This is a genomic window from Acinetobacter junii (assembly GCF_018336855.1).
GTDB lineage: Bacteria > Pseudomonadota > Gammaproteobacteria > Pseudomonadales > Moraxellaceae > Acinetobacter > Acinetobacter junii.
In genome coordinates this window covers 634,387-749,729 of the sequence record NZ_CP059558.1, presented here as the reverse complement: position 1 = coordinate 749,729, position 115,343 = coordinate 634,387, and the positions used below count along the sequence as shown (strand labels likewise).

At 39.6% G+C, this 115,343-nt stretch carries 98 protein-coding genes, 6 tRNA genes, 3 rRNA genes and 2 pseudogenes (2 of these 109 only partly in view); 35 read left to right on the top strand and 74 right to left on the bottom strand.

The annotated features are described in order from the left end of the window. From H2677_RS03570 to H2677_RS03560, 3 genes are all read left to right on the top strand, one after another. Window positions 1–1,081: the 3' portion of an MFS transporter gene (locus tag H2677_RS03570; protein WP_212639154.1), read on the top strand. It extends 566 nt beyond the left edge of the window; the window shows 1,081 of its 1,647 coding nt (coding positions 567–1,647); its start codon lies beyond the left edge, outside the window; its stop codon occupies window positions 1,079–1,081. A 125-nt stretch (window positions 1,082–1,206) separates the two neighbouring features. Next, a complete protein-coding gene (locus tag H2677_RS03565; protein ID WP_228301678.1) occupies window positions 1,207–2,274 on the top strand; it encodes an HlyD family secretion protein in 1,068 nt (355 codons plus the stop codon). A 67-nt stretch (window positions 2,275–2,341) separates the two neighbouring features. Next, window positions 2,342–3,208 carry a 1-aminocyclopropane-1-carboxylate deaminase/D-cysteine desulfhydrase gene (locus H2677_RS03560; RefSeq protein WP_212639152.1) on the top strand — a complete coding sequence of 289 codons (867 nt, stop codon included), beginning with the start codon at window positions 2,342–2,344 and terminating at the stop codon, window positions 3,206–3,208. 43 nt (window positions 3,209–3,251) lie between these two features. On the opposite strand, the gene H2677_RS03555 is transcribed toward H2677_RS03560, so the two are convergent. Continuing rightward, window positions 3,252–3,617: a DUF4870 family protein gene (locus tag H2677_RS03555; RefSeq protein ID WP_099948165.1), complete on the bottom strand. Its 366-nt coding sequence runs from the start codon at window positions 3,615–3,617 to the stop codon at window positions 3,252–3,254. A gap of 142 nt (window positions 3,618–3,759) precedes the next feature. Here H2677_RS03555 and H2677_RS03550 point away from each other — a divergent pair, with 142 nt between their 5' ends. Continuing rightward, window positions 3,760–4,956 carry a BaiN/RdsA family NAD(P)/FAD-dependent oxidoreductase gene (locus tag H2677_RS03550; protein WP_168154775.1) on the top strand — a complete coding sequence of 399 codons (1,197 nt, stop codon included), beginning with the start codon at window positions 3,760–3,762 and terminating at the stop codon, window positions 4,954–4,956. Window positions 4,957–4,987: 31 nt separating this feature from the next. Here the strand turns inward: H2677_RS03550 and H2677_RS03545 are convergent, their stop codons facing one another. From H2677_RS03545 to H2677_RS03535, 3 genes are all read right to left on the bottom strand, one after another. Continuing rightward, a complete protein-coding gene (locus tag H2677_RS03545; RefSeq protein ID WP_004914255.1) occupies window positions 4,988–5,167 on the bottom strand; it encodes a hypothetical protein in 180 nt (59 codons plus the stop codon). A gap of 96 nt (window positions 5,168–5,263) precedes the next feature. Further along, complete coding sequence (locus H2677_RS03540; protein ID WP_004952477.1) at window positions 5,264–6,826, bottom strand: mechanosensitive ion channel; 1,563 nt, start codon at window positions 6,824–6,826, stop codon at window positions 5,264–5,266. 226 nt (window positions 6,827–7,052) lie between these two features. After that, a complete protein-coding gene (locus H2677_RS03535) occupies window positions 7,053–7,253 on the bottom strand; it encodes a hypothetical protein (RefSeq protein ID WP_026057418.1) in 201 nt (66 codons plus the stop codon). A gap of 212 nt (window positions 7,254–7,465) precedes the next feature. Between H2677_RS03535 and H2677_RS03530 the strand changes: the two genes are divergently transcribed. Then, window positions 7,466–7,888 (top strand): hypothetical protein, encoded by a 423-nt coding sequence (locus tag H2677_RS03530; protein WP_005403158.1) that lies wholly within the window; start codon window positions 7,466–7,468, stop codon window positions 7,886–7,888. A gap of 21 nt (window positions 7,889–7,909) precedes the next feature. Here the strand turns inward: H2677_RS03530 and H2677_RS03525 are convergent, their stop codons facing one another. Then, window positions 7,910–8,671 carry a ferredoxin--NADP reductase gene (locus H2677_RS03525; protein ID WP_212639151.1) on the bottom strand — a complete coding sequence of 254 codons (762 nt, stop codon included), beginning with the start codon at window positions 8,669–8,671 and terminating at the stop codon, window positions 7,910–7,912. Between the two features lie 84 nt (window positions 8,672–8,755). On the opposite strand from H2677_RS03525, the gene gigC reads away from it, so the two are divergent. Further along, window positions 8,756–9,640 carry a LysR family transcriptional regulator GigC gene (gene gigC, locus H2677_RS03520; RefSeq protein WP_004914268.1) on the top strand — a complete coding sequence of 295 codons (885 nt, stop codon included), beginning with the start codon at window positions 8,756–8,758 and terminating at the stop codon, window positions 9,638–9,640. 16 nt (window positions 9,641–9,656) lie between these two features. Here gigC and H2677_RS03515 read toward each other — a convergent pair whose 3' ends face one another. The 16 genes from H2677_RS03515 to ndhC all read right to left on the bottom strand — a co-directional run bounded on the left by H2677_RS03515 (window position 9,657) and on the right by ndhC (window position 26,670). After that, window positions 9,657–10,364: a cold shock domain-containing protein gene (locus H2677_RS03515; RefSeq protein WP_212639150.1), complete on the bottom strand. Its 708-nt coding sequence runs from the start codon at window positions 10,362–10,364 to the stop codon at window positions 9,657–9,659. Between the two features lie 96 nt (window positions 10,365–10,460). After that, the gene (locus tag H2677_RS03510; protein ID WP_212639149.1) at window positions 10,461–10,754 is read right to left on the bottom strand and encodes a cold shock domain-containing protein; all 294 of its coding nucleotides are present in this window, start codon (window positions 10,752–10,754) and stop codon (window positions 10,461–10,463) included. A gap of 115 nt (window positions 10,755–10,869) precedes the next feature. Then, window positions 10,870–11,505 (bottom strand): uracil phosphoribosyltransferase, encoded by a 636-nt coding sequence (upp, locus tag H2677_RS03505; RefSeq protein ID WP_004914278.1) that lies wholly within the window; start codon window positions 11,503–11,505, stop codon window positions 10,870–10,872. Window positions 11,506–11,619: 114 nt separating this feature from the next. Further along, window positions 11,620–13,116 carry an NADH-quinone oxidoreductase subunit NuoN gene (gene nuoN / locus H2677_RS03500; protein ID WP_004914279.1) on the bottom strand — a complete coding sequence of 499 codons (1,497 nt, stop codon included), beginning with the start codon at window positions 13,114–13,116 and terminating at the stop codon, window positions 11,620–11,622. Between the two features lie 3 nt (window positions 13,117–13,119). Beyond that, window positions 13,120–14,718: an NADH-quinone oxidoreductase subunit M gene (gene nuoM, locus H2677_RS03495; RefSeq protein ID WP_004952461.1), complete on the bottom strand. Its 1,599-nt coding sequence runs from the start codon at window positions 14,716–14,718 to the stop codon at window positions 13,120–13,122. Between the two features lies 1 nt (window position 14,719). Beyond that, window positions 14,720–16,615 carry an NADH-quinone oxidoreductase subunit L gene (gene nuoL, locus H2677_RS03490; RefSeq protein ID WP_004914283.1) on the bottom strand — a complete coding sequence of 632 codons (1,896 nt, stop codon included), beginning with the start codon at window positions 16,613–16,615 and terminating at the stop codon, window positions 14,720–14,722. Continuing rightward, window positions 16,612–16,920 (bottom strand): NADH-quinone oxidoreductase subunit NuoK, encoded by a 309-nt coding sequence (gene nuoK / locus H2677_RS03485; RefSeq protein WP_004914285.1) that lies wholly within the window; start codon window positions 16,918–16,920, stop codon window positions 16,612–16,614. Before nuoK ends, nuoL begins: the two co-directional genes overlap by 4 nt. Further along, entirely contained in the window at window positions 16,920–17,438 is a 519-nt protein-coding gene (gene nuoJ, locus H2677_RS03480; RefSeq protein ID WP_171053817.1) for an NADH-quinone oxidoreductase subunit J, read from the bottom strand. The genes nuoK and nuoJ overlap by 1 nt, the downstream gene beginning before the upstream one ends. Next, window positions 17,438–17,980 carry an NADH-quinone oxidoreductase subunit NuoI gene (nuoI, locus tag H2677_RS03475; RefSeq protein WP_004914290.1) on the bottom strand — a complete coding sequence of 181 codons (543 nt, stop codon included), beginning with the start codon at window positions 17,978–17,980 and terminating at the stop codon, window positions 17,438–17,440. The genes nuoJ and nuoI overlap by 1 nt, the downstream gene beginning before the upstream one ends. 18 nt (window positions 17,981–17,998) lie before the next feature. Next, complete coding sequence (gene nuoH, locus H2677_RS03470) at window positions 17,999–19,015, bottom strand: NADH-quinone oxidoreductase subunit NuoH (RefSeq protein ID WP_004952456.1); 1,017 nt, start codon at window positions 19,013–19,015, stop codon at window positions 17,999–18,001. Between the two features lie 3 nt (window positions 19,016–19,018). After that, window positions 19,019–21,703 (bottom strand): NADH-quinone oxidoreductase subunit NuoG, encoded by a 2,685-nt coding sequence (gene nuoG / locus H2677_RS03465; protein ID WP_004952451.1) that lies wholly within the window; start codon window positions 21,701–21,703, stop codon window positions 19,019–19,021. A gap of 11 nt (window positions 21,704–21,714) precedes the next feature. Continuing rightward, window positions 21,715–23,040: an NADH-quinone oxidoreductase subunit NuoF gene (gene nuoF, locus H2677_RS03460; protein ID WP_004952448.1), complete on the bottom strand. Its 1,326-nt coding sequence runs from the start codon at window positions 23,038–23,040 to the stop codon at window positions 21,715–21,717. Next, window positions 23,037–23,546, bottom strand: coding sequence for an NADH-quinone oxidoreductase subunit NuoE (nuoE, locus tag H2677_RS03455; protein WP_004638051.1), 510 nt, complete (start codon window positions 23,544–23,546; stop codon window positions 23,037–23,039). The genes nuoF and nuoE overlap by 4 nt, the downstream gene beginning before the upstream one ends. A gap of 12 nt (window positions 23,547–23,558) precedes the next feature. Further along, window positions 23,559–25,346 carry an NADH-quinone oxidoreductase subunit C/D gene (gene nuoC, locus H2677_RS03450; RefSeq protein ID WP_004952445.1) on the bottom strand — a complete coding sequence of 596 codons (1,788 nt, stop codon included), beginning with the start codon at window positions 25,344–25,346 and terminating at the stop codon, window positions 23,559–23,561. 88 nt (window positions 25,347–25,434) lie between these two features. Next, the gene (locus H2677_RS03445; RefSeq protein WP_004881335.1) at window positions 25,435–26,112 is read right to left on the bottom strand and encodes a NuoB/complex I 20 kDa subunit family protein; all 678 of its coding nucleotides are present in this window, start codon (window positions 26,110–26,112) and stop codon (window positions 25,435–25,437) included. Window positions 26,113–26,118: 6 nt separating this feature from the next. After that, a complete protein-coding gene (gene ndhC / locus H2677_RS03440; protein ID WP_004914305.1) occupies window positions 26,119–26,670 on the bottom strand; it encodes an NADH-quinone oxidoreductase subunit A in 552 nt (183 codons plus the stop codon). Window positions 26,671–27,067: 397 nt separating this feature from the next. On the opposite strand from ndhC, the gene H2677_RS03435 reads away from it, so the two are divergent. Together H2677_RS03435 and H2677_RS03430 are read left to right on the top strand one after the other, a co-directional pair. Beyond that, window positions 27,068–28,486 carry a GGDEF domain-containing protein gene (locus H2677_RS03435; protein WP_129261937.1) on the top strand — a complete coding sequence of 473 codons (1,419 nt, stop codon included), beginning with the start codon at window positions 27,068–27,070 and terminating at the stop codon, window positions 28,484–28,486. Between the two features lie 92 nt (window positions 28,487–28,578). Further along, entirely contained in the window at window positions 28,579–28,935 is a 357-nt protein-coding gene (locus tag H2677_RS03430) for a hypothetical protein (RefSeq protein WP_004914312.1), read from the top strand. Window positions 28,936–28,972: 37 nt separating this feature from the next. Here H2677_RS03430 and bfmS read toward each other — a convergent pair whose 3' ends face one another. Further along, entirely contained in the window at window positions 28,973–30,613 is a 1,641-nt protein-coding gene (gene bfmS, locus H2677_RS03425; RefSeq protein ID WP_004952440.1) for a sensor histidine kinase BfmS, read from the bottom strand. A gap of 110 nt (window positions 30,614–30,723) precedes the next feature. Next, window positions 30,724–31,440: a response regulator transcription factor BfmR gene (gene bfmR / locus H2677_RS03420; RefSeq protein WP_004914319.1), complete on the bottom strand. Its 717-nt coding sequence runs from the start codon at window positions 31,438–31,440 to the stop codon at window positions 30,724–30,726. Window positions 31,441–31,986: 546 nt separating this feature from the next. On the opposite strand from bfmR, the gene H2677_RS03415 reads away from it, so the two are divergent. From H2677_RS03415 to H2677_RS03390, 6 genes are all read left to right on the top strand, one after another. Then, a complete protein-coding gene (locus tag H2677_RS03415) occupies window positions 31,987–34,821 on the top strand; it encodes a ribonucleoside-diphosphate reductase subunit alpha (RefSeq protein WP_212639148.1) in 2,835 nt (944 codons plus the stop codon). A gap of 72 nt (window positions 34,822–34,893) precedes the next feature. Further along, a complete protein-coding gene (locus H2677_RS03410) occupies window positions 34,894–35,025 on the top strand; it encodes a hypothetical protein (RefSeq protein ID WP_004952435.1) in 132 nt (43 codons plus the stop codon). Window positions 35,026–35,163: 138 nt separating this feature from the next. Further along, the gene (locus H2677_RS03405; protein WP_125298913.1) at window positions 35,164–36,447 is read left to right on the top strand and encodes a ribonucleotide-diphosphate reductase subunit beta; all 1,284 of its coding nucleotides are present in this window, start codon (window positions 35,164–35,166) and stop codon (window positions 36,445–36,447) included. Window positions 36,448–36,790: 343 nt separating this feature from the next. Then, window positions 36,791–38,431 carry a malate dehydrogenase (quinone) gene (gene mqo, locus H2677_RS03400; protein WP_129261935.1) on the top strand — a complete coding sequence of 547 codons (1,641 nt, stop codon included), beginning with the start codon at window positions 36,791–36,793 and terminating at the stop codon, window positions 38,429–38,431. Between the two features lie 70 nt (window positions 38,432–38,501). Then, on the top strand, window positions 38,502–39,743 hold the full coding sequence (locus tag H2677_RS03395) for an MFS transporter (protein WP_204379191.1): 1,242 nt from the start codon (window positions 38,502–38,504) through the stop codon (window positions 39,741–39,743). A 36-nt stretch (window positions 39,744–39,779) separates the two neighbouring features. Continuing rightward, a complete protein-coding gene (locus H2677_RS03390; protein WP_004952409.1) occupies window positions 39,780–40,235 on the top strand; it encodes a hypothetical protein in 456 nt (151 codons plus the stop codon). A 36-nt stretch (window positions 40,236–40,271) separates the two neighbouring features. Here H2677_RS03390 and H2677_RS03385 read toward each other — a convergent pair whose 3' ends face one another. Together H2677_RS03385 and H2677_RS03380 are read right to left on the bottom strand one after the other, a co-directional pair. Further along, window positions 40,272–41,255, bottom strand: a complete 984-nt coding sequence (locus H2677_RS03385; RefSeq protein WP_212639147.1) for an alpha/beta hydrolase — start codon at window positions 41,253–41,255, stop codon at window positions 40,272–40,274. 206 nt (window positions 41,256–41,461) lie between these two features. After that, window positions 41,462–43,522, bottom strand: coding sequence for a choline transporter (locus H2677_RS03380; protein WP_212639146.1), 2,061 nt, complete (start codon window positions 43,520–43,522; stop codon window positions 41,462–41,464). Between the two features lie 419 nt (window positions 43,523–43,941). Here H2677_RS03380 and betI point away from each other — a divergent pair, with 419 nt between their 5' ends. The 4 genes from betI to H2677_RS03360 all read left to right on the top strand — a co-directional run bounded on the left by betI (window position 43,942) and on the right by H2677_RS03360 (window position 48,661). Further along, the gene (gene betI, locus H2677_RS03375) at window positions 43,942–44,568 is read left to right on the top strand and encodes a transcriptional regulator BetI (RefSeq protein WP_212639145.1); all 627 of its coding nucleotides are present in this window, start codon (window positions 43,942–43,944) and stop codon (window positions 44,566–44,568) included. Next, window positions 44,561–46,030 carry a betaine-aldehyde dehydrogenase gene (gene betB / locus H2677_RS03370; RefSeq protein ID WP_212639144.1) on the top strand — a complete coding sequence of 490 codons (1,470 nt, stop codon included), beginning with the start codon at window positions 44,561–44,563 and terminating at the stop codon, window positions 46,028–46,030. The genes betI and betB overlap by 8 nt, the downstream gene beginning before the upstream one ends. Before the next feature lie 77 nt (window positions 46,031–46,107). After that, complete coding sequence (gene betA / locus H2677_RS03365) at window positions 46,108–47,802, top strand: choline dehydrogenase (protein WP_212639143.1); 1,695 nt, start codon at window positions 46,108–46,110, stop codon at window positions 47,800–47,802. 67 nt (window positions 47,803–47,869) lie between these two features. Next, window positions 47,870–48,661, top strand: a complete 792-nt coding sequence (locus H2677_RS03360) for a TorF family putative porin (protein ID WP_212639142.1) — start codon at window positions 47,870–47,872, stop codon at window positions 48,659–48,661. Between the two features lie 50 nt (window positions 48,662–48,711). Here the strand turns inward: H2677_RS03360 and H2677_RS03355 are convergent, their stop codons facing one another. Continuing rightward, window positions 48,712–49,887 (bottom strand): zinc-binding dehydrogenase, encoded by a 1,176-nt coding sequence (locus H2677_RS03355; RefSeq protein ID WP_004952394.1) that lies wholly within the window; start codon window positions 49,885–49,887, stop codon window positions 48,712–48,714. 298 nt (window positions 49,888–50,185) lie between these two features. Here H2677_RS03355 and H2677_RS03350 point away from each other — a divergent pair, with 298 nt between their 5' ends. From H2677_RS03350 to ntrR, 5 genes are all read left to right on the top strand, one after another. Next, window positions 50,186–50,908 (top strand): hypothetical protein, encoded by a 723-nt coding sequence (locus tag H2677_RS03350; RefSeq protein WP_212639141.1) that lies wholly within the window; start codon window positions 50,186–50,188, stop codon window positions 50,906–50,908. Between the two features lie 3 nt (window positions 50,909–50,911). Continuing rightward, window positions 50,912–51,751, top strand: a complete 840-nt coding sequence (locus tag H2677_RS03345) for a hypothetical protein (protein WP_212639140.1) — start codon at window positions 50,912–50,914, stop codon at window positions 51,749–51,751. A 196-nt stretch (window positions 51,752–51,947) separates the two neighbouring features. Then, window positions 51,948–52,826 carry a phosphoribosyltransferase family protein gene (locus H2677_RS03340; protein WP_212639139.1) on the top strand — a complete coding sequence of 293 codons (879 nt, stop codon included), beginning with the start codon at window positions 51,948–51,950 and terminating at the stop codon, window positions 52,824–52,826. Window positions 52,827–52,850: 24 nt separating this feature from the next. Beyond that, window positions 52,851–54,338: a nicotinate phosphoribosyltransferase gene (locus H2677_RS03335; protein ID WP_212639138.1), complete on the top strand. Its 1,488-nt coding sequence runs from the start codon at window positions 52,851–52,853 to the stop codon at window positions 54,336–54,338. Window positions 54,339–54,707: 369 nt separating this feature from the next. Continuing rightward, window positions 54,708–55,475, top strand: a complete 768-nt coding sequence (gene ntrR, locus H2677_RS03330; protein ID WP_126132119.1) for an ADPR responsive transcriptional repressor NtrR — start codon at window positions 54,708–54,710, stop codon at window positions 55,473–55,475. Between the two features lie 22 nt (window positions 55,476–55,497). Here the strand turns inward: ntrR and H2677_RS03325 are convergent, their stop codons facing one another. The 17 genes from H2677_RS03325 to rpe form a co-directional block, all read right to left on the bottom strand. Then, the gene (locus tag H2677_RS03325) at window positions 55,498–57,102 is read right to left on the bottom strand and encodes a GMC family oxidoreductase (protein WP_125298885.1); all 1,605 of its coding nucleotides are present in this window, start codon (window positions 57,100–57,102) and stop codon (window positions 55,498–55,500) included. A 185-nt stretch (window positions 57,103–57,287) separates the two neighbouring features. Continuing rightward, the gene (locus H2677_RS03320) at window positions 57,288–57,923 is read right to left on the bottom strand and encodes a nuclease-related domain-containing protein (protein ID WP_212639137.1); all 636 of its coding nucleotides are present in this window, start codon (window positions 57,921–57,923) and stop codon (window positions 57,288–57,290) included. A 112-nt stretch (window positions 57,924–58,035) separates the two neighbouring features. Next, on the bottom strand, window positions 58,036–58,503 hold the full coding sequence (locus H2677_RS03315) for a DMT family transporter (RefSeq protein ID WP_212639136.1): 468 nt from the start codon (window positions 58,501–58,503) through the stop codon (window positions 58,036–58,038). A gap of 270 nt (window positions 58,504–58,773) precedes the next feature. After that, window positions 58,774–58,850: transfer RNA gene (locus H2677_RS03310), tRNA-Pro, on the bottom strand. A 17-nt stretch (window positions 58,851–58,867) separates the two neighbouring features. Next, window positions 58,868–58,943, bottom strand: a tRNA-His gene (locus tag H2677_RS03305). A gap of 38 nt (window positions 58,944–58,981) precedes the next feature. Continuing rightward, window positions 58,982–59,058, bottom strand: a tRNA-Arg gene (locus H2677_RS03300). 69 nt (window positions 59,059–59,127) lie between these two features. Next, window positions 59,128–59,204: transfer RNA gene (locus H2677_RS03295), tRNA-Pro, on the bottom strand. A 132-nt stretch (window positions 59,205–59,336) separates the two neighbouring features. Next, window positions 59,337–60,401 (bottom strand): quinolinate synthase NadA, encoded by a 1,065-nt coding sequence (nadA, locus tag H2677_RS03290; protein ID WP_212639135.1) that lies wholly within the window; start codon window positions 60,399–60,401, stop codon window positions 59,337–59,339. A gap of 145 nt (window positions 60,402–60,546) precedes the next feature. Continuing rightward, a complete protein-coding gene (gene argJ, locus H2677_RS03285; RefSeq protein WP_129261906.1) occupies window positions 60,547–61,767 on the bottom strand; it encodes a bifunctional glutamate N-acetyltransferase/amino-acid acetyltransferase ArgJ in 1,221 nt (406 codons plus the stop codon). Window positions 61,768–62,116: 349 nt separating this feature from the next. Further along, window positions 62,117–62,605, bottom strand: coding sequence for a methylated-DNA--[protein]-cysteine S-methyltransferase (locus tag H2677_RS03280; RefSeq protein WP_004914361.1), 489 nt, complete (start codon window positions 62,603–62,605; stop codon window positions 62,117–62,119). Between the two features lie 63 nt (window positions 62,606–62,668). Then, window positions 62,669–62,986, bottom strand: coding sequence for a DMT family transporter (locus tag H2677_RS03275; protein WP_004952367.1), 318 nt, complete (start codon window positions 62,984–62,986; stop codon window positions 62,669–62,671). A 167-nt stretch (window positions 62,987–63,153) separates the two neighbouring features. Next, a complete protein-coding gene (locus H2677_RS03270) occupies window positions 63,154–63,699 on the bottom strand; it encodes a hypothetical protein (protein WP_099948146.1) in 546 nt (181 codons plus the stop codon). 1 nt (window position 63,700) lies between these two features. Then, entirely contained in the window at window positions 63,701–64,195 is a 495-nt protein-coding gene (locus H2677_RS03265; protein ID WP_129261903.1) for a hypothetical protein, read from the bottom strand. Between the two features lie 82 nt (window positions 64,196–64,277). Continuing rightward, window positions 64,278–65,177 (bottom strand): copper resistance protein B, encoded by a 900-nt coding sequence (locus H2677_RS03260; RefSeq protein WP_212639134.1) that lies wholly within the window; start codon window positions 65,175–65,177, stop codon window positions 64,278–64,280. Then, a complete protein-coding gene (locus H2677_RS03255; RefSeq protein WP_212639133.1) occupies window positions 65,164–67,032 on the bottom strand; it encodes a copper resistance system multicopper oxidase in 1,869 nt (622 codons plus the stop codon). Before H2677_RS03255 ends, H2677_RS03260 begins: the two co-directional genes overlap by 14 nt. A gap of 76 nt (window positions 67,033–67,108) precedes the next feature. After that, window positions 67,109–67,489, bottom strand: coding sequence for a hypothetical protein (locus H2677_RS03250; RefSeq protein WP_407929291.1), 381 nt, complete (start codon window positions 67,487–67,489; stop codon window positions 67,109–67,111). Between the two features lie 410 nt (window positions 67,490–67,899). Further along, complete coding sequence (gene rpe / locus H2677_RS03245; RefSeq protein WP_212639131.1) at window positions 67,900–68,586, bottom strand: ribulose-phosphate 3-epimerase; 687 nt, start codon at window positions 68,584–68,586, stop codon at window positions 67,900–67,902. A gap of 181 nt (window positions 68,587–68,767) precedes the next feature. Here rpe and H2677_RS03240 point away from each other — a divergent pair, with 181 nt between their 5' ends. Then, window positions 68,768–69,046 (top strand): DUF2218 domain-containing protein, encoded by a 279-nt coding sequence (locus H2677_RS03240; RefSeq protein ID WP_212639570.1) that lies wholly within the window; start codon window positions 68,768–68,770, stop codon window positions 69,044–69,046. Between the two features lie 28 nt (window positions 69,047–69,074). Here the strand turns inward: H2677_RS03240 and fghA are convergent, their stop codons facing one another. The 7 genes from fghA to H2677_RS03205 form a co-directional block, all read right to left on the bottom strand. After that, window positions 69,075–69,917: an S-formylglutathione hydrolase gene (fghA, locus tag H2677_RS03235; protein WP_212639130.1), complete on the bottom strand. Its 843-nt coding sequence runs from the start codon at window positions 69,915–69,917 to the stop codon at window positions 69,075–69,077. Continuing rightward, window positions 69,886–71,331, bottom strand: a complete 1,446-nt coding sequence (locus tag H2677_RS03230) for a C13 family peptidase (RefSeq protein WP_004914392.1) — start codon at window positions 71,329–71,331, stop codon at window positions 69,886–69,888. The genes fghA and H2677_RS03230 overlap by 32 nt, the downstream gene beginning before the upstream one ends. A gap of 211 nt (window positions 71,332–71,542) precedes the next feature. After that, the gene (locus tag H2677_RS03225) at window positions 71,543–72,346 is read right to left on the bottom strand and encodes a class I SAM-dependent methyltransferase (RefSeq protein ID WP_212639129.1); all 804 of its coding nucleotides are present in this window, start codon (window positions 72,344–72,346) and stop codon (window positions 71,543–71,545) included. Continuing rightward, a complete protein-coding gene (locus H2677_RS03220; RefSeq protein WP_005403190.1) occupies window positions 72,346–73,167 on the bottom strand; it encodes an undecaprenyl-diphosphate phosphatase in 822 nt (273 codons plus the stop codon). Before H2677_RS03220 ends, H2677_RS03225 begins: the two co-directional genes overlap by 1 nt. Window positions 73,168–73,175: 8 nt before the next feature. Further along, entirely contained in the window at window positions 73,176–73,868 is a 693-nt protein-coding gene (gene tsaB / locus H2677_RS03215) for a tRNA (adenosine(37)-N6)-threonylcarbamoyltransferase complex dimerization subunit type 1 TsaB (protein ID WP_212639128.1), read from the bottom strand. A 143-nt stretch (window positions 73,869–74,011) separates the two neighbouring features. After that, entirely contained in the window at window positions 74,012–74,542 is a 531-nt protein-coding gene (locus H2677_RS03210) for a gamma carbonic anhydrase family protein (RefSeq protein WP_099948139.1), read from the bottom strand. Between the two features lie 29 nt (window positions 74,543–74,571). Next, window positions 74,572–75,186: a CoA pyrophosphatase gene (locus H2677_RS03205; RefSeq protein WP_005403193.1), complete on the bottom strand. Its 615-nt coding sequence runs from the start codon at window positions 75,184–75,186 to the stop codon at window positions 74,572–74,574. A 127-nt stretch (window positions 75,187–75,313) separates the two neighbouring features. Here H2677_RS03205 and H2677_RS03200 point away from each other — a divergent pair, with 127 nt between their 5' ends. After that, window positions 75,314–75,862 (top strand): NUDIX hydrolase, encoded by a 549-nt coding sequence (locus H2677_RS03200; RefSeq protein ID WP_004914410.1) that lies wholly within the window; start codon window positions 75,314–75,316, stop codon window positions 75,860–75,862. A 32-nt stretch (window positions 75,863–75,894) separates the two neighbouring features. On the opposite strand, the gene filF is transcribed toward H2677_RS03200, so the two are convergent. The 6 genes from filF to filA all read right to left on the bottom strand — a co-directional run bounded on the left by filF (window position 75,895) and on the right by filA (window position 83,974). Then, window positions 75,895–77,865: a putative pilus system protein FilF gene (gene filF, locus H2677_RS03195; protein ID WP_212639127.1), complete on the bottom strand. Its 1,971-nt coding sequence runs from the start codon at window positions 77,863–77,865 to the stop codon at window positions 75,895–75,897. Window positions 77,866–77,885: 20 nt separating this feature from the next. Beyond that, on the bottom strand, window positions 77,886–79,082 hold the full coding sequence (gene filE / locus H2677_RS03190; RefSeq protein WP_212639126.1) for a putative pilus assembly protein FilE: 1,197 nt from the start codon (window positions 79,080–79,082) through the stop codon (window positions 77,886–77,888). Further along, window positions 79,082–80,746: a putative pilus system OmpP1/FadL family transporter FilD gene (gene filD / locus H2677_RS03185; protein ID WP_212639569.1), complete on the bottom strand. Its 1,665-nt coding sequence runs from the start codon at window positions 80,744–80,746 to the stop codon at window positions 79,082–79,084. The genes filE and filD overlap by 1 nt, the downstream gene beginning before the upstream one ends. 12 nt (window positions 80,747–80,758) lie before the next feature. Continuing rightward, a complete protein-coding gene (gene filC / locus H2677_RS03180) occupies window positions 80,759–81,877 on the bottom strand; it encodes a putative pilus system protein FilC (protein WP_125298873.1) in 1,119 nt (372 codons plus the stop codon). A gap of 31 nt (window positions 81,878–81,908) precedes the next feature. Then, on the bottom strand, window positions 81,909–82,742 hold the full coding sequence (filB, locus tag H2677_RS03175; protein WP_099948134.1) for a putative pilus system C39 family peptidase FilB: 834 nt from the start codon (window positions 82,740–82,742) through the stop codon (window positions 81,909–81,911). Between the two features lie 287 nt (window positions 82,743–83,029). Further along, window positions 83,030–83,974 carry a putative pilus system protein FilA gene (gene filA / locus H2677_RS03170; RefSeq protein ID WP_212639125.1) on the bottom strand — a complete coding sequence of 315 codons (945 nt, stop codon included), beginning with the start codon at window positions 83,972–83,974 and terminating at the stop codon, window positions 83,030–83,032. Window positions 83,975–84,497: 523 nt separating this feature from the next. Here filA and pabB point away from each other — a divergent pair. After that, entirely contained in the window at window positions 84,498–85,841 is a 1,344-nt protein-coding gene (gene pabB, locus H2677_RS03165; RefSeq protein WP_212639124.1) for an aminodeoxychorismate synthase component I, read from the top strand. Between the two features lie 17 nt (window positions 85,842–85,858). On the opposite strand, the gene hisC is transcribed toward pabB, so the two are convergent. The 12 genes from hisC to H2677_RS03105 all read right to left on the bottom strand — a co-directional run bounded on the left by hisC (window position 85,859) and on the right by H2677_RS03105 (window position 98,305). Further along, entirely contained in the window at window positions 85,859–86,944 is a 1,086-nt protein-coding gene (hisC, locus tag H2677_RS03160) for a histidinol-phosphate transaminase (protein ID WP_199955851.1), read from the bottom strand. 62 nt (window positions 86,945–87,006) lie between these two features. Beyond that, window positions 87,007–88,296: a histidinol dehydrogenase gene (hisD, locus tag H2677_RS03155; RefSeq protein ID WP_112987399.1), complete on the bottom strand. Its 1,290-nt coding sequence runs from the start codon at window positions 88,294–88,296 to the stop codon at window positions 87,007–87,009. 106 nt (window positions 88,297–88,402) lie between these two features. Next, the gene (hisG, locus tag H2677_RS03150; protein WP_004952306.1) at window positions 88,403–89,086 is read right to left on the bottom strand and encodes an ATP phosphoribosyltransferase; all 684 of its coding nucleotides are present in this window, start codon (window positions 89,084–89,086) and stop codon (window positions 88,403–88,405) included. Continuing rightward, window positions 89,083–90,342, bottom strand: a complete 1,260-nt coding sequence (gene murA, locus H2677_RS03145) for a UDP-N-acetylglucosamine 1-carboxyvinyltransferase (protein WP_004952303.1) — start codon at window positions 90,340–90,342, stop codon at window positions 89,083–89,085. Before murA ends, hisG begins: the two co-directional genes overlap by 4 nt. Window positions 90,343–90,348: 6 nt before the next feature. Then, entirely contained in the window at window positions 90,349–90,600 is a 252-nt protein-coding gene (ibaG, locus tag H2677_RS03140) for a BolA family iron metabolism protein IbaG (RefSeq protein ID WP_004914432.1), read from the bottom strand. 136 nt (window positions 90,601–90,736) lie between these two features. Next, on the bottom strand, window positions 90,737–91,078 hold the full coding sequence (gene hpf, locus H2677_RS03135) for a ribosome hibernation-promoting factor, HPF/YfiA family (RefSeq protein WP_004914435.1): 342 nt from the start codon (window positions 91,076–91,078) through the stop codon (window positions 90,737–90,739). A gap of 166 nt (window positions 91,079–91,244) precedes the next feature. After that, entirely contained in the window at window positions 91,245–92,693 is a 1,449-nt protein-coding gene (locus H2677_RS03130; RefSeq protein WP_004952298.1) for an RNA polymerase factor sigma-54, read from the bottom strand. Between the two features lie 227 nt (window positions 92,694–92,920). Then, window positions 92,921–93,035, bottom strand: a 5S ribosomal RNA gene (rrf, locus tag H2677_RS03125). 175 nt (window positions 93,036–93,210) lie between these two features. After that, window positions 93,211–96,103, bottom strand: a 23S ribosomal RNA gene (locus H2677_RS03120). A gap of 381 nt (window positions 96,104–96,484) precedes the next feature. Next, a tRNA-Ala gene (locus H2677_RS03115) sits at window positions 96,485–96,560 on the bottom strand. Window positions 96,561–96,630: 70 nt separating this feature from the next. Further along, window positions 96,631–96,708 (bottom strand) — tRNA-Ile (locus H2677_RS03110). Window positions 96,709–96,767: 59 nt separating this feature from the next. Next, window positions 96,768–98,305: ribosomal RNA gene (locus H2677_RS03105) — 16S ribosomal RNA — on the bottom strand. The 16S, 23S and 5S rRNA genes sit together here with 2 tRNA genes alongside, the layout of an rRNA operon. Window positions 98,306–98,878: 573 nt before the next feature. Here H2677_RS03105 and H2677_RS03100 point away from each other — a divergent pair. The 6 genes from H2677_RS03100 to H2677_RS03075 all read left to right on the top strand — a co-directional run bounded on the left by H2677_RS03100 (window position 98,879) and on the right by H2677_RS03075 (window position 103,467). After that, window positions 98,879–99,763, top strand: a complete 885-nt coding sequence (locus H2677_RS03100) for an MlaA family lipoprotein (protein WP_212639123.1) — start codon at window positions 98,879–98,881, stop codon at window positions 99,761–99,763. A 129-nt stretch (window positions 99,764–99,892) separates the two neighbouring features. Then, entirely contained in the window at window positions 99,893–100,861 is a 969-nt protein-coding gene (gene gigA, locus H2677_RS03095; RefSeq protein WP_004955739.1) for an RsbU family protein phosphatase GigA, read from the top strand. Between the two features lie 102 nt (window positions 100,862–100,963). After that, window positions 100,964–101,485: an anti-anti-sigma factor GigB gene (gene gigB, locus H2677_RS03090; protein ID WP_004906790.1), complete on the top strand. Its 522-nt coding sequence runs from the start codon at window positions 100,964–100,966 to the stop codon at window positions 101,483–101,485. A 23-nt stretch (window positions 101,486–101,508) separates the two neighbouring features. Continuing rightward, a complete protein-coding gene (locus tag H2677_RS03085; RefSeq protein WP_004955736.1) occupies window positions 101,509–102,333 on the top strand; it encodes a carbon-nitrogen hydrolase family protein in 825 nt (274 codons plus the stop codon). A gap of 174 nt (window positions 102,334–102,507) precedes the next feature. Beyond that, entirely contained in the window at window positions 102,508–102,870 is a 363-nt protein-coding gene (locus H2677_RS03080; RefSeq protein ID WP_212639122.1) for a DUF4951 domain-containing protein, read from the top strand. Window positions 102,871–103,035: 165 nt separating this feature from the next. Beyond that, window positions 103,036–103,467: an organic hydroperoxide resistance protein gene (locus H2677_RS03075; RefSeq protein ID WP_004906781.1), complete on the top strand. Its 432-nt coding sequence runs from the start codon at window positions 103,036–103,038 to the stop codon at window positions 103,465–103,467. A 58-nt stretch (window positions 103,468–103,525) separates the two neighbouring features. Here H2677_RS03075 and gspE read toward each other — a convergent pair whose 3' ends face one another. Beyond that, window positions 103,526–105,016: a type II secretion system ATPase GspE gene (gene gspE, locus H2677_RS03070; RefSeq protein WP_004955732.1), complete on the bottom strand. Its 1,491-nt coding sequence runs from the start codon at window positions 105,014–105,016 to the stop codon at window positions 103,526–103,528. Window positions 105,017–105,110: 94 nt separating this feature from the next. Here gspE and H2677_RS03065 point away from each other — a divergent pair, with 94 nt between their 5' ends. Beyond that, a complete protein-coding gene (locus H2677_RS03065) occupies window positions 105,111–105,932 on the top strand; it encodes a hypothetical protein (RefSeq protein ID WP_004906776.1) in 822 nt (273 codons plus the stop codon). A gap of 9 nt (window positions 105,933–105,941) precedes the next feature. After that, a complete protein-coding gene (locus tag H2677_RS03060; protein WP_004906771.1) occupies window positions 105,942–106,859 on the top strand; it encodes a mechanosensitive ion channel family protein in 918 nt (305 codons plus the stop codon). Here H2677_RS03060 and H2677_RS03055 read toward each other — a convergent pair. After that, window positions 106,852–109,152: pseudogene (locus H2677_RS03055) on the bottom strand (DUF2339 domain-containing protein); the annotation flags it as partial. The gene H2677_RS03060 and the pseudogene H2677_RS03055 sit on opposite strands and share 8 nt — an antisense overlap. 195 nt (window positions 109,153–109,347) lie before the next feature. Further along, window positions 109,348–109,722 (bottom strand): annotated as a pseudogene (locus H2677_RS16190) (DUF2339 domain-containing protein); the annotation flags it as partial. Between the two features lie 187 nt (window positions 109,723–109,909). Here H2677_RS16190 and polA point away from each other — a divergent pair. Continuing rightward, window positions 109,910–112,675 carry a DNA polymerase I gene (polA, locus tag H2677_RS03050; protein WP_039047755.1) on the top strand — a complete coding sequence of 922 codons (2,766 nt, stop codon included), beginning with the start codon at window positions 109,910–109,912 and terminating at the stop codon, window positions 112,673–112,675. A 58-nt stretch (window positions 112,676–112,733) separates the two neighbouring features. Here the strand turns inward: polA and H2677_RS03045 are convergent, their stop codons facing one another. The 3 genes in view from H2677_RS03045 to tilS are tightly spaced (at most 16 nt apart) and all read right to left on the bottom strand, a layout consistent with a single transcriptional unit that may run on beyond the window. After that, complete coding sequence (locus tag H2677_RS03045) at window positions 112,734–113,303, bottom strand: YggT family protein (protein ID WP_212639120.1); 570 nt, start codon at window positions 113,301–113,303, stop codon at window positions 112,734–112,736. 16 nt (window positions 113,304–113,319) lie between these two features. After that, window positions 113,320–114,159: a pyrroline-5-carboxylate reductase gene (gene proC, locus H2677_RS03040; RefSeq protein WP_004955724.1), complete on the bottom strand. Its 840-nt coding sequence runs from the start codon at window positions 114,157–114,159 to the stop codon at window positions 113,320–113,322. A 3-nt stretch (window positions 114,160–114,162) separates the two neighbouring features. Continuing rightward, window positions 114,163–115,343: the 3' portion of a tRNA lysidine(34) synthetase TilS gene (gene tilS / locus H2677_RS03035; protein WP_212639119.1), read on the bottom strand. It continues 211 nt past the right edge of the window; 1,181 of the gene's 1,392 nt are visible here — the last part of the coding sequence; its start codon lies off the right edge, out of view; the stop codon is at window positions 114,163–114,165.

The following is a 115,343-nucleotide window of genomic DNA, read 5'->3' as shown; positions in this document are numbered from 1 at the left end:
TCAATGGGATGTGATTTATACCTTTGAACTGGGTTTGGCAATTTGTTGTTTTGCAATGGTGGTAGCTTTAAAACTGCCTCGAAGTATGCGTCTCGCGGTTTTTGAGAAACAAGACTTCTTTACCTTTGCACTGCTCGCTCCAGGTTTCGCCTGCCTGTGTATCGTGTTAACACAAGGGCCTATTCACTGGTGGTTTGATAGCCCTTGGTTAGCCTATACCTTGATCGTCGGTTTTTGTTTAATTGTGTTTGGTTTGACTTATGAACATTATCGTCGCAATCCACTGATCATGACACGTTGGTTGGCGACAGGCGATCTTTTGAGTTTCATCGTCAGTGCCTTTGCGCTCAGACTATTAATGTCTGAACAAAGCTACGCTGCGGTCAATTTTCTAAAAACTGTTGGTATGGGTCCTGATCAATTTGTTCCGCTTTATGTGGTTATTTTCTGTGGAACGATTGCAGGTTCAGTATTTAGTGCGCTGACATTTCATCGTGATCGCTTAATTTTAAATTTATTTCTGGCTGAAGTTTTAATTCTGATCGCCTGTGCTTTGGATTATCACCTGACCAGTGATGTACGACCTGCAAACTTTTATCGAAGCCAGTTCTTGGTGAGTTTTGCAGGGGGCGTATTTATTGGTCCACTGCTATTGATGGGTTTTATGCGTACCTTACAACGTGGTCCTCAATATGTCGTGACCTTTATTGTATTGTTCTCAGCCACACAAAACTTTGGTGGTTTAGTCGGTTCATCATTTTTCAATACCTATCAGCAACGCCACACTTATGATTATAAAGTTGAGATTAGTAGCAATCTCGATCCTACCGATCCCCTTGTCGCACAGCGTTTGCAAAGTTATCAACATAGTTCAATGCTCACAACGAATGACCCTGTTTTACAAAACAATCAAGCCCTACAGAATTTAAATAAGGTGGTGACTCGTGAAGCTCAGGTTCGTGCCTACAACGATGTGATTGCATTAAATGGCATCTTTGCCATTATTTTGCTGCTTTGGGGCTTATTTAAATATGCTCGGAATAAGTACAAAACCCGTAGAAGCTTGCAAACAGCAAATTAACTTTTATTGTATTTGATTGAGAAAAAATTATGTCTGAACAAGAGAAACCTGAAAGCTCCAAGATCGAAAACGCTGAGCAGAATAATCATGCTCAGTCTGACAAAGCAGTTGAGTCCGTGCCAAAAATGCCACCACCGCCTCCACCTACAACCAGTAAATTGATTAAAACCAAACGCTCTACCTTATGGTGGATGCTTTTAGTATTAATTGTGGGGATTACCATTATTTTATGGGCGTGGCGAATTGGTCCATTTCATACGGCGATTGAGCAAACTGACAACAGCTATGTGAAAGGCAAAACTACCATTCTTTCCTCACAGATTAATGGCTATATCAAGGATGTATTGGTCAAGGACTTTGATCAGGTCAAACAAGGTCAGGTGTTGATGCATATTGATGCAACCACCTATGATCAAAAAGTCACGCAGGCTGTCTCAGGTGTAGAACAAGCAGAAAATAGTCTAGCCAATCAAACTCAAGCCATCGCCCAACGCCAAGCTGATGTGGTTGCAGCGCAAGCCAAACTTGATCAAGTCAAAGCGCAATACGACTTATCCATCGCACAACTTAAACGCTATCAACAACTTGGAGATAGCGGTGCAGCATCAAAATCTGAACAAGATAAAGCGGCTGCGGATGTACAAAATAATCTAGCTTTGCTCAAACAAGCGCAGGCGAATATCCTCGTTGCACAAGAAGCATTAAAAACGGCACAAGTCGCTCAAGCTGGACTAAAAGCACAAGTGAATAGCGCACAAGCGCAATTAGATCAAGCCAATACCACAAAGGATTACAGCACGATTGTTGCGCCACTAGATGGTCAACTCGGTGAGGTCAATCCACGAGTAGGTCAATACGTGGCGGCAGGAACACAATTATTGTATTTAATCCCGAAACAAACATGGGTGATTGCGAACTTTAAAGAAACGCAAATTGCCAATATGAAAATTGGGCAAAAAGCGAATTTTACTGTGGATGCCATGAATCATCAGAAATTCACAGGACATGTAGAGCAAATTTCCCCTGCGGCTGGTTCCGAATTTAGCGTACTAAAACCTGATAATGCCACAGGTAACTTTACTAAAGTGGTGCAACGGATTGCAGTGCGTATTGCGATAGATCCAAACCAAAAAGGCATCGAAAATTTACGTCCTGGTATGTCCGTGATTAGCTCTGTAGATACCGACTCTTAAGGCAGCACTGACATTCTCAATCAAATACATTTACAATGTGATCAAATCCGATTTTTAGTTTATTCCAATGTTTGATCACATTGCTTTTCCAACTCCTTATCAAACATTAGACCTTCCCTTTCCTGTGCAATTGACAGTGAAACGTCTTGATCTCATTCACCCTCAGATTTCAGGGAATAAATTTTTTAAACTGAAATACAATCTACTCGAAGCTAAGCAACAAAATTTGAATCAAGTACTGACCTTTGGCGGGGCCTACTCCAACCACATCGCTGCAACAGCTTATGCAGCTCATTATTTTGGTTTCCAAAGTATTGGCGTCATCCGTGGTGAAGAATTAGCAAAGCAAGCATTCAATCCAACCCTGCAAACTGCACAAGATTTTGGTATGCAACTGCATTTTGTCAGTCGAGCTGAATACCGACTTCGCCATGAACTTGAGTATTTACAACAATTAAAACAGCGTTATCCAAATACCTTGATTATTCCAGAAGGCGGGACTAATCAACTTGCGATACAAGGTACGAAAGAAATTCTGTCTGCTGATGATCGAGAAAATTATGATTTGATTTGTTGTGCTGTTGGTACAGGTGGCACGATTGCAGGGATCATCAAAAGTAGTTCAGATCAGCAACATATTTTAGGCTTTTCGGCACTTAAAGGTGATTTTCTCAAGCACGATATTCAACAATGGACCAATAAAACCAACTGGTCTTTAACAGATGAATATTGTTGTGGTGGTTATGCCAAAACCAATTCTGAACTGCTGCAATTTATGCAGCAATTCGAACAACAATATGCTGTTCCACTAGAGCAGGTCTACACAGCTAAAATGATGATGGGATTATTTGATTTAATTCAACAAGGGCACTTCCCTGTGAATACGAGAATCTTAGCGATTCATACAGGTGGGCTACAAGGACGCATAAAATAAAAGTCACCCTGAAGTGACTTTTTGATCTACTGATTCTAACGGCTTAAAACCATCCATCACCGATTGGTTTATTATCCATAAACACCACAAGACCTTTTACGATGCGATAAATAAACCAAATCGACACCGCAAACAAGATTGGAATGCCGATGAGGACAAATGACAGTACGAAACCAATCACAGCACCAATTAACGTGAACCAAAAGGTTTTGATTTGCCATTCAAAATGGCTCGCCAACCACGTACCTTGTACTTCATTACGTTTCATATAGTTCATGATGACAGCTGCAATACTGGTCAAACCCACAAAAATACTGGCTGCATATAAACCATAGGCAATTAAAGTATATTGTCTTAGTTGATCTTGGTTGTTCGGCTGAATATCGTTTAAAAATGTTTTATCGTTCATTATTTTTTACCCCTCTATAGAATTCAACTTTATAGCATGCCTTGATTTTAAAGGCATATTTTTTAATCAAACAATCGACATACTCAAAAGGCTTTAAATCTTCTATAATTGCCCGCTTTTCGTATTCTATCGAGTAATGCTCATGGTTCATCAAGTTGATGTGGTTGTTTTAGGTGCAGGTGCATCGGGCTTGATGTTAGCTGCTGAAGCAGGCAAACGTGGACGTTCAGTCGTCGTACTTGAAAAAGCCAATAAAGTCGGTAAAAAAATTCTGATGTCAGGTGGTGGTAAATGCAACTTCACCAATTTAGAAGTGGAGCCTTCCAACTATCTTTCAGAAAATCCTCATTTTGTGATTTCAGCCTTAACCCGTTATACCAATTGGGATTTTATTGGTTTGGTCTGTGAATATGGCATTGAATACGAAGAACGTAAACATGGTCAGCTCTTCACGTTGAAAGGCTCTAAAGAAATTCTTGAATTGTTACTTTCAGAATGTAGCAAATCAAAGCACGTTGAAATTCAAACACACTGCGAAGTTGAACAGGTAAAAAATAAAGCAGATTCAGGTTTTATTATTGAAACCAATCAAGGCACTTATCACTGTGAGTCGTTAGTGGTTGCCACTGGTGGTTTATCGATTCCAACATTAGGCGGTTCAGGTTTTGGCTATGAACTGGCAAAGCAGTTCGGACATCATGTATTTCCAACCCGTGCTGGTCTTGTTCCCTTTACTTTTTCGGATCAGTTTAAAGAAGTAACCACTCGCTTAAGTGGTAATGCATTAGATGTAACCTTGATCAACGATCGTCATCAATTTACTGAAGCACTTTTATTTACCCATCGCGGTTTAAGTGGTCCAAGCTCCTTGCAACTATCCAATTACTGGCATGTTGGAGAAAGTTTTAAAATAGACTTTTTCCCAAGCCAAGATTTATTGGATTTTTTCAAAGCCAAGAAAAAATTACAACCTAAAGTTCTACTCAGAACTTTACTGAATGAGTTCACTGCAAAAAGTATCATTGTTGAGTTACAGCAACTCATTTGGGCGGATCACAGTGAAACTGCGATTGGCAATATCAGTGATGCTCAACTTGAGCACATTGCAACACAACTACATGCTTATGCTGTAAAACCTTCAGGAACTGAGGGATATCGAACTGCAGAAGTGACTCTCGGTGGTGTAGATACCAGTGAGGTATCCTCCAAAACCATGGAAAGTAAAAAACAAAAAGGCTTGTACTTTATTGGAGAGGTTCTCGATGTAACAGGTCATCTTGGGGGATATAACTTCCAATGGGCGTGGTCATCAGCACAAGCCGCTGCTCAATTCGTCTAGAAAATTCAAATTGAGCAGATCATTTGATGAACTAAGAGTGATGCTCAGGAGAATTCGCTGCTTCAACAGAAGAGGATTGCGAGCTATTTGATGTTGATTTTTCTTTGCTCGTGCCAGACTTTGCGATTACGAATTTATATGCACTTGCCAAAAATCCTACGGTGATTCCAGCAATAATAATCGGTGCAAATACGCGGTTAGGCTTCTTCATTTAATTCTCCTATAGACTTTTTATTTATTGAAAAAACAAAACGACCACCCTGTTAAGAGTGGTCGAATTGATCAAAAAAATCAAAGATTATTTTTTCTATTCATCTGAATATGGAGATGAAGGAGGAGTTGGATTGTTATTGGTACTGATTGTAGGTTGATTTTGATGAATTGGATTTGGTTGCTTAGCTTCGGTTTTTGCTTTATCCAATAAATCTGTCAATAAACGTTCAGCAGGTTGACGACCGCCTAAACCAAATGCCAATGCAAAAGCAACTGCAACAGAACCCAACGTCAAACCAAATGCCAAGTTAACGATCGAATCGGCAATACCCATTGCTTTTAGACCCATCGCAATAACTAAGCCCATGATCAAAATGCGAACTAGATTACCTAACCAACGTGAGCTGTTGTATTCACCACGTTGCACGACATTCGCAACCACATTTGCAAGCCAAAAACCGATTACCAAGATCACAGCACCGAGTAAAATGTCTGCACCGAATTGGATAAACATGGCAATCAAGCCACTCACCTGTTCTAAACCTAAGCGATTCGCTGCTTCAGAAACAGCAAATAACATAGTAAAGAACACGATCAAATAGCCAACAATATCAGAAACACGTGTTTGTCCAAGAAAACGTTGTACATCAAGTTTCATCGGAACTTCGTCAACACCAGCACCAGATATTAATTCAGCGACCAAACGTCCAACGAATCTCGATACCACATAAGCCACGATTAAAATCAATCCAGCCGCGATAATTTGTGGAATTGCATGCATGATTTCATTCAACATCGCTGTTGCTGGTTGTGAAATTGCTTCAACACCCAATGCTTCAAATGCCACAATTAATGCTGTGATGATAATAATTGCAAATACAAATGAACCTAAGAACTTAGAAACACTTGAATTTTTAAATAATCCGATCTTTTCTGCTTGAGCCTGTAAACCTAAGCTATTGGTTAAGCCCTCAACAATACCACGAACGATTTTCGCTAAAATATAACCAACAAAAATGATTACGCCTGTAATGAATAGATTCGGTAAGAATGCAATTGCTTCATTTACCATATTCTGCACAGGAACAAGTAGCCCAGTTAAACCGAGAATAGATAAAACAATCGGCAAGAATAATAATAAAACTAACCAATAAAAGATCTCAGCAATATTACTGCTCAGTGAACTAACACCAACTTCACTACTTAACTTATCGTCTAACTGAGTTTTGGATAATACATTGGTCAAGCCTACACGCACCAAACGTGCAACAATCCAACCAATAAATCCGACCGCAACAGCAGCCAACAGATTTGGAATATAAGCCAGTACACGACCAACCATATTGCTAAATGGATCGCTTACACCACTAATATTTAAGACATTTAATGCACCAACAACGGCCAAAATCATCACAAACCAAAATACAAGTTTGGAAATAAGACTCTCTATATTGGGCGCTCTACCAGTCGCCGATGACAATTTATGATTGGTATCAAATTTTTGTAATAACTTTTTCACGCCTGCTGCAATCACTAGGGCAATAATCCAACCCACCAGTAGAATAACAATTGCGGCTAATATTGGCTGAAATTGATCCCAATAATACATTGCATCAAATCCCCCTCTTTGGGATGGATCACTAAAAATTTCATTCATGTCTTGTTATCCTTTTATGTGTTTTTTAAGTCAAATACAGCTACCCATACTCATTCTGTTAAGAGAAAATCACGAATGGATAGCTAAACCATAATTTTTGTTTAATTCTCAATCAACGAACAGCATCACTAATACAACAAAAATTACGCATAATTTTGCAAAAAAGCCCATTAGTTCACACCAATGAGCTCGTTAAATCGATTAGGTTTGGTCTAAGATAGATTGCTTACGCATTTAAAAGGACCGAGTGCAACTGTGACATGATCACTTGTGCAGTAGGTTTATTCGAATGGTCTGCAACCATAAAAATTAACAATGCTAGCAAGAACAGCCCTACGATAATGAGCATATAGACTGGTAATTTCCTTTTCCTTGCTATTTCTTCTTTACTGGCCACATGAGGCTGTGGCTTACTAAAATCATGCATCATAGTTTGCCCTCATCCTTTTATTGCTTAGACCTTTATATTAGCAATGGACTGTGTTGCATTGTGTGACAAAGCTTCGCACTATCGTTGTTTTGTTTGCATAACTCTACTTTTTATTATTTGCATTCTTGTATAAAATATAGGCGGTTTAGAAAATGATAAAAATAAGCTATAATCCTCTGTCACATTTCTGTTCTGTTTTTAATTACTGTATGTCCTATAGCCAACAAAGTGTTTCTCTAGATTTAGACACTGATGTCACACATCAATGTTTTTTACATCACACACGCGATGAACATTTGATTGGTATTATCGAGTTCAATAAACCAAGCTATATTTTAAAATGGGGTGATCTAGAATATTTCCGTCGACGTACTGAAGAATTCTCGGTTATGCCCTTACCCGATTGCATTAATGCAATGATTATCGATATTCGGAATGTACAACCATTTCTCGATAATGAAGTTCCGATTTTACCTTGGCGCTTACTTGAAGAAGATTGCCCAGTTCGACTTGTTGTTCCCCATGATCGCTTAGAGCACTACACTGGACTTTTTGAGCCCACATGGCTGAATACAGATGTTGATACCGCAATTCAAGAAATCCGCGAATTTATGGATATGTTTGTTCACTAATAACATATCCATGCGTACATATTACCAATAGTTCTCTACAGCAATATTTCCCTCACCACGACGATTCATCGTCAGTCCACGTTGTTTTAATGCATCCTTAGTATCTTCTACCATTTGTGGATTACCACATAACATCACATGGCTAGTAGCAGGATTGAGTGATAGGCCAACCACTTTTTCTAGCTCACCATTTTCAATCAAAACAGGTAAACGGTCATGTAAGGTTGCATTTGGATCACGGGTAATTATAGGTACAAATTTGAACCCTGTATGCCCTTCACCAAAGCTCTCAGCAATCTCTTGTATACGATCTACATAAGCCAGTTCAGCTGTAGATCTCACACTATATATAAGATGAATATGCTGATATTTCGTCCACGTTTCAAAATCTTGGAGCATAGATAAAAAGGGAGCCAATCCAGTACCTGTGGCTAATAACCATAAATCATGAGCTAAAGGCAATTGATAGCGAGCTAAAGTTAGATACCCATACGCAGTTTTGTCTAGATATAACTCATCATCGACTTCAAGATGTTGAAGGTTTGAAGTAAACGCACCATCAGGTACAACGATAGAAAAGAATTCCAGATTTTCATCAAAAGGTGAAGAAACGACTGAATATGCACGAACCACCAATTCACCATTTACCATCAACCCAATACGAGCAAATTGACCTGCTGTAAATTTAAAATGGGCGGGTCTCGTCATCGTGAAACTAAAAAGATTGTGAGCCCAACGATGTACAGATAAAACCTTTTCTACGGTAAATTTTTCAATTGACATGATTTGAACGTGGCACGAAACAGTATGCTCATGTTAGCATGATCGAATATTTGATGGATACTCAAAACATTAAGGCTATATAACATGCGAATGACCTTACGCCAATTGGCTGTTTTTGTGGCGGTCGCTCAGGAAGGAACCGTAACCAAAGCCAGTGATGCTGTTAGACTTACTCAAAGTGCAGCAAGTATGGCTTTAGCTGATTTAGAAGATGGTCTTGGTGCGCCATTGTTCGATCGACTCGGCAAGCGTTTACAGCTTAATGATTTGGGACGCTTTTTATTGCCACAAGCATTAGAAATATTAGGTCGCTGTGAATCTTTTGAGCAAGCAGCCAAAGGTGAATTACAAAGTATTGACCTTAGATTGGGAGCAACGCTTACAATCAGCGACTACTTAATGCCTGATTTAATGGCTGATTTCTTACAAAAACACCCACAAGCACACTTACAATTACAAGTGGGTAATACTCGTCAAATGATTGAAGCAGTCAATCAATTCCAACTGGATTTAGCTTTAATTGAAGGTTCTTGTCATTTGCCACAATTACAGTGTATTCACTGGCGTGATGATGAATTAGCCGTTTGCTGTGCACCTTCACATCCTCTTGCTCAAATTCAACGTGCACTAAGCCCTGCTGACTTTCTAAATGTTGAATGGATTTTACGTGAAGAAGGCTCTGGTACACGTGAAGTTTTTGACAATGCAATTTTACAAGATGTTCCTGATGCGAATATTCGTTTGACCTTAGGTCATAACGAAGCAATTTTAAAAATTGTAGCGGGTGGGCTTGGGATGTCCTGTGTATCAAGATTGGCGATTGAGCCTTTAGCTGAAAAAGGTCAATTGGTCATCCTTGACACACCGTTCTGGCAACTGACAAGACCACTTTATATGCTGGTACACCGCCAAAAATATCAGGGGCCAGGATTAAAAGCCTTTCTACAATTTTGTGAAGATCAGATTTAAATCTGATCTTTTTAATTTACCATCTCGAATCATTCTCACACGGTTCACCATCATTATCACCATCCATTTTGGTATTAGGACAATTGCGCACAAAGAACTCTGCTTCTTCACGTGATCTCATTTGCGAACAATGTTGGCGTCCATCACATTTAAATTGAGTCTGATTCGCTGTCGATTGTTGTGATTGGTTATTCATGACAGGAACAGATGTCGAGGCTTGCAGAGCGTTTTCTGTCTTTTGAGATAATTTAATTTCTGGCAGCTCACCCAAAGCATCTCGTTGCTGTTGCACAATTTTCTTCTGCTCTGCAATCAGCTGTGCTGTTTTTAATTCTTTTGATTCTGCATACGACTGATATTTTTTAAAAACTAATGCTCCTAAAATTGCAATCACAATCAAGCCAATAATCATAAAAGTCATACCTTTATGATTTGCATGTTTTTGCTGTGAGACCGATTTATTTTGAGTAGATGAGTTGTTGGCATAGTTTGGATAATCAATATATGCTTGTTTTTGATCAAAGCGCACAATATTTGCAGCTTTAAACTTTCCATTATTATCTTCAACGATCAAAAATTTTAGTTTTTCACCAATTTTAGGTTCACCAGATGCTTTTGGAAAATCTTTGATATGGAAGAAAACATCAGTTTGATGACCATCTACCTTAATAAAGCCAAAACCTCTTTCTGTATCGTATTTTTTTATTTTTCCTTCAACAAACATTTTGCACTCAATTTTTCATGTTTTGGTTATTCTAATAAAAAAGAGACCCTAAAGCCTCTTTTCTCATGATATTTCAATAAAAGATTACTGTAATGATCAACGTCTTAAGTTTGATAACAATTCATTAGTAATCGACTTATTGTGATCCATGATTATGTTTTTCTTAGTTTTAGCGGGGTTAGGATCAACACGCTCAATTTTAATTGCTTTATATTTACCTTGATTTTCTACAACTGAAAATTTCACTTTTTCATTGCGCTTAGGTTCACCTTCAGCTGCAGGGTAATCTGAGATATGAAAAAAGATATCTTCACCATTCGATGCAATAAAACCAAATCCTTTCTCAGGATTATATTGCTTAATTTTCCCGTGGTAGAGCTCTTGCTTCATGACATTTATCCTACTTTACGATGATGCTCATCATACTATATAGAAAATAAAAAAGAGACTTTCTATTTCCCCTTTCAAATCACAGAAATAAAAAGCCTCTTTTTATATTTAAAAATTAATCTTTTTGCACACTTCCAAAGATTTTATCGCCTGCATCACCCAAACCAGGCACGATATAACCTTCTTCATTCAGGCCTTGATCAATTGAAGCCGTATAAATACGAACATCAGGATGTGCAGCTTCAACTTTTGCAATCCCTTCAGGAGCAGCAACCAAAATCATCACTCGAATATCTTTACAGCCACTTGCTTTCAATACATCAATTGCAGCAATCAATGAATTACCCGTTGCAAGCATAGGATCAATAATCATCGCCAAACGATTAGCGACATCTGGCACTAGCTTTTTATAGTAAGTGCGAACTTCTAAAGTTGCTTCGTCACGTTCTAAACCTAAAACACTCACCTTTGCACTTGGAATCAGGTTAAGTACACCTTCTAGCATTCCAATTCCTGCACGAAGAATCGGAACAATCGTGATTTTTTTCCCTGCAATACGTTGAGTTGTTACTTTCCCTGCCCACCCATCAATTTCGTGATCCACAACAGATAAGTCTTTCGTTGCTTCATACGTCAATAGCATCGTAACTTCTTGCGCTAATTCACGGAAGTTCTTAGTACTAATGTCAGAGCGACGAAGTAAACCAAGTTTATGGCGAATAAGCGGATGACGAATTTCTTGAATCGACACGAGTAAGTACCTAGCTAATATAAATATTCGCTTATTATAAAGTGTTTTTTTACTATTCAATAAAAAAGCCCCCAGTTTTGGAGGCTTTTTTGTACAAATCAGATTATCGGATGATTACTGTTGCTGAGATAACATGAAATGTAATGGAGAAAGAATCTCTGATTTCAATGCTAAATTGATCATTGGATCTGGATAGATACCTAAGAACAATACCAACAATGCAGCACCTAGTACCATGATCCCACCAACTTTAGTTCCCCAATGCGCATCAGCATCAATACGAGGAGTATCTGGTGAAGTCATGTACATCACAACCATGACACGCAAATAGTAGTACAAACCGATACCACTACCCACAACGATCATTGCAGCTAAGAACCAGTGTTGAGTTGTTACTGCAGCCATAACCACAAGGAACTTACCAATAAAGCCCGCTGTTAATGGGATACCAGCTAGCGATAACATCATCACGGTTAATGTTGCAGTCAAAATCGGACGACGCCAGAACAAACCACGGTAGTCAGCAAGACTTTGTGCTTCATCCACGTTGTTATAAGGGCTCGACATTAACGTAACTGCACCAAACGCACCGATTGTTGTAAGTACATAAGTAATCACATAAACCGTCACGCTACCAAGGCTCGCATAAGTCATGCTAATTAAAGCAATTAACAAATAACCAAAGTGAGCAATCGATGAATAACCAAGAATACGTTTCAAGTTTACTTGACGAACTGCAAGTAAGTTACCTACTAAAATTGACAATACAGCAATAATTGTAAGAACTGTTACCAGCGATTCAACTAGGATTGCACCTGACGCCAATAAGTAACGTACAAACAAACCGATCGTTGCTACTTTCGCAGCTGTCGCCAAGAATGTTGCCATCGGTGCTGGAGCACCTGCATACACATCAGGTGTCCATTTGTGGAATGGAGCAAGTGACAGTTTAAACGCAACAGCAAAGATGATTAAGCCTAAGCCCAATAACACCATTGGTTGTTTAATTGCAGTGAATAACGCTTGTACAGAATCATAGAATGATAATGAACCCGTATAAGCATAAATATACGCCATACCCATTAACAACATTGCAGATGCCGTCGCTGAAAGCACAAGATATTTAATCCCTGCTTCCAAAGATTGGCTGCGCTGATGGGTATATGCCAACATACCATATACTGGAATTGACATTAATTCTAAGCTGATAAAGAACGAAGCATAATGAGAGCTAGCAACCATCAACATCGCACCAGCTACTGAACACAGTAGCAAGATGTACAACTCTTCGCGATTGTCTTTATATGTCTCAATATAAGCATGTGACAAAGTACAACATGCCAAAGCTGCGATCAAAATCATGAATTGATAGAGCATGGTAAATGGATCAACCATAAACATGCCCATCACGTTTACAGGTGCATAGTGACCTGTATACGCAGTGTATGCGATAAAAATTGCAGCGAGGTTAAGCCCCACAACTGAAGTTGTTGCGATTAAATTATGATTACGTTTAATCGAAATCAATAACATCACAACAATTGCAGTCAACGCCACAATCATCACAGGGACGAGTGGCATAAGTTCAGAAAAAGAAAGTGTGAAGTTCATGGTTTATTGCATCTCCACATGCTCAAGTTGAGTTGCTGTCTGCTGAACAGTTTCAACAACTTCTTGTACTGGCATATAACTATTTACTAACCATTGCATGCTTGAATGCGATACATCCAAGAATGTTTGTGGGTAAATACCTAACCAAACCAAACCGATCACACAGATCATCAAGATAGTAACTTCACGTGCTGATAAATCTTTTAATGGGCTTGTATAGTGCTGCTGTTGCTCTGGATTTGGTGTACCAAACAATGCTTTATGAATCAAAATCAAACCATAAAGACCAGCAAACACCAAGCTTACTGCCGCAATAATCGTGAATACAGGATAAGCTTTGAATGAACCCATCAAGATCAGGAATTCACCAATAAAGTTACCTAAACCTGGTACACCCACAAGTGCAGCTACAAAGAACATTAAGAAAAATGGAAGGTACTGCAACTGACCGCGTAAACCACCCATTAAGCGTAAATCACGTGTATGTAAACGCTCATAAACCTGACCAGACATGATAAATAATGCAGCAGATGATAAGCCATGTGCCAACATCATGATCATAAGACCTTGGAATGTCAGGATATTACCTGCGTAAATAGCAAGTAAGATGAAACCCATGTGCGAAATAGACGTATACGCAAGCAAACGTTTCATATCTGTTTGCTGGTACGCTAAGAATGCACCGTAGAAAATACCAATCAAACCAAGAATGATCGCAATATCAGCAAATTGTGCTGATGCTGCTGGGAAGAATGGGATAACGAAACGAAGTAAACCATAGGCTGCTGTTTTAATCAAAATACCAGCTAAGTCCACAGAACCTGCAGTTGGTGCTTGTGCATGCGCATCGGGTAACCAACCATGTAATGGGAACACAGGTAATTTCACAGCAAAACCGATGAAGAAACATAGCATAAATGCATAAGCAACTTCAGGCGGTAAGTGGTTCGCCACAGCCAATAAATAGTTGTAATCGAAGCCAATCATACCTGTCATCATGTATCCATAAACCACAAGGCCTAAGATACCGATCAACATAATCAAACCAGCAATTTGCGTGTATAAGAAGAACTTGGTTGCAGCATAAACACGTGAACGACCATTCGAGCCTTTATGACCCCATAACGCAATCAAGAAGTAGATTGGTACGAGCATCATCTCCCAGAAGAAGAAGAACAAGAATAAGTCAATCGCCAAGAATACACCGATAACACCACCTAAACTCCACAGGAGGTTTAAGTGGAAGAAACCAACATTCTTTTGGATCTCACCCCATGAACAGCCAACCGCAAGTACACCAAGTAATGCAGTCAGTAATACCATGAGTAAAGATAAACCATCCACTGCCAAGTGAATGCTAATGCCTAGTGTCTGAATCCAAGGTAAATGGAACTCAGCCGCCCAAGTTGGAACTTTACCACCCAGCTCGTAACTAAATGTACCACTTTGCCAAAGTGCAATGCCTAAACCAAAGGTAATAAGCATACCAATTAAGGCAATCCAACGCGGTAATTGTTGGTCGAATTTATCAACCAACCAACAAATAAAACCAGCAATGAAAGGAACTAAAATCAGTGCGGGTAAAATTAAATTGTTTTCCATTTTATTTCCCCACAACCTGAATCACGATCAAGATCATCAATAGCACCACTACACCGAGTGACATGCTTGATGCGTATTCACGTAATGAACCAGTTTGACGCGAACTAGTAAAGGTATTACCACCTTTCACAATCGCAGGTAATACTAGCCATAAACCATCAACTGGATCACGACCTAAGATTTTCGCAATCAATAAATAAGGTTTGACGAATACGATGTCATACAAAGCATCAAAACCAAATGCTGTACGGCAAATATGTGCTAAACCAGCGCCCAATGATGTTTGAGCAAATGATTTAACAGCACCATATGCAAAGGCAAATAGGAAGATACCTACTGCTAAACCAGCAAGTGCAATACCACTCGCCAAATGTTCTGCATGCACAACAGCTTCATGTAAAGCTTCAGGGATAACAAAACTTGGAATACTTGCAGCAGTCAATAAATTTGCAACTGGTGCTTGCAAGAAGTAACCAATTCCTGTTGATAACACAGCAAGAATCGCAAGTGGTGCCCAATATGTCACACCATGAATTGCATGAGCGTGAGTTTTTTCTTCACCGAAGAATACGACCCAAATTAGACGGAACGTATAAATAGAAGTTAAGAACGCGCCCGCTACACCAACCCAATACAATGTGTTGTAAAGTGGAATGTTTGCAATTGTAGACTGTGCATATACTGCACCTAAGATGGCATCTTTAGAGAAGAAACCAACAGTTACGATTGGAAGTGCAGCCAATGCACCACCACCGATGACGAAACACCAAAATACGAATGGAATCTTTTTACGCAATCCACCCATTTTGAAAATGTTTTGTTCGTGATGACATGCAAGAATTACTGCACCCGAAGAAAGGAACAATAATGCTTTGAAGAATGCATGAGCCAACATGTGGAACAAACCAGCTTGGTAAGCTTCAGCACCTACAGCCATAAACATATACCCTAACTGACTCATAGTTGAGTAAGCCAAGATACGTTTGATGTCGGTTTGAACTAACGCTGCAAAACCAGCCACAAGCAATGTCACAGCACCTGTAATCGAGATGAACTGCATCACTTCTGGTGCCATTTCCATCACAGAGAACATACGGCAGCATAAATATACACCTGCTGTAACCATTGTCGCAGCATGGATCAATGCAGATACTGGTGTCGGACCTGCCATCGCATCAGCTAACCATGTTTGTAATGGAATTTGCGCTGATTTACCTGCTGCACCCAAGAACAACATTAATGCTGTCCAAATTGACAATGATGAGCTTTGCGTCATTACAGTCGCTGCATTTTCAACGATGTACTGAGTATTCAAAGTACCAAATTGTTGATAAAGCAAGAACAATGCGATGAGTAAGAATACGTCACCCACACGTGTTACTGTAAATGCTTTGATTGCCGCCCAACCATTTGCAGGATTAGAGTAATAGAAACCAATCAGTAAGTAAGAGCACAGCCCCACGCCTTCCCAACCTAAGAACAATAATGCTAAGTTATCACCAAGTACCAACAACAACATGCTGGCAACGAATAGGTTGAAATAAGAGAAGAAACGCGCGTAATCTTCTTCACCACGCATGTACCATGATGCAAAGATATGAATCAGAAAACCTACACCTGTGATCATGCCCGTCATTAATAATGACAAGCCATCAAGATGTAAGCTAATTCCTGGCTCAAAACCGCCAACACTGAACCAAGTCCATAAATGTTGAACAAAAACGGTTTGACCACTGCTCGTAAAAGCAAGACCAGCAATTAAAGCAAATAGAGCAGATAAACCAACTGAACCAACACCAATAATGGCAGCTACATTTTCAGAAAGTTTATTGCGCCCTGCCGCTAAAAGGATAAAACCAATGAGCGGGAATAAAACGGTTAAATATAATGTACTCATCCGCGCATCTCACTAGCAGCATCAACATCCAAGTGATGGAAGCGATGATAAAACTGAAGGACGATCGCAAGACCGATACACGCCTCGGCAGCAGCAAGTGTCAAAATTAAAATAAACATCACTTGACCATCTGGCTGAGACCAAACGCTACCTGCTAGGACAAATGCTAATGCAGCAGCATTCATCATGATTTCAAGGCTCATTAGCATAAATAATAGGTTGCGACGCACCATTACACCGTAAAAACCCAGTGCAAAAAGGATGGTTGCGACAATCAAACCATGTTCTAAAGGGATGTGTCCCATTATTCTTTATCCTCTTCTGCACTTGGTTCACGTTTGCCTAAGTGATATGCAGCAACTAGGGCTGCAAGCAACAACATCGCGGCAACTTCTACCAATAATAGATAGTGAGTAAATAACGCTTGACCTACGGCTTTAGGACCTACGATTTCTAAGCCCATTGGTGCAGAAATCGTGGTGTATTCACCGTTTAACATCCAAACAAGTGTCAAACCTAAGATAAAACTCAACATTGCAGGATATGCCCATGCATCTGAGGTTAACCATTTACTTTCTTGTTCAACTGTTTCTTGACCTAGGTTGAGCATCATCACAACGAAGACAAACAAAACCATGATCGCGCCTGCATAGACAATGATTTCAAGTGCAGCCGCAAACGGTGCACCCACAATCATGAAAATACCAGCAACAGCGAGCAATGAAACAATCAAGCTTAATAACGCATGTACAGGGTTCGTGTTAGTTACAACACGAACTGTCGAAACAATGGCCACAAGTGCCATCAAATAAAATGGCCACATCATGGTAATAAGCTCCGTACATCAACTGGTGCACTTTCTTTTTGTGCTTGGCCTTTGTCTTTACCTGTTACAGCCATACCTGTTACACGGTAGAAGTTATAATCAGGATATTTACCAGGACCTGAGATGAGTAAGTTTTCTTTCTCATAAACCAAATCTTGACGAACGTATTCAGCAAGTTCGAAATCAGGCGTCATTTGAATAGCAGTTGTAGGACATGCTTCTTCACACATACCGCAGAAAATGCAACGTGAGAAGTTAATACGGAAAAATTCTGGATACCAACGCCCATCTTCTTTTTCCGCTTTTTGCAATGAAATACAGCCTACTGGACAAGCAACCGCACAAAGGTTACATGCTACGCAACGCTCTTCACCATCAGGATCACGCGTCAAGATAATACGACCACGAAAGCGTGGAGGTACAATTTGTTCAGCTGGTACTTCTGGATATAAAATCGTGTCACGTTTACGCGTGGCATGGCTAAACACCATCCACAACGAACGTACAATCGATCCAAATCCAGCTAGAATTTTATACATTTTGTACTCCCTGCTGTCCTAGGCCTGATTCATCAGAATCACAGCACCAGTCACTAACAAGTTGACCAACGCCAATGGCAAACAAACTTTCCAACCAAAATTCATGACTTGGTCATAACGTGGACGCATTAAAGAACCACGCGCCAAGACAAACATCATTACAAAGAATGCTGTTTTAATTACGAACCAGAAAACTGGTGGAACAAATGGAATTTCTAAGTTAAATGGAGCTAACCATCCACCGAAGAATAAAGTGACGATCAAAGCTGAGATTAATACCACGTTGACATACTCTGCAACGAAGAACATCCCCCACTTCATACCACCATATTCAACATGGTAACCTTCAGCTAACTCTTGTTCAGCTTCTGGTTGGTCAAATGGATGACGGTGAGTCACTGCTACACCTGCAACCACGAAGATCAAGAAACCAATGAATTGTGGAATGATGAACCACATATCACGTTGTGCTTCAACAATCTCACGAAGGTTAAATGATCCCGCAATCGCAACCACACCCATTAATGAGATACCCAAGAACACTTCATAAGAAATGGTTTGAGCAGCAGAACGAAGACCACCAAGCAATGAGTATTTGTTGTTAGATGCCCAACCACCAAATAACACTGCATAGACTGCGATACCCGCCATTGCCATAAAGAACAACAGACCGATGCTCATATCAGCAACGCCCAAATATGGACTTACTGGGATAACCATAAATGAAAGTACCGCAGTTGCCATTGCAACTGCTGGTGCTAGACGGAAAGTCAATTTATCAGCAAACTTTGGTGTCCAGTCTTCCTTAAACATAATCTTGAGCATGTCAGCTACGATCTGGAACATACCTCCAGGACCGACACGGTTAGGACCATAACGATCTTGCCACAATGCCAAGAGACGACGTTCGATAAATGACATCAATGCAGCGATAAGAACCACAACCAACAAGATCACGATCGCTTGAATCACTGAATAAGCGATTGGCCAATTATCAGCCCAAAGTGGCGTTTGACGTATAATTTCTTGATTCATGAATTACACTCCTACCGCCACAGACACAGGCTCAGCCAATGAAACTGTTGGTGCTAAACCAATTGGATAACCAATATAGCCTGTTGGTAAATATTCAATCACTTGTACAGGTAAGCTAATGCTTGTTTCGCCTGCTTGTACTGTAATACGTTGACCGTCTTGAACATTTAAACGTGTTGCATCTTGTTCACCAACAGCAAACATCGCTTCAGGAATACGAGATTCCATTGCAGGTGTTTTTATCGTAAATTCACCAGAACCAAAGATATGGTGCATTGGTACAAGACGGAAACTTTCAGGGTTCACAACAACAGCAGTTGGTGCCACATAGCTACGTGCAGGACGTTTAGCTAAACGATCAAATAAACGCACACCTGAATCACCGCCTTTTAAGTGACCACCCACTTCATCTTGGTATTTATTCCAAGCTTGTGGTGAGTTCCAACCTGCAGACCATGCGAAAGGTACTAGCGAAGAAGCTGTCTGATTACCGACATAACCTTCCATAGAGAATGTTAATGCTGAATCTAGATCAGTTGGCTGTTTAGGTTCATGAACAGATAATGGCGCGCGCATTGCTGTACGACCAGAATAACGACGTGGTTCACGCGCAATCTTCAAGCCATGGATACGATATCCTGCATCAGGTGCAACATCTTGAATGGCTTCAAGCACAGGAACATTCTTCACGATGTCATCAATCACATCATCAAGCAGTGTCCAATCTACAGCTTTGCCTTTGAGACCAGTCTCAACGGCATGTAACCAACGCCAAGATTCTTTGATTGCATATTCAGGCTTGTAATAGCTTGGGTCATACACTTGATAGAAACGTTGCGCACGACCTTCTTGGCTCACAACAGTACCATCACCCTCTGCAAAACTTGCAGCAGAAAGAACGATATCTGCTAGTTTCAGAGTTTCTGTTTCACTATGATCCAATACAATTACAGCCTCAGCTTTCTCAAGTGCAGCTTTGACTTGTGCAACTGGTAAACGACGAGTTAAGTCATTTTCAACCACAACAACAGCATCATACTCTTGAGCAAATGCCTGCTCTAAGCTTAAACCACCGAATAATGCTAGACCCATTGAGTTCACTTCAGGAACCGTCAAAGATAAACCAGCATTTTCACCAAGATTCTGTGCAACTTGTGCAGCAGCTTCCATAATCGCTGAGTCCTGCAAGCTTGTACCAGAGATAATCAATGGTTTTTTCGCCGCTTTTAAAGTGTCAGCAATCGTTTGTGCAAATGCTTTTGCGTCATCGTCAAGACCAGATACTGTTTCACCTTTTACAGCAGCAGCGACAGCAAAACCTAAACGTGCAATATCGTTTGGAGAAGCAACAACTTCACCTGTTGCAACATCTGCTAAACGCGTTTGTGTTGCAGCAAGAATATAAATCGGTGATTTTGCTTCTTGGCCAATACGTTGCACAGGCTCTGCTAACCAGTCAGGAGTACGCGTTTTCGCAGCCATTTCTTTCGCTTTATTTTTCGCAGCTTGGCGAACTGATAAAGCCATACGTGGTGCTGTCTGCGTTAAGTCTTCACCCAAGATTAGAACTGCATCATAGCTCTCAATTTCACGCATGTTCGGGTTATAGATACCCTGTGTTTGCATGATTGAAGCAGCTAACTCAACCAAGTTCTGCTCTTTTTGAGACATACCTGTTGAATAGTTGGCTTGACCAACAAGTTGGCGAAGTGCGTAGTTTGATTCCAAGCTTGCACGAGGAGAACCGATACCTAGAACTTTTTTACCTTTAAGCTGTGCAATTACTTGATCAAGTGCCTGATCAACACTCACAGTTGCAACAGTTTCACCGTTACGAAATTGAGGTTGGCGTGGACGATCTTCACGATTGACATAACCCGTACCAAAACGACCTTTATCGCAAAGGAAGTATTGGTTTACTGAACCATTAAAACGGTTTTCTACACGACGGATTTCACCATAACGCTCACCTGGAGAGATGTTACAGCCCGAAGAACAGCCATGACATACGCTAGGAGCATATTGCATATCCCATTTACGGTTATAACGTGCAGAGTGTGTTTTATCGGTAAATACACCAGTTGGGCAGACTTCAGTCAAGTTACCAGAGAATTCAGATTCTAAAGTACCTGATTCTGGACGACCGAAATACACACGTGATGCATTCGCATAAACACCAAAGTCGGTACCACCCGCATAGTCTTTATAGTAACGAACACAACGGTAACAAGCGATACAACGGTTCATTTCATGTGCAATAAAAGAACCTAACTCTTGGTTATGATGTGTACGTTTCGTAAAGCGATAGCGACGACGATCGTGCTGAGTCATGACCGTCATATCTTGTAAATGACAGTGACCACCTTCTTCACAGACTGGACAGTCATGTGGGTGATTCGTCATCAAGAATTCAACAATCGATGCACGAAACTCTGTTGCTTCTTTGTCTTCAATCGAAATGTAAGTATTGTCAGCGGCTGGTGTCATACAAGACATTACCAAACGCCCACGTGTGTCCTCAGGATTCGCGTATTGAGTTACCGCACATTGACGACAAGAACCAACAGAACCTAAGGATGGGTGCCAACAAAAATACGGGATATCGATGCCAAGGCTTAAACATGCTTGTAGCAAGTTCTCTGAGCCATTGACTTCATACGATTTTCCATCGACATGAATTGTAGCCATAGTCGAATTCCTTAAACCTGTTCTACATCGCGAGTAGCTGCGTGGGTTTTAACCTTTGCCTCAAACTCATGACGGAAATATTTTAATGCGCCCATCAGTGGCTCCATCGCACCTGGTGCGTGGGCACAGAAAGTCTTACCAATCCACAACTTTTTAGTGAGTTCAGATAGATGTTGAATATCTTCCATCTTACCTTCACCACTTTCGAGTGCTTTCAGTGCTTTAACAGCCCATGGCAAACCATCACGGCATGGCGTACACCAACCACACGATTCACGCGCAAAGAATTCTTCTAAATTACGGGTCGCTGAAACCATACATTGGGTTTCATCTACGACCATCAACAAACATGTTCCTAAACGTGAACCTGCCTTCATGATGCTTTCAGCATCCATTGGTAAGTCAATATGTTCAGCAGCTAAAAAGTCTGTTGATGCCCCACCCGGCAACCATGCTTTCAGTGTTAAACCATCACGCATACCACCTGCATGATCTTCAATCACTTCACGTGCAGTTGTACCAAATGGCAACTCCCAAAGACCAGGGAATTTCACCTTACCTGATGCACCGTAGATCTTCGTACCAGGGTCTTTAGACTTATGTGCAGAAAGGTTGATATACCATTCTGGACCACGCAACATAATCGCTGGCAAGTTATTGTAGGTTTCTACGTTGTTTACAATCGTTGGACGACCCCATGCACCCGCAACTTGTGGGAATGGTGGTTTAGTACGTGGATTGGCACGACGACCTTCAAGCGAGTTGATTAATGCAGTTTCTTCACCGCAGATATAACGACCTGCACCTGTATGAACATACATTTCGAAGTTCCAGCCACTACCTAGAATGTTTTCACCTAGATAACCTTTGGCACGAATTTGCTCTAATGCTTCATTCAAGTATTGAGCAGCTTCGATATATTCACCACGAATGAAGATATAACCATGAGTTGCCTCTAAGGTATAACCAGCAATCAACATACCTTCGATCAATTGATGTGGAAGTTTTTCCATCAACAAACGGTCTTTGAATGTTCCAGGTTCCATTTCATCAGCATTACAGATCAAATATCGTGGACCACCATCATTTGGTGCCATCAATGACCATTTAATTCCTGCTGGGAAACCTGCACCACCACGACCTTTAACCGTTGCAGCCTTAATGACGTCGAGTACATCTTTTGGAGGCATACTAAGTGCTTTTTTAAAGCCTGCATAACCCTCTAAAGCTTCGTATTCATCAGCATTGCGTACTGCATCTTGCTTACTCAAACGCCAAGTTAGCGGATGAGTTTCTGGGTTACCGTCGCCATAAATTGGTTTTGGTTCAGTATTCATACATACTTCTCCAATAACTGTTTAACTGATGATACATCCACTAAACCGTGAGTATCTTCATCAATCATTAACGTTGGACCTTTGTCACAATTGCCTAAACAGCAAATTGGAAGCAAGGTGAAACGACCATCTGCTGTAGTTTGTCCGTATTGAATGCCTAACTCACGCTGAAATGCTTCTGCTAAAGTTTCTGCACCCATTAAGAAGCAAGCAATTGAATCACATAATAAAATTACGTGACGACCTACAGGTTGACGATAAATACGGTTGTAGAACGTTGCTACACCCTCTAAATCAGCCACACTGATAGTCAGCAATTGTGCAATTGCATTCATTTGAGCGTCATCTACCCAACCATTACGGCGTTGTACACACTTTAAAGCATCCAAAGAAGCTGCGCGTGGATACGGATAGTGACCAATGTGATGTTCAATTTCATGGATTTCGTCAGCAGTCAAAATCCCTTCAACATTCACACGTGGTTTTTTATCAGTCAAAATCATCATAATCGTTTACCCCTAGCGATCCACGTCAGCCATAACTACGTCAATGGTCGCCAAATAAATGATCAAGTCAGATACTAAGCTGCCGTTAATAACAGAAGGCATTTGCTGTAAATGAGTGAATGTTGGCGTACGAATACGAGTACGGTAGCTCATAGTTGACTTATCAGAAGTGAGGTAATACGTACTCGCACCTTTCACTACTTCAGTCATGAATGAAGACTCACCTGCAGGCATAACAGGACCCCATGACACGCTCAAGAAGTGCGTAATCAAGGTTTCAATATCTTGTAATGTCTTATCTTTCGGTGGTGGAACTGCCAATGGATGATCCGCTTTATATGGACCAGAAGGCATATTATCCAAGCACTGTTGAATGATTTTTAGTGATTCAGTGATTTCACGGAAATGCACTAAAACACGCGCATATGCATCGCCTTCATACTCAACTGGAACATCAAAGTCGAAGTTCTCATAACCACTGTATGGACGATATTTACGGACATCAAAATCAATACCAGTTGCACGTAAACCAGTACCTGTCACACCCCAAGCTAACGCAGACTTAGCATCGTATTGCGCTACGTTACGCGTACGACCGATAAATACTGAGTTTTTAAGTGCAGCTGTGTAGTACTCATTCAAACGTTTCGGCATCCACTCTAGCAACTCTTTAACAAGTTTTTGCCAGTTGTTTGGAAGGTCATGCGCCGTACCACCGATACGGAACCATGCTGGATGCATACGGTAACCCGTGATTGCTTCAACAATGTCGTAAACTTTTTGACGGTCTGCGAACATATAGAATACTGGTGTCATACCACCGGCATCCTGAATCGCTGTACCACAAAATAATAAGTGGTTATTGATACGGAACAATTCGTTCAACATCACACGAATAACTTGCGCACGCTCAGGTACTTTAATCCCTGCAAGCTGCTCAACTGCCATTACATATGGCATGTTTTGCGCACAACCACCTAAGTAGTCAACACGATCCGTATAAGGAATGAATGAATGCCAAGTTTGACGTTCAGCCATCTTTTCCACACCACGGTGGTGATAACCGATATCAGGCACACAGTCTTTGACTTCTTCACCGTCCAACTGTAAAACCACACGGAAAGCACCATGTGCAGATGGATGGTTAGGACCTAAGTTGAGGAACATGAAGTCTTCATCAGCGTTACCGCGTTTTAGACCCCAGTCTTCTGGTACGAAACGTAAGTGTTCTTGTTCGAAATCTTGTTTCGCTTGATCTTGCATATATGGCGTATATTCTGTCGCACGCGCAGAATATTCTTTACGCAACGGATGACCTTCCCAATAAGTCGGCAACAAGATACGACGGAGCATTGGATGCCCTTCGAAATTGATCCCGAACATATCGTAAGCTTCACGTTCGTACCAGTTGGCATTTGGCCAAATGTTGGTTGCCGTTGGAATGTTTAAATCATTTTCATTCAACGCAACTTTGATACGGATATCACTATTACGCTCAAGCGATAATAGATGATAGAACACTGTGAAGTCAGATGGAGGCAACCCATCACGGTGAACACGTAAACGCTCATCAACCGCAGACAAGTCAAACAGCATCACATAAGGACGTTCCACTTTACGGAGGAACATGAGGACTTCTTGCACGCGTGCGCGCTCAACCCAGACAGTTGGAAACTCTTCACAAGTCGCCTGCACGTAGAAGTTCTCACCAAATTTGGTTTTGAGCTCTTCTACAATTGCAAATGCTGGGCGTGAATCAACCTGAGTTGATTCTGGCATAGCAATGTCAGTTTCAGCCATTGGCTTGGCTTCCTATTTAATACAAATTCTGTCAATTTCCACGATGACCATATCCAATAAGCGATATGTCAAAAACTCATCGTTTAAATTATTTAATTTCATCCATAGAGCGTAGGTTTTTCACCGCAATACGATCAGCATTTTTACGGTCACGTTCTGGCATCATCTTTGGCTTATAAACAGGCTGAAGATCATCACCAATAACCGCTGAAAGTGGACGGCGCTCTAGTTGAATTTGGTCTTGAAGTAACATCAATGCTTGGATTAATGCTTCTGGACGCGGTGGACAGCCTGGGATGTACACATCAACAGGAATAATCTTGTCTACACCTTGCACCACAGAATAGATGTCGTACATACCACCAGAGTTTGCACAAGCACCCATTGAAATCACCCATTTTGGCTCCAACATTTGTTCATACAAACGTTGAATTACAGGTGCCATTTTGACAAAGCACGTTCCTGCAACAATCATCAAATCCGCTTGACGAGGTGAAGCACGAATAACCTCTGCACCAAAACGTGATAAATCATGAACGCCTGTTAATGTAGTTGCATATTCAACGTAGCAGCATGATGTACCAAAGTTGAATGGCCACAAGGAGTTCTTACGCCCCCAGTTCACAGCTGTATGCAACACATCTTCAAGACGTGTCATCATCACACTTTTATTAACTTCTTCCTCTAATGGATCAGTTACGATCTGACGATCTTGCAATGGATATTGATCGGCATCTGGATTCGCACGGGTTAAAGTATATTTCATCCCGACTTACTCCTGTTTAAATGATGATGTAGTCGGTGTTTTAGATTTAACACGACCAGAAGACTGTGCTGGAATATGACCTGTAGGATCGACAACCAATTCTTCAATGTTATTGAATCGAGTGATCTCAGCAATATTCATATTTGGCGAACCAATTTTCATTGCTACACCTGCAGATTTACGACGATCTACTGGCGCCCAGTTCAACGCACCAACAGAAATGGCATAAATCAAGGCAATCAAGAGATCAACCACAAAAATCACAACCGTGGTAAATCCAAACCACCCTACTTCACGCACAGATGTAGACCACGCGTAGAGATAGAGAGCTTCAAGATCAAAAACAACAAAGAAAATGGCAACGAGATAGAATTTGGCTGACAAGCGAATACGAGCACCGCCCGCACCTACTACGCCTGATTCAAACTGCTCTTGCTTGGCACGCCCCCATGCTTTACCCCCAAGGAGTAAAGGGACTGTCAGCATAAAAACGCAAAGAAATGTAACGCCGATCACGAAAGCGATAATCGCCCAATCGTATGGAGTAATGGCACTCATGCGGGGATAACTCCTGGCAGGCCTATTTTTAACAAAGAATGTATGTATTGGCCTTCAAATACACCAAACACAAAATTAATCCCGCCAATTGTACCTGATTTCTAATTTCTCATGCTAGTTGAAGCGCTTTAGTCTTTTGGATGATTTTGTTCATAAATTTACTGATATATATAAGATCAGTGTTAATTCACCCTCAAAAATCGATTAATCAAATCACGCATAAGTTATTAATCATTTTTTTCTATATTTATGCGCCAAAAACATTCTTCTTTTACAAGCCATGCGCAAAAATATAACAACATGAACCAAATGATTGCATAAGCATAAATTTATGGTGAAATTTTAAACAAAATTTATATAATAGCGCCACTCAAAAGCCATCAGGAACAGCGTTAGAATGCCCTCACTTAAAGTCGCATCAAAATCTCTTTCGCTTTCCCAATTATTTCTATTGTTCAGTGCAGTTATCTTGTTCTGCTGTTTACTTGGCATCGCAACACGCCAACTTACATTTTTAGCTTCATTTTGGCCAGCTAACTCCGTTCTTTTAGGTATCCTGATTCGCTTCCCTCAAACACGCCACCCCATCAGTTTTATTGGCGCTATAGCAGGATATTTAATTGCAGATTCAATGCAAGATACCCCTTTTTTGCTGAATGTATGTTTAACCTCAGCCAATTTACTCTATGTCATCACCACATTAGCGCTCTATATTAGATTTCGGAATTACATTCGCTCATTACATCAAGGTTACTTTTATCTATTTTTATTTAGCTTTTGCTGTATTGGGGCTTTATCTAGTTCATTATTCGCAGCGATTTCACTCCCCTATTTTAATACTAGATTTGCTTTGGGTACGTTTTGGATCGATTTTGGCTATTGGTTTACGGCTGAAATCCAAAATGCCCTCTTACTTCTTCCTGCACTACTTAGTGCACCAAACTTTAAAGAGTTAAAACAACAATTTATAGAATTTAAAACTCAAACTGTTCAACAGAGTTTTCCGCTATTTGCAGTTCTTATTTCAATTGTGATTGCATATTACGATACAGGACCAGGTTCGCTACTTTACCCAATTGCACCCTTGATTTGGTGTGCGCTTGCTTATCGACATTTTTCTGTTGCGATCATTACTTCGATAACCTGTGCTTTTATCATTCATCATGTTTCAGAAAATTATTTACAACTGTATCCACATGAATATTTAAACAATACCATCTCTATTCGATTTGGCTTGATTATGATGACGATTGCACCTCTTACTGTGTCCAATATCAATATGGTAAGGTCAAAGCTCATTCAGGAATTACAACACATCATTGCACATGATGAGCTCACCTCTAGTTTAACTCGACGGCAATTCCTCCAGTCGGTACAACTCCTACATACTCAAGCTCAAAAAGCACAACAAACCACTGCATTTTTGATGCTCGATCTCGACCACTTTAAAAAAGTGAATGATACCTATGGTCATCAAATGGGAGACAAAGCACTGAAATATTGCGTACAGGTGATTCATTCATTACTCAGACCAAATGATTTACTTGGACGTTTAGGTGGTGAAGAATTCGCAATTTTTATGAGTGATATCGACCCTGATACAGCTTTTCAATATGCTGAAAATATACGTTTAGACATCAGTAAGATGCCTATTCCACTCAATGATCAGCAGCAGTTTTACATACAAGTCAGCATTGGGATCTGTTTGTGCACTCCTGAAAATCAACAATCTATTGATGCACTATTTAAACAGGCTGACGATGCGTTGTATCAAGCCAAACATCAAGGACGAAACCAAGTTGTGATATCGACATAATATGTTTCAATTCAGCTACATGCTTTAATTAAGTTTATACACTCTTGTCTTCATTCATCGGTATTCTAGAGTTATAAAACAAGGAGAAAAATATGCAGCTAGAATACACACATGACACAGACTATTTCTTTTTCTCACAACTCTTAATGCGTCATATCGAAACTTATATTCAAAAACATCCTGACGCAGACAATGCGATTTTTGACCTAAGAGATATTTATGAAGTTTTTAGAGAGGATTTTGCTGCGACCACTACAAATCTAGAAGGTATTCTAAATATTGCAGATACATATAAAGTCGAAACACTTGATGGAGATAAACCACTCATTCGAAACTATAAGATTGATGTAAAAAATAACTCTCTATTGATTGATTTTAATGCAGATGCATTACAGCGTTTAAAATCGGGGTATCCACTTATCGAACCAGATGCTTCTGTGCAAGAATAATTAATTGTGACAAAGAGAAACCTCAGATATCTGAGGTTTATTTTTTTGCAGGCTGTTTATAACGTTTTGCTGGCCATGTCATGATAAAACGCGCCCCACCGAGATTTGGGCTTTGATCGACTTGTATATCACCACCAAACCAATATGCGATACGGCTTACAATTGACAACCCCAATCCATAACCACCTGAGGCACGAGTACGACTATCATCTAAGCGTGCAAAAGCTTCGAAAATACGTGAGCGCTCTTGCTCTGGAATACCAGGACCATCATCTTCGACGCAGACATAAGCTTTACCATCTGCACGAACACCACCACTAATTCGCACTTTATTGTCACAATAGCGAACCGCATTCCCCACAAGATTTTGTACGACTCGATGTAAATAGCGTCTTTCAGCATCGACACGAAGCGCTAAAGGAGGTGCAATGAGTTCGATCTCTTTTTGTGTTTTCAGTGCTTCTGTTTCCATCGCCACTTGATCCAACACTTCAACTAGCACGACATCTTCAAAATCTAATGATGGTGTACCCTGCTCCAATTTGGCATAAGTCATAATCTCATCAATCAAGGTATTCAGCGCTTCAATGTCTTTATCAATCATATCCACTTGCTGAATCCGATAATTATAATCATCCTCTTCGGCAAGCATTTCCATCCCAAAGCGTATACGAGCAACAGGTGTGCGCAACTCATGAGAAACCGCACGCATCAACTCACGTTGTGCCTCGATTAAACGCTGAATATGATCGGACATATTGTTATAGCTGGATGCCAAGTTTGCCATTTCATCGCTTCCCTCGATCGGGACACGCAATGACAGATCACCAGATTTCATTTTGTTTAAGGCATGACGAACCTGACGAATCTTTCTTTCTAAAGGTAAAATCAATCCATATACGCCTAAACTCAACAAGAATAAGCTAAATAGAGTAATCCCTGCTGCAAGCTGGAATGGCATCCAATTGAACATTGGGACTGGACCTAAGACCAAAACTTGTGCTGGATGATTCGGCATCGGTGAAACAATCGAAATGGTTGTGCCTCGAACAGTCGCACTGTCCTTATACAACAGGACACTTTGATCTTGGCGTAAACGACCAATTTGCTCTGAATCGAGATTAATCTCACGAATATCTAAAATATCAATCGGATAATAGAAGTGCTTTTTAATTTTTTCTAAATATTCACGCTCTTGTCCCGGATAGAAAATTAAATAATCCAAGACAAATATAGGCAACGCCTTCATCTGACGTTCGCCAATTTTATCTACTTTAATATAGATAAAATGCTTCGGGTCATCTTTTAGACCAATAATAATATAACCAACCCCGTTGTTTGCATCGTAGCGCACAACAGACTTTTGCTCAGAAATTCGTCTTTTTTCAGTTCGAGATAATTCAACACGCGCAGCATCAACATAATAAATTGGAAGCTCTAACAAATCAGAAGCATCAGAAATCCAATCTAGCTTTTGCTGCTTGGCAGGCTGGCGAGATACCCCTTCACTAATTACGAATGAAATCCCATCCGTAAGTGATTCACGATATTCTTGCGCACGTTGGTAGTTAATGATTTGAACCAGCAAATAACAAAATGCGGCAACCACAACCACTAAAACGACCAAACCAGCATAGATACGCAAGAATATGCTGTTTTTGAGTACTCGACTTACCATAAGGTCAATAATTCCAAACTAATTAAAGTCCCTCCTGAGCAGTAAACTGCACAAGTCCCTTTTTTCAAGGGAGTCATCCCCCTTTCATGAAAAAGAGGGATTCGGAGGATTTAGACCCCGTTGGTTTCTTTTACAAATAAATAACCTTTACTACGTACTGTTTTAATACGTTTAGGGTTTTCTGGATCATCACCGATTTTTGGACGAATACGTGAAATACGCACATCGATCGAACGATCTTGTCCATCGTATTCAATACCACGTAAGCGCTCAAAGATGTCTTCACGCGATAAAATGCGCCCTGCATTAGATGCTAATAACCATAATAAGTCATATTCAGCGCTAGTGAAGTCTACTAATTCGCCATTTAAAGTGACTGAGCGACCACCATTATCAATCACAAGATCATCGAATTCGATACGTTGAGCAACTTCATCTTCTACTGTTTTGTCAGTACGACGTAAAAGTGCGCGAATACGAGCCAACAACACACGTGGCTGTACAGGTTTTGCGACATAATCGTCCGCACCCATTTCTAAACCAAGTACCTGATCCATATCTTCAGTACGCGCTGTCAACATCAAGATCGGTTGATGGTAATGTGGGCGAACTTCACGACAAACTGTTAAGCCATCTGCGCCTGGTAACATCACATCAAGTACAACTAAATCTGGTTGTTCGCTAATAATACGACGAATGGCGCGGTTACCATCTGTTTCAACACCAACTTCTAACCCATTACGGATTAAATACTCTTGTGTTAAACGCGCTAATCGTTCGTCATCTTCAACAATCAAAATCTTCGGTAACTTTTCTTCTTGGCTCATATGTTTGCCCCTACAATCAGAGAGAATCTATCTTTAAAAATCTGACAGATACATTGGTTTATGTTTTGCAATATACACACGTTTACATTGTAAACAAGTAGTCGTTCACCAAACTGATACACGGCAATATAGTTTTGTTATATTTTTATTAAAATTATGAATTTTAATATGTTTTTCTATTTTCAGCTCAGTTTAAGAACAGGATGAATTTTGAGTATAGATTTTGTACCAGTGTTAAACAATTTGTTTCTTAACTGACCGATACTGATTTAAGTGTTTGTTTTTTGAGTTATCCACAGAGTTATCTATAAGCCTTTTTAGACGGCTTTGTTATGCTATGTGCCTGTGAATTCAGCAGTTAAGACATGAAAAAAAATTTACTAAAATGTCAAGGATTGATCTGCTGTTAAAAATCCCGTATCTTGTGTTGAAAATAAACTTTAACCACTAAGTATTGTGTTTATCCCTCAAACATCGTGGCATACTTTTTGCTCGATTCAAACGGTCCATGAACATAAAAATAGATGATAATGGAGCTATGCTGACATGAGCATCATCACTTCTACTCCTGGCCAACTTCAGGTTATTAAGCGCACTGGCGAAATTGCGACTTTTAATGCTGAGAAAATCTCTGTTGCGATTGGGAAAGCATTTTTAGCTGTTGAAGGTCAACAAGGAGCAGACTCAAGTCGCATCCATGACCGTATTTCTCAACTTACTGAAATGGTAATGAACACGTTTAAACGTCGTTTACCATCTGGCGGTACGATTCACATCGAAGAAATTCAAGATCAAGTTGAATTGGCACTCATGCGTACAGGCGAGCAAAAAGTTGCTCGTGCTTATGTGATTTATCGTGAACAACGTGCAACTGCTCGTCAGCAAACAGGTGCAAATCACCATCCAACATTGCAAATCACCGATCACAATGGTCAGCTCCAACCGTTGGATTTAGGTGCGCTTACAGCAACGATTGAAACTGCAAGCGAAGGCTTGGAAGGAATTGACGTTCAAGCGATTGTCGATGAAACCGTTAAAAACCTTTATAACGGCGTAAAAGAAAGTGACATCGCAACAACGATGATGATGGCGACTCGTACGCGTATCGAACAAGAGCCAAATTATACTTATGTGACTGCACGTTTGTTATGTAATGAGCTTGTCGGCACTGGATTAGAATTCTTAGGTTTATCAACAGATACATCTGAGAATGATGCTTTAGAACCTTTCTTGAAGAAAGGGATCGAGCTTGATCTTTTATCTCCTGATCTTCTTAATTTTGACCTTGCTAAATTATCAGCAGCGATTCAACCTGAACGCTCAAATCAATTTACATATCTAGGCCTACAAACTTTATTCGATCGTTACTTCATTCATTCAAATGGCGTACGTTTTGAATTACCACAATTATTCTTTATGCGTGTTTCAATGGGTCTCGCACTCAATGAAGAAAATAAAGAAGAGCGTGCAATAGAGTTCTATAACTTATTATCTAGCTTCGATTACATGGCATCTACGCCAACGCTATTTAACTCAGGTACATTGCGCCCACAATTATCAAGCTGTTATTTAACAACAATTGGTGATGACCTATATGACATTTATGGTGCAATGCGTGACAACGCAATGCTTTCTAAATGGGCTGGTGGTTTAGGTAATGACTGGACACCTGTACGTGCTTTGAACTCATATATCAAAGGTACAAATGGTAAGTCTCAAGGTGTTGTTCCATTCCTTAAAGTAGCGAATGATACCGCAGTCGCTGTTAACCAAGGTGGTAAGCGTAAAGGTGCGGTTTGTGCGTACTTAGAAACTTGGCACTTAGATGTTGAAGAATTCCTAGAGTTACGTAAAAACACAGGTGATGATCGTCGTCGTACTCACGACATGAATACAGCGAACTGGGTTCCTGATTTATTCATGCAACGTGTATTTGAAGATGCTGAATGGACATTATTTACACCTTCAGAAACACCTGATCTACACGACCTAACAGGTGCTGAGTTTGCTGAACGTTATACGCATTACGAAGCAGTAGCAAAAGAACAAAACATGCTACACAAGAAAGTACGTGCCAAAGACTTATGGCGCAAAATGCTTTCGATGTTATTTGAAACAGGTCATCCGTGGATCACTTTCAAAGACGTATGTAACTTACGTTCACCACAACAACACGTTGGTGTAGTGCACTCATCAAACTTGTGTACTGAAATTACATTGAACACAAGCCAAGATGAAATCGCAGTTTGTAACTTGGGTTCGATTAACCTTGTACAACACGTTCAAGGTGGTGTGTTAGATCGTGAGAAATTAGCTCGCACGATTAAAACTGCGGTACGTATGCTCGATAACGTAATCGACATCAACTACTACGCTGTACCACAAGCGAAAAACTCGAACTTAAAGCACCGCCCTGTCGGTATGGGTATCATGGGCTTCCAAGATGCACTATATGAAATGGGCATTGCTTACGGTTCAGATGCAGCAGTTGATTTTGCTGATGAATCTATGGAAGTGATCAGTTACTACGCGATTCAAACATCAAGCGATCTTGCGCTTGAGCGTGGTGCTTATTCAACATTTAAAGGTTCATTGTGGGATCAAGGCATCCTACCAATCGACTCTTTAGAGTTAGTTGCTAAATCACGTCCTGAACGTATGTTCGAAGTTGATCGCACTCAACGTTTGGATTGGGATAGCTTACGTGCCAAAGTTCAAAAAGATGGTATGCGTAACTCAAATGTAATGGCGATTGCACCGACTGCAACGATTTCAAACATTTGTGGTGTGTCTCAGTCGATTGAGCCAACATTCCAAAACTTGTATGTGAAATCTAACCTTTCAGGTGAATTCACAGTGATCAACCCTTACCTTGTTCGTGCATTAAAAGAACGTGGTCTATGGGATACCGTGATGGTAAATGATCTGAAACACTTTGAAGGTTCAGTACAAAAGATTGCACGTATTCCTGAGGAATTGAAAGCAATCTTCGCGACAGCTTTTGAAGTGGAAACTCGTTGGATCGTTGATGCTGCATCACGTCGTCAAAAATGGATTGATCAAGCACAGTCGCTGAACCTTTACATCGCTGGTGCAAACGGTAAGAAACTTGACATTACCTATAAGATGGCATGGTTACGTGGTCTTAAAACGACTTATTACCTCCGTGCTTTGGGTGCGACTTCTGCTGAGAAATCAACAATCAATACGGGTGCATTAAACGCAGTTAAACCAGCATCAGTTGAGGCTCCTGTCGTTGCAGCTCAAGCGGTTGAAGAGAAGAAACCAGAAGTTCAAGTTGAAGAAGATGGTTTCACTACAGCAGCACCTGTACCAATGGCGTGTTCAATCGACAATCCAGATTGTGAAGCATGTCAGTAATTTAATCTAATAAAAACCCTTCTTTAATAGTAAGAAGGGTTTTAAAGATTAAAATATATTGAGGCAAAGAGAATGTTGAATATTAGTCATAACTATATGTTGGGATTAGCTGTTCTGATCTTTGCCTTTATTTTCTTTTATGTACCAATGGTTTATGCATTTTTAGCCATTCGTAAACAACAGCGTAAGCAAAATAAGTCTTAGGAATTACTGACGATAGTTCGTCAACAGCATAGATATTAATAAGACTTAATTTTGCTTACACAATATAAGCGTATAGTTAAAGACATCGTTGTTGAGAGATGTCTATTACGGCTACACACAACGAAGAGAGAACGAAAAATGTCTATCCTAAGTTGGGACGATTTTGAAGATGATTCGCAAAAACCGACTACACCTGAACACAAGTCTGCGTCCCTCGACTCGCAAAAAACGGTTAATACGCAGGTGGTATCTAATGCAGAGCAATCATCGCCGAGCATGGCAACTGCACAACCCGTTGGAGCCAGTGCCAACCGAGCAACAAATCCAACCGATTCGTTGGCTAGAGCATCTGCAGCCCTAGATCATTTGGATGTTGCGCCAGGCTTAGAAGAGCTTGAAATGGGTGCTCAGCGTGTACAAGTTGACGACAAAGCCATGATCAACTGTCGTGCGGATTTAAACCAACTTGTTCCATTCAAATATGAGTGGGCTTGGCAAAAATACTTGGACGGGTGTGCAAACCACTGGATGCCACAAGAAGTTAACATGAACCACGATATCGCACTTTGGAAGTCTGAAAATGGCTTAACCGAAGATGAGCGCACTATCGTTATGCGTTCTTTAGGTTTCTTCTCAACAGCAGATTCATTGGTTGCGAACAACTTGGTTTTGGCGATTTATCGTCATATTACAAACCCTGAATGCCGCCAATACATTTTGCGTCAAGCATTTGAAGAAGCGATTCACACGCATGCTTACCAATACTGTATCGAATCTTTAGGTATGGACGAAGGCGAAGTCTTCAACATGTACCGTGAGATTCCAAGTGTTGCACGTAAAGCATCATGGGGTCTGAAATATACTCAATCTTTGAGTGATCCTACATTCCACACAGGTACGCCTGAAAACGATCAACGTTTACTTCGTAACTTGATTGCATTCTACTGTGTATTAGAAGGTATTTTCTTCTACTGTGGTTTTACTCAAATCTTGAGTATGGGTCGTCGCAACAAGATGAATGGTGTTGCTGAGCAATTCCAATACATCCTACGTGATGAATCAATGCACTTGAATTTTGGTATCGATATGATCAACCAAATCAAGATTGAGAACCCTCACCTTTGGACTGCTGAATTCCAACAAGAAGTGATTCAAATGATTCTTGAAGGTACAATGCTTGAGATCGAATATGCACGTGACACTATGCCACGCGGTGTATTGGGCATGAATGCAAGCATGATGGAAGAATATTTGAAGTTCATCTGTAACCGTCGTTTATCGCAACTCGGTTTACCAGAGCAATTCGCTGGTGTAACAAACCCATTTGCATGGATGTCTGAGATGATGGACTTGCGTAAAGAGAAGAATTTCTTCGAGACGCGCGTAACAGATTACCAAACAGGTGGTGCTTTGAGCTGGTAAGTATTTGCTCACGTCACCCATATAAGAAAGCTGTCTCAAAGACGGCTTTTTTTATAGCTATTAAAATGCCAGTTTTTATCAAATAAAATTAAACAAAGTAAATATAATTTCTTTTTTAACAATAAGCTAAATAAACCACTATCCAAGTGATCTTGAATCTTACATTTTTAAACATTTGGTAAACAAAAACACTGCCTAAATTAAAGTAAAATTCACAAACTTTTTTCTCTCGCATCAGTAAGGCAACCCCTGCGCTGATGTGCATTTGCGCTCACTCATCATTTAAATCTTTTCTCTCTATATCATCCATATAGGGGGTCATTTAATTTTTAAGGTAAATTGAATGAAAAAATTTTGGAAGTACTTATTAGTACTACTTCTAGTACTCATAGTTATTGCAATTGCCTTTCTTTTTAGACCTGTTACGTCTAAGGCAATTAAAACGAAAAACGACGAACCTGTGGTTGATGTTGTACTTATCGGTGGCGGTATCATGAGTGCCACGCTCGGTACATATCTCAATGAGTTACAACCTGACTGGAACATCCGTATGTACGAACGTCTTGATGCAGTTGCTCAAGAAAGTTCAAACGGCTTTAACAATGCAGGTACTGGTCACTCTGGCTTTATGGAAATGAATTATACCGAAGAGAAAGACGGTAAAATGGACATTTCTAAAGCTGTCAAAGTTGCTGGTCAATTCGAAATTGCTAAACAGTTTTGGGCATATCAAGTTCAGAAAGGTGTGTTAAATACGCCAAATACCTTTATCAATCCTGTTCCACACATTGCATTTGTATGGGGCGATAATGTGAACTTCATGGAAAAGCGTTATGCAGCCATGATCCAAGATCCATTATTTGCTGGCATGAAAATGACAGAAAACCCATCTGAAATTAAGCAATGGGCACCATTAGTCATGAATGGTCGTGATCCACAGCAAAAAGTTGCTGCGACACGTATGGATGTGGGTTCGGATGTGAACTACGGGGCGATTACAACTCAATTGGTAAGCCATCTTGAGAAGAGCCCGAATTTCCAACTCAGAACGTCAACAGAAGTTACTGGTATTAGCCGTAATGATGACAACACTTGGTCAGTTGCATTCAAAGATTTAAAATCTGGTGAAACGAATCACGTCAAAACACGTTTTGTATTTATCGGTGCAGGCGGTGCTGCAATTAAGTTGTTGCAAATGACAGGGCTTCCAGAAGCACAACAATATGCAGGCTTCCCTGTGGGTGGTGAGTTCTTGGTGACTGATAATCCTGCGATTACAGCTCAACATACAGCAAAAGTATATGGTCGTGCAGATCTAGGTGCACCGCCAATGTCAGTTCCACATATTGATACACGTTATATTGATGGCAAAAAATATGTCTTATTTGGTCCATTTGCAACTTATTCAAACAAGTTCCTAAAACAAGGTTCACAGCTTGATTTGTTAGCATCAACCAATAAAAACAACGTATTGCCAATGGCAGCGATTGGTCTACAAAATGCTGATCTTGTCCAATATTTAGTAAGCCAAGTGTTGATGTCCGACGAAGACCGCTTCAACGAGTTGAAAAAATACTATCCAGAAGCAGATCCGAAAGACTGGCATTTACGTCAGGGTGGTCAACGTGTTCAGATCATTAAGAAAGAACCAGGTAAACCTGCGAAATTGCAATTCGGTACGGAAATCTTTGCATCACAAGATAAATCTGTAACTGCGTTGCTTGGTGCATCTCCTGGTGCTTCAACGTCTCCTTACATTATGCTCAACTTGCTTGAAAAAGCCTTCCCTGAGCAAACTAAAGGTGTTTGGAATACTAAACTGCATGAGATTGTACGTTCTTATGGTCAGGATTTATCAGAAAATCCTGCATTGTTGGATCAAGTGCGTCAGTATACGAGTTCAACTTTAGGTTTGAACTATACAACGCCTAAAAACTTGGTATCTACAAAACAAGTTGCAAAAGTCGAAGCTGCTGCACATTAAGCATGCTTAAACTGAAACAGAAAGGGATGAGTTTCGACTCTTCCCTTTTTTATTTTCTCATTTTTGAATTATGTCCACTGATTGTTCTCATTCTGCCTTTGCGGTATTTCGTTGTCGTGATTTTTCATTTTTAACGATAAATCAAGCTTGTTTGACATTTGCTGTGTTGATACAAGAAATCGTTATCGCCTTTCAACTGTATCAAATTACCAAGAATCCATTGATGCTTGGCTTGGTAGGTCTGATGGATTTTATTCCATTTTTAGTATTGTCTTTGTGGGGTGGTTATATTGCAGATCGTTTCAATCGTCAGCGGATTTTACAGCTTAGTTTTAGCCTAGCAATTCCATTATCAATCGCACTTTGGATTTGTTTTGATCTATTTGAGCATGATCATATCAATGCCAACATTCTACTGATTTCTACCTTCGGGATTTTATTCTTATTTGGATGTATTCGAGGAATTTACAGCCCTTGTTTTAATTCACTGCGCCCTTTTATTGTCCCAGAACATTTATATGCCCGTGCAGCCACTTGGACCAGCATGTGCTGGCAAGTATGTGGCATTCTAGCACCAGTCATTGGAGGATTAATGCTTGCACATTTGCGCTTATCTGTAGTGTTTAGCGTTATTACAAGCTTATTCCTCATAGGTAGCTTAGCTTTATGGGCTCTAACAAGTAGAACTTTTCCTGAGATGCAATCCGAGTCTGCCTTACTCAGTATCAAAGAAGCATTTCTCTATATTCGTAAAACTAAAATCATTTTTTGGGCAATGTTTCTTGATTTAAGTTCAGTATTTTTTGGAGGAGTAATTGCCCTACTGCCTATTTTTGCCAGTGATATTTTGCATGTCGGAGCAACAGGTTTTGGAATATTACGCTCGGCACCAGCCTTCGGTGCTTTATTGACTATGCTGATTTTGGTTCGATATCCCCCAAAATATCAGCCATGGAAAATCATGTTGCTCAGCCTTACTGGTTTTTCATTATGTACTTTGTTATTTGCTGTTACTAGATATTACTTTTTATCTGTCGTGTTTCTCATTATTATAGGTTCGTGTGATAGTGTTAACATTATTATCCGCCAAACTTTACTGCAACTCATTCCCCCACGAGACATGCTTGGTCGTATCGCAGCGATTAATGGCATCTTTGTGACATCAAGTAATGAGCTTGGTGCTTTGCACTCAACGCTAATGACACGTTTCCTCACGGTTGTGCCAGCAGTTCTGATTGGTGGCTCACTTTCTTTAGCTTGTGTTGTTTTAGCAAAATTTAAGACCAAAGACCTCATGCGGTTTCACTTTTAGCTTTGCTTGACTACGCTTTCAAATCGTTTATGTGTTATGAAACATTCTTTGCCCGCTTCTTCTGAGTCGTCTAAATTTATTATTTCTTCCATTTTTATATGGCTGACTTTGTTATGGTTACAAGCAACCTATATTGTGATTATTGGCGGCAATAGTTATCTGTTTTGGACAGCACTAGGTTTATTAGTACTCACCGCATTAAGTTTCCGTCCAAGTTCTTTAAAAAATAGAATTGCTCTTGTACTGACACTGGTATTACTGGGCAATTTAGTTTTCCACTCACTGTTCTGCACTTATTTAATCTTAGCTTTTTATTGTATTTTTTATTTATATTCAGGGCATTATAAATACAAAAGATTTATGAAACTCTTCTGCCTATTCTTCATTATGATTTTATTTGCACTATATCAAACGCAGTCTTTGCAAGAATTAAAAAGCCATTATGCTCCCTATGAAACAGGTGAAACATGGCAAAAATATGGTGCGCTATAAACCATAACATTTATGTTTGTTGTGGTTTTGATCAAATCATTTTTGTCTATATGTATCCATAAACTGAAGTGTATCCTGCAGAGTGAGCTGGGCAGGTTTGGTGTCCAACAGAAATTGATATTCATGAGCTGTAGGATCAGTTTTCTGGTCAAAATATCGTGATTTGGTTACTACACCAACTTTCTGCAATTGTTTTTCTAGTTGGCGAGCTTGTTGTTCAAATGAAGCGGTATTGCCATCTGTTAAATAAATTGTTGGAAGTGCTGCGTTTAGATATTCAGACACCACTAATCCTTTATCCTCAGTACGAGTAAGCCAGTCTTTGTCCTCTAAATATGCCCAACCAATACGTCCAAATGCAAATCGGGTAATCGCTGAGTTTGCCTGTAGAACCATATTTTTCAAATCATAAGGACCACAATACAATAAACCACCTCGGATGTCGGATGGATTTAAGGTTTCCTGAATATTGAGCAAGTCTGCATATTGAGGGTTGGATTGAGTGAGTAAAAATTGCAAAGCGATCTGTGCTCCAGCGGAGTCCCCTGCAATAAATATATTCGCCATATTTAAATTATGTTGTTTAGCAAAGCTCGTTTTTATATAACGAATGGCTTCCGAAACTTGGATGACAGGTTCAGGATATTTTGCGGTCGGCACAAGTTCATAATTGAGCACAAAGACAGAGTAACCTTGTGAGGCTAATTCAGTTGCATAAGCTTTCACTTCAAGCTTATCTCCACCGACAAATCCACCACCATGCACCCAAATTACTACGGGCTGATGAGCTAAAAGCACTTTAGTCTTGTAGAAGTCAAATGTATTTTTTTGAAACTTTGATGGGTAGGTTAAGTTTGTCGATACAATCACGTTCGGCTCTTGGTACTGAGCAGGTCGTGAATCTTTTGGAATGCTAAATAAACTGTGCTGCAATAACCAAATTGTCGGCTTAGGACTGAGAAACAATACAGATACAAAGATCACAACCATGAGAGCACAAAACATCATTATTTTTTTCATTTGAAGTTCCTTCTAGTCTCATATTTGCGAGTTATCAGTTTATAAAACATTGATTCTTCTCTGTTGGCTGTTCGATTATGATCATTCGAACTACAAGATCAGCCAACACTTAATAATAAAAAAATAAGCTAGATTATGAAGCAAATTATACTTTGTAAAATCTTCACGATTTAAAAAAAACCCCACAGAAATGTGAGGTCTTGTAATTAGTCTTGTGAGTCAGGATAAAGAGGACGATTCCCTGGACTAATTCGGTTGATATGTAAGAAAGTCATATGACGCTCATACTTATCTAAAATGTCATTAATGACCTGCTCTTTGGTATATCCAACCAAGTCATTGTCTTGAGAACCTTCATACAAGAATGTTTCCAAACGATAATAATATTGCTTACCACGTTTGCCTCGTTCACTAAATGTCGGAGCGATATAGCGTACAGGCCAAATTTGATAGACAAAATTATGCTCATCTTCAATGAAAATCGTTAAGTCTAGGTGATACAACTTATCGTGGTATTCAGATTCGCCTTGATTAACCTCAACGTTCATCCCTCGTTTAATCAGTTCATCAGCAACGGTTTGCACTGCAGGGCTACATACATTATCGAGCATACGCAATGTTTCATGGCTACCAGGATGATGCATGACACGTGAAAGGCGTTGTTTCCAATTTAGAATATCGACGTTGCCCACTACAGGTGCAGCATTTAAGCTACGACTAGCTTTACGATAATCTTCTAAACGGAGAGATTTATAGAGTCCAGCCATCACAAGCAGCATTACAAAGCTAAACGGTAATCCCATGATTACGGTTGCACTTTGTAAAGCAGTAATACCATTTGCCATCAACATCGCGATGGTCAATAAACCAATCGCAATCGCCCAAAACACACGTAACCAACGTGGCGCATCATTATCGACATTAGAAAACTTCGTGGTGAAGTTACCCAACACCAAAGCACCCGAGTCGGCAGAGGTCACATAGAACAGAAGCCCTGTAATGGTTGCTACACCAGCAACGAATCCAAACCACGGATACTGTGCCAATAAGTCATAAAACCCATGTGCAGGATCTGTCAAAACAGTTTGAGCCAAAGCTGTATTGCCATCAAAAATAACGTTGTATAAAGCACTGTTACCAAAGATTGATAACCATGTGATCGTGAATAGTAGAGGAATAATCAAAGTTCCACAGACAAACTCACGAATGGTACGACCACGTGAAATACGTGCCAAAAATAAACCTACGAATGGAGACCAAGCCACCCACCATGCCCAAAAGAATAATGTCCAACTATTCATCCACTCTTTCGGTTGTTCAAATGCAAAACTGTCTAAAGCTAAGCTTGGAAAGCGGCTGATATAGTCACCAAAATTTTGTACCAAGGCATTTAATAAGAACTCTGTATTCCCTAAAAACAGCACAAATAGCATTAAACCAATAGCGGCGTAAATATTGATTTCAGAAAGTACTTTAATGCCTTTATTGACACCTGCTGTTACCGAAATAATCGTCACAATCACAGCAACTAAAATCAGTCCAGATTGAACCCATAAACCTTCAGGCCAATCAAATAAAATATGCAAACCATAATTGATTTGAACAACTGCAATACCGCAAGTCGTTGCGATACCGAAAATCGTCCCAATCACGGCGGCGGTATCTACGGTATGACCAATCGGACCATCAATTTTTTTACCAAAAATCGGATAAAGCGCCGAACGAATGGTTAGAGGTAAGTTATAGCGATAACTAAAATATCCCAAAGCCATCCCGACTAAGGCATACATGCCCCAGCCTGTTAGACCATAATGAAATAAAGTCCATACCATCCCTTGACGAGCAGCTTCATAAGTTTGCCCCTCACCCACTGGTGGATTCATATAATGTGACAGTGGTTCAGCCACTGAGAAGAACATTAGATCTGTGCCGATACCTGCGGCGAACAGCATCGCCGACCAACTCAGCAGACTAAACTCAGGTTTGGAATGTTTAGGACCTAGCTTTATATCGCCATAACGAGAACAAGCGATAAAAACCACAAAGATTAGGTAAAGCGTTGCGGCAAGTAAGTAATACCAACTGAATTTATCACTCACCCAAGCCAGTACAACATTGAGCAAATGATTCGAAAAATCATTAAATAAAATCGTCGTCAGTGAAAATATTAAAATTATGAGCGCTGAAACATAAAAGACCACGCGATTTAACTGATCTTTTGTTTGAATAGATGAATCATCAACTGCTCTTGGATTATCTGTCACCATACAATCCTCAAGGAAAATTTAAATTTTGAAAGTTGTTTTTCTCAATAACTCGACCACGATTTATTGACGAAAACAACGAGAAGACACAGCATTTAAAAGATATTGAAAACAACACCAATCATTGCATAAGCTGCATTTTTGTAATTACCCGTGTGGATGCAAAGAAGCATTTTTAAGAGTAACTGAGCTTAGACCCAACCACTAAAAATTCATTCAATAAATCAACACTTTTGATACTTTAACAGGGATCTCCGATAACACAGTTAAGAGTTATGTAAAGCATCCTTGTTGCAAATACTATACTTTTAATTGATTGAACGTTCAATCAATTAAAAGTATCATGATGTTGTGTTATCATTTTCTGCATCCAGATTTTAATCTAACGCCTTAATAATTTTAGGCATTTATGGCAACTACACATGACCAAACGCAGAGTTAAACCTGAACACGAACGCCGTGAAGAGATCGTTAATGCCGCATTTGAAGTGATTTATGAAGTGGGTTTATCACAAACCACCATTTCACAAATTGCAAAAAAAGCGGAAGTCTCAACAGGTATCGTCAGCCATTATTTTGGTGATAAGCAAGGGTTAATGATCAACTGTATGCGAGAGATGCTCAAAAGATTGCATCTCACCTCTCTGCAATACAAAGCCAATACAGCAGATCAACAACCTGAAAACCAAATTAAGGCAATCATTGATTCAAACTTTGATAGTAGTCAGGTCAATAAAACCGCTATGCGCGTTTGGTTAGATTTTTGGTCAGCCAGTATGCATAGCCCAGAGCTTGCACGTTTACAACGCATTAATGATCGACGCTTGTATTCGAACTTAAAACATCACTTTTTAAAACTGATGCCAAGTGAAAGTGCAAGTATTGCTTCGAGTGGCTTAGCAGCACTGATCGATGGGTTATGGCTACGAGGTGGACTCGTGGGGAATGATCATTTCGATCGGCAGAATGCAAGACGAGTTGCCTATGACTATTTAGACATGCAACTTCAACTGGCTAAACCCTTATTTCAGGAGAGACAAAATGAATGATGTGCAAACTCATCCATTGTATATCCATGGTCAATATGTCAATGCCACGAGTGGTGTGAGTTTTGACAGTATCAATCCAGCCAATGGCAACGTAATTGCCCATATCCAACAAGCCTCTCAACAAGATATCGAAAAAGCTGTTCAAAGTGCTCAACAAGGTCAAAAAGTTTGGGCGGCAATGACAGCAGTTGAGCGTTCTCGTATTTTACGTCGAGCTGTAGATATTTTACGTGAACGCAATGATGAACTAGCAAAACTTGAAACCTTAGATACAGGTAAAGCTTATAGCGAAACATCGACTGTCGATATTGTGACAGGTGCTGATGTGCTCGAATATTACGCAGGTTTAGCGACAGCCATCCAAGGTGAACAAGTTCCATTACGCGCAAGTAGTTTTTTCTATACTCGCCGTGAACCTTTAGGGGTCGTTGCTGGAATAGGCGCTTGGAACTATCCGATTCAAATTGCTTTATGGAAATCCGCTCCTGCGCTCGCTGCGGGCAATGCCATGATTTTCAAACCAAGTGAAATCACTCCACTCACTGCATTTAAACTTGCTGAAATTTATACTGAAGCCGGCGTACCAAACGGCGTATTCAACGTTGTACAAGGTGCTGGTCGTGATATCGGTCAATGGCTGACAGAACATCCAGTTATTGAAAAAATTTCGTTTACTGGCGGTGTTGAAACTGGCAAAAAAGTGATGGCAAGCGCTGCTGCTTCAAGCTTAAAAGAAGTGACTATGGAACTTGGTGGTAAATCACCACTGATCATCTGTGAAGATGCAGATATGAATAAAGCTGCTGATATTGCGGTGATGGCAAACTTCTTTAGTTCTGGTCAAGTCTGTACCAATGGTACGCGTGTCTTTATTCCAGCATCATTAAAAACAGAATTTGAAAATGCAGTATTAGAACGTGTGCAACGTATTCGTATCGGCGACCCAATGAACGCAGATACCAACTTTGGCCCATTGACCAGTTTCCCGCATATGGAAAAAGTTCTTTCCTATATCAATGCAGGTAAACAACAAGGCGCCAAATTACTGATCGGTGGTGATCGAGCAACGGGTGAATTGGCTGACGGTGCATATGTATTACCGACAGTATTTACAGACTGTACTGATGATATGCGAATAGTGCAGGACGAAATTTTTGGTCCAGTCATGAGCATCTTGAGCTACCAAACTGAAGATGAAGTCATTCGTCGTGCCAATAACACCACTTTTGGTCTAGCAGCAGGTGTGGTGACACCAGACATTAACAAAGCACATCGCATTATTCACCAAATCGAAGCTGGTATTTGTTGGATCAATACTTGGGGCGAATCCCCTGCTGAGATGCCAGTCGGTGGTTATAAACAATCAGGTGTAGGTCGTGAAAATGGGATCTCAACCCTATCTCACTACACACGCATTAAATCCGTTCAAGTTGAGCTTGGTGATTACCAAAGCATTTTCTAAAAGCATTGCGCTTTATCTTATCTTGATCAACTGAGTCACATGTATTCAGTTGATCTTGCAACAAATAAAGGCAGATTATGAATAAGCAAGAATACGATTATATTATTATTGGTGCAGGCTCAGCAGGTAACGTCCTTGCTGCACGTTTAACTGAAGATGCAGATATCTCAGTATTATTATTAGAAGCAGGCGGTCCAGATTATCGGCTTGATTTCCGCACGCAAATGCCAGCCGCTTTGGCATTTCCACTACAAGGCCGTCGCTACAATTGGGCATATTTGACCGACCCTGAACCACATATGAACAATCGCCGTATGGAGTGTGGTCGTGGTAAAGGTTTAGGTGGCTCATCACTGATCAATGGTATGTGCTATATCCGTGGTAATGCGATGGATTTAGACCAATGGTCAACCCATAAAGGGCTTGAAGATTGGAGCTATGCGGATTGTTTGCCTTACTATAAAAAAGCAGAAACACGCGACATTGGTGCTAACGATTATCACGGCGGAGAAGGTCCTGTTTCAGTCACCACCCCAAAACAAGGCAATAATGAACTGTTTCATGCCATGATCGAAGCAGGTGTACAAGCAGGTTATCCACGTACAGATGATTTAAACGGTTTTCAGCAAGAAGGCTTCGGTCCGATGGATCGAACTGTGACACCGCAAGGGCGTCGTTCGAGTACAGCTCGCGGTTACTTAGATATGGCAAAAGGTCGACCAAATTTGACGATCGTCACCCATGCCATGACCAATAAAATCTTATTTAGTCATAAACAAGCAATTGGTGTCGAATACATTATTGGTTCAGATCAAGCCAACATGAAACAAGCACATGCCAAACGTGAAGTCTTGTTATGTGCAGGTGCAATTGCATCACCGCAAATTTTACAGCGCTCAGGTGTTGGACAAAGCACTTTCCTCAAATCGATGGATATTGAAGTCATTCAAGACTTACCTGGCGTGGGTGAAAACCTGCAAGATCATTTGGAAATGTATTTACAATACAAATGCAAAAAACCAGTTTCACTTTATCCAGCGTTGAAATGGTACAACCAACCTGCGATTGGCACAGAGTGGTTATTCCTCGGCAAAGGTATCGGTGCAAGTAACCAATTCGAAGCTGGTGGTTTTATTCGCTCATCTGATGAATTTGAATGGCCAAATATTCAATATCACTTCTTACCCGTTGCAATTAACTACAATGGTAGTAATGCCGTGAATGAGCATGGCTTTCAAGCCCATGTTGGTTCAATGCGTTCACCTTCACGGGGTCGGATCAAACTCAAATCCAAAGATCCATTTGAGCATCCAAGTATCTTGTTTAATTACATGTCCACCGAACAAGATTGGCGCGAATTCCGAGATGGGATTCGTATCACGCGTGAAATCATGCATCAACCTGCACTTGACCCTTATCGTGGCGAAGAAATCAGCCCAAGTATGCAGTTAAAAACCGATGCTGAACTAGACTCTTTTGTTCGAGAACATGCCGAGACAGCCTACCATCCATCATGCAGTTGCAAAATGGGTGAAGATGAAATGGCTGTTGTCGATGGTCAAGGTCGTGTTCACGGCGTACGCGGGCTACGTGTAATTGATGCCTCTATCATGCCAATCATTATCACAGGCAACTTAAATGCCACCACGATTATGATGGCAGAAAAAATTGCTGATCAAATTCGTGGGCAAAAATTACCACCTTCGCAAGCACCTTATTTCAAAGCAGGATCAAGCCCTGTTCGTCAAACACCTTTACGTCCATTTGCATAACCTAGTCCAGTTATGTTCAGCACCTTATGGCACTAAGGGGGTGCTGCCAACCATTAGGAAAATTCAAATGAAAAGAATTTTATTGCTACTCCCTTTGGGCTTCTTCTTGCACACTACTCATGCCACTGAAGCAAGCACAGCAATAGCATCACCTTTTAGCGCTAATCTAACACTCGCAAGTCAATATGTATCACGTGGTTTTCAACAAACTTGGGGCAAACCTGCAATTCAAGGTGGAATAGACTATAACCATGATAATGGTTTTTATGCTGGAACTTGGGCATCGACTGTGAGTGATCATTTTATTCGTGATGCATCAGTAGAGTGGGATGTTTATACGGGTTACAGCCGTAGTTTTGGAGATTTAACTCTAGGCACTAAAGTCGCTTACTACTATTATCCTGGCGCCAAAACTACAGCAGAAACAGGAAATACTCGCTTTGATTACGGTGAAATTATCCCAGAAATCAGCTATGGCCCATTAAGTGTTAAATATTCCATTACCTACACCCAAGATTACTTCGGGAATAACTCGGATACTTTAGGTATTGGTACTAATAAACATTCTCGTGGTTCAGGTTATCTTGATGTCAGTTGGCATCAACCTTTAGGGCAAGGCTGGTCGGCAGATGCGCACTATGGTCATCAGCGAATCAAAAACTTCTCTGATGCAAACTTTCAAGACATCAGCTTTGCCGTTAATAAAGAACTCCCCTACAACCTTTTGGGAAGTTTAAGTTACAGCAAAGCATGGGATAAAGATGATTACTACAAGCAATATAGCAATGGCAATCCTAATGCCAAAGTCTCAAATCCAATTGATTCCACTGTGGCTGTCTCACTGACAAAAAGTTTTTAATCCGCAAAATAAAAAAGCTGCAATCAATGCAGCTTTTTATTCAATATGGTTTAAGCATTGATCAACTGAATATCCGATCCTGCTCGTTTTGGATCGATCAGAATCTTGGCATGTTGCTCTGGATCGCGTAAGGCATCAAAGGCATTCCCTACACCTTCCAGACCAACCACACCCGTAATCAGCGGTGAGACATCAATTTTACCTTCAGCAATCATATGCAGGGTGTCACGAAACTCAAGTGGGGTGTATCCCAATACATATTGGATTTCCAATTCTTTATTGATTGCCAATGCAGGTTCGATCTTATCGCTTTGCATACAAACGCCAACACCCACAATACGTGAGAACAATGGCGCACCCTCCAAAATTTGCTGCATGATGCCAGCGACACCCACGCATTCAAAAATCACAGGACGTTTCGGTAATAGACCAAGCTTATCTCCCACGCGCATAGCATTTACCCATGGCAAAGAGAAAGTCTGAACTTTATCAAAAATACCCATCCCCATATTGATTGCTTCAGAAACATTGCCGAGTAGACCAAGCTCTTTCCAACTACTAAATGGAGATTGTTGTTTAGGATCAATCAAGACATCTGCACCACACAGTTCAGCGAGTCTACGACGATTTGGTGAAAAATCACTAGCAACTACCGTTTTAACTCCCGCGGCTTTGAGCATAATAATTACGCCTAAACCAACAGGACCACAGCCAATTACAATCGCTGGTTCATTTTTCTTAATCCGACTACGACGAACTGCATGTAAAGCAACAGCCATCGGTTCAGTTAACGCTGCGCTGTCTGCATCTAAGCCATTCGGCACTTCAAACATTAAACTTGATTGGACCAAGATTTGCTCAGCATAACCACCCGAAGCACTCGGTGATAGACCAGTTGGAACATAACCTTTTGGATCAACATTTAATAGCGGCATCGCACAAACTAGTGTGTCGGCTTTTAATTTACGGCGCGTTTTTGGACCATAATCTAACACTTTACCGCAGAACTCATGACCGAAAACCAGCTTATCTGAGGATTTTGCTACCCCATTAAACCCCACACGTGCTGCCAAATCATGCATATGATCACAGTGATGTTGCATGTGTAAATCAGAACCACAGATTCCACAACGTACCACTTCAAGTAACACCTGTCCTTTAGCAGGAACTAATTGAAGACTATCTTCAAGCTTCAATTCAGCGTTATGACAAACTAGAGATTTCATAGGATGCTTTCCTTATTGTTTTATTGCATGTGTTAACTGTTTTAATTTTTTCATTAAAACAGTTTAGCTCACTTATTTCATTTTTAATTTTGACATACAGCATTGTCAGAACATATGACTTAAAGATCAATATCCCTATCAAATAAGGTCAGCTTTATAAATCACTCGATAATGCAGTTTAAAAAATATTCAAACAAAATTTAAGGAATTGTAATGAGAATATAATCATTTACAATTAACATTAATTTACCAAACATTAAAAAATACCTACAACTAATCCATTTTTAAGGATCACTTAATGCGCTTTTTATTTATCGCCCCCCTATTAACCACACTCATGTTTACTGGCTGCGCCACGCTTAAACCGATGGAATTACAACCTGATTTTTGGCAACAATCGAATAAAAAGGTTGCAGTTGTTGTACATGAACTACCTAAATCAGCTGCGTACAAAGCAGGTAATCAAGGTCTACTAGACGTTGCGATTAACAATGCTATTTCAAATAAATTTGATAATTTTATTGAAAGCCTACAGTTCGAACCATATAGCGCATTAGCAGAAGACATTGAAAAAGAATTTGATCAACGTGGTTTCGATGCAACTGTTGTAAAGCTAGATCCAAAGAATATTCCTGCTTTAGAAAAAACTGCGGAACAGAAGAAAAATCCTGCTTTATTCCAAATGAATCTGGCAGCTGTACCTGATTTAAAAGATAAAGATCTTGTTTTCATCATTACGAGTAATCAAGTTGGTACTACTCGTTCTTATTATGGGTTTGTTCCAACTTCTGCCCCTCAAGGCTTATATGGTGGAATCGCACATCTTGTAGATGTGAAAACAAATGAAATTAAATGGTGGAAAACAGTGAATGTGGTTAAACCTGTAAGTGGTAAATGGGACCAACCACCATCTTATCCAAATGTTTCTCAAGCAGTCGATTTGGCTGTAGAAGCTTCGAAACAAGAATATAAAAAACAATTTTTCAATAAAGCAATTTCAGCTCCTGCTGTAGTTAATTAATTTATGAAGCAATTAAACAAACTATTTAGTTTCGTGGTTGCTATTTTGCTTACTCTAACCTCATCTGTTTATGCAGATGAGGTTCAGACTTTGGCTCAACCACCCATACAACTGACTCTAAAATCAAATCAAACAGAATTTAGTATTGATAGTAACAAGGCATCCCCTGTTCCAATTCCCATCCAAAACGTTCAAGGTGTAGATCCGATTATTGCTCTTACAGGTGTGATCGTTGGCTATATGGTTGCTGATAAGATGAGTTCAACGACCGAACAGGCTGAACAAAAGAAAAGAATCCCACGTTTATTAAAACTTTCAGAATCGATCAACCCCCATATTTTATTAAAGAATCAACTATCCACTGAGATCATCAAACAACCAAGATGGTCAGATGGCCATTCTTATCAACTGGAAATTGCGCCTGAATATCATTTGAGTTCGGAACTCAATACCATCAAAATGATTTTTAAATACCAATTAAAAGCATCGAAAAAAAATACAAAAAATGAAACAACCAAAGCTCAAGTGTACATTTTCCATAATCTTGCCAAAGACGCTGCACATACCGAAAAGCAAATGACTTGGGAAGATGTGGACGAGTCTCAGCTGAAGAACACCTTTCTAGACAGTGCAACTCTACTTAATGATGTATTTTCAAATATAGATGTCAATCAAGTACCTCAAACAGACTTTGTTATCGCAACAACGATTCATGATGAAAAAATACGAGGCTATATAATTAAACAACAGCAAGATTGGCTATGGTTACTCGACCAAAATAAAAATATTTATATTTTGAAACCTAAGCGTACTTTTGTACTTAATGCGGCTAGCACAAAGTAAAAATACGCAATAAACAATTGATTTTCATAATATCTCAATTTAGACAGCCCTCGTGCTGTCTTTTTTAAACGCTATATATTTAAGATTTCTCCTTCACTTCTTTTATTTAAAGGCAAAGTTAGTGCTTGCTTTTATTGGTGTCATTATGCCAATATATATTTACTGGCTTTAAGCCACCATAAAAGAGAAATTAAAAATGACGATCCAACTTATGACAGCTCAAGCGAATGTTCCCATCGAGTTTTTGCAGTTTTCAGGTGGCGAACGTCATATTCAACTACAACCAGAGTTATTGAACCAATTACAAGCACACGCTCAGATCACAGCCTCACTGAATCACAGTACAGATGTAATGGACTATCTATTACTAGAAAATGTGTTGTTAGAACAAGGCACTCGCTTTTCAGTGGAAATCCCTTATTTTCCTTACGCACGTCAAGATCGTATCTGTGCACAAGGTCAGGCTTTCTCACTGGATTTAATGACCAAGTTATTGAATAGCAATAGTGAAAAATTTGCAGGGCAACGTCAGAAAATTGTGGTGTGGGATTGTCATAGTCCAAAGACCATAGAGCTGTTACGCAAAAATACCAACTTCCAAGAGGTAATCAATATTGAACCGATTGAGATTATCCAGCAAAGCTCAACATTGATGCAGATCTTAAGCGCAGATAATACCGTGTTGATCTGTCCTGATGCAGGTGCAATACAACGCACACAAGCGATTGCGAATGGCATCAATTCGCAACGCCAACAGGCGATTGACATCATTCACTGTGAAAAACAACGTGATCCAAACACTGGAAAAATTAGAGCAATAGCGGTGAATAGCCCTGATTTGACAGGAAAAATAGCCGTGATCACCGATGATATTTGTGACGGTGGTGCAACCTTTATTGGTATTGCCAAACAACTACGCAGCCTAAACTGTCAAAGCATTATTTTGTATGTCACACACGGCATTTTTAGTAAGGGGCTGGCGGTATTTGATGGCTTGGTCGATCAGGTGTTTACCAGCAATAGCCTGCCACAAGCAGAAGCAAACAAACTCAACATTATCAATTTTCAAAATTAAGCTCTTATGCAAGAGGCCTATAAAATGAGTATTAAAATAAATCCACTCAATGCAATTGATTTCTACAAAGCCGATCACCGTCGTCAGTATCCAGTGGGGACTGAATACGTCTATGCTAACTTTACCCCTCGCTCATCACGTTTAGCCAAAATGCTGCCTGATTTTGACGACAAGATTGTGTTCTTTGGTCTTCAAGGCTTTATCAAACATTTTCTGATTGAAACCTGGAATGAGGGCTTCTTCAATCAACCTAAAGCCAAAATGGTCGCAGCCTATAAACGCCGTATGGACAACGCTTTAGGTGAAGGTGCGGTGCCTGTCGAGCACATCGAGGCCTTGCACGATCTTGGTTATTTACCATTGAAAATTAAAGCCTTGCCAGAAGGTAGCCGCGTCAATATCAAAGTGCCGGTATTAACCATCATCAATACTGATCCGAATTTCTTTTGGTTAACTAACTATATTGAAACCGTGCTCAGTGCCGAGCTATGGAAAAGCTGTACCACCGCTAGCATTGCCTATGAATACAAACGCTTGTTGACCCAATATGCAGAAAAAACAGGTGCACCTTTAGATTTTGTTGCTGTTCAAGGCCATGATTTTAGTAGTCGTGGGATGAGTGGGATCTATGATGCAGCCCAATCCGGCGTGGGGCACTTGACCAGTTTTATCGGTACCGATTCAGTTGCATCAATTGACTATGCTGAAGAATATTATAACGCCACTGGTGTAGTCGGTGTTTCAGTGCCTGCAACAGAACACAGTGTGATGTGTATGGGCAGTGAAGAAAGTGAAATCGAAACCTTTAGACGCCTGATCTGTGAGCTTTATCCTGCTGGGGTAGTCAGTATCGTGTCCGATACTTGGGATTTCTGGCGTGTGATTACCGAGTTTAGCGTGCAATTAAAATCAGAGATTCTAAATCGCCAACCAAATGCCCTCGGACTCGCCAAAGTGGTGTTTCGCCCTGACTCTGGTGATCCTGTGAAAATTATCTGTGGCGATCCTGAAGCAGAGCTAGATAGTCCCGCTTATAAAGGTGCAGTGCAATGTTTATGGGAAATTTTTGGCGGCACAGAAACAGCTCAAGGCTATAAAGTACTCAACGAGCGTGTTGGTTTAATCTATGGTGACTCGATTACTCTAGAACGTGCCCAAAATATCCTAAAAGGTTTAGAAACCAAAGGCTTTGCTTCGAATAATCTAGTCTTTGGTATCGGCAGCTATACCTATAACTATTTAACGCGTGACACCTTTGGTTTTGCCGTAAAAGCCACTTGGGGTCAAGTCAACGGCGTAGGTCGTGAGCTGTTTAAAGACCCTGTGACAGACTCAGGTGTTAAAAAATCAGCCAAAGGTTTATTAAGGGTTGAACAAACTAATAATGGCTTTGAGTTATTTGATCAACAAAGCATTGAACAGGAAAATATGGGGGTATTGCAAACAGTATTTGAAAATGGTCAATTATTAAGAGAATGCTCTCTTGACCAAATTCGGGAGAGATTGGTTTAGGCAAAACTTTCTATGATTAAAACACATCCAGTGATTAGAAACTCGGAAAAGTCATCCGCAACCTGAACAAGCCAAAGCGACTAAAGCTTTGGCGTAGTGCAAGATAAATGAAATGAATAGTTAAGCGCTTAAGCAAAGCTTTCGCCTTACGGTACGGCAAAGATTATCAATCTTTGCCGTACCTCAGATTTTGCCTACTTTTGCCAAAACATTTACGAAGCTTTAAACGCTTCTCAGGTCGAGCCTGAACAAACTTAAGAGATTAAAGCTTTAGTGAAGTGTAAGACATAGTGGCTTATCCTAAAATATGATGAGAACCCAATAAGACTCCGCTATGATGTTACTTTATTCCGATTTCTTAATATTTCTATGAGTAAGGAAACTATCCATACTTCCGAACAGGAATACCTTGCCCACTATCAAAAAACAGACTATGACACCCCACTGTTTACGGTTGATATGGCTATTTTTTCTGTGGCAAAAGGTCAATTACAAGTCTTAATGATTCAGCGCTCTAACTTTCCCGAAAAAGGAAAATGGGCGCTTCCAGGTGGTTTTATTGATTTAAAAACTGATCCAGATTTAATGGCAACAGCACATCGTAAACTACTTGAAAAAACAGGGATTCATTCTCCGTACCTTGAACAAGTTGAAACCATCGGCAATCAGCATCGTGATCCACGTGGTTGGTCGATCACATCACTTTATTTTGCACTGATTGATTTTAGTAAATTTGAAATTCAAAAGACTTCAACAACTGAAATGAGTAAATGGATTTCTATCGAAGAAGCCTTGCAACTAGAATTAGCTTTTGACCATCAGAAATTACTAAAATTAGCATTTGATCGCTTGTGCAATAAAACCCGCTATACCGCTCTCCCAGCTAGTCTCATGCCTGAATTATTTACCCTGACCGAATTACAAACAATCTATGAAATTATTTTAGGTCAAACCCTAGAAAAAAAATCATTTAGACGACGCATGCAGGAGGCGGGAGCAGTTGAGGAAACAGGGCAACAAAAAATTGTCGGTAAACGCCCTGCTCAATTATTTCGTTATGCACTAGATGATTTTAATTTCACCTTTCCGCGTATGTTGGAAACACCACGTAACTCAGATAATAAAGAAGAGAGCTAAGGCAAAACCTTAGCTCAAAATATCACTTCCAAGTTTCGCGAATCATGTCTACTGCTTTTTCAGCAATCATGATCGCAGGTGCGTTGGTATTACCATTTACCACTGTTGGCATAATCGACGCATCAATCACACGCAAGCCTTGAATACCATATACTTTCAGCTCAGGATCAACCACAGCCATCTCATCTACACCCATTTTGCAACTACCAACTGGGTGATACACCGTATCGACACGTTGGCGTAAAATCTCACGAATCTCATCATCAGATTGCACGTTTGCAGTAAACATATCTTCTTTAATTTTTTCACTCAAAGCAGGTGCTTGCATTAACTTTTGCGTGACTTTAAATCCATCAACCATATCTTGAAGGTCTTGCTCATCCTCAAGGAATTTAAAGTCAATTAATAGCGGATCATCCACGTTTTTGCCACTGAGTTTGACCGAACCACGCGCACGAGGATTGAGCAAACATACGTGGCATGAAATACCGTGTCCTGTATGCATGGTTCGAGCATGATTATCTACTACAGCAATGACGAAATGCAGTTGTAAATTCGGTTTATCTAACTCAGGACGGCTCTTTAAGAAACCACCACACTCTGCATAATTGGTCGTAATTAAGCCTCGACGCTCCTTACGATAACGCCCAATTTGTTTGATTAAATCTAAACTACCACCAACAGAAACACCGAAAGTTCCATCTATTTGTTTAGTCTTATAAGCAAAAATAAAGTCAGGGTGGTCATGTAGATTTTCACCAACTCCAGCTAAATCTTTAACCACAGGAATACCGTGTTTTTCTAATTCTTGACGAGGACCAATCCCCGAAAGCATCAAAACTTGTGGTGATTGGAAAGCCCCTGCAGAGAGTAAAACTTCTTTATTTGCACGAACAACTGTGACTTGTCCTTTATGCTTAAATTCCACGCCTACAGCACGACCATTTTCGATCACAATTCGCGATACCATCGCTTGTGTGATCACATGTAAATTTGGACGCTTACCGATATAAGGCAATAAATACCCACGTGCAGCACTCCAACGTTCACCATTCTTCTGGGTAACTTGGTAGACACCTACGCCTTCTTGCTCTGCGCCATTAAAATCATCATTCAGTGGATAGCCCACTTGTTTAGCTGCTTCAATAAAGGTTTTTTGGTATGGATTATCTGAATGTAGTTCACTTACATTGAGTGGACCATGCTGTCCATGATACTCATTTTTAATTCTTTCGTTATGTTCTGATTTTTTAAAATATGGTAACACTTCATCATAGGACCAACCGGTATTTCCTAAAGCTGCCCAATGATCATAATCATCACGATGCCCGCGAATATACACCATTGCATTGATCGCTGAACTCCCCCCTAAGCATTTACCACGTGGTTGATATCCTTTACGTCCATTTAAACCTTTTTGCGGTATGGTTTCTAGTGCCCAGTTATTCAGTTTCGTTGGGATGCTAATCACCGCAGCTGCTGGTGTATTCACTAACCAGCTATTGCCGTCCCCACCCGCTTCCAATAAACATACTGAAATATTTGGATTCTCCGAGAGTCTACCTGCAAGCACACTACCCGCCGAACCACCACCTATTACTACAAAGTCAAATGCTGTTTGTGTCATTGCTATCCCTGTTATTTTCATTCTTTCAAAATGCAAAAAGATTATGCTCAAATGCACATCTAAATATTGGTTTACTTGTCTAACAGACTTGATTATTCCTCATAAAAAGTAACTGGATATGGGGCAAAGTACAATAGCCAAATCTGGCAATAGGATTGAGTTAAATCATCAATTTCTACAGTCACTTATACAGTGGATTTCTTTTCTATTTGCTTTTGCTTTAAATGCTCAACATGCAAACGATTTGTCTTCCAAGAAGGCTCTAATACTTCTTTTTCAATTCGATATTTAATTCTTTTTAACTTCATCGGACTAATCACCTGTTGATCAAAACGTTTTACGTATTCAATCCAAGCTTTACTACGAAAGACATTTTCAGGCATATCTGTTTTAAATTCGCTTCGAGCTGTAAATACAACAATAGAATGTAAATACTGCGGATCAACAACATCACTTAAAACCATTTCCAATACTTTAATATGCTTATAGTTTTGGTGTAACGGATTCTGAAATTTATAACTTTTCTTATAAATTTTTTGTGTCCACTGCTTCTGGTGAGCATTTCCAAAAATCCATCCCGTATAGTTTTTAGTTTCAACGATGAAAACACCATAAGGACTTATTAAAATATGATCAATTTGAGTCGTCCCGTCTTTCTGATCAGGCAAAGTACAATTATTGAGCAATATATATTCAGCACTTAAATACTTAGCAACATGCTCAGAAACCATAAACTCACCAACTTTCCCCTTGAAATTCGGTGATTTGAGATATGTAACTACAGCAAGCATAAGAAGAATTAAAATAATATAAAAGAACATACTTCCCCATGAATATTTTATTTTTTAGAAATTAAAATCAACAGCATCAAATATACAATATATTTATCAAAATATTATTATAAAACTGAGTTAAGAACTAATTCATAATATTTTATTTGGTCGAACTTCTATATTCTCCAAATAGCATAATCAAACCACCAATAAAAATAAAAAGTAATCCAAATAATTTGAAAGCATCTATTTTCTTTATTTGCATCCCTAATAAACCACTATGATCAATTAAGGTAGCAAAAATCATTTGCCCTAAAAATATCCATAATAGTGTATTGGTTGCACCTATATGTGGAGCTGCCACAAACATACACAGAATATAAAGTGAACCCAAGAAACCTGGCAACCACATCCACCAAGATGTATTTTGATAAAATGGTGGTTTCACCGTTCCATCCATCCACAATGCAATAACAAGCGAAGCAATCGCACCGCCTATATAAAGAAAAAAGGTCGATTGTATTTGGCTTGCACCACTGCTATGACGAAAGGCATTAATGACTGCCAATTGTAATGGAACAACTAGCCCACCTAATATACTAATCAAAACATAATGAATATTTTGCATTCATTGACTCTCATTTTTAGGTTTCTAATTTTTATGAACAAATTTGATTGAGTAACTCTTACTCCAAACTATCTTATAAAAACAAATACCGCATCAAACATTCTATAGTTCAATTGTGACTAAAATGCTTTTGATTAAATAATGAAAGCTTGGAGATAGAAATAATTTCAGAAGAGTAAATAAGTTTTAGTTATTTAATTAAATAAGATATAAAAATACAGACGTAAAAAAACCGCTGATTAGCGGCATTTTATCTCATCTTTAAGATGATGGTCGGAGCAGTAGGATTCGAACCTACGACCCCCTGGTCCCAAACCAGGTGCACTACCAGGCTGTGCTATGCTCCGATTACTCTATAAAAGAGTGGGGTGAATGACGGGATTCGAACCCGCGACAACTGGAATCACAATCCAGGGCTCTACCAACTGAGCTACATCCACCATAACGTTTGGTTCTATGTACCAAGCTACCAACTAAATGGCGCGCCTGACAGGATTCGAACCTGTGACCATCCGCTTAGAAGGCGGATGCTCTATCCAACTGAGCTACAGGCGCATAACGATGATAATACTATCAAGCGATACTTCGCCGATCTTAAAATAATGTTTTTCAACATCTTTTAAATGGTCGGAGCAGTAGGATTCGAACCTACGACCCCCTGGTCCCAAACCAGGTGCACTACCAGGCTGTGCTATGCTCCGATTTATCTCAGCTTTTATTGTATCGCACATCGTGCGGTACGGTGTGCATTCTAGGCTTGACGTCGCATCACGTCAACACCTAGTTTTAAAAAAAATGATTTTTCCTTATCAAATGTATATTTAACAAGCATTTTAACGCTTTAGAGAAGCACTAAAGTTCAACATTCGATCGAGTGGTAATTTTGCGCGTTCAGCCAATGCTGGATCGACGTGTATTTCTTGATCAGCATGTTGTAACACGTGCAAAATACCATCCAACTCATTCATTGCCATCCAAGGACAATGTGCACACGAACGACATGTTGCACCCTCACCCGCCGTTGGCGCTTCGAATAATTCTTTATCTGGTGCTGCTTGCTGCATCTTATAGAAAATACCGCGATCAGTAGCTACGATCATTTGTTTATGCGGTAAAGTCTGCGCTGCTTTGATCAGTTGCGAAGTACTTCCCACTGCATCTGCAATATCTACTACAGATTCAGGCGATTCAGGATGAACTAAAACTGCTGCATCAGGATATAGTGCTTTCATTTGTGCAATACCACGTGCACGGAATTCTTCATGTACGATACACGCGCCATCCCACAACAACATATCAGCACCCGTTTTCTTTTGGATGTAACGTCCTAAATGCTGATCAGGTGCCCAAATAATTTTTTCACCCAAGCTATCAAGATGCTCAATAATCTCGACTGCACAGCTTGAAGTCACTACCCAGTCAGCACGTGCTTTCACAGCTGCAGAAGTATTGGCGTACACCACGACAGTATGATCGGGATGTTGATCACAGAATGCTGTAAACTCATCTACTGGACAACCCAAGTCCAAAGAACAGGTTGCATCAAGTGTAGGCATTAATACTGTCTTTTCAGGAGATAAAATTTTTGCTGTTTCTCCCATGAACTTTACCCCAGCAACTACGAGAGTTGATGCAGCATGATCACGACCAAAACGCGCCATTTCTAGAGAATCAGAAACACAACCACCTGTTAATTCTGCAAGCTCTTGAACATCAGGATCACAGTAGTAATGTGCAACAAGGACAGCATCACGCTTTTTAAGCTCAGCTGCAATTTGTGCGAACTTTTCTTGTTTCACTTCTGGGCTGAGGCTATGGTCCTTTGGCTCACCCAAACGATCTAAATGCGCCTGCACAATATTTTTGGCTTCGTTCGCAATTAAATTCGCATCATTCATAAAACGTCTTCTCTATCCTGCGTGCTTGCATCACAGCAAACATATAACGTGGGTATCTAGGGTGATCATTTGGGATGAATCACTTCGTCCACACATGAGTGATATAAAAAAAGCCCCACTGTGGAGGCTTTATTATAACGCATATTTACGAACGATAATCGGCATTAATTTTGACGTAGTCATAAGAAAAATCACAGGTATAAACTGTGTCTTTCGCTTCACCTCGTCCTAAATCAATACGAATCGTGATTTCTTTCTCAGCCATCACAGCAGCGCCTGCTTCTTCGGTATAGTCAGGATTCGCACCACCATCCAAGCAAATCTGTACATCACCTAACCACACTTGAACCTTACTGCTATCTAAGTTTGGAACACCTGCTTTACCAATCGCCATTACAATACGCCCCCAGTTTGGATCAGAAGCGAACAAAGCTGTTTTAATGAGTGGTGACTCAGCAACACTATAAGCAACATCACAACACTCTTGAGTATTGGCTCCGCCTTCCACCTGTACCGTAATGAATTTAGTTGCACCTTCACCATCACGAACAATCAATTGTGCTAAACGATTCATAATACGCGCAAGTACATCCAGCACTTGTTGGTAACGAGGGTCATCTTGTGATTCAATTTCCGCACCACCAGCTAGACCTGTTGCTACAAAAATACATGAGTCATTGGTTGAAGTGTCGCCATCGATTGTGATGCGGTTAAACGAATGTTCGACAGTCGTTTGTAACAGTTGCTGAACAACTACTTTTGATATTGGTGCATCTGTTGCAACAAAGCTCAACATGGTTGCCATGTTCGGGCGAATCATACCCGCACCTTTACTGATTCCAGTCATGGTGTATGTCACACCATCAAGCTCAAACTGTTCAGATGCACCTTTCGGAGTAGTATCTGTGGTCATAATGCCAGAAGCAGCTTCAGCCCAACGATCCGCATTTAAATCATTTAATGCAGGCTGAATACCTTGAACTAAACGCTCAATCGGAAGTTGCTCACCGATTACACCTGTTGAAAAAGGTAGAATCTGATTCGCTTGGACACCTGCTAATTCCGCTAATTTGGCACAAGTCGTTTCTGCATTTTTATAACCTACAGTTCCTGTTGCCGCATTTGCATTACCAGTGTTAATAATCAAATAACGTGGTGTATTTTCTGCCAAGTGTTTTTTACTAAGCAAAACTGGCGCAGCAGCAAATGCACTTTGAGTAAATACACCTGCAACATTTGAACCTTCAGCAAATTCAAAAATGACTAGATCTCGTCGATTTGGATAACGTACATACGCCTCAGTTGAGCCAATTTTTACACCCTGCACCACATGCATAAGTGGCATTGTTACGTCACCAACAGCCATTTTTAAACTTCCATTCAATTTGTTATGAAAAAGAAAATGAATACATACCCTATATATGAGACTCGGAAAGTTCATCTACAACCTACGTGGCATTTGTAATATCCCGTTTCTGCGATAGATAAAACAAATGCAGCAAGTGAACAGGTTTTGTAGATGACAATGCCTTTGATTACTTTGGGCGAAACCAAAGTAACTCGAACCGAAGGTTATTCCTAATATTGGATTACGCTAAGCAAAACACCGCCTCGCCAATAACTGAGTTACGGTTCAAGTCATAAAATATGTGGATTCATATCTGTTAAGTAGCTTATTCCAAAAAGCAATGAAAATCGAGTATTAACAATACAGATTATGGAATTTGACTTTGCTCTAAACTGAGTAAAATCTGCTTCTTATCCAACCCACCAGCGAAACCAACTAATGCCCCACCTGATCCAATCACTCGATGACACGGCGCAATAATCGAAATCGGGTTCTTACCATTCGCAGCACCCACTGCACGTACAGCTTTTTCATTACCAATCTGGAGTGCAATCTCTTTATAACTACGTGTTTCCCCGTAAGGAATCGTCAATAAAGCCTTCCAAACCTGCTGCTGAAAATCAGTGCCTTGAAAATCAAGAGGTAAATCAAATTGTTGGCGCTGCCCTACGAAGTATTCTTCTAATTGTTTTTTAACTCGCTGTAACATCGGATGTTGATGATCTTCTAAGGGCTTTGCTAAACGAACTCTTTTATGATCTTCATTATCCCACATGACTGCAACTAAAGCCTGATCATGTGCAACCAGTTTTAATGCACCTACAGGAGAATCCATATACATATAAACCAATTGCATTAAAAATTCCCCATAGGCTTTGTTCCATTCAGCTTACTCAATCCGATAAGATGCTGAATTTTCTTAATTTGAAGACAATTTCATTAAAATCAGACCAGATACGATCAACACTGCTGCAATCATTCGCATTGCGGTCATCGGCTCATTCAAAATGAGAATACCCACCACGAAAGAGCCAATTGCTCCAATCCCTGTCCACACCGTATATGCTGTACCTAAAGGAAGTGAACGCATTGAAATCGACAATAAAACAACACTTAAAATCATGAAAACAATAGTCACGATGCTTGGCGTTAGCTTTGTAAAACCTTCAGACATTTTCATAGAATATGCCCAAATAATTTCAAAAATACCCGCCAAGATTAAAATTGCCCAAGCCATTTTTAACAGTCTACTTTATCAATAGTCAGGTCGTCCCAACGTGATTCTTTGCAAGGAGGTCGTCCTCCTTAGTTGAACAGTTTACTGTAAAATGCGCAATTGTGTGAATTGTTGTGTATCTAGACAACTTAAATAATTGAAATAATTAAAATTGCTTAATACAACTATTACTGCCAAACGATACTTTCAACTTTCATGAGTTCACAAGCACCATTCCCCGTATCTTCTCGAGATAGAGAGCTTTTCCATCGCCAGCCATCTGAAGCCTGAATCTCAATCAATGAACCTTTTAAATAAACCAAATCATCTTTTTTTATCTTCTTCATTTGCGATGCAACAGAAGGATTTGCTGGGACTAAATGCATGTTGGCACTATGTGTTGCAATCTCTCTTAATGAAATAGGCGGCTCATTTTCAACTTTCCAATAATACCAACGATTACCTTGAGAAATATCAATGCGCTCATATACTTGCGGTTTCGCCATCTCTCCCCAACCGACAGCAATGTCGATCGGTGAAAATTCAGCTTCTCTTCCCCAATGATAATCTTCTTTGGATAAGACACGGAAAGAACCTTCATACTTTTCTAATTCGATGATTTGAACATTCTGTTGTGTCTTGAGTTGATCTAAATCAGGAACAGGTTTTAAAAAATTTGTCCAAATTAACCATGCAAATGCGACTGCTAATACCCAATACATCCATTTAGGCATCTCATTTATCCCTTTTGTTTCGTATCGCATTCATCCATTGATTTAAATGCTGAAATATAGTCTTCAAAAAAATCTGGAATTGGTAAAAATAATTATGCTTAGATGAATCTATAGATTCCTTTTGTATCGAATCCTTATGTAGATCAATCATGATCTGAATCGGTTCGTAATGCGACATGGTTTGTTGCAATTCCACCCCTAAATTCAAACACTCAAGTTTATAAGTTAGCTGAGATAAATCATCTCGATGGTACAACGTGAGGTGCTTACAATCTAAATCTATATGATGCTCGATTAATACTTCCGAGAAAGGAATTAATGCTTTTCTGATTCGTTGTACATCCTGATCATCTTTCATCAGAGGAATATAATAATAGCTCACCTGCATAGAACTATTATTGCTCCGCTGTGAATCTGAAAAAGACGATTGATTACTAATCTTTTCGAGGGAATCTGTTATTGCTGTTATTTGATTGTTTTGTTGTTCTAAAGCCATTTATACACCATCAATGACTCAAAAAAGATACTGCTAGTATAAACCAACAGTATCTCAGTAAAGTGACTTTTTAGACAAAGTATCAGAACTTTAGCGTTAATCCCGTAGCATATAACCAACCCTTTTCACTTTCAGAAGCAGCTTGCCATGGTGTTTGCTCCACACCTTTATGATAAGCATATGCTACATCTACAAAAGGCATAAGTTTTTTATTGATCTCATAACGCACTTGTACGCCCGTTTGTAGTTTAGATAACCCTGATTTCTTTGCATATTTTGATTCATCACTCAATACCACATCTGCATTCAAATAGGGTTGAGCAATTAACTTTTGTGTAAATAGCAAGTCTCGACTGGTTTCTAAACTCAACTGCCAACGCTGATCTTGTCCAGCAAAAACATAAGCTTCTGTTTCAAAGAAATATGGTGCTAAACCATGCAAACCGAATACAGCACTCCATTGATCTTGTTCTAGCTGATGTTCTGGTTGATATTGATAACGCACACCCGCCTGTATATCCCAAAAATCTGCAATATTTCTGCTATATAAAGTCATTGCTTCAGTTTCAGCTTTTTCCGATTCAGCCTTCTCAACATGGGCTTTGATAAAGATTTTATTTTCATCTGTACCCACCCATGTTTTTAACTCGGTGCTTACACTACCATTTCCATCTTCATCTACCGCCCAAGCATTTTCTAAACTGGTTGACTGGTATATTTGCCCGCCATGTTCGTTATGATGCCTATGCTCTGCATCTTGAACATCGCTTGAATATGCAAGTTTGGACTGTTCATGTTTCTGATGATCTGCCTTTGACGTTTCCATCACAACCATCTGTTGCTGTGAAGCTTGATTCATCTGCAACATTTGATTATGAGCTTCATGGGCATGGGCAAATCCTGCCAAAGAGGATGCAATACCACTCACCACGATCAACTGTGTATATCGTTTCATCTTCGAAGACTGCTTAATGATGTGCATGGCTTTCTCCTGTCGATGGTTGAACTGGTGAAGATGTTGGTTGAGTGGCTGTTTTTGCCTCATTGACATTCGCAACAATCAACTTACTCATCATTCCTGCACTCATGTGATAGAGCAAATGACAGTGAATCGCCCACTCTCCTAATTCATCAGCTGTCAGTAATGCAGTTACGGTTTTACCGGGTGGTACGATGACGGTATGCTTATTTGGCATATCGGCTGCGCTTTGTCCATTTTCTAGCTGCATAAACATGCCGTGTAAATGCATAGGATGTGCCATCATACTTTCATTGACAAACTTCAAACGAATTCGCTCACCGTACTGCACTTTCAATGGTTCAAAATCTTTATCACTGAATTTTTTACCATCAATTGTCCAAATATATCGTTCCATCGTCCCACCTAAACGAATCACGAGTTCTCTTTCTGCAGCACGCGTATCAGGCTGAGGAGTTAATGCTTTTAGATCGGTATATTGCAATGCTTTATGTCCAACAGGTGTGGATGCATTTGCCCAACCTTGAACAGCTTGTGGTTTATGTTGGTTTGTTACGGAAATAGATGATTGTTGCTTATCCGAATGATGATGCATCTGGCTCATATTCATGTCGGTATGAGATTTATGGTTCATATCTCTCATATCCATTTCACCATGCGCATTATGATTCATTGCCATCTTAGTCATCTGAGTATGTTGGCTATGATCCATTTTAGCCTTATCCATTTCAGCGTGCTGGCTATGATCCATTTTGCTCGTTTCATCTTGCGCATGCGCTCCATGTCCCATATCGTCCATGGTCAATAAAGCACGTGGACGCGCTGCCGGCATCGTCACGATCTGTTGTGCAGGCTTTATCTCATTTTGCAATGACGCGATTGCAAAACCAGAACGATCAATTGACTCTGCTTGGATTTGATAATGCGTTTGAGTTGGTTCAACAATTACATCATAAGTTTCTGCTGCACCAATTCTAAATTCATCGACTGGAACAGGTAGGACAGGCTGACCATCAGCACTGACAACCATCATTTTTAAATTAGGAATTCGCACATCAAAAAAAGACATCGCCGAAGCATTGATAAACCGTAAGCGAACTTTTTCTCCTGCTTTGAAAGCACCTGTCCAATTTTGTTGTGGTGTTTTCCCATTCACTAAAAAGGTATAGCCAGTGACATCCGATAAATCAGTTTTCAGCATGCGCATCTGATTCCACATCGAACGATCTTGCCATGTAGCTTTCAAACCTTGATCTTTCAGTTGTGACCAAACATCAGCGACTGTTTCACGTTGATTTTGATAGTACTCCGCTGATTTTTTTAGATTTGCCATGATCTTGTCACTTTTCGTTTCATGGAAATCAGAAAGCATCACAACATAATCACGTTCAGCATTCTCATGTTTAGCTACAGGCTGTTTTCCCTTGGGATAAATGACCAAAGGACCATATAAACCATCCTGTTCTTGACCTTTACTATGTGCGTGATACCAATAAGTTCCGTTTTGTCGTACTTTAAAACGATACTCAAAACTACCATTAGGCTTAATACCTTTAAAGCCATTGAAGCCTGGAACACCATCCATAAGCCCTGGTAAAAGTAAACCATGCCAATGTAGAGAGGTGTCTTGATCTTTAAGTTGATTATGGACATGAATGACTGCTTCATCCCCTTCTTCAAACTCCAGCAAAGGCGCAATAAATTTGCCATTCACTGTAATTCTTTGAACAGGTTTTCCTGTGACATTCACCATCTCTTGGTTGATATTAAGATGATACTCTTTGATTGCAGCCATGCTATAGGGCGCGAATAAGAGACCGAAACTCGCAATAACGCCAGCATATAATTTTGAAGACATGAAATAATCCTAATCTATTGATTCATCAAATTTCCCTAACTATAAGAAGTTAAGAAAAGACTGAGTGGCTGATAGATTAGGCTTTGGGAGGACGAAGAATTTCTTGCCAATATCCAGCTAAGTGTCGAGCTTGATATGCTGTTATTAGATGAATAGGTCGTTCAAAAACAGATAAAGCAGATAGTTCAGGTATATTTTGATCGAGTGTAAAACTCACCGTTTGACAATGTGATGTATGATTACAATCTTCACAATGTTGCTGATTTGGCACTTTTTGGTCATGACATTTAGTCATACTCGTCATGTCTTGATGTGCCATTTGCATTTGATGATGCTGTTCAATTTTCATTTGCATCTTGTGACACGGCATATCCTGAGTCGTTACAGTGGATTGCTCAGTATGAATTGCATGTACAGCTGCAACGGCGACATTACTCCCCCCGATGAAAAATATCATCAGGAACACAAACCACATATGTTTGTATCTTTTGAGATGTAGCACTGAATATTCCTATCCACAGATCAGAATCTTTATCTATATTAAGCATAAGTTGTTTCATAGTTATGCACAATCATGTTTATGTTCAAATTATGCAATATTCAACAACTTTAAACAGAGTGATGCTGTTTTATTCTACAATATCTGCAAAAATCACTCATGAGTAAAAATAGAGCAAAATAAATAATTTAGCGCACAAAAAAAGGACAAAAACTTGTCCTTTTTCGTTCAAACTGCTGTGAATATAAACAACTGAAATCATTTTGTTTATTTTAACAACATCTTATCCACTCGCTTATCAACATGGTTATCCACGTAGTTATAAACAAAGTTATCCACAGCCCAGTGTATATAATAGGTTAAATAGACTAAATTTGTTTTGCACCAACATTAGCCAACTCTGCACGCATTTGGTCGATCACTGTTTTGTAATCTGGTTGACCAAAAATTGCTGAACCAGCAACAAACATATCCGCCCCAGCTTCTGCAATTTCTCGAATATTTGCAGGTCCTACACCACCATCCACTTCTAAACGAATATCACGGCCACTTGCATCAATAATTTTGCGTGCTTGGCGAAGTTTTTCTAATGTCATCGGAATAAATTTCTGCCCACCAAAACCAGGGTTTACACTCATTAATAAAATTTGGTCTACTTTATCTAGAACATAATCAAGATAATGTAATGGTGTCGCAGGGTTAAAAACTAATCCTGCTTTTGCACCACCTGATTTAATCAACTGCAAAGAGCGATCAATATGATCTGTCGCTTCTGGGTGGAAAGTAATGATATCGGCACCCGCTTCTAAGAAGTCACCAATCATACGATCCACAGGAGAAACCATGAGGTGTACATCAATTGGTGCTTTGATACCGTAATTTTTTAATGCTTTACAAATACCTGCACCGAAGGTCAGATTCGGAACATAGTGATTATCCATCACATCAAAATGTACAACGTCTGCGCCTGCAGCTAGAACTTTTTCTACATCTTCACCTAAACGAGCAAAATCAGCAGATAAAATTGAAGGAGCAATGAGATAAGGCTTGGACATGGATTACCTGACAATGACGAAGGAATGATTCCGTGATTATAACAAATTCATACTGCTTAGGGCTGTTAGAAAGTGATTATTCGAGCATTGCAAACATGCAACACCACGTTGCAGAGTTACTATTTTTTTATCATTGGTTATTTGCTAAAGTAATTTTTGATACAAAAAATGAAGTCGTATGATGAAGAGTACTACACAGATTCAAACAGTCGAAGGTAAACGAATCGCTAAACGTTTGCTCAATCACTGGAAACATAAATTTGAAGTTGAAGAAACTGAAATCTATTCAAAAATTTTGATGCCTACTGCAACGGTGACACTCACAGCACAACAGGAATACTTAGAGGTTATCATTGAAAATCAACAAGATGATGTCGAGCGCCTAGAGCAAGTTGTAATAGATCATTTGAATCGAATGGCTCAGCAGGAATTCGCTGCCAATTGGACCCATCAAGAATAAGAAGCTCATAATGAGCTTCTTTCAAAGATTAAGCATTCTTTTCTAATTGAATAGCATGAAATTGCAAATGATCATCGATAAAGCTTTGAATAAAATAGTAACCATGATCATAGCCTTCATGCAAACGTAAAGTGATATGCTGACCAGACTCTAAACAAGCTTGTTTAAATTTTTCAGGATTTAACTGCGCAAAGAATTGGTCTTCTAAACCTTGATCAATCAGAATTTCTTCAAATTGAGCCCCCTTCTGCTGTACTAATGCAGTTGCATCGTGTTCTGCCCAACATTGTTGATCCTGTCCTAAATATTGACTAAATGCCTTTTCACCCCAAGGACAAATACTTGGTGCACAAATCGGTGCAAATGCCGAGACCGATCTAAAAAGTTCTGGGTACTTAAATGCTAATGTTAGGGCACCATGACCACCCATTGAGTGTCCAAAAACCCCAACCTGATTTTCAATGATTGGAAATTCTTGCAAAACATGAGCGTAGAGTTCATCAACAATGTATGACTCCATTTGATAATGCTCAGCCCAAGGTTGTTGAGTCGCATTAATATAAAAACCAGCACCCTGCCCAATATCCCAATGATCGCCTTGAGCAATATGCTCTCCACGTGGAGATGTATCCGGAGTAATCAAAATAAGACTTAATCTTGCTGCCATGCGTTGTGCATGTGCTTTTATTGCAAATGTTTCTTCACTACACGTAAGCCCTGCAAGATAAAAAAGCGCAGAACAAGGTTTGCCCTCTAAAGCAGCTGGTGGGAGATAAACACCAACGCGACTTGAGCCTTTGAGGTGTTGTGATTCAAGTTGATAAATCCTTTGTTCACCTTCAAAACAACGATTTTTTTGCAGTAGCTGCATGTTGATCATCCTGTGTTTTTGTAATGTCTGTTGTTGTAATATTTTGAGTAGGGAATAAATATGGTTCTAATTGCGGCAGCATGAGTTCCATATTACGACCAATTGACCATTGTGGTTCAGATGGCTCAAAACCTTGTGCAGTTTCCCACTGTGTCACCGTTTGTTTGGCTTGTTCAAAGGCTTTTTTCATTGAAGACTGTTCACGCATCGCCAAATCAAAAAAAGCTCGACCGAAATAAGTATAATCTGCTTCATTATTACAGCCAAAAGAAGTCTTATCCGCTGCTGATGCGGTAATAATCAATGTTTCTGGAGACTGTAATGCGGGAATAAAACTTCCAGAATAACATGCAGAGATTACAATCACTCGCCAACGAATACCTGACTTATCCAGAGTTTCACGTAACCATTTTGGATCGACCTGACCTAATTCAAGTGGTGCATTTTCTAGTTCAAAATGATTTTTTTCACCATGTGATGTCATATAAAGAAATAAAACATCACTATCACGATTCATCTGTTGACCTATACGGCGCAAAGCAAGCTCGATGCTTGTCTTTGAAGCTATGGGTACTTCTAAACGCGTGGCAGGGTTATTGACCAGCATGATAGAACGGTCGACAGTTCCAAAGCGTGTATCGAACTGCTCTTTTATACGCTCAACTTCAGATTTAAAAACATCCACATAACTATCACCTGCAACACCTAAAAAGTACCAGTGACTTTGGGCAATGTCGCCATATTGGATGTTATCTAATGCTTGTTGTAATAAATTGCTTTGAGCATAAAAGGCTTCCTCTGAAAAGCTTGGCGGAGTTTCTTCGACTTTCCAAATCGGTTGATCTTTCACCGATAATTGCCAAACCACCATCGTTGCAATCGTTGCGATAAAAACGAGAGCTCGCTCCCACCAAGGCCAATTCAGCGCACGTGAGAACACCCAAATTACGGCTAAACTTTGCCAAACAAATAAAGCCACAAAGAATGGTGGTAAAAAACCATTATAGATACTATCAGGAATGAAGTTTAGATATCCATTCGATCCTAAATACTGAATCAAGCACTGTAAGAGCAAAATATTGGTATCAAGAACCAACCAGAGTAAAGCAGGCACTAACATCAAACGTGCTTGGTTCATCCGTTGAGATAGAAAAATCCCGACAATCAAGGCAATGAACGGCCAAAGCGCATAGCCAATGAGACCTTGAGGGTTAAAATCACCTACTTGACCAGCTACTAACCAACTATACAACGAGTTTGTACAGCCACCTAAAATCCCCCAAAGTATCAGCTGGGTGATAGAGGGATGAACCACTTGTAATGAACGGCGGGACCCGAGGAACAACCACATTCCAGCAATTTGGTTACTTTTGAAATCATGCCAGATATTAATGGAGGGTTTGAGATCTATCATAGAATTCTTCGGGAGTATCTCTTTTTAAGCCTAAACTAAATAATATGCCAAACGTTATAGATTAAATGTCGCTTTTTCAAAATCGTTAATATATGCAACCGTAGTGTAAGCTTAGCAAGAATTTTTTAGCAATCATGCTTTTGAACTATATCACAAATTTTTACCGAGCATTGACCTAAGCCAAACAATCATCTGATAAAAAGACTCAAATTTAACCTTTTGGAAAATAAGCATCAAATCGACAAGCATCCCCTAACCATTGATGATCAGGATGTTGCTCAGCGAGATAAACTGCATGGCGTGGTCGTTTAACAATTACTCTTTTTGCAATTTTCTTAGCTAAATCGAGTAGTTGATCGCCCAAATCCATTTCACCATCTTCAGGTAATAACATATGCAACAACTGCATTTGTTTTTTGACTTGTGCCTGTTTTTTTATCGCTTGCTGATTTTGATCACGCTGGGGAAACATCGGATCAAGATAAACAACATCTAGATATTCACCTTTTTGTGCTAACTCATTTAAATAGCAATTTGAGTCTGCATGTATAAGTTGAATGCGCTGCATAGTGGCTTGTAAAAAGGGATCTCTTTCCGCTTGTACCTTAGCATATTCGAGTAATACAAATAAAATTGGATGTCGCTCAATTAAGCGTACATTGGCACCCAAATGTGCCATAAGCAAACTATCGTGTCCCAACCCTGCTGTAGCATCAATAAGTGTTGGTTTCTCTCCAAGTTGACATGCCCTCGCTATCATTTCTGATTTTAAACTTGCTCTTTTTAAACGAGGAATTTCAGCACACCAATCGGGCTGCATTTTCATGCCATTTGCACTGAGACTTAAACCATCTTCATCCAATACCAATGCCATATCAGGATTCAAACGTAAAAATCTTGAGTTAATTTTCTCTACAACATGACCCTCAAGTTTTACACCTAGTTCAGCAAAACGAGCTTGAAGTTGCTGAAATGAGTGTTCATATTCTGCTTGATACCAACATATCATTCGCATTACCAATGCACCCAACCTGTCCACCATGTTGCAAGGATAAATACCCCAAAACCGATACGATAATACGCAAATGCCGTAAAATCGTGTTTAGAAACATATCGAATCAAGGCACGTATCACGATCAAAGCAGAAATAAAAGCAACCACAATCCCAACTGCAAGTACCGCTAAATCATTACTATGTAAATCATTTCGCATTTTATACATATCGAGTAAACCTGCACCCATCAATACAGGAATACCTAAGAAAAATGAAAATTCAGCGGCAGCTTTACGTGATATCCCTAAAAATAAAGAACCAATTATCGTTGAACCCGATCGTGAGGTACCAGGGATCAAAGCAAAACATTGAATTAACCCAATCAACGTTGCTTGTTTAAAAGTCAAATCATCCACTTCTGAACTAACAACTAAATGCTGGCGTCTTTCCGCCCACAGAATAATAAAACCACCAACGATTAAAGCGATAGCAACAGTAATGGCATTAAATAAATAAGCTTTAACCACATCACCAAATGTTAATCCAATGATCACAATAGGAATTGAAGCAATAATTAAATTTAGGCTTAAACGGCGACCTTGCTCCTGACCTTTCATTGCTCCGATCAAAGCACCCCATAATTTGCCCCAATACTCATAAATGACTGCAGCAATCGCACCGATCTGAACTGCAACGGCAAACATATCTCTTTTTTCTACAGTCCAAAAATCTAGCAACTGTCCAGACAAAATAAGATGACCTGTACTTGAGATGGGTAAAAACTCTGTTATGCCCTCAACCAATCCCATTATGGCTGCTTTAAATAGCAATAAAAGATCCATAACTCACCTTAATTTGGTTTGCCCTGATCAGCAATTTTTTTCCATGCATCATCACGTAAATAAACTGGCAAGGCATGTTCTGCATCAACCCATTTTTGTTGAATTGCATAAACTCGTGCGATGGTTGCGATATCGTGCGCAGTTGCTTTGATATCAGCAACATTTTGATTTAAGGCTTCAGATTCATCTTCTTGCATAAATTCTATGAGAGTTGAACCTGAACCAATTGGTGTAAACTTACAGTATTCACTAGCACGTTCGTAAGCTAATAATTTTTCTTCATCGATTGCTTGCATAATACCAAACTGATCTAAGTTGTAATTCGCAATATACACTTCTTGCATTCGTGCATCTAAAACAGCAGAAACTTGTTTCAAACCGGTTAATCGATATGCTGCTTGAGCTAAAGCTTGTAAAGTAGAAACAGGTATAACAGGCAAATCATGCGACCATGCCAAAGCCTGTGCAACTGCAGCATTGATGCGCACACCGCTAAAAGAACCAGGACCTCGGCTAAATGCAATTGCTGTTAAATCAGAAAGTTGTGTCTGAGTCTGAATTAAAGCCTGCTCTATTAAAGGCAAAATGGTTTGAGTTTGTGCCTTTGTTCGCTCATCCAACTGAAAATAGAGTTCTTGTGTGTCATCAATTAGTGAAACTGAACACTGCTCATTTGCAGTTTCCAATGCAAGCAATTTCATGCAAAAACCTTGGTATAAAAGAGATGAAAAACGTCGAGTATCATACTCCACTCAGACATCATAGGCGAGCTGTTCTATTTTTATGGATACAAAAAAGCCAAGCATTCACTTGGCTGAGTTCATATCAATTGATCTAATGTGTTTTAGAAATTAAACGCTTCTAAATTTAGGAAGTTTTTAAAATGCTCAGCATAATGTAAGGCACTCATTCGTAGTTTAACCGCACCTTCATCATCTACAGTTTTAACTATTTTCCCAGGTGAACCCATTACGACTGAATTATCAGGGATCACTTTACCTTCTGGAATTAATGCATTCGCACCGATAATACAATTCTTACCAATCACAGCATTATTTAGAATCACCGCATTAATACCAATTAAAGAATTATCACCGATGGTACATCCATGTAACATCGCCTGATGGCCAATCGTAACGTATTCACCAATATTCAATTCAATACCAGCATCTGTGTGCAAAACTGCGTTCTCTTGAACATTCGAGTAATTACCGATTCGAATTAAACAGTTATCCGCCCTAACAACAGCACCAAACCAAACACTGACTTCACGTCCTAACTCTACTTGACCAATCACAGTTGCTGTCGGAGCAACCCAACCATCCCAAGGTTGTTGAAGTGCTTTAGGAGTAAATTCTTTATATTTGTACATCATTTTTTAAAACTCTACTTTTCAAAGTGAAATTAAAACTTAGCCAGACCAAAGTTAGGTGGATTAACTAGAAATGGCCATTTTTTTTGATAGCCTAAACCGTATTGGAATAATGAAACGAGCATTCTTGCGGTGAGACCCCACACGACTTCGCTTTCAACTTGCATACTTGGAAAATAGAGAGATTGACGGGCTAATCTAACTTCATAAGGTAAAGGAGGAGCATCGATCAACTGTTTTAATGGTACAAAGAAAATACGATCAATTTCTGAAGGCTGTGCAATAAGGTTTACTTCCGCAGGGATTAAGCCAACAATTGGTTTAACGGACAATCCACTCCGCGCTCTTTGAATCGGTAAATCACCCAATAATTTAACATCGAAAGGATTTAGTGCGGTTTCCTCTTGAGCCTCACGTAAAGCAACAACAATATTGCTTGTATCGCTAGGATCACGTTTACCACCAGGAAAAGATACCTCACCTGCATGTTGAGATAAATGAATTGAACGACGTGTCAATAAAACTCTAGGCTGAGTCTCCTGCGTAATTGCGATTAAGACTGCTGCATCAGCTTGTTGAATTCGTTTGGAAAATCGCAACCGTTGTTCTAATAGCTGTATTAACGATGCCTCTTCCATGCTACTCATCCCTCTTTGAATGCTTTTCTTATCCACCAACATCATAGCCGAAATTTTACTGAGGAACATAGCTGATCCTAATGCGAATTCATAAAAATTCAGTTATGCTGAGTTATCTCTAGGATTGATGATAATTATGAGCTTTTGTGTAGCGTGTGGACATCAAACTGAAGCAAAAATTCCATTAGGTGATCATAAAACACGTCTTGTATGTACAAATTGTGGCAATATTCATTATGAAAATCCCAAGGTTATTTGTGGTGCTTTAGCCCTATGGGATGACAAAGTTTTACTCTGTCGACGAGCAATTGAACCGCGCTATGGTTTATGGACTTTACCTGCTGGTTACATGGAGTTATTTGAAACCATGGAACAAGGTGCAGCTCGTGAAACACGTGAAGAAGCGGAAGCTGAAGTCGAAATAGAACAACTTTATTGTATGTACAATATTCCGCGTATTGGACAGATATACGTATTATTCAAAGCACATATTAAACAAGGTTTCTTTGGAGCAGGTGAGGAAAGTATTGAATGTCGTTTATTTGAAGAACATGAAATCCCATGGTCTGAACTCGCATTTCCAAGTGTTGAACAAACATTGAAACACTATTTTTCTGATCGTAAATCAGGAACATTCACAACTCATCTAGAAACGTTGGGTACTCGTTTAGACCATACAGGTTAAAAAAAAGACCGCTTAACGCGGTCTTTTTTATATTACGACTTAACTTTAATTGCCTTACATGCTGGGATAGATTGATCTGCAATCTTAATACTTACCGAACCAGAGAAACGTTTCGCTAATTCACGTTCTTCTGCTGTAGGAGCTACGTATTTATTTTTCTCCTCTGTGGTCAAATCATCATATAAACGATTATATACATCTACAAAATATGCATAAGTATTTGACCATGTCACTGTATTATTTGAGAAATTCGTTAAATTAATTCCCGTTACTTGACCTGCAAGAAGGTTATTGATATTGATTTTCGCCCCAGTGCCTGCAGTTACGTTCAAGCCAAACATTACTCCATTGATATTTCCAAACTTAGGATTAGACAATATCGCTCTCACACTGATTGATTTATCATTCGTTGAAAATAATGTCGCTCCCGTTGTACCAATTCGAAACTGTTTTTGATCATTACTATCTGTGATTGAACCATCACTATTCACTGTCTTCACGCTGCCACAAATACCAGACATATCTGTAGCTGTTGAATTCGCTTTGATATCTGTACGTATATCACCATTTTCATCAATGACAATTCCTAAATCGACTGGAGCGAGTTTTGCATCATTGTTAAATCTGAATGTTAAAGTGGCATACAAAGGAAAGATATATTGCTGATTTGAGGCAACATTATTTCTAGTTTTAAAAATATCTTTAGCTAAATAACTCGAAGGATTAATCTTAACAATATCAACAGTTCCATTATAGTTAGTACTTGATATAGACTGTTTCCATAAACCAAGATGAGTTGTATCAACGGTATCCGTATCTTTGGCTTTAATCAATTGTTTATAAAAGTTAGTTGTACCAGGTACAGTATTTCTATTGATTAGCTTACCTTGATATATCAATAAGTCTTCAGCTGAATTATTTTCTGAAATTTTAAAACGTAAAGGTTTATTCGTATTTACTTGCATATTGATCGGATCAAGCCAATCCTTTTGTGCATCTACTTGTAATTTAATTGGTTTTACCTTTGTAATCAAGGTAATTGGAGCAACAACTATCCCGTTTGTTATGGTTGCAGGTCCTTTCCATTGCTGACCATCACCAATCGTATATCCTTGTCGATCAGACAATAAGAAGAAAGCGCCCATTGAATGCAATAGATTGGTGTCTTTATCCACACATTTTGACGTTAAAGCATTATTACAACCAAAGAAACCATCTGGGCGGAAATTACTAACATTTGTGCCTTCTCCACCAGCTTTATAAACTGGTAAATCAGCTTGCCAAATACCAGTATTTACTAAATTTAAAAGTCTAATTAATAGAGTATAAGCTTGATCATCAGAAACTTTTGATACATCTAACCAGGGCTGTAAAAGCGTAATGTATTCACCAGACAATAATTCATTAATACCAATATCTTTAGTGACATTCACTAATAAATCTTTCTTCTCTTCAGTAAATTCTATCGGTTGTATATCTCCAACTACATTGTCATTTCTTTCAACGCCTAGACTGTGCATAATTCGAATCAGCGCAACAGCAACTCGAATAGTTTCATCATTTTTATCAAGAGAATTTGGCATCTTGCCAGTTAATGCCGTAGCGAAATCTATTACTCGAATATGTGGAAGAGTTGCTGTTTTTAACTTAGAAATCGTATCTAACTTAATCGTACCAAGGTTGATTTTTCGAGCTGAAGAACCTTGAATATAAAAACTTGCTTCATCCCCTAGCTTACATGCTCCAGTAACAATATTACCGTCTAATTTAGTCGCAAAATGATTGATTTTATCCGTACTACAATCAAAATTTATTCCAGAAACAGGATAATCAAGCACAAATTTCAGACAATCACTTGCTGACACGTCACAACTTGTATTAGATGTAACACCATCAACGCCTTGGTTTGGATCTTCATTTATTTTAGCACTTTCACCACCACAAGCTGTCATCATTGCAGCAATTATAGATAGGCTTAATGGTAATATCGTTTTTTTATTCATACTAAAATTCATCCTAATATTTACTGTATAACAGAGATTTTTATCTGTCCTTGATTTGAAAGCTCTTGTTCTGGTACATCAACTGCTGAGGCTAATGGTGTCATCATTACATAGTGTGCTGTTTCTGGGACACGCAATACACCTTGAATAGCAGCATGCTTGAATGTTGTTTCATGTACAGTTTCATTTTTGAAACCACTAACACCTTCTTGGATACAACCTTTTTTATCTAAGAAGATAACAAGTGGCCAATAATACACTGGTTTATTATTACTGGAGGCATAGGAATCAATCTGAATATATGTAATCGGATTGCCTAGTTCAACTAATTCGTATTCAAATTTCTCTTTTAGAGGTTTTCTTGGCCATAAACCAATATCTTTATTAAGACTAAGCTTTTTAATTGATTTTGTATAATTTTCAACAAAACAACGATCTTCTTCAAATGCTAATGCTAAGTCTTCTGGTGTTAATCTTACATAATTTGTAGAAAGTGTAATCGCTTTACTCGACTCCATTGGGCGACTCATTATGCGATCCAACATTGAGCGACTAACCCCTTTTTTACGCTCAATAGTTTCTAAACGTCCACTCCCATCAGGCATAGTATAAAAACGCTTTTTCCCTTCTAGATTAAATTCTTGGCCTTCTAAATATTCATTATTTACATATGACACACCATCTATACTGGTAAAACCATCTTTTTGCTGTGCAGATGTATTGGACTCTTTTTTCAGTTCTTTATTATTGATTGGAGTAACAACTTTTGAATCTTTTTCTTTTTGATTTATATCTTTAGTCTTTTGTTGTTTAGATTCTAATGTTTGAACAGATTTCAATTCTTGTGACAATGGAATCTCAATTGTCAGTGTCTTTTGGGACTCAACATTTTGCTCAACAATTGCTGGTTCAATCTTTTCTATTTTATGCCTATTACTTATGTCACTCTGGATATTTCTATTTTGAGAGTTAGACAGTTTTACTGGCGTTTCGACTTTATTTTCAATAATTTTATTGGGTAAGGTCGATTCTTTCTCAATATTTCTAACCTGAGATTGAAGTTGTTGTGAGGTGTCCTTTTTAGGCACAATCATTGGGCGTCCATCTGGGCCAATGATTGTATAAAACCCATCTGCATACACATTTTGTCCAGACACTATGCCAATACCAATCATTAGCATAGCGTATTTAGACATTTGAATATTTTTCTTAAGCATTACCATCTAGTTCTATAATTAATACCAAGTAAAGTGACTTTGGTATTTGTTTTAATATCTAAACCTGCGTACGGATTCAGTAAGATATTATCTACACCCGTTTTGTTCGCAAGGCTACTTGTATTGGCTGGAATATCGTCGCGACTACGTAAGAAACCAATAGATAAATCTAAATCTGTATCTTGATCAAAGCGATAGCCTACACCAAGCCCAAACAATTGTGCGTTGTTGATTGGAACCATTGTATTTCGCTTATCATCAGGAATTGAACTTGTCCGTGGTTCATAACCTATACGTAGTTTTAAACGATCCGTCGCAGAATATTCAAAACCAATCCCCCAACGCCACGAAGATTGGAATTTTAAAGGTAATGCTAATGAACGATCAGTAACATCGGCAGATAACAATTTTGCGACTTTTAATAATGAGATTTGTCGGTCAAATTCAAATTTAAATTTATCCCAAGCAGAGAAATCAGTCCAACCAATATCAAAGTTCATTTGTAAATCTGGGAAGATTTTATATTTTATCCCTGCTTTAAAATGCTGAGGATATTTAAAATCCATCGCAACAAGACCAGATTCGATATTAGGTACAAATCCTGGCAAACCCAAAATTGCAGCAAGAATTTGTCCTGTAGCTGAAGAGTTTAGTCCAGCGATTAGTTCTTGAGAAGCGTTCGCATTATTTATAAGGTACTTCCCTTTTAGACGCATTTTAGCCTCGCTTTGGTAAACCATACCAAAACTAAAATCATCTGTAGGTTCCCATAGTACACCTAAATTATAACTGGGACTCAAAGACTGTTCTAAGGATACATCTAAAGCGCCCAATTTATTAAATGGATTTAGGCCCTCTTGAGCATTACAAATACCAAATAACAGTAAGTCAGTAATAATATCGCCATTATCTTTAAATGGACCACACACCACTTCATCGACCATACGCAACACACCAATCATCTCATTGGGGAAACGTAAATCCGTCTTCATCGCAATCGCTTGATAAGACATACCAAAAGAGGCGCCAATCGCTAAGTGATCATTCACTTGATATCCAAATGAAGGAGAAAGATAGGTAATACGCTCTAAAGCGACTTGTTGCCCCATGAAATTACCAGGATTACCACTTTCGGCACCAAAGCCAGCTACAAGTGGAGCATAAACTGCTGTTGCATAGGTAACTTTAGAACCAGGAGGTTTATAGGCTATACCCGCTGTCGGAGCTGCTAAAGGTGCATTAGGACCAAGATCAACAATTTTTTTGAGCACTGGAACATAAATACTGGCATATTCCACATCACCAGAAACAGTGCCTTTAAAATCTGTACAGATTCCTGTATCAACTTCAGGTCCATCATTACAAACTAAAGGATCATCTGAATAGCCAAAAACGTTGTAACCTGCAGGTGCGGTAAAATCTCTTTTGATCGCAAAATTCGCAAGAATACCTTGTACGTCAGTTTGCAAACCATCGATTTTAGCGAGAGCAGCTGGGTTAAAATGAACGGCACTAATACCTGGTGGATCAGCGGTAACAGCATTTCCAAGTGACAAAGACCTAAGATCTACAGATAAGTCTTGACCCAATTGTGCATTAGTAAAACTCGAGAGTCCCGCGACTAGGATACCTATCGTTAAAGGACATAACTTAGGATATTTCACCATTGTGTCTCCTTAACGTAGTTTTTTACCAAAACCAATAATATCTAACGGGAATGAAAGTCCTAATGAAACATCTGGTGCATCTTCTGTTAAACCAATTCCAACAGTTCCATTCACAATTGTTTCTGGGGAAACACGTACACCTAAAGCAAAAGAAAGAGTGGAACTACTTTGATCAGCTGATTTAAAACTTTCACCTTCGCTAAAATAAAATTTAGCACCCGTATTAAAGCTTTGTTGGTAAGACATCGTTAGAGATACGTCGTAATTGAACGAGTAAGCAAAACCAAAAGCAAAACCACCACTTAAACCAGGGTCAAAACTTTCTAGGGTACGACTACCACGCAATTGGTTTAGACCTGTCTCTTTGAGACCATAATTGGCTGAAACTGATGTAAATAAAACAACTGGATCAATATATTTACGTGTACTAGCACCAACCCCTACAGAATAGTAGCCCTTACCTGTTGATAATTCATCAATTCCAATTTCATATGGACTATCACCCGTTTTGGTCGATAAACTACCAAATAAAACTAAAGGTAGTCGCCCTTGTTTAAGTGGAAAAGGTTCCCAACGTGCACCAAATGATAAATCCCCCAAGCCTGCTGCAGTTTCATCTTGTAGTAAGTCTTTTTTTGCGATGAATGGAACAGATGCTGATAAAGTTAAGTTATCTAGTAAGCCATATTGAACTGTAAAAGTATTGGTTAATGTATGGTTTGCATCTTCTTCAACACGAAGCCGAGCTAAAGTACTCGTACTATCATCAGTCGCTAAGTCAAGGCGACTATCGCGATAATAGGTATAGTCAATATCATAATAAGATGAGAAAACACCTTTTTTGATTAAAGAATACTGACGTTCATTTGAAGTGAATACTTCTTGTAAATTAGTTTCCTTAGTCGCATCACCTTCTTGCTTCTGCAAAGCATTTGCAGCTTCACTTGCATCATTTGCAGGAGTGGTAGATGTAGCTTCAGCTACAGCTGGTGTACTTTGTGTTGCCGACTCATTGATTTGAGTCTGTTCTACATTCGCAACTTCAGTTTGGTCTTCAGCATAAAGGGTCGTCGCTATAGCACTTAAACTTAATGCTAATACACTCACATTCATCCATTGATTGTTCATTATGACATCCTACATCTATTAAATTCTGAGATTATTTACGCTTATAGTACATACGCATGTATGTAGTGATCGGTTTATTGTAGTTCTCTGAGTTTGGATCAGCATCAAGTACCCTACGCATTGTAGAGGCTTTATCAGCAAGTTTCTCAAACTTTTGCGTAGGGAATTGAATTTCAGCCAAAGCATATCGATTGACTGTAGCATCATCTACGTGGCGCATATCTTCATCTTTTAACGCCAATAAGTCCTTTCGATATTGTCCAGGAACATCTACGATAAATAAGGTATTGTTATCCCATACTTCTCGAAATCGAGTTTCATCAAAACTTATATTTCCAAGAGCTGGATCTGCAACATACACACGCCCATCTTTATAAGCTTTATAAACAACAAAATGTTTAAATCCTGCATATGTTATTGGAACAATTGCTGGCTGCTTAAGTGCAATTAGATCTGAAAACTCACCGCGATATCCCCCACTATTTAGACCTAAAGCCGCAACAAATCTCTTCATATCAAGTAGGGAGAAACTTCTTCTTTCAATGATTCGTTGATATTCACCGTACTGAAGCAAGCCACTCATCGTTTGCTGTTCAGTTAGCTTTAAACCACCGTATCCATTTAAAAGTGTCGTCAATGCCGCCGAACCACAACTATAGTCATATGCTTGACGTACGATGCCTCGAAACTGATCTTCAACTGCTGGCTTTATAACAACCGCTTCTCGATGATTACGAGTAAATGAAGAATTCCTAGAATCCAAAGTTTCAGTATAATAAACTGTTCCTTCAGGTTTTTTTTCTATTTCAAAGGCTTGCGTTGTAAAGTAATACATCAATGCAGAGCCTAGAGCTATCTCTAACATAATTCTCTTTTCTTAACAGCGGCATGATTTGCCTTATTCATTTTATTCTTAGCGTCACTGACACTACTTCCCTGTGTGATGAAGATACCGTTTTTTATAAAAAAAAACAGCTTTTTTTTAGCTTTTTTTGATGAAATGTTATTTCTTTTACATATCTTCGTGTATTTCAAAGGAAATATGTAACGGCTTCACTTTCAAATAGAAAATTAATATCTAGATTAAAACCACTTTTCTTCAAAGATTAAAAAAAGCGCAATATATGCGCTTTTTTTAATCAACAAATCAACTTAGTGACCAGCGATTGTAATCGTAGTTTGGCCAAGTTTAAGACCTTGAACTTCTACATCACCAATTGAAGCATTTGTAGAACCAGTCGCAGCAGCACCTAAACGTACAGCTTTAACGTATACATCATTACCTGCTGTGCTGTTGTTCTTAATTTCTAAGCCAGTGCTTTTAACAGAGATGCCTAAATCAACATCGATATTACCACCACCAGCACCACGAACATGTAAACCATCAAGATAGATCTGACCACCACCAGCAGCATCGTTGATGCCTAGGTTAGTGATGTTAAGACCGCTTAAAGAAGACTTAACAAGAACCATAGCACCTTGAGGAGTAGCACCTAATTGTACGTTAGCAGCAACTTTGCCCATGTCCAAAGTTAAACCTGTAAGGATTTGATTCTCAGTTCCAGTAGTACCACGACGAATGTTAGCAGCAGTTAAATCAGGAGCAGCACCAGAAGCACCAACGCTGATTGCACCAACTTTAACTCGAAGTGCAGCAACATTAGCACCAATATTTAAGAATGCGCCACCAGCAGCTGTATCACCAGCATCAGTATCAATTTTTAAATTAAGTAAGTTAGTTGATGCAGTACCGTCAAAGTTATCAGCACCAGTGGTAGCTTGAAGACCTAAACCAGCGATATGAATTGCACCTGCAGTTGCTTTACCACCTAAGTTCACACCATTAAACGCAGCAGTTGCAGCTAGACCGTCGTTATCATGTACGTATAAACCTTCAACCAAGATACCTTTTGTAGTAGCTGGAGCGCTTCCCATAAAGGTAGCCAAGTCTGCATTTAGACCAGCACCAATACCAATATTGATACCATCTTGACCAGTAGCAGAGCTAAGTGCAGCATCATCCATCGCTTGCATAGCCATTGCATTTGCGCTAATCGCCATTGAAGAAACTAAAGCTAGTTTAGTAAACATTTTCATTGAGCACTCTCCCAAGAGCATTTATTTTTTGACTTACACTACTCTAAACTGTCCACTGTTGTTTTTTTCTTAAATGACAACTTGAACTTCCGATCCTTGAGTAGTTCGCTTAGCAAGTACTAAATTACCTGTTTGTTATTTTATGTTCAACTCCTGTTAACCGCTTTTTAGTAATAAACCGATAAACGGCATAAAAAATACACTACTGCATTACAACTCTTAGTCAGCAATAACATTGTGAATTATCTGTATATTTATAAGACCATTTTTTAAAAAACAAGTATACATTTCTCTCAGTTCTCCATTTATCTGAATGGATAAGATATTTACATAAATGTTAACAATGACACTTTTTGCCATTTTTATGCATTTAAATTACTGATAGTGACAATTTTTATGAGATGAATCACAAATACTGTTTAAATGATTTTCGAAGTACAACCTGTTTTTGAAAAATTCCGATGATTTCTTACTATTGTAGTACAATTATTTCTTATGATTTGCATGTGTTATTTTCAAGTTTATGAGCCAGTTTCAGCAAAAACTCAATATTTCATCTCTATCAGTCTCTGAAATTCTATTTCAGTTGAGAGAGTTAATTGGTTTGGTTTATTTGCATGATCAAAACTCACCTATTATTAGTTTTTTGCCAAAACATTATTTAATCTTCGAAAATTCAACACCACGACAGTTCACTCAACTTGAGTTAAACCAATACCATCAAATTACACATCCTTTATCGATCATTGATTTTGCTCAGTTTAGCAAAAATCCAATATCAACCATTGAATCCATTTCTTTTAAAGGTGGATACATCGGCTTTATAAGTTATGACTATTGTTCAAACTTATGCGTTAAAACTGCTATACGCTCTCAACCCACTCTTTTTTTAGGTGAATATTCAAGTTATCTTAAATATCATAATGGTGAATGGTATTTCTATGGCAATGAAAAAAATTCAGTAAAAACCTATAATTACATTCTATCCCTTTTGTCTGAAAATAAATCAGATCAAATTGAATCATTATCTTTACAGGAAAAATGTACACCTCGTTGGTCTAAAACCATGTATTTACAAGCATTTAGCAGAATTCAAGACTATATTAAAGCTGGTGATTGTTATCAAATAAATTTAACTCAAGAGTTTACAGCAAAAGCGAAAGGCTCCCTACTTAGTAAATCAAATGATTTTTGGCAATTAACTCATGCACCATATGCAGGCTATGTAAAAATTAATGAATTCGAACTTTTAAGTTGCTCACCAGAGCTATTCATTGAATTTGATAATAAAAATAAAATTAAAACTCGACCAATCAAAGGCACCATGCCAAGACACCAAGATCCTGAACAAGACCTTATTTCAAAAGAAAAGTTAACAAATTCAAAAAAAGATCAGGCTGAAAATGTGATGATTGTGGATTTACTAAGAAATGATTTAAGTGTGTATGCAGAAACTGGTTCAGTAAAAACAACAAAATTATTTGAAATTGAAAGTTTTAATCAAGTTCATCATATGGTGAGTGAAATCACCGCGACATTAAAAGAAGAAGTTAATCCGATGCAAATGTTGCTATCAGCACTTCCAGGAGGCTCAATCACAGGGGCACCAAAAATTCGAGCAATGCAAATTATCGATGAGCTTGAAGAATCTCCACGCGGTGCCTATTGCGGAAGTTTAGGATATTTTAATTACGATGGTACAGGTCGCTGGAATATTCTAATTCGTAGTATTCAAAAAAATCAGGACAATCTTTCGATTTGGGCTGGTGGTGGAATTACTATCGCATCTGATGCGGAAGCCGAATACCAAGAATGTTTTGATAAAGTTTCTGCCATGCTTGATCTACTCAATACATGGCAGAAATAAAATACACTACTTCAAAATTAACTTATCAGCATTTTTAATGTATCAACTAGGCGCTGATTTTGTTCATCAGTACCAATCGTAATACGCAAAAATTGATTAATTCTTGGTTTGTTGAAATAGCGAACAATAATACCTTGCTCACGCAATTTTTCTGCAAGTTGTGCTGCATCGTGTAGGGAGTGTGTAGCAAAAATAAAGTTTGCTTTTGAAGGCAAAACATTAAAACCTAGCTCAGTTAGGTTACCTACCAATTTTTCACGACTTGCAATGACTTTCTCACATTGTTCTTGAAAATAATCTTGATCTTCAAAAGATGCTACAGCTGCAGCAATTGCAAAACGGTCAATTGGGTATGAATTGAAACTATTTTTAACCGCTTCAAGTGCAGCAATCAAATGGGCTTGTGCAATGGCAAATCCAACACGCAAGCCTGCCAGTGAACGAGATTTGGAGGTTGTTTGACATACAACCAAATTCTCATAACGACTTATAAGTTCAACCGCTGATTCTGCTCCGAAATCTACATAAGCTTCATCAATGACTATCACACGATTTGGATTAGCTTTTAACAGTTGTTCAATTTTGTCCAAACCTAATGCAATACTCGTTGGTGCATTTGGATTGGTGATAATGATGCCACCATTTTCCTGTTCATAATCTGAAATATCTATTTCAAATTTTTCATTCAAAGGAATTTGCTTTGTTTGAACACCAAAAAATTGACTATAAACTGGATAAAAACTATAGGTTATATCTGGATATAGAATTGGTTCTTGCTGAATGAAAAATGCTTTAAAAATATGAGCAAGCACTTCATCAGAACCATTTCCTACGAAGACTTGGCTAACATCAACATTTTGTTGTTTAGCGATTGCTTGTTTTAAAGCCGTAGCATCTGGATCAGGATATAAACGAAGGGCATCAGCTTGATGAGCCAAAACAGCTTGCACTGCATCAACCACTTTTGGTGATGGTGGATAAGGATTTTCGTTTGTATTCAGTTTCAATAAATTCTGTATTTTTGGTTGTTCACCAGGTACGTAAGGCTCTAACTCACGAACCTCAGGACTCCAAAAACGCATTTGTTCAAGTGTAAATGCCATTTTATATACTCTCAAAACTCTCTAAAAAGGGACTTTATCAGCCCCCTATATTCGTGGGTTAGCTATTGATAACGATAACGAGCTGATCGAGCATGTGCATCGAGATTTTCTTCCACCGCCAATATATCTGCTGCTTTTGCTAAGGTTTTGACACCTTCTTTTGAGCACATAATTAAGCTTGAGCGTTTCTGAAAATCGTAAACACCAAGCGGTGAGGAAAAGCGAGCTGTACCAGATGTTGGTAGGACGTGATTAGGCCCCGCACAATAATCACCTATTGCTTCAGGAGTATAGCGCCCCATGAATATTGCGCCCGCATGACGTATTTCTTGACTCATCAACTCTGCATCATCTAGACATAACTCTAAATGCTCAGGAGCAACTTGGTTGATAAGATCAACTGCTTCTGCACGATTCTTCACAAGCACTAATGCGCCACGATTTTCAATAGAAGTTCGAGCAATATCTGCCTTTGGCAGTTCGTTCAAATGCTTTTCAATTGCAATTTCCACAGCATTTAAAAGATTCTCATCAGGTGTAATGAAAATTGATTGGGCCACAGTATCATGCTCTGCCTGAGACAATACATCCATTGCTAACCATTCAGCATTATTTTCACCTTCAGCATAAACAAGAATTTCTGAAGGACCTGCGATCATATCAATGCCCACTTGACCGAAAACTGCTCTTTTAGCTGCGGCAACAAAGCGATTACCTGGCCCAGTTATTTTATCAACCGCTGGTATTGTTTCAGTACCATAAGCCAATGCTGCAACAGCTTGTGCACCACCTATTGTAAAAACTCGGCTCACACCCGCTAAATATGCTGCTGCTAATACCAATGGATTAAGTTCACCATTGGGTGCAGGAACAACCATAATAATTTCAGGTACGCCAGCAACATGGGCTGGTAAAGCATTCATAAGTACAGAGGATGGATAAGAGGCTAAACCACCAGGCACATAGATCCCAACACGATCAAGTGGAGTGACTTTTTGACCTAATGTATTTCCCAAATCATCAACATAAGTCCACCCTTCTTGCTTCTGAGCTTGATGAAATGAACGAATTCGTTTTGCTGCTAACTCAAGTGCATCACGAGTTTCAATGGTTAAACCCTCAAAAGCGGATTTGAGTTGTTCTTGGCTGAGCTCTAAGTCTGAGAATTGATGCGCAGGATGTCGATCGAACTGTTGCGTTAACTTAAGTACATGCTGATCACCGTGTTGACGAACATCGGCAATAATTTGGTCTACGGTTTGTACTAATTGAGGATCATTTACAGTTTCAAATGCTAATAGTTCAGCAAATATCTGCTTAAAATTTTGATCCTGAGTCGATAAACGTCGCATCAATTTACCCACAAGGCGAAAAAGAGAAGAATAAGTTTACTCTTTTTCGAAGTCCTTGTGGGCATCATATCAACATCTATCACTCAGTTTTCATAGGAAATCACGTTTAACGTGATTGGACTGCTTGTTCAAGTTGAGTCAAAATTGGATTTAATAAAGCTTGTTTACGTTTAAAACTCGCTTTATTGACAATAAGACGCGAAGAAACTTTACAAATCTCTTCTAATGGCTCTAAACCATTGGCACGCAAAGTATTGCCCGTATCAACGACATCGACAATATAATCACCCAAGCCTACTAATGGCGCAAGCTCCATTGAACCATAGAGCTTAATCACATCAACTTGTTCACCTAAGCTCGCATAATATTGACGCGTCAAATTGACATACTTGGTCGCAATCTTCAAACGTCCTTTCGGGCGCTCCATTCCAACTTTGCCAGCAGTCATTAATTTACAATTGGCAATTTTCAGGTCAAGTAACTCATACACATGTTGAGCTCCATGTTCCATTAATACATCCTTACCCGCGACACCAAAATCTGCTGCACCGTTTTCCACATATGTTGGCACATCAGAAGCACGTAAAATCAAAATACGTACTTTCTTATGTGTGGTTGGGAAAATCAATTTACGAGATTTATCAGGATCTTCAAGTAAATTTATGCCTGCATTTTCAAGTAATGGCAATGTTTCTTTTAAGATACGACCTTTACTGAGTGCTAAAGTTAAACCATGATCAAAATTACCCATTACATCAAAATTCGGATCATCGTTTCTTAAGTCATTCATCCTTTTACTCGCTTAATCTGAGCGCCTAAACTTTGCAATTTTTCTTCAACATGTTCATAGCCACGATCTATATGGTAAATACGATCAATTAGTGTTTCACCTTCTGCAACTAAGGCTGCAAGCACTAGTGAAAATGAAGCACGTAAATCTGTAGCCATAACAGGTGCAGCTTGAAGTGTTTCCACACCAGTTACGATCGCATCATGGCCTTCTACCTGAATATTTGCACCCATGCGTGAAAGTTCAGGGACATGCATAAAGCGATTTTCAAAAATTGTTTCAGAAATTGTCGCAAAACCACGACCAATTGCATTCACGGCCATGATTTGAGCTTGCATGTCAGTCGGAAATTCCGGATGAGGCAATGTTCTAAAACTAACAGCTTTAGGACGTTTCCCTTGCATGTCTAGTTCAATCCAATCATCGCCACGAGTAACTTCCGCACCCATTTCCTCGAATTTATCTAATACAGCTTCTAATAATGCTGGATCTGTATGTGTCGTTTTGATACGACCACCAGTGATCGCTGCAGCAGCTAAATATGAACCAGTTTCGATACGATCCGCTACGACTGCGTATTCACAACCATGCAGACTTTCAACACCCGTTACTACCAAAGTGTCTGTATCAAGGCCTTCAATTTTTGCACCCATTTTAATTAGCATTTGGGCGAGGTCTGTAATCTCAGGCTCTCTAGCAGCATTACGAATTGTGGTAACACCATCTGCTAAAACAGCAGCCATCAAGATATTCTCTGTACCACCCACGGTCACCATATCAAAAACGACTTCACCGCCTTTTAATCGACCATCAACTGAAGCATGAACATATCCATTTTCAACTTCAATATGTGCACCTAACGCTTCCAAAGCTTTTAAATGCTGATCAACTGGACGTGAACCAATGGCACAACCACCTGGTAATGATACTTTTGCATTACCATAACGTGCTAATAATGGACCTAACACTAAAATTGAAGCACGCATTGTTTTCACAAGTTCGTATGGTGCAAATTGATTATCTAATGTTGATGCATCAGCACGAACCGTATCCCCTTCATAGGTCATGGTAATGCCAAGACCCGCTATTAATTTAACTAATGTATTTACGTCTTTTAAGTTTGGCACATTGGTTAAAGTAGTCGGAGAGTCCGCAAGAATCATTGCAGCGAGTAAAGGTAAAGCTGCATTTTTAGCACCAGAAATGCGTACTTCACCTTCGAGCTTAACACCGCCCGTAATTAAAAATTTATCCATTAATATTTAAGCTCCGAAAAGGCTTGCTTTACGCCATTCGTCTTTAGTCATTGCACGAATAGTAACTGCGTGAACTTCACCACTCGCGATATAAGAATTAAGAGGTGCATATACGGCTTGTTGACGTGTAAGAGTTCTCTTTCCTTCAAATTGATCATCTACAATACGAAGGTCGAATTTTCCAGCTTGTCCACTCACTGCTACTTCTGCTTCAGGGAAAGCTTCTTTTAAAATTTGCGTGAGCTGTTCACTATTCATTACAAGACCTCTTATACAGCCAATGGTGTAAAACCGCATATTTTACTATAACTTTTTCACATTATTCAGTAAGCAGTTTCTTTTTTTAAAAATAAAAAAAGAGGCTATCAAAATTAGCCTCTTTTTTAAAAGTAATTTAACTTAAAACAACCAACTCATGTTGGTAAGAACATTGCATTTTTCTATGTTTAGCAAGCTGTCTTTTTAATTTTTCTGTCAGTTTTTTTATTGAAGTATACATATCATCTGCTGTTGCTTGAGCAAACAGCTCAACCCCTGGTAAACGTATGATGGCCTCAGCTATATGATTGGCACTCCCCTTATGCGAACGCTTATCGATTTGATGATCTTTCGCTAATTTAATTTGCATACTGTTTACTTGATCAAGATGCTTAGTCATTTGACTAAACTTTTCTTTTATATTTTTTTCAATTGCTGGTGTAATGGTTAAATGGTGTCCACGAATTGTTATTTGCATAATTCTATCCCTCACCTTTTCTTAGGATTCAAGAAATAACTAAAACAAATTAATGCACATGAGTGGTTCAGTATCCATTAAATCATTTCAGTGATCTCTCTAGTGACTATTAAAAAAATTCATTATTTCGTCATAATGAGCTATTAGAATAGTCACACCTTAAATTTTAGATCAAGACTTTTCTTTCAGAAGATGAAGGAATATGTAACGATTCTCTATATTTTGCGACGGTTCTACGAGCAACCTCAATCCCTTCTTTTTTCAACATCTCTGCTATTGCATTATCTGACAAAGGCTTACGTGGATTCTCATTAGATACGAGCTTTTTAATCATGGCACGAATTGCAGTCGAAGATGCCTCCCCACCAGAAGTTGTTCCAACATGACTTGAAAAAAAGTATTTCAATTCAAATAACCCACGGGGTGTAAGCATATATTTATTGGTTGTCACACGAGATACTGTTGATTCATGTAGTTCAACTTCTTCTGCAACATCACGCAAAACTAAAGGCTTCATTGCTTCAGCACCTTGCTCAAGAAATGCTCGCTGATGTTCAACAATACAAGTCGCAACCTTCAATAATGTTTTATGACGCTCATCTATACTCTTAATGAAGTTCTTTGCTTCTAACATTTGATTGCGTAAATAAACATTATCGTCACTTTGATCTGCTCGACGAATCATATTGGAATAAAATGAATTAATCCGTAATTTAGGCATTACATCCGGATTTAATTGTACATTCCAATGCTGATCTTTCTTTGCGACAACGACATCAGGTACCTGATACTCTGATTCTTGTTGATCAAACTCCAACCCAGGATAAGGCTTTAAGGTTTTAAGTAACTCAATAGCATTAGTTAGTTGTTCTTTTGATAATCCAGTTTGTTTCAATAATTTATTTAAATCATTAGAAATCAGCAGTTCATAGTAATTTAAAAGCTGCTTTGCTTCGGCTAAAAAAGGTGTTTTATCTTTAATTGTTTCTAATTGAATTTGCAAACATTCAGCCAAACTTCTTGAGCCAACACCTATCGGCTCTAAACGTTGAATATGTTTTAAGACAACAATAACCTCATCTTCTTCAACATCTTCGTCGTTATCAACCTCTCGTAACAATTGATTCACAGCAATTAAAATATCTGTCAAATCAGCATCTAGAAATCCCTTATCATCCAAAGAGTCCACAATACAATAAGCAATCAGCTTATCTACCCTAGAAAAATGCAAAAGATTAACTTGTTCTAGAATATGTTCTTTTAAACTAAGGTGAATTTGTCTGTTATCTTCTCTCTCTTCATACTCTGGTGTAGCAAGTGCGGTGGATTGATGCGTATAAATATCATCCCACTCTGTATCTACAGGTAAATCATTAGGTAAATGATCTGCATTCAATTCAGATGTTAAATCTTTATTTTCATTAGCTTCAACGCTATTTAAACTTTCAATACTATTATTATCTTCAATTTTTTCGAGCAATGGATTACTATCAAGTTGAATCTGTATTTCTTGCTCCAACTCCAGACTAGATAGTTGTAAAAGTCGAATCGCCTGCTGCAATTGAGGAGTTAACGATAAATTATTCGCTACTTTCAACCCAACAGATAATTTCATAATCATTTCCTATATTAGAACAAGCAAAAAACATGCCTATAAAATTATTTATAACACAAAGAAACTTGAACAACTATAAGTAAACTTACTTTCCATCTATCCATATGCTCAAAAAACTAGCAAAAAAGATTTATATAAACTTTATTCGATATGTTACCTAATAAATTTAAAAAACCATGCAATAAAAAACACCCCTAACCGTTAGGTTAGGGGTGTTTAGATTTAAAAGCTGGCGATGACTTACTCTCACATGGCAAACGCCACACTACCATCAGCGCGAAGAGGTTTCACTTCTGAGTTCGGGAAGGGATCAGGTGGTTCACTCTTGCTATTGTCGCCAGCAAACTGTTGTGGTGTTTTCGGGTCTTATTCACATTAATTAATAATGTTTGCCTTACTTACGATCCAAAGAGTTATTAACGGATTAGATTATTGGGTCTGTATTGTAACTAGTTTGTACACTAAATCAAGTTGTGTATTGAATTTATCTTGAATACAACAACTGTTTGGGTGTTGTATAGTCAAGCCTCACGAGCAATTAGTATTGGTCAGCTTCACACGTCACCGTGCTTCCACACCCAACCTATCAACGTCCTAGTCTCGAACGGCTCTTTAGAGGAATAAATTCCTAGGGAAATCTTATCTTGAGGTAGGCTTCCCGCTTAGATGCTTTCAGCGGTTATCCCTTCCGAACATAGCTACCCGGCGATGCCACTGGCGTGACAACCGGTACACCAGAGGTTCGTCCACTCTGGTCCTCTCGTACTAGGAGCAGATCCTCTCAAATTTCCAGCGCCCACGGTAGATAGGGACCGAACTGTCTCACGACGTTCTAAACCCAGCTCGCGTACCTCTTTAAATGGCGAACAGCCATACCCCTTGGGACCTGCTTCAGCCCCAGGATGAGATGAGCCGACATCGAGGTGCCAAACACCGCCGTCGATATGAACTCTTGGGCGGTATCAGCCTGTTATCCCCAGAGTACCTTTTATCCGTTGAGCGATGGCCCTTCCATACAGAACCACCGGATCACTAAGACCTACTTTTCGTACCTGCTCGACTTGTGGGTCTCGCAGTTAAGCGCGCTTTTGCCTTTATACTCTACGCGTGATTTCCGACCACGCTGAGCGCACCTTCGTACTCCTCCGTTACTCTTTAGGAGGAGACCGCCCCAGTCAAACTACCCACCAGACATGGTCCTCGTCCCGGATTACGGGACAGAGTTAGAACCTCAACATTACCAGGGTGGTATTTCAAGGACGGCTCCATTGGAACTAGCGTTCCAACTTCAAAGCCTCCCACCTATCCTACACAAGTAAGGTCAAAGTTCAATGTCAAGCTGCAGTAAAGGTTCACGGGGTCTTTCCGTCTAGCCGCGGGTACACTGCATCTTCACAGCGATTTCGATTTCACTGAGCCTCTGCTGGAGACAGCGCCGCCATCATTATGCCATTCGTGCAGGTCGGAACTTACCCGACAAGGAATTTCGCTACCTTAGGACCGTTATAGTTACGGCCGCCGTTTACTGGGGCTTCGATCAAGAGCTTCGCTTACGCTAACCCCATCAATTAACCTTCCAGCACCGGGCAGGCATCACACCCTATACGTCCACTTTCGTGTTTGCAGAGTGCTATGTTTTTAATAAACAGTTGCAGCGGCCTGGTTTCTGCGGCTGCCAACCGCTCAGGGAGCAAGTCCCATCACCGTCAGCAGCGTACCTTCTCCCGAAGTTACGGTACCATTTTGCCTAGTTCCTTCAGCAGAGTTCTCTCAAGCGCTTTGGTCTACTCGACCTGACCACCTGTGTCGGTTTCGGGTACGATTCCTGTGTAACTGAAGCTTAGAGACTTTTCCTGGAAGCATGGTATCAGCCACTTCACTGTACAAGTACAGCTTGCTATCGACTCTCAGCATAGAGCACCCCGGATTTGCCTAAGATGCATGCCTACGGTCTTCCACCTGGACAACCAACGCCAGGCTGACTTAACCTTCTCCGTCCTCTCATCGCATTACACAGAAGTATTGGAATATTAACCAATTTCCCATCGACTACGCCTCTCGGCCTCGCCTTAGGGGTCGACTCACCCAGCCCCGATTAACGTTGGACTGGAACCCTTGGTCTTTCAGCGAACGGGTTTTTCACCCGTTTTGTCGTTACTCACGTCAGCATTCGCACTTCTGATACCTCCAGCATACTTCTCAATACACCTTCATCGGCTTACAGAACGCTCCCCTACCACTTGACTAATGTCAAATCCGCAGCTTCGGCACATAGTTTTAGCCCCGTTACATCTTCCGCGCAGGCCGACTCGACTAGTGAGCTATTACGCTTTCTTTAAAGGGTGGCTGCTTCTAAGCCAACCTCCTAGCTGTCTATGCCTTCCCACATCGTTTCCCACTTAACTATGATTTTGGGGCCTTAGCTGGCGGTCTGGATTGTTTTCCTCTTGACTACGGACGTTAGCACCCGCAGTCTGTCTCCCGGATAGTACTCATTGGTATTCGGAGTTTGCATCGGTTTGGTAAGTCGGGATGACCCCCTAGCCGAAACAGTGCTCTACCCCCAATGGTATTCGTCCGAGGCGCTACCTAAATAGCTTTCGGGGAGAACCAGCTATCACCAGGCTTGATTAGCCTTTCACCCCTATCCACAAGTCATCCCCTGGCTTTTCAACGACAGTGGGTTCGGTCCTCCAGTTAGTGTTACCCAACCTTCAACCTGCTCATGGATAGATCGCCTGGTTTCGGGTCTATACCCAGCAACTAAACGCCCTATTAAGACTCGATTTCTCTACGGCTCCCCTATTCGGTTAACCTCGCTACTGAATATAAGTCGCTGACCCATTATACAAAAGGTACGCAGTCACCGAACAAGTCGGCTCCCACTGCTTGTATGCATGCGGTTTCAGGATCTATTTCACTCCCCTCACAGGGGTTCTTTTTCGCCTTTCCCTCACGGTACTGGTTCACTATCGGTCAGTCAGGAGTATTTAGCCTTGGAGGATGGTCCCCCATATTCAGACAAGGTTTCACGTGCCTCGCCCTACTCGTCATCATTATGTGTGCCCTTTCGTGTACGGGAATATCACCCTCTACGTTCGCACTTCCCAGAGCGTTCCACTAAAACACACATAACTTAATGGGCTGCTCCCCGTTCGCTCGCCGCTACTAAGGGAATCTCAATTGATTTCTTTTCCTAAGGGTACTGAGATGTTTCACTTCCCCTCGTTCGCTTCATAAACCTATGTATTCAGTTTATGATACCCGCCTTATAGCGGGTGGGTTCCCCCATTCAGAAATCTCCGGATCAAAGGATATTTGCCGCCTCCCCGGAGCTTTTCGCAGGCTATCACGTCTTTCATCGCCTCTGACTGCCAAGGCATCCACCACATGCACTTAATTACTTGACTATACAACCCCAAACAGTCGTTAACACATACAAGTGAGTGTTATCGTTGCAAACTTAATTGCTACTGGTTTGTTGTCTGTGAATTTAATCACCATACAGCTTCAATCTAAATTCATATACCAAAACGCTTGATTCAGTGTTTTTGCTAGTTCTCAATATGTTTAAATCAATCGAATTACTTCGATCAACTTAAATTCTTGAGTGAACAATTTATTTCAGACTCAATTTTTCTAATCTGTTAATGATTAACTACCACCTCGTCGGTGCGTAGTAAACTGTGATAAATCACAGAGATTAATAAACCAAGATCAATTACTTAATCTTTTTATTCATTAAACTCTATAATCTATTTAGCTCAGAATTAAATATTTCATTTAATTCATGGTGGAGACTAGGAGAGTCGAACTCCTGACCTCCTGCGTGCAAAGCAGGCGCTCTACCAACTAAGCTAAGTCCCCAGCTTTAATCATAATGAACGACATATCTTTTCATCTAGCAGCTTGTGATTATTCATCACTTCGTCAGTAGTGGTGGGTCTGACAAGACTTGAACTTGTGACCCCCACGCTTATCAAGCGTGTGCTCTAACCAACTGAGCTACAGACCCTCAGATACATCTTCGAAGAACAACTTGTTGTGGATTCTTACCGGTCACCAATCTTTCGTTAAGGAGGTGATCCAGCCGCAGGTTCCCCCTACGGCTACCTTGTTACGACTTCACCCCAGTCATCGGCCACACCGTGGTAAGCGTCCTCCTTGCGGTTAGACTACCTACTTCTGGTGCAACAAACTCCCATGGTGTGACGGGCGGTGTGTACAAGGCCCGGGAACGTATTCACCGCGGCATTCTGATCCGCGATTACTAGCGATTCCGACTTCATGGAGTCGAGTTGCAGACTCCAATCCGGACTACGATCGGCTTTTTGAGATTAGCATCACATCGCTGTGTAGCAACCCTTTGTACCGACCATTGTAGCACGTGTGTAGCCCTGGCCGTAAGGGCCATGATGACTTGACGTCGTCCCCGCCTTCCTCCAGTTTGTCACTGGCAGTATCCTTAAAGTTCCCATCCGAAATGCTGGCAAGTAAGGAAAAGGGTTGCGCTCGTTGCGGGACTTAACCCAACATCTCACGACACGAGCTGACGACAGCCATGCAGCACCTGTATCTAGATTCCCGAAGGCACCAATCCATCTCTGGAAAGTTTCTAGTATGTCAAGGCCAGGTAAGGTTCTTCGCGTTGCATCGAATTAAACCACATGCTCCACCGCTTGTGCGGGCCCCCGTCAATTCATTTGAGTTTTAGTCTTGCGACCGTACTCCCCAGGCGGTCTACTTATCGCGTTAGCTGCGCCACTAAAGCCTCAAAGGCCCCAACGGCTAGTAGACATCGTTTACGGCATGGACTACCAGGGTATCTAATCCTGTTTGCTCCCCATGCTTTCGTACCTCAGCGTCAGTATTAGGCCAGATGGCTGCCTTCGCCATCGGTATTCCTCCAGATCTCTACGCATTTCACCGCTACACCTGGAATTCTACCATCCTCTCCCATACTCTAGCTTCCCAGTATCGAATGCAATTCCCAAGTTAAGCTCGGGGATTTCACATCCGACTTAAAAAGCCGCCTACGCACGCTTTACGCCCAGTAAATCCGATTAACGCTCGCACCCTCTGTATTACCGCGGCTGCTGGCACAGAGTTAGCCGGTGCTTATTCTGCGAGTAACGTCCACTATCCAAGAGTATTAGTCTCAGTAGCCTCCTCCTCGCTTAAAGTGCTTTACAACCATAAGGCCTTCTTCACACACGCGGCATGGCTGGATCAGGGTTCCCCCATTGTCCAATATTCCCCCACTGCTGCCTCCCGTAGGAGTCTGGGCCGTGTCTCAGTCCCAGTGTGGCGGATCATCCTCTCAGACCCGCTACAGATCGTCGCCTTGGTAGGCCTTTACCCCACCAACTAGCTAATCCGACTTAGGCTCATCTATTAGCGCAAGGTCCGAAGATCCCCTGCTTTCTCCCGTAGGACGTATGCGGTATTAGCATTCCTTTCGGAATGTTGTCCCCCACTAATAGGCAGATTCCTAAGCATTACTCACCCGTCCGCCGCTAAGATAAGGTGCAAGCACCTCATCTCCGCTCGACTTGCATGTGTTAAGCCTGCCGCCAGCGTTCAATCTGAGCCATGATCAAACTCTTCAGTTAAAATCATTTTGCACCTTAGTTAAGACAAGGTGCTAATTCTGGCTCATCAATTTTCTGACTAAAAATTCGCTCAAATAAACTTCGAGAAATTTCTACCATTCAATCAATGAAAATTATTTCGATCGATCAACCAGTAAAAATCCACACAAGTTGTTCTTCTATTCTCTTAATGATCTTCTCGATGATTCGTCATCATCAAGCTAGGTCGGCTATATTACTCTAAATTTCTTTAAAGTCAACAGGTAATTTAGATATTTTTAAAACTTATCAAACAACCCAAGAATCTAACCACTTTAGCCAAATCCTTGTTTCTCAACAAGTTTTTATCCGCATCACCGCCGATGGATGTGCATTCTACAGCATTCTCACACCAATGCAACACTCTTCAATAGGATTTTATTTCGAGTGAACATTTTTAAACCAAATTCACAATATTTCTTATATTTTTCGATCGAATTTGCTTTAATAATAGTAGAACAAATAAATTGTACTTACTTTATCTATGTTTTGCGTTTAATTAGCGCATTCATTTTAATGACTGTAATTTCGCTCTAACTGCGATTAAGGACTTATATGCATTACTCAAATTTTTTCTTGCTTGGGTTGTTAACTGCTGGAGCATTTAATACAGCAATAGCTCAAGATGTATCTGAGCAATCCCCAGTCGTAACTGAATCAATTGAAAACCAATTAAATACACAACAAAAAACATCAACTTTGCAAGCAATTAAAGATTTAAAAAAAATAACCAAGGATGATTTGAAGGTAAACGCTAATGCAGCGCAACCTGATGCGGTTAAAGATCCTCTACAACCATTAAATCGCCAAATCTTTGCCTTCAACGATACATTAGACCGATATGTACTTAAGCCAGTAGCTATCCAATACGTTGAAAAAGTACCAGAACCTGTACGAAGTCCTTACCGTCAATTTCGCAAAAACCTCGGTGAGCCGTGGAATGCCGTCAACCAACTTATACAAGGGCGCCCATCTCGCGCAGCAAAAACATTAGGACGCTTTACTTTAAATACTTTAACAACCTTAGGTTTTGCTGACCCAGCACGTCGTTTAGGATTACCAACCGAAGAGGAAAGCTTTGGTGTGACTTTAGGCTATTACGGCGTCCCGTCTGGTCCTTATGTAATGCTTCCTTTTTTCGGACCTAGTACTTTTCGTGATGGGTTTGGCTTAGCTATCGATCGTTATGGTCGCCCACAAAAATATATGCTCGACGACCAACAAGGAATTTATTGGTCTACAAATGTGTTACAAGCTATAGATGCTCGTGCTCAAGTTTTGGATATTGAAGAAAGCTTAAAAGGCGATAAATATGCAATGATTCGAGATTTCTATCTGCAAAGAAAGGCTTTCCAAATTGCTGAAAAACATGGTGACTCTGCAGATGTATCATTTGTTGAAGATACTGAAGATACTGAAGAATCTTCGGATAATCAGTAAATTCGCATTTTTATATTTATAGACATAAGTATTACTCTCTATTTTAAATGTGAGTAATACTATGTTTTCCATCATATTTCATCTATGATGAATTAAAAAATGATCATACAAAGGATCGGCTATTCATCTATGTATTTCATTCAACCATCGCGCTCAATACCTTGTTTAGATCAAGCTCTGAATGAGCTACCCAGTCTACAGATCATTCAAGCTGATGATTTAGACTTATATGATCAAACAATCATTGCAATTGCCGATGTACAGGACTTTTTGAAATATCAATGGAAGCTCCCAACGATCGTATTAGCATTTGAAGATGAAGGTGCTGCATTAGCCCAAGCTTGGGAAATGGGTGCTTTAGCCGGTTGGATTTGGAACAATTTACCCAAAAACCCAATACATGCTTTATTCAAAATTGATGCGCAATACAAACGAAATCAAGATAGCCGTGATCTTCCTTCAGCAGCAGCATTACAGAAACGTTTACTACCGAACCCAATAAGTCTACCCAATTATGAGGTTGAGTCTTTTTTTCAACCTTCGGCTTATTTATCAGGTGATTGGTATGATTATTGGAAACTCAATGAATATGAAGTGCTGTTTTATTTAGCTGATGTTTCAGGTCATGGTGTTACAAGTAGTTTACTAACCTCATGGATGGCAGCTTTCCATGGTCGTTCCAAGACACCTCGCCAGCTCATTCAAAAACTGAATGCAATGTTAGTTCAAGAGAATATTGAAAAACATATCACCATGGTGGCAGGTATTCTAAATCTACAAACTCATGAAATTACATGGTCTAGTGCAGGGCACTATCCACCTCCAATTATCTTTGAACCTAATCAAGCACCTCAAATTCTTACAACCAGTAGTTTCCCTTTGGGACTCACTGAGGATTTAGATGTTGAAGAACACATTTGTAAATTAAATCCTGACGCACGTTTTATTTTATGTTCAGATGGTGCTCTTGAACCCTTTGATGGTGGTTTGAATGATCAGTTCAACCAATTGGTTGATCATCTTCAGAATAATTCATTCCAAGCTCCTGAACATGTTGCAGATGACATCGCTATACTCAGCATATGCCGAATGAATTAATTTAATTATCAATAACTTAAAAACAAAGAACTATGCAACCACTTGTGTCTACCATATCACTATGGGATAATTTTATATCCTTTCTCTGAAAATGGCATTTATATGTCAACAGGTCATGTTGAATATGCAAGTTTGAACGGAACGCATATTTTCAAGCTTATTGGCGAAGTGCGTGCACATTCTTGTATAAGTCTAGACAAATTACTCAACAAAATTGAACAGCAGCAAAATGTTGTTGGTGCAATCGTTGATTTAACTGAAACAACGTTCATTGATAGTACTGTATTAGGTGTACTTGCAAAGTTGGGCTTAAAACTCAAACAAGTTCATCATATACAAGCAGTGATGCTGTCAACCAATCCAGATATTACCACCCTAGCCAATAGCATGGGGTTGGGTCAGGTCTTTGTGATTTTAAATTACTGTGGTGATCCTAATGTTTGTACGCTTGAGCTAACTGAAGAACATGTTACTCACAGCGCCATGCTCAACACTGTATTAGAAGCACATAAAACATTAATGCGTTTGAATGAAAACAATCAAAATATGTTTGAACCATTAGTGAAGCAATTGCAAAAAGAGCAAGATTGTCTAAATCTTGATACACACCAACAAAATGCTTAATTGATAACTAAGTCTGCACACTTATGACCTTACTTTCTGTTGCTCAAATGAATTCACAAGATGACATTGAATCTAATTTCCTTGTCATCGAGTCATTAATTCAACAAAGTAAGGCTCAGGGTGGCGAATTAATCGTTTTTCCTGAAAACTTTGTTTGTTTTGCTGCAGGAAAACAACGTGAAACTGCAAATCAATTTGAAACCATTCAGCAACGTTTAGAACAATTATCACACCGATATCAAATATGGATTATCGCTGGCACTTTACCGTGCCCTTTTCGCCCAGATGGATCAGTCATTACTGATGGACGCGTCAGAACCGTAAGCTTATGTATTAGTCCTGAAGGTACTGAGGCTCGTTATGACAAAATCCATTTGTTTGATGTTCAAGTGGGTGATGCTGTTGGTGGCTATCAAGAATCAAAATTCTTTGAACCAGGTGATCAAGTCGTTGTTGCAAAAACACCTTTTGGTCATATTGGCTTAATGGTTTGTTATGATCTTCGCTTTCCAGAACTCGCACTAACTTTACGCCAACAAGGTGCAAACATTTTATCTGCTCCTGCTGCTTTTACTTACACAACAGGTCAAATGCACTGGCAATTGTTACTACAAGCACGAGCTATGGACAGTCAATGTTTTGTATTAGGTGCTGCACAACAGGGTTGGCATGGTGAAAAACGTCAAACATGGGGTCATTCGGGTATAACCAATAGTCGTGGACAACTTTTACAAATAATCGACTACGAAGGGCATGGTTTAATTAGCGCTGATTTCGATCAAGCTGAACAAGAAAATATTCGCTTATCTATGCCACTTATGCAGCATCGAAAAATAATTGCCTACTAAGTCTCACTTTAATTATTAAAATTTTAGTTTTTGAATTTTTGGTCACGCTTTATCTCCCCTCCACACCTAGGTTCATGATTTAATAAACATAATTTAGGATAGTCAAACAAACCATAATATTTATGTAGTTTGATTATTGTAAAATTCTCTCTTAACACCAATTAAGCTGTATCCATGTTTAGACTTTTTTCTATTTTGTTGATTTTAGGGGCAACTACATTCATTAATGTGGTACCAAGTTATGCTAATGCTGTTGAAGTAACAAATGACATGCAGCACTTACCTACACCATCAAATTTATCATTTAATAGTTTTGGTCTTTGGATTATTGGTTGGGGGACTGGTGCTGAAGGTGCTCGACAAAGACTAGATAACATCCAGCGTGAAGATGTGGTGATCATCAAACAGAAAGGTGTTACTCAAGATATGATTAAAGCTTGGCATAGTTTTTATGAACAACAATCTCAAAATGATATAAATAATCCAACCGCACGTTTTAGAGCAAAATTGATGAAAAAAATCATCGAGCTTTGGTAGATTTTCTGCATCTATTTGATAGATAGATACTCTTTTCAATTTGATATTTTATCTTTTACTTCTTTACCAAAGCCGTCATTAAATTTACCGTTTTCTCCTTTGCTTTCATCATCCATTTATGCAGGATTGAATAATACCAAACTTTGTCAGCTAGGATTATTCAATATGTCATTAGAAAAAGTAGTTTATCGAGCAAAAGCTAAAGCAACAGGTGGTCGTGATGGTCGTGCGACATCTTCTGATGGTGTTTTAGATGTTAAATTAGGCGTACCTAAAGAAATGGGCGGTGCTGGTGGTGAAGTGACCAATCCAGAACAACTTTTTGCAGCAGGCTATTCAGCATGTTTTTTAGGTGCCATGAAGTTTGTAGCAAACCGAGATAAATTAAAGATTACTCCAGATGCTTATATTGAGGGTGAAGTTGGTATTGGCCCGATTCCAAATGGCTTCGGTATTGAAGTGACTTTGAATATTTATTTAATCGGTATGGATCAAACTGAGGCTGAGGAACTTGTAGCAGCAGCACACATCGTATGTCCGTATTCAAATGCAACACGCAACAATATTGATGTGAATTTCAATATAGTAACAAATTGATATATAAAATAAAAAAACAGCATGATTGATCATGCTGTTTTTCATTAAGAATAGAAAATTATTCTTCAGCTGCTTCGTTTGTAACACGTAGCACTTCTTCTAAAGTGGTTTTACCAGCCAAGACTTTTAATAAGCCATCATCACGAATCGATGCGGCATGACGGCGAGCATGATTTTCCAACTCATATTCGGCTGCATTACCATGAATTAATCGACGCATCGACTCATCGACTGGCACAATTTCATAAATCGCTGTTCGCCCACTAAAACCAACATGTGAACATTTCTCGCAACCATGTGGTTCTGGTAATTCCATGTGTTCATCTACCTTGAGATGCTGAAATACCTGTCGTTCAAAATCATCTGCTTTTCGCCAAGTTACGCAATGTGGACATAATGTTCGAACTAAACGCTGTGCAATTACACCAATCAATGAACTTGAAAGCAAGAATGGTTCAATCCCCATATCTTTTAAACGAGTTACCGCACCAATTGCAGTATTGGTATGTAACGTAGATAAAACGAGGTGACCTGTTAGTGAAGCTTGTACCGCAATTTCTGCCGTTTCAAGATCGCGAATCTCACCCACCATAACAACATCAGGATCTTGACGCAGCATAGCCTTAAGCGCACGAGCAAATGTCATATCAACTTTCGTATTGACCTGTGTCTGCCCAATCCCTTCTAGTTGGTATTCAATTGGATCTTCGGCCGTCAAAATATTGCGCGTATTATCATTCAAGTCAGATAATGCTGCATATAAGGTTGTCGTTTTACCTGAACCCGTTGGACCAGTGACCAAAATGATGCCATGTGGACGATGAACCAATTGAGTTAAACGTTCATAATCATTTTGCATCAAGCCAAGGTGTGTCATGTTCAAACGACCCGCCTGCTTATCAAGTAAACGCATCACCACGCGCTCACCATGAGATGACGGTAAAGTAGAAACACGAACATCGACCTCACGTCCTGCTAAACGCAAAGAAATACGACCATCTTGTGGAATACGCTTTTCAGCAATGTCCAACTTTGCCATAACTTTAATACGTGAGACCAGCAAAGGAGCTAATTCACGGCGTGGTTGAACAATTTCTCGTAATTGACCATCTACACGTAAACGAACAGACAACTTTTTTTCAAATGCTTCAATATGAATATCAGATGCACCGACACGAATCGCTTCGGATAACAACGCATTAATCAGACGAACAATAGGTGCATCATCTTCTTGATCCATCAAATCTTCAGCTTCAGGCACCTGATCAGCCAAACTTAATAAATCAGGATGATCCTCTAAACCAGCGGCAACTTGCTGAGATTCGCCTGTATCACCTGCATAACTGGAACTGAGTAGTGCATGAAACTCTTGATCTGTACACAATTGATCATGCGCAGCTTTCCCCAAAATTCGACGTGCTTCTTGTAATGCAATTCGCGCTGTATCCTTGCGTCGTACAATAAAAACTTGATCGCCTTCATAGCGCAATAAAACGCCATGCCTTTTGGCGAAACTATATGGAATTTGTATTTGTTTAAGTATTTGCATCACAATTTATAATGATGAAAGGAAGAGTTGAGTGTACTCTAAGGAGATTACAGCGTGAAGTCTGTTTAGCATACTCACAAAGGAATTTTGCACCTTGTCTCAAAATAATCCATATAAAGCACCTCACTCTGACACATTGAGATGGTGGGGTGAACAACAATTTGAAATTCAACAAGCCAAAGCTTGGCAATTTGGTTCACTGCTCTTTCGCCTAACGAGAGGCATTAAAGAATGGCGTTTAGAATATCATCGACCGCAATGTCAGCATGATTACGAGCAACAATGGCATGTTTTGTCTGATACAGAATTTGCAATGCCTCAACCTGCAAAAATTGAACGCTATATGTTTCATAAAACTAATAGCTCATTTCATTTAATGCCACGTTTGGCAGATCGCTCTGTTGTTATTAAACCTGTTGATCCGATTTATATTCCTGCTGGTCAACGAGGAACGCTGTATATCAGCACTCCGTTATGGATTGCAGGCTTAGTAGATGGTTTAAGTGAACCTTTGTTTGATATTCCTGTGATTCAGCCGAAAGACACATGGTTTGGTAAAGATCCTCAGCATGGTGAAATTTGTTATGCAACATCTGTAGATGGACGAACTGACCTAAATCTATTAAAGCCACGTGCCTTTAGAGCTGTTACACCTATCGAGTTTCATAACACAAGTCAGCATCAACTGCGATTTGATCGTATGAATGTTCCTGTTCCTGCCCTTCCTTTATTTTATAGTGAAGGCACAGGTCGTCTCTGGACGTCTCAAATCAAGGTGTATTATGAGGGTTCAGAACATCCTGCACGTATTCGTATTGAAAACAAAACACCAACTCAGGCAGGTGAAGTCATTTACGTACATCCTCCACGTGCGCCTGGAAGCAACTTATTTAATATGTTTGATTCATTCTTTTAAGGAGTTGCTATGGCTGATACCAATATTCCAAAAGATGTCGCATCTAGCTTCACCAGCATATTTACCAATATTAATTTTGAAAGACTAAGTGAAATTGCTGTAGCCCTAATTTTATGTTTAATCGGCTTTGTAATTGCACGTCTAGTTTCTAATACCTTTATCCGCACCATTGGTAGTCGGTTTAACGCACATCAACGATTATTATGGCGAAGAGGTATTTTTTACTTTATTTTCCTACTCTTCATCATGACCAGTTTAAGAGAAGCTGGATTTAAACTCAGTGTCTTCTTGGGCGCAGCAGGGATACTAACTGTTGCTCTAGGTTTCGCTTCTCAAACCTCAGCTACAAACTTAATCAGCGGGCTCTTCTTAATCGGTGAAGGTTCTTTTGAAGTCGGCGATACAATACAGATTACGTTGATTCGAGGACAAACCATTGAAGGTGAAGTGATCTCTATCGATCTTTTATCGGTCAAACTTCTGACGCTCGACAATGTTTACATTCGGCTTCCAAATGAGCAGCTCATTCGCACCCCTGTCATGAATTTATCCAAATACCCGATACGGCGTATTCCGATTACCTTAGCAATTAATTTTCACGAAGACATTATTAAAGTAAGACAGGTACTATTAGATGTTGCATCTAAATATCCACTGGTTATGGATGATCCTAAACCAACCGTAACAGTAACTGCATTTCGTGAATCCTCAATTGAGCTGTTGTTTGCGGTATGGTGTCGTCAGGAAAATGCATTAAAAGTCCGAGATGAAATGCAAGAAAGGGTTCGTAATGGTTTCCTTGAAAATGAAATTGAGATCCCTGTACCTAAAATGGGTTTAATTGATCGCCCCATCCCTTTAGAGGATGATGAGGTCGATCAATATGCCCATCAAAAAGAGCTCAAAAAAGAAGATAAAGTTAGATAGATGAAGATTCTTTAGACTGTTCTTGGGCAGGTGGTAAAGGTGCAAGATATGCAATTACAAGCATGACTGCACCTGAACCAATAAACGAAATAACACGTGTCAAAGTACCACTTTGCGATAAATCTAATAACAATAACTTAAACACAACGATCCCCAACAACGCAGCCCCAACAAACCAAATTTGTCGAATATGACGACGGCTTGAAAAGGTCATAAGAATAAAAGCTAAAATCACCCATAATAAGGTCAAACTTAGTTGTACATTGCCATTCCGCCAGATTTCTATCCCCCATAATGGTGTTCCAACATAATGATGCATAGCGCGTACAACGATGCTACTTAATACAAGTAAACCGACTAAAATCGTTGAGACTTTGAATCCCCATTCTACTGAATGCTCATCGTCAAAATGATGATGATATATTACCCAGATCAAACCAATAAACATTAGTAAAGAGAGAAAATCAGTTAAGTTAAATAAAGGAAGCACATAAAAATGAGTTGCAGAATATGAATCTAAACAAATTAAAATTAACCAAAATAAGGTTAGCCCCCACACTGGTTGTTGATCCAATAAAAGCATATTTTTTGATAAAAATAACCAGCCAGCGTATATTGCAGGAAAAACAGCCAATGCAATAACAGCAATATTGGGAAAAAGTGTAATACCAATACCCGCTAAACTTAACCAAAGCAAAGCAGACCAGATCAAACAATATAGCGATGAAGAAAAAGATCTCATCTTGATGAGCAAAATAGTCAGTGCAAGTGTAGTCGTCAGGGCGCTAAATTGGCTCAGAGGTGTAAACCAGTCACCTGTGGAGTAAACATTCTCCGCAAAACTTACGCTATAACTTAAGAAAAGTAATCCACTGATCAAGATAAGTTGTACATTAACCCATTCGATTTTGGACTTAAGCTGCACCATAAAACCAAATAACAGCAACAATACGGCTGCGATTGCCAAATAAGGATTCATGCCTTGATTTTGCCAATGCATAAACTCTATCGCAGCAATTGATCCTGCATACATGCCAAGTGCTAAAAAAATACCGCTTAGCATCCACGCACTAAAATATTTTTCGACCTCTTGATAGTGCAATAAATAGAAAGCTGATATGAATTGCGCAAGTGCAAAAATCACTGTACTCAAAATTGGGAAGTCATCATTTGACCAAACTTGGAAAATAAGTGCCACAGAACTCAATAGCACTAAGGCAACCCCGATATATCGACTAAGACGATAACGCTCGGTCACCCCCCAAACGATCAATGCTGTTCCTTGAATGACCCAACCTGTTGATGTCCAATGTGCTCCTTTTGCCAATGGAAATATCAAAGCCGTAAATACCACTGCAAGAATAAAGAAGCTTTTAGCCAAAATAGAAAGCTGCGGATGCCTTTGTTTAATCCAAATATTTAAAGCACCATAAATAATCGCAAGTGCAACTGCACCCCAAGTCAGTGCTTGAGTAGAGTTGTGCATCAGATAAGCATGTAGAGAGAAACCCAATACAGGAACACTAAAAATCAAACCTACATCTAAAATTGGTTGTAATCGCTGTTCCTTTTGATTCGCTTTATTCTCTATTGATAAATTCTCATCACGTACCCGCAGCATCAATTGGCTATAACGAATACTTAGCCAAATAAACAAACCGATATGCAACCATAAAATTATATCTAAGGTGTCGAACTGTTGAGTCTCTCCATAAAGCCCAATCATAGCCCCGCCAATAAAGAGCGTGGCAAAAAAGGCAATCTGATGCAGAATTTTCCAAGGTTGAATAAAGTTAACGGCTGCAACAGCAAGGTTAATCACAAAATAATAGCCAAATAAGAAAATCACGTCAGGATGTGATTGAGGTATGACAAGTGGTGCGATATAAGCCATCGTCAGCGCTAGCATGGCCAAATATAATGCCTGTTGTTTTAAACTCAGATAAACAGTGACTGATAATAAAATTACAAAGAATAAACTGGCTGTTTTTAAACTCGCAATCACTGCAAAGTGATGTGAGAAAATTAATGTGAGGAACACAATAGCAAGACCGACGCCCTGCAAAGCAACAGCAAATAGCTGATTTTTTCGTTTCAGCCAGTAACCTGCGATTGTGATCACAGTACCTGTAAGGGCAATAAAACTAAGCTTTACACCTAAACTTAACTGCCAATGCTCACTTGCGAAACGTAATAATAATACGACGCCAACCATCAATACAGCGACAGCAATTCGTAAAATCGGATTGCCATGAATCATCCATTGCAAGATAGGTTGCCACCATGCAGTTTGAGATGATGTCGATAATTGCTTCTGAGATGGCTGAGTTAATGAGTATTCGTTTGATGATGAAGATTCTGCTTGCATCCATGTAGCTGGATGTTGTACCTGACTTTCATAGACAGAATGATTAGGTGTTGATAATTGATTAGCTTGGTTGATATGAGCAGAAACACTATTTAAATCATTTTGGACGACTGTTTTTCCATATTGTTCTAAATGCAATAACCGCGTTTGAAAGCTACTGATCGTCTGAATAAGACAAAGTAACAACACTAACAATGCCCCACCTGCCAACCACATCCATGTATTTGCATAGGCAAAAAGTGCGACTAATGCAGCACTATAAATCACGATCTTCTGAGCACCAATTGTAGCTGATTGAGCAAAATAACTTGGAGCATCATATTCAAGTTGACGTAATCGAGTGTGAATTTCTGAAAGAATGTGCACAATAGCAACAGTTAAACCAATCGCAGAAGCAACAATAGTGCCTTGCCATTTAAATGCAATCGCTGATGCTAGTAATACTGTCAGCACAACTAAAACAATCACGATTCCCTGTTTATCTTTTTTATACATAGACTTATATCAATGATTACAGCTTTATTAATCGTATCTTACTTGATCAGTCTATAAACCGTCATTTTTACATACAAATAACTGCAATTTTTAAACGACATAGATCGTCATCATCGTTCTGCCTAACAAGGACATGGACTGCTTTTTCACGTAAAATAGCTCTCAGTTCATAATAAGGATTTGCGCAATGCCACCTTTTGTCTTGGTTGACGGGTCTTATTTTCTATTTCGTGCTTTTCACGCTTTACCGCCATTAACGACGTCTACTGGCCTACATACTAATGCAATTCGTGGTGCTATTTCAGCGATTCAGAAATTAATGCGTCGTACCCAGCCAACACATATGGCTGTTATTTTTGATACTCCAGAACCAACTTTCCGCCATAAATTATCACCCATATATAAAGGTGATCGTCCAAGCATGCCGGAGGAGTTATCTGAACAAATTCCTTATTTACATGCCCTAATCAAAGCTCTTGGCATCCCGTTATATAGCCTTCCTGGCGCAGAGGCGGATGATATTATTGGGACCTTAACAAAACGAGCATTATCAGAAGGTCATCATGTCTTAATCTCGACAGGTGATAAGGATATGGCTCAACTTGTTAATCCACATGTCAAACTTGAAGATAGTTTTAAAGAACGTGTACTTGATGAGGCGGGTGTATTAGAGAAATTTGGCGTACACCCTCATCAAATTATTGATTATCTTACGCTTATGGGCGATGCATCCGATGGTATCATGGGTGTTCCAGGAGTAGGTGCAAAGACTGCGGCAAAACTATTAACAGAATATGGTTCACTCAATAATATTATTGCGAACGTGGATCAACTCAAAGGTAAACTCAGTCAGAATATCAAAGATAATTTAGACAATATTAAAATTGACCACCAATTGGCAAGTATCGTCTGTGACCTCGATCTCGCTTTAGATTGGCATGATCTAAAATTAAGTCAACCGAACACCGAACAACTTCGTCATTTATACACAGAACTTGAGTTCCGTAACCAATTACAATCTTTGGATCATCCTAATAATCCAAATACGCCTGTCTATCAACAGACCTCTCAAAGTATTGTCAAAGCTGAACAAAAAACTGAATCTATAGCGATAGAAGATCATGCAAATCTTTCAAGCCAAGATGATCAATTAGGTGAAGCGACTTATCATACTGTACTAGAGCAAGCTGACTGGGAGCTATTGTTGCAACGTATGCAACAAGCGGATCACTTTGCAATTGATACAGAAACCACCAACTTAGACTATCGAGTGGCTGAACTCGTTGGATTCTCGATCGCATTTGATGCCAATGAAGCCTACTATGTTCCTCTAGCTCATGATTATGAAGGCGCTCCTGAACAACTCAGTCGGGAACAAGTTTTAGCACAAATCAAACCAATTTTAGAAAATGAGCAAGTCAAGAAAATTGGTCATCATTTAAAATATGATGCTCATATCTTTGCCAATCACGGTATCACAATCCAAGGCTGGTACTTCGATACCATGCTAGCTTCCTATGTTTTGAATGCTGCTGCAACTCGTCATGGCATGGATGATGTAGCACGTGTTTATCTTAGCCACCTGACAACTACTTTCGAACAAATTGCAGGTAAAGGCGCTAAGCAAAAAACCTTTAATCAAATTGAACTCGAAGTTGCAGCACATTATGCAGCAGAGGATGCACACGTCACTTATCGTTTGTATGAAGTACTTTCTTCAAAACTAAAAAGCCATCCTGAACTTGTTAATATTCTCCACAATATTGAGATGCCTGTTGCACGAGTACTAACAGGCATGGAAGAAGATGGAATCAAGCTCGATCATAAATTCTTAGATCAGCTCAGTGTAGAATTCTCCGACACCATGCAAACATTAGAGAATCAAGCAACTGAGCTTGCAGGTGAAACGTTTAATATTGCCTCGCCTAAACAGGTCGGAGAGGTTCTATTTGATAAGTTGGGAATTAAAGGCGGTAAGAAAACTGCCACGGGACAATACAGCACCAGTGAAAGTATTCTTGAAAAAATCGAACATCCTTTAGCGGAAGTGATTTTAGAACATCGCGGCTTGGCAAAACTCAAAAATACATATACTGATCGATTAGTTGAGCAATCACATGATGCAACCCATCGTGTACATACTAGCTATCATCAAGCTTTAACTGCGACAGGGCGTTTATCTTCTACTGACCCTAATCTGCAAAACATCCCGATTCGTACACCAATTGGTCGCCAAATTCGTAAAGCATTTATCGCTCCCGAAGGTCGTGTCCTACTTGCAGCCGACTATTCACAAATTGAACTACGCTTAATGGCTCATTTTTCTCAAGATGATGCTTTAGTACACGCTTTTCAACAAGGTCAGGATGTTCATCGTCGTACTGCCGCTGAAGTATTGGGAATCGCTATCGAAGACGTAACCAATGATCAACGTCGCCAAGCTAAAGCGGTTAACTTCGGGCTACTTTACGGTATGTCTGAGTTTGGCTTAACCCGCCAACTTGGTTTCACTCGTGAAGAATCACGTAGCTACATCGCACGTTATTTCCAACGTTATCCTGGTGTATTGGATTATATGGAACGTACACGTCAGATTGCTCGTGAGCAAGGTTTTGTAGAAACCATTTTAGGTCGTCGTCTATACACACCAGATATTTTGGCAACAAATAAAATGATCAAGCAAGCAGCTGAACGAGCAGCGATTAATGCCCCCTTACAAGGAAGCGCAGCAGATATCATTAAACTTGCAATGATTGCCGTTGATAAAATTTTGCCTAAAGATCAAGCTAAACTTTTACTGCAAGTGCACGATGAATTGGTTTTTGAAGCTGATGTGTCAATTGCAGATGAACTTTCAAAACAAATTGCTGATGTGATGCAGTCTGTATTAGAAATTTCCGTACCTTTTGTGGTGGAAGTTGGACAAGGTCTAAACTGGGATGCCGCACACTAATTTGTAGGCATAAAAAAAGGATTGTTTTGACACAATCCTTTTTTTATTTTCAAACCAATCAAAGACCAGTCAACAGAACTTTTGCGGCTTCATTCATCAAAATCTCAGCAATATACAACGCCAAGAAAGCCAAAATTGGTGACAAATCAATCATCCCCATATTTGGTAGTAAACGACGGAAAGGCGCAAGTAAAGGTTCTGCGAGCTCCTGAATAACTTCGATATATGGTGAGCGTGACTGTGTAAACATCACCACCCAACTCAAAATAATCGTTGCAAAAATCAAGTAGCGACAGAAACGAATAAAATCCTGAATCATCGTCACGAATGTCGTAATTACAAGATAGACAGCACTATGGGGCATCTGCCCTGATAGATACATCAACCCGAAAATTTTCAACAAATAAAGCACAATCAATAAAGCAATTGCCGCTAAATTGACGCGCCCTTTGCCTACAGTTGGCAAACTACGGCTTAGGATATCTACAATTTTGGTCGCTTTAACAGTTGAAAGTACAACTGGGTTATAAGGGCTAACCGCTGCCAATTGCATTAAAAAACGGAAAAAGACCAATAAAATTGCGACATTGATCAAAACACCAAAAATTAGCGCAGAACTTGCACCCATACTTGTCTTATCCTACTTAAACTGATTTAGTCTTTTCACTTAACTCTTGTGCAAGCTCTTGACTACGTTTCTGAGCTGCCGCAAGCGCTGCTTGAATATTTTGTGAAATCTGCGCACGATCAAATACCTCTAATGCAGCTTGAGTCGTACCATTTGGAGATGTCACATTTTTACGCAATTCTGATGGTGAGTTAGAGCTGGTAATTGCCATTTGGGCTGCACCCAATGCTGTTTGCAACGTTAGTGCTGTTGCAACTTTCTCATCTAAGCCCAAATTCTTTCCTGCTCGAATCATACTTTCCATTAGATAGAAAAAATATGCAGGTCCCGAACCTGATACCGCTGTTACAGCATCAATTTGAGCTTCGCTATCGACCCAAATCGTCAAACCTGTTGCAGCTAAAATTTGACTCGTTAACTCACGATCTTGAGCATTAACAGCCTCTGAAGCATAGATACCGTGCGCACCTGTTTGTACTAAAGCAGGTGTATTTGGCATTACACGCACAATACGCTGGCTTCCACCAATCAGCTCTGAAATTGTTTGAATTTCTGCGCCTGCAATAATGGAAATAACCAGTTTATCGGATAGCAAACCTTTTAAAGGTTGTAAAACCGTAGCTAACACTTGAGGCTTAACAGCCAGTACGACCACATCTGCATTTTGAATTGCTTCAACATTGTCCGTGGTCGTTTGAATTCCTTTTTCTTCTAATATTTGACGAATTTGTTCTACTGGATCTGAAACTGTAATTCGTGTTGTTGGCAGCCCACGGGAAAGTAATCCTCCGATCAAGGCCTGAGCCATGTTACCGCCGCCAATAAAACAGATGTTTTGATTCAATGCTGTCGCCATTTCCTACTCGTCATTTGAAAAAGATTGAGGAGAATTTTCTCGACAATCTGAAACTAAACTTGGTTGCCACCCCCCCTGCTCGATATAGTCAGATTGAGCCAACCAAAACCCTTTAGGGCTAAAAACCCCAAGCATAACATTTTCCACGACTAATATTTGAATTGTATGACGGAACCAAGGCAAAATCTGTGCATCTTGAATCGCTTTTTTCAGTGGCCAATGCCCGATTCGCCCGTAAAGATGAATTTTTTCACCACCTTGACGTTTAATCAATTTTAAATCTTTATTTAATAATTGTTTGGAAAGACCTATATCTCGCGTCAATATTTTGAACTTACCTGAAGCAGTTTGAATCATTTGTTCCAAGTTGTAAGATTGATTCATAATAGGTTGAATAGGAAAAAGCTTTTCTGCGTACAGCTCTGCATGAGTTAGACGATACAATTTTTTCTGGTAGCGGACATAATAATAAGAATTAATATGTAAAGTTGCTTGTGCATCAGGCTTAGCAAAAATCACTTCATCTTGAAGGCGTTTGACCATGTCATAACTTGGGCGGTATTGATCTTTGCCTTTTATCCAAGCGGACAACAATTGACGTTTGCGTGCATCCGATAATTCCAACAGGCGAGTTAAATCCAGCTCATTCTCAGTTGCACATAATTTCCAATCACTTTGCAGCACATCATCTAAAATTTCTGTGGCATCTTGCATCAGATAACTCGTTCGTGACACAGCTGATTGCATTTTTGGGAAGCGCTTTTCTAATACAGGCCATAACTCTTCACGACACCATGCCCGATCATAATGAGTATCATGATTTGTTGGATCGACAACATAGTCAAAACCAATTTGTTTAGTCCACTCCTCAATTTGCTGTCGGCTGAGCTCTAAAAAAGGTCGCCATATCGTCAAATCTTTTCGCACATCATATGCTTGCATGGCGGATAAACCATTAACACCTGCACCTGAAAATAAACGCAATAGTAGAGTTTCAGCTTGGTCTTGTTGGTGATGAGCTAACACCAAGATTTCATGGCTTTTTAAATGCTTTGTATAGGCTTGATAACGTGCATGACGTGCTTGCTGCTCAAGATTTCCTGCATCGACATGTACTTTTTGGATCACACAAGGAATGTTTAATTGTTCAGATTGTTTCTGAACTAAACATCCCCACTCCGTAC

Coding starts and splice junctions, on each gene's coding strand:
- H2677_RS03565 (WP_228301678.1), top strand. CDS start 1,207: ATGCCACCACCGCCTCCACCTACAACCAGTAAATTGATTAAAACCAAA.
- H2677_RS03560 (WP_212639152.1), top strand. CDS start 2,342: ATGTTTGATCACATTGCTTTTCCAACTCCTTATCAAACATTAGACCTT.
- H2677_RS03555 (WP_099948165.1), bottom strand. CDS start 3,617: ATGAACGATAAAACATTTTTAAACGATATTCAGCCGAACAACCAAGAT.
- H2677_RS03550 (WP_168154775.1), top strand. CDS start 3,760: ATGGTTCATCAAGTTGATGTGGTTGTTTTAGGTGCAGGTGCATCGGGC.
- H2677_RS03545 (WP_004914255.1), bottom strand. CDS start 5,167: ATGAAGAAGCCTAACCGCGTATTTGCACCGATTATTATTGCTGGAATC.
- H2677_RS03540 (WP_004952477.1), bottom strand. CDS start 6,826: ATGAATGAAATTTTTAGTGATCCATCCCAAAGAGGGGGATTTGATGCA.
- H2677_RS03535 (WP_026057418.1), bottom strand. CDS start 7,253: ATGCATGATTTTAGTAAGCCACAGCCTCATGTGGCCAGTAAAGAAGAA.
- H2677_RS03530 (WP_005403158.1), top strand. CDS start 7,466: ATGTCCTATAGCCAACAAAGTGTTTCTCTAGATTTAGACACTGATGTC.
- H2677_RS03525 (WP_212639151.1), bottom strand. CDS start 8,671: ATGTCAATTGAAAAATTTACCGTAGAAAAGGTTTTATCTGTACATCGT.
- gigC (WP_004914268.1), top strand. CDS start 8,756: ATGCGAATGACCTTACGCCAATTGGCTGTTTTTGTGGCGGTCGCTCAG.
- H2677_RS03515 (WP_212639150.1), bottom strand. CDS start 10,364: ATGTTTGTTGAAGGAAAAATAAAAAAATACGATACAGAAAGAGGTTTT.
- H2677_RS03510 (WP_212639149.1), bottom strand. CDS start 10,754: ATGAAGCAAGAGCTCTACCACGGGAAAATTAAGCAATATAATCCTGAG.
- nuoN (WP_004914279.1), bottom strand. CDS start 13,116: ATGAACTTCACACTTTCTTTTTCTGAACTTATGCCACTCGTCCCTGTG.
- nuoM (WP_004952461.1), bottom strand. CDS start 14,718: ATGGAAAACAATTTAATTTTACCCGCACTGATTTTAGTTCCTTTCATT.
- nuoL (WP_004914283.1), bottom strand. CDS start 16,615: ATGAGTACATTATATTTAACCGTTTTATTCCCGCTCATTGGTTTTATC.
- nuoK (WP_004914285.1), bottom strand. CDS start 16,920: ATGGGACACATCCCTTTAGAACATGGTTTGATTGTCGCAACCATCCTT.
- nuoJ (WP_171053817.1), bottom strand. CDS start 17,438: ATGTGGCCATTTTATTTGATGGCACTTGTGGCCATTGTTTCGACAGTT.
- nuoI (WP_004914290.1), bottom strand. CDS start 17,980: ATGTATAAAATTCTAGCTGGATTTGGATCGATTGTACGTTCGTTGTGG.
- nuoH (WP_004952456.1), bottom strand. CDS start 19,015: ATGAATCAAGAAATTATACGTCAAACGCCACTTTGGGCTGATAATTGG.
- nuoG (WP_004952451.1), bottom strand. CDS start 21,703: ATGGCTACAATTCATGTCGATGGAAAATCGTATGAAGTCAATGGCTCA.
- nuoF (WP_004952448.1), bottom strand. CDS start 23,040: ATGAATACTGAACCAAAACCAATTTATGGCGACGGTAACCCAGAAACT.
- nuoE (WP_004638051.1), bottom strand. CDS start 23,546: ATGATGATTTTGACTGATAAAAAACCACGTGTGAATGTTGAAGGGATT.
- nuoC (WP_004952445.1), bottom strand. CDS start 25,346: ATGGCTGAAACTGACATTGCTATGCCAGAATCAACTCAGGTTGATTCA.
- H2677_RS03445 (WP_004881335.1), bottom strand. CDS start 26,112: ATGAAATATACTTTAACCCGTGCGAATCCAGATGCCGATCAATATCCA.
- ndhC (WP_004914305.1), bottom strand. CDS start 26,670: ATGAGTGCCATTACTCCATACGATTGGGCGATTATCGCTTTCGTGATC.
- H2677_RS03435 (WP_129261937.1), top strand. CDS start 27,068: ATGCCCTCACTTAAAGTCGCATCAAAATCTCTTTCGCTTTCCCAATTA.
- H2677_RS03430 (WP_004914312.1), top strand. CDS start 28,579: ATGCAGCTAGAATACACACATGACACAGACTATTTCTTTTTCTCACAA.
- bfmS (WP_004952440.1), bottom strand. CDS start 30,613: ATGGTAAGTCGAGTACTCAAAAACAGCATATTCTTGCGTATCTATGCT.
- bfmR (WP_004914319.1), bottom strand. CDS start 31,440: ATGAGCCAAGAAGAAAAGTTACCGAAGATTTTGATTGTTGAAGATGAC.
- H2677_RS03415 (WP_212639148.1), top strand. CDS start 31,987: ATGAGCATCATCACTTCTACTCCTGGCCAACTTCAGGTTATTAAGCGC.
- H2677_RS03410 (WP_004952435.1), top strand. CDS start 34,894: ATGTTGAATATTAGTCATAACTATATGTTGGGATTAGCTGTTCTGATC.
- H2677_RS03405 (WP_125298913.1), top strand. CDS start 35,164: ATGTCTATCCTAAGTTGGGACGATTTTGAAGATGATTCGCAAAAACCG.
- mqo (WP_129261935.1), top strand. CDS start 36,791: ATGAAAAAATTTTGGAAGTACTTATTAGTACTACTTCTAGTACTCATA.
- H2677_RS03395 (WP_204379191.1), top strand. CDS start 38,502: ATGTCCACTGATTGTTCTCATTCTGCCTTTGCGGTATTTCGTTGTCGT.
- H2677_RS03390 (WP_004952409.1), top strand. CDS start 39,780: ATGAAACATTCTTTGCCCGCTTCTTCTGAGTCGTCTAAATTTATTATT.
- H2677_RS03385 (WP_212639147.1), bottom strand. CDS start 41,255: ATGAAAAAAATAATGATGTTTTGTGCTCTCATGGTTGTGATCTTTGTA.
- H2677_RS03380 (WP_212639146.1), bottom strand. CDS start 43,522: ATGGTGACAGATAATCCAAGAGCAGTTGATGATTCATCTATTCAAACA.
- betI (WP_212639145.1), top strand. CDS start 43,942: ATGACCAAACGCAGAGTTAAACCTGAACACGAACGCCGTGAAGAGATC.
- betB (WP_212639144.1), top strand. CDS start 44,561: ATGAATGATGTGCAAACTCATCCATTGTATATCCATGGTCAATATGTC.
- betA (WP_212639143.1), top strand. CDS start 46,108: ATGAATAAGCAAGAATACGATTATATTATTATTGGTGCAGGCTCAGCA.
- H2677_RS03360 (WP_212639142.1), top strand. CDS start 47,870: ATGAAAAGAATTTTATTGCTACTCCCTTTGGGCTTCTTCTTGCACACT.
- H2677_RS03355 (WP_004952394.1), bottom strand. CDS start 49,887: ATGAAATCTCTAGTTTGTCATAACGCTGAATTGAAGCTTGAAGATAGT.
- H2677_RS03350 (WP_212639141.1), top strand. CDS start 50,186: ATGCGCTTTTTATTTATCGCCCCCCTATTAACCACACTCATGTTTACT.
- H2677_RS03345 (WP_212639140.1), top strand. CDS start 50,912: ATGAAGCAATTAAACAAACTATTTAGTTTCGTGGTTGCTATTTTGCTT.
- H2677_RS03340 (WP_212639139.1), top strand. CDS start 51,948: ATGACGATCCAACTTATGACAGCTCAAGCGAATGTTCCCATCGAGTTT.
- H2677_RS03335 (WP_212639138.1), top strand. CDS start 52,851: ATGAGTATTAAAATAAATCCACTCAATGCAATTGATTTCTACAAAGCC.
- ntrR (WP_126132119.1), top strand. CDS start 54,708: ATGAGTAAGGAAACTATCCATACTTCCGAACAGGAATACCTTGCCCAC.
- H2677_RS03325 (WP_125298885.1), bottom strand. CDS start 57,102: ATGACACAAACAGCATTTGACTTTGTAGTAATAGGTGGTGGTTCGGCG.
- H2677_RS03320 (WP_212639137.1), bottom strand. CDS start 57,923: ATGTTCTTTTATATTATTTTAATTCTTCTTATGCTTGCTGTAGTTACA.
- H2677_RS03315 (WP_212639136.1), bottom strand. CDS start 58,503: ATGCAAAATATTCATTATGTTTTGATTAGTATATTAGGTGGGCTAGTT.
- nadA (WP_212639135.1), bottom strand. CDS start 60,401: ATGAATGATGCGAATTTAATTGCGAACGAAGCCAAAAATATTGTGCAG.
- argJ (WP_129261906.1), bottom strand. CDS start 61,767: ATGGCTGTTGGTGACGTAACAATGCCACTTATGCATGTGGTGCAGGGT.
- H2677_RS03280 (WP_004914361.1), bottom strand. CDS start 62,605: ATGCAATTGGTTTATATGTATATGGATTCTCCTGTAGGTGCATTAAAA.
- H2677_RS03275 (WP_004952367.1), bottom strand. CDS start 62,986: ATGGCTTGGGCAATTTTAATCTTGGCGGGTATTTTTGAAATTATTTGG.
- H2677_RS03270 (WP_099948146.1), bottom strand. CDS start 63,699: ATGCCTAAATGGATGTATTGGGTATTAGCAGTCGCATTTGCATGGTTA.
- H2677_RS03265 (WP_129261903.1), bottom strand. CDS start 64,195: ATGGCTTTAGAACAACAAAACAATCAAATAACAGCAATAACAGATTCC.
- H2677_RS03260 (WP_212639134.1), bottom strand. CDS start 65,177: ATGCACATCATTAAGCAGTCTTCGAAGATGAAACGATATACACAGTTG.
- H2677_RS03255 (WP_212639133.1), bottom strand. CDS start 67,032: ATGTCTTCAAAATTATATGCTGGCGTTATTGCGAGTTTCGGTCTCTTA.
- H2677_RS03250 (WP_407929291.1), bottom strand. CDS start 67,489: ATGATATTTTTCATCGGGGGGAGTAATGTCGCCGTTGCAGCTGTACAT.
- rpe (WP_212639131.1), bottom strand. CDS start 68,586: ATGTCCAAGCCTTATCTCATTGCTCCTTCAATTTTATCTGCTGATTTT.
- H2677_RS03240 (WP_212639570.1), top strand. CDS start 68,768: ATGAAGAGTACTACACAGATTCAAACAGTCGAAGGTAAACGAATCGCT.
- fghA (WP_212639130.1), bottom strand. CDS start 69,917: ATGCAGCTACTGCAAAAAAATCGTTGTTTTGAAGGTGAACAAAGGATT.
- H2677_RS03230 (WP_004914392.1), bottom strand. CDS start 71,331: ATGATAGATCTCAAACCCTCCATTAATATCTGGCATGATTTCAAAAGT.
- H2677_RS03225 (WP_212639129.1), bottom strand. CDS start 72,346: ATGCGAATGATATGTTGGTATCAAGCAGAATATGAACACTCATTTCAG.
- H2677_RS03220 (WP_005403190.1), bottom strand. CDS start 73,167: ATGGATCTTTTATTGCTATTTAAAGCAGCCATAATGGGATTGGTTGAG.
- tsaB (WP_212639128.1), bottom strand. CDS start 73,868: ATGAAATTGCTTGCATTGGAAACTGCAAATGAGCAGTGTTCAGTTTCA.
- H2677_RS03210 (WP_099948139.1), bottom strand. CDS start 74,542: ATGATGTACAAATATAAAGAATTTACTCCTAAAGCACTTCAACAACCT.
- H2677_RS03205 (WP_005403193.1), bottom strand. CDS start 75,186: ATGAGTAGCATGGAAGAGGCATCGTTAATACAGCTATTAGAACAACGG.
- H2677_RS03200 (WP_004914410.1), top strand. CDS start 75,314: ATGAGCTTTTGTGTAGCGTGTGGACATCAAACTGAAGCAAAAATTCCA.
- filF (WP_212639127.1), bottom strand. CDS start 77,865: ATGAATAAAAAAACGATATTACCATTAAGCCTATCTATAATTGCTGCA.
- filE (WP_212639126.1), bottom strand. CDS start 79,082: ATGCTTAAGAAAAATATTCAAATGTCTAAATACGCTATGCTAATGATT.
- filC (WP_125298873.1), bottom strand. CDS start 81,877: ATGAACAATCAATGGATGAATGTGAGTGTATTAGCATTAAGTTTAAGT.
- filB (WP_099948134.1), bottom strand. CDS start 82,742: ATGTTAGAGATAGCTCTAGGCTCTGCATTGATGTATTACTTTACAACG.
- filA (WP_212639125.1), bottom strand. CDS start 83,974: ATGAAAATGTTTACTAAACTAGCTTTAGTTTCTTCAATGGCGATTAGC.
- pabB (WP_212639124.1), top strand. CDS start 84,498: ATGAGCCAGTTTCAGCAAAAACTCAATATTTCATCTCTATCAGTCTCT.
- hisC (WP_199955851.1), bottom strand. CDS start 86,944: ATGGCATTTACACTTGAACAAATGCGTTTTTGGAGTCCTGAGGTTCGT.
- hisD (WP_112987399.1), bottom strand. CDS start 88,296: ATGCGACGTTTATCGACTCAGGATCAAAATTTTAAGCAGATATTTGCT.
- hisG (WP_004952306.1), bottom strand. CDS start 89,086: ATGAATGACTTAAGAAACGATGATCCGAATTTTGATGTAATGGGTAAT.
- murA (WP_004952303.1), bottom strand. CDS start 90,342: ATGGATAAATTTTTAATTACGGGCGGTGTTAAGCTCGAAGGTGAAGTA.
- ibaG (WP_004914432.1), bottom strand. CDS start 90,600: ATGAATAGTGAACAGCTCACGCAAATTTTAAAAGAAGCTTTCCCTGAA.
- hpf (WP_004914435.1), bottom strand. CDS start 91,078: ATGCAAATAACAATTCGTGGACACCATTTAACCATTACACCAGCAATT.
- H2677_RS03130 (WP_004952298.1), bottom strand. CDS start 92,693: ATGAAATTATCTGTTGGGTTGAAAGTAGCGAATAATTTATCGTTAACT.
- H2677_RS03100 (WP_212639123.1), top strand. CDS start 98,879: ATGCATTACTCAAATTTTTTCTTGCTTGGGTTGTTAACTGCTGGAGCA.
- gigA (WP_004955739.1), top strand. CDS start 99,893: ATGTATTTCATTCAACCATCGCGCTCAATACCTTGTTTAGATCAAGCT.
- gigB (WP_004906790.1), top strand. CDS start 100,964: ATGTCAACAGGTCATGTTGAATATGCAAGTTTGAACGGAACGCATATT.
- H2677_RS03085 (WP_004955736.1), top strand. CDS start 101,509: ATGACCTTACTTTCTGTTGCTCAAATGAATTCACAAGATGACATTGAA.
- H2677_RS03080 (WP_212639122.1), top strand. CDS start 102,508: ATGTTTAGACTTTTTTCTATTTTGTTGATTTTAGGGGCAACTACATTC.
- H2677_RS03075 (WP_004906781.1), top strand. CDS start 103,036: ATGTCATTAGAAAAAGTAGTTTATCGAGCAAAAGCTAAAGCAACAGGT.
- gspE (WP_004955732.1), bottom strand. CDS start 105,016: ATGCAAATACTTAAACAAATACAAATTCCATATAGTTTCGCCAAAAGG.
- H2677_RS03060 (WP_004906771.1), top strand. CDS start 105,942: ATGGCTGATACCAATATTCCAAAAGATGTCGCATCTAGCTTCACCAGC.
- polA (WP_039047755.1), top strand. CDS start 109,910: ATGCCACCTTTTGTCTTGGTTGACGGGTCTTATTTTCTATTTCGTGCT.
- H2677_RS03045 (WP_212639120.1), bottom strand. CDS start 113,303: ATGGGTGCAAGTTCTGCGCTAATTTTTGGTGTTTTGATCAATGTCGCA.
- proC (WP_004955724.1), bottom strand. CDS start 114,159: ATGGCGACAGCATTGAATCAAAACATCTGTTTTATTGGCGGCGGTAAC.